Annotated in this window: 102 protein-coding genes, 1 tRNA gene and 1 pseudogene (1 of these 104 running past the window's edge); 81 read left to right on the forward strand and 23 right to left on the reverse strand. The window is 48.8% G+C overall.

Annotated elements, in window-relative coordinates:
• Positions 1-175: 175 nt before the first annotated feature.
• From B9D94_RS08125 to B9D94_RS08185, 13 genes are all read left to right on the forward strand, one after another.
• Positions 176-1393 carry an AraC family transcriptional regulator gene (locus B9D94_RS08125; RefSeq protein ID WP_148246780.1) on the forward strand — a complete coding sequence of 406 codons (1218 nt, stop codon included), beginning with the start codon at positions 176-178 and terminating at the stop codon, positions 1391-1393.
• 48 nt (positions 1394-1441) lie between these two features.
• Positions 1442-2512 carry an ABC transporter substrate-binding protein gene (locus B9D94_RS08130; protein ID WP_148246781.1) on the forward strand — a complete coding sequence of 357 codons (1071 nt, stop codon included), beginning with the start codon at positions 1442-1444 and terminating at the stop codon, positions 2510-2512.
• 10 nt (positions 2513-2522) lie between these two features.
• Complete coding sequence (locus B9D94_RS08135; RefSeq protein WP_148246782.1) at positions 2523-3365, forward strand: alpha/beta hydrolase; 843 nt, start codon at positions 2523-2525, stop codon at positions 3363-3365.
• A gap of 13 nt (positions 3366-3378) precedes the next feature.
• Complete coding sequence (locus B9D94_RS08140; RefSeq protein WP_148246783.1) at positions 3379-4164, forward strand: 2,3-dihydro-2,3-dihydroxybenzoate dehydrogenase; 786 nt, start codon at positions 3379-3381, stop codon at positions 4162-4164.
• A gap of 70 nt (positions 4165-4234) precedes the next feature.
• A complete protein-coding gene (gene dhbC / locus B9D94_RS08145; protein ID WP_148246784.1) occupies positions 4235-5479 on the forward strand; it encodes an isochorismate synthase DhbC in 1245 nt (414 codons plus the stop codon).
• Between the two features lie 3 nt (positions 5480-5482).
• Positions 5483-7135 (forward strand): (2,3-dihydroxybenzoyl)adenylate synthase, encoded by a 1653-nt coding sequence (locus B9D94_RS08150; protein WP_148246785.1) that lies wholly within the window; start codon positions 5483-5485, stop codon positions 7133-7135.
• Between the two features lie 20 nt (positions 7136-7155).
• Positions 7156-8133 carry an isochorismatase family protein gene (locus tag B9D94_RS08155; protein WP_076150950.1) on the forward strand — a complete coding sequence of 326 codons (978 nt, stop codon included), beginning with the start codon at positions 7156-7158 and terminating at the stop codon, positions 8131-8133.
• A gap of 15 nt (positions 8134-8148) precedes the next feature.
• Positions 8149-15381 carry an amino acid adenylation domain-containing protein gene (locus tag B9D94_RS08160; RefSeq protein WP_148246786.1) on the forward strand — a complete coding sequence of 2411 codons (7233 nt, stop codon included), beginning with the start codon at positions 8149-8151 and terminating at the stop codon, positions 15379-15381.
• Positions 15365-15592 (forward strand): MbtH family protein, encoded by a 228-nt coding sequence (locus B9D94_RS08165; RefSeq protein ID WP_006211666.1) that lies wholly within the window; start codon positions 15365-15367, stop codon positions 15590-15592. Before B9D94_RS08160 ends, B9D94_RS08165 begins: the two co-directional genes overlap by 17 nt.
• A complete protein-coding gene (locus B9D94_RS08170; protein ID WP_148246787.1) occupies positions 15589-17040 on the forward strand; it encodes an MDR family MFS transporter in 1452 nt (483 codons plus the stop codon). The genes B9D94_RS08165 and B9D94_RS08170 overlap by 4 nt, the downstream gene beginning before the upstream one ends.
• 674 nt (positions 17041-17714) lie before the next feature.
• Positions 17715-18659, forward strand: coding sequence for a ring-cleaving dioxygenase (locus B9D94_RS08175; protein ID WP_148246788.1), 945 nt, complete (start codon positions 17715-17717; stop codon positions 18657-18659).
• A 15-nt stretch (positions 18660-18674) separates the two neighbouring features.
• Positions 18675-19748 (forward strand): LLM class flavin-dependent oxidoreductase, encoded by a 1074-nt coding sequence (locus B9D94_RS08180; protein WP_148246789.1) that lies wholly within the window; start codon positions 18675-18677, stop codon positions 19746-19748.
• Complete coding sequence (locus B9D94_RS08185) at positions 19745-20311, forward strand: NADPH-dependent FMN reductase (protein ID WP_148246790.1); 567 nt, start codon at positions 19745-19747, stop codon at positions 20309-20311. Before B9D94_RS08180 ends, B9D94_RS08185 begins: the two co-directional genes overlap by 4 nt.
• 169 nt (positions 20312-20480) lie before the next feature.
• Here B9D94_RS08185 and B9D94_RS08190 read toward each other — a convergent pair whose 3' ends face one another.
• Positions 20481-21866 (reverse strand): RsmF rRNA methyltransferase first C-terminal domain-containing protein, encoded by a 1386-nt coding sequence (locus tag B9D94_RS08190; protein ID WP_006211661.1) that lies wholly within the window; start codon positions 21864-21866, stop codon positions 20481-20483.
• Positions 21867-22061: 195 nt separating this feature from the next.
• The gene (locus B9D94_RS08195; protein WP_148246791.1) at positions 22062-23225 is read right to left on the reverse strand and encodes a GGDEF domain-containing protein; all 1164 of its coding nucleotides are present in this window, start codon (positions 23223-23225) and stop codon (positions 22062-22064) included.
• A gap of 108 nt (positions 23226-23333) precedes the next feature.
• On the opposite strand from B9D94_RS08195, the gene B9D94_RS08200 reads away from it, so the two are divergent.
• Genes B9D94_RS08200 through B9D94_RS08210 form a run of 3 tightly spaced genes read left to right on the forward strand, consistent with a single transcriptional unit; the run spans position 23334 to position 28990 of the window.
• Positions 23334-24470, forward strand: coding sequence for a glycosyltransferase family 4 protein (locus B9D94_RS08200; protein ID WP_040680853.1), 1137 nt, complete (start codon positions 23334-23336; stop codon positions 24468-24470).
• 9 nt (positions 24471-24479) lie between these two features.
• Positions 24480-25787: a metallophosphoesterase family protein gene (locus B9D94_RS08205; protein WP_148246792.1), complete on the forward strand. Its 1308-nt coding sequence runs from the start codon at positions 24480-24482 to the stop codon at positions 25785-25787.
• Positions 25784-28990, forward strand: coding sequence for an AAA family ATPase (locus tag B9D94_RS08210; protein ID WP_148246793.1), 3207 nt, complete (start codon positions 25784-25786; stop codon positions 28988-28990). The genes B9D94_RS08205 and B9D94_RS08210 overlap by 4 nt, the downstream gene beginning before the upstream one ends.
• 73 nt (positions 28991-29063) lie before the next feature.
• Here the strand turns inward: B9D94_RS08210 and B9D94_RS08215 are convergent, their stop codons facing one another.
• Entirely contained in the window at positions 29064-30110 is a 1047-nt protein-coding gene (locus B9D94_RS08215; protein ID WP_036641641.1) for a YkvI family membrane protein, read from the reverse strand.
• A 254-nt stretch (positions 30111-30364) separates the two neighbouring features.
• Between B9D94_RS08215 and B9D94_RS08220 the strand changes: the two genes are divergently transcribed.
• The 4 genes from B9D94_RS08220 (at position 30365) to B9D94_RS08235 (ending at position 32216) form a co-directional block, all read left to right on the forward strand.
• Positions 30365-30934 carry a xanthine phosphoribosyltransferase gene (locus tag B9D94_RS08220; RefSeq protein WP_006211655.1) on the forward strand — a complete coding sequence of 190 codons (570 nt, stop codon included), beginning with the start codon at positions 30365-30367 and terminating at the stop codon, positions 30932-30934.
• 210 nt (positions 30935-31144) lie between these two features.
• Positions 31145-31474 carry a hypothetical protein gene (locus B9D94_RS08225; RefSeq protein ID WP_006211654.1) on the forward strand — a complete coding sequence of 110 codons (330 nt, stop codon included), beginning with the start codon at positions 31145-31147 and terminating at the stop codon, positions 31472-31474.
• A gap of 125 nt (positions 31475-31599) precedes the next feature.
• Positions 31600-31818: a hypothetical protein gene (locus B9D94_RS08230; protein ID WP_006211653.1), complete on the forward strand. Its 219-nt coding sequence runs from the start codon at positions 31600-31602 to the stop codon at positions 31816-31818.
• A gap of 68 nt (positions 31819-31886) precedes the next feature.
• Entirely contained in the window at positions 31887-32216 is a 330-nt protein-coding gene (locus B9D94_RS08235) for a carboxymuconolactone decarboxylase family protein (RefSeq protein ID WP_006211652.1), read from the forward strand.
• 78 nt (positions 32217-32294) lie between these two features.
• Here B9D94_RS08235 and B9D94_RS08240 read toward each other — a convergent pair whose 3' ends face one another.
• Positions 32295-32714, reverse strand: a complete 420-nt coding sequence (locus B9D94_RS08240; RefSeq protein ID WP_006211651.1) for a YhjD family protein — start codon at positions 32712-32714, stop codon at positions 32295-32297.
• A gap of 177 nt (positions 32715-32891) precedes the next feature.
• On the opposite strand from B9D94_RS08240, the gene B9D94_RS08245 reads away from it, so the two are divergent.
• The 3 genes from B9D94_RS08245 to B9D94_RS08255 all read left to right on the forward strand — a co-directional run bounded on the left by B9D94_RS08245 (position 32892) and on the right by B9D94_RS08255 (position 34573).
• A tRNA-Leu gene (locus B9D94_RS08245) sits at positions 32892-32975 on the forward strand.
• A 158-nt stretch (positions 32976-33133) separates the two neighbouring features.
• The gene (locus B9D94_RS08250) at positions 33134-33448 is read left to right on the forward strand and encodes a DUF6944 family repetitive protein (protein WP_100086528.1); all 315 of its coding nucleotides are present in this window, start codon (positions 33134-33136) and stop codon (positions 33446-33448) included.
• A gap of 237 nt (positions 33449-33685) precedes the next feature.
• On the forward strand, positions 33686-34573 hold the full coding sequence (locus tag B9D94_RS08255; RefSeq protein WP_063480197.1) for a divergent polysaccharide deacetylase family protein: 888 nt from the start codon (positions 33686-33688) through the stop codon (positions 34571-34573).
• Between the two features lie 174 nt (positions 34574-34747).
• On the opposite strand, the gene B9D94_RS08260 is transcribed toward B9D94_RS08255, so the two are convergent.
• Positions 34748-36976, reverse strand: coding sequence for a methyl-accepting chemotaxis protein (locus tag B9D94_RS08260; RefSeq protein ID WP_148246794.1), 2229 nt, complete (start codon positions 36974-36976; stop codon positions 34748-34750).
• Between the two features lie 200 nt (positions 36977-37176).
• On the reverse strand, positions 37177-37980 hold the full coding sequence (locus tag B9D94_RS08265; RefSeq protein WP_036641648.1) for an N-acetylmuramoyl-L-alanine amidase: 804 nt from the start codon (positions 37978-37980) through the stop codon (positions 37177-37179).
• 152 nt (positions 37981-38132) lie between these two features.
• On the opposite strand from B9D94_RS08265, the gene B9D94_RS08270 reads away from it, so the two are divergent.
• Positions 38133-38324 (forward strand): YqzE family protein, encoded by a 192-nt coding sequence (locus B9D94_RS08270; RefSeq protein ID WP_006211646.1) that lies wholly within the window; start codon positions 38133-38135, stop codon positions 38322-38324.
• A gap of 161 nt (positions 38325-38485) precedes the next feature.
• Here the strand turns inward: B9D94_RS08270 and B9D94_RS08275 are convergent, their stop codons facing one another.
• From B9D94_RS08275 to B9D94_RS08285, 3 genes are all read right to left on the reverse strand, one after another.
• Positions 38486-39526 carry a hypothetical protein gene (locus tag B9D94_RS08275; protein WP_051449256.1) on the reverse strand — a complete coding sequence of 347 codons (1041 nt, stop codon included), beginning with the start codon at positions 39524-39526 and terminating at the stop codon, positions 38486-38488.
• A gap of 145 nt (positions 39527-39671) precedes the next feature.
• Positions 39672-40634 carry a YqhG family protein gene (locus B9D94_RS08280; RefSeq protein ID WP_148246795.1) on the reverse strand — a complete coding sequence of 321 codons (963 nt, stop codon included), beginning with the start codon at positions 40632-40634 and terminating at the stop codon, positions 39672-39674.
• Between the two features lies 1 nt (position 40635).
• Positions 40636-42393 carry a DEAD/DEAH box helicase gene (locus tag B9D94_RS08285; RefSeq protein WP_006211643.1) on the reverse strand — a complete coding sequence of 586 codons (1758 nt, stop codon included), beginning with the start codon at positions 42391-42393 and terminating at the stop codon, positions 40636-40638.
• 421 nt (positions 42394-42814) lie between these two features.
• On the opposite strand from B9D94_RS08285, the gene B9D94_RS08290 reads away from it, so the two are divergent.
• From B9D94_RS08290 to B9D94_RS08325, 8 genes are all read left to right on the forward strand, one after another.
• Positions 42815-45460 carry an adenosylcobalamin-dependent ribonucleoside-diphosphate reductase gene (locus B9D94_RS08290; protein ID WP_253806177.1) on the forward strand — a complete coding sequence of 882 codons (2646 nt, stop codon included), beginning with the start codon at positions 42815-42817 and terminating at the stop codon, positions 45458-45460.
• Positions 45461-46528: 1068 nt separating this feature from the next.
• Positions 46529-46651 carry a hypothetical protein gene (locus B9D94_RS31750; protein ID WP_268741808.1) on the forward strand — a complete coding sequence of 41 codons (123 nt, stop codon included), beginning with the start codon at positions 46529-46531 and terminating at the stop codon, positions 46649-46651.
• 61 nt (positions 46652-46712) lie between these two features.
• Positions 46713-47459 (forward strand): class I SAM-dependent methyltransferase, encoded by a 747-nt coding sequence (locus B9D94_RS08300; protein WP_006211639.1) that lies wholly within the window; start codon positions 46713-46715, stop codon positions 47457-47459.
• 40 nt (positions 47460-47499) lie between these two features.
• Positions 47500-47925, forward strand: coding sequence for an NUDIX hydrolase (locus B9D94_RS08305; RefSeq protein ID WP_148246797.1), 426 nt, complete (start codon positions 47500-47502; stop codon positions 47923-47925).
• A gap of 516 nt (positions 47926-48441) precedes the next feature.
• Positions 48442-49059 (forward strand): alpha/beta hydrolase, encoded by a 618-nt coding sequence (locus B9D94_RS08310; protein WP_148246798.1) that lies wholly within the window; start codon positions 48442-48444, stop codon positions 49057-49059.
• Between the two features lie 40 nt (positions 49060-49099).
• Entirely contained in the window at positions 49100-50191 is a 1092-nt protein-coding gene (locus tag B9D94_RS08315; protein ID WP_148246799.1) for a glycoside hydrolase family 32 protein, read from the forward strand.
• Between the two features lie 496 nt (positions 50192-50687).
• Positions 50688-51530 carry an alpha/beta fold macrolide esterase gene (locus tag B9D94_RS08320; protein ID WP_148246800.1) on the forward strand — a complete coding sequence of 281 codons (843 nt, stop codon included), beginning with the start codon at positions 50688-50690 and terminating at the stop codon, positions 51528-51530.
• A gap of 50 nt (positions 51531-51580) precedes the next feature.
• Positions 51581-52021 carry a hypothetical protein gene (locus tag B9D94_RS08325; protein WP_148246801.1) on the forward strand — a complete coding sequence of 147 codons (441 nt, stop codon included), beginning with the start codon at positions 51581-51583 and terminating at the stop codon, positions 52019-52021.
• Between the two features lie 172 nt (positions 52022-52193).
• Here B9D94_RS08325 and B9D94_RS08330 read toward each other — a convergent pair whose 3' ends face one another.
• Positions 52194-53012, reverse strand: coding sequence for a hypothetical protein (locus B9D94_RS08330; protein WP_006211632.1), 819 nt, complete (start codon positions 53010-53012; stop codon positions 52194-52196).
• A gap of 404 nt (positions 53013-53416) precedes the next feature.
• Here B9D94_RS08330 and B9D94_RS08335 point away from each other — a divergent pair, with 404 nt between their 5' ends.
• The 5 genes from B9D94_RS08335 to B9D94_RS08355 all read left to right on the forward strand — a co-directional run bounded on the left by B9D94_RS08335 (position 53417) and on the right by B9D94_RS08355 (position 57907).
• Entirely contained in the window at positions 53417-53779 is a 363-nt protein-coding gene (locus B9D94_RS08335) for a hypothetical protein (RefSeq protein ID WP_063480184.1), read from the forward strand.
• Positions 53780-54501: 722 nt separating this feature from the next.
• Entirely contained in the window at positions 54502-55683 is a 1182-nt protein-coding gene (locus B9D94_RS08340) for an alanyl-tRNA editing protein (RefSeq protein WP_006211628.1), read from the forward strand.
• Positions 55684-55964: 281 nt separating this feature from the next.
• Complete coding sequence (locus tag B9D94_RS08345) at positions 55965-56483, forward strand: DinB family protein (RefSeq protein ID WP_148246802.1); 519 nt, start codon at positions 55965-55967, stop codon at positions 56481-56483.
• Between the two features lie 80 nt (positions 56484-56563).
• Positions 56564-57316 carry a GNAT family N-acetyltransferase gene (locus B9D94_RS08350; RefSeq protein WP_148246803.1) on the forward strand — a complete coding sequence of 251 codons (753 nt, stop codon included), beginning with the start codon at positions 56564-56566 and terminating at the stop codon, positions 57314-57316.
• Positions 57317-57445: 129 nt separating this feature from the next.
• On the forward strand, positions 57446-57907 hold the full coding sequence (locus tag B9D94_RS08355) for a hypothetical protein (RefSeq protein ID WP_006211625.1): 462 nt from the start codon (positions 57446-57448) through the stop codon (positions 57905-57907).
• A 67-nt stretch (positions 57908-57974) separates the two neighbouring features.
• Here the strand turns inward: B9D94_RS08355 and B9D94_RS08360 are convergent, their stop codons facing one another.
• The gene (locus B9D94_RS08360; RefSeq protein ID WP_063480181.1) at positions 57975-58577 is read right to left on the reverse strand and encodes a TetR/AcrR family transcriptional regulator; all 603 of its coding nucleotides are present in this window, start codon (positions 58575-58577) and stop codon (positions 57975-57977) included.
• Between the two features lie 202 nt (positions 58578-58779).
• On the opposite strand from B9D94_RS08360, the gene B9D94_RS08365 reads away from it, so the two are divergent.
• The 8 genes from B9D94_RS08365 to B9D94_RS08400 all read left to right on the forward strand — a co-directional run bounded on the left by B9D94_RS08365 (position 58780) and on the right by B9D94_RS08400 (position 67298).
• Positions 58780-59517 carry an SDR family NAD(P)-dependent oxidoreductase gene (locus tag B9D94_RS08365; RefSeq protein WP_006211624.1) on the forward strand — a complete coding sequence of 246 codons (738 nt, stop codon included), beginning with the start codon at positions 58780-58782 and terminating at the stop codon, positions 59515-59517.
• Positions 59518-59572: 55 nt separating this feature from the next.
• Positions 59573-60346 (forward strand): SDR family NAD(P)-dependent oxidoreductase, encoded by a 774-nt coding sequence (locus B9D94_RS08370; RefSeq protein ID WP_036641677.1) that lies wholly within the window; start codon positions 59573-59575, stop codon positions 60344-60346.
• Positions 60347-60759: 413 nt separating this feature from the next.
• Positions 60760-61407: a FusB/FusC family EF-G-binding protein gene (locus B9D94_RS08375; RefSeq protein WP_036641680.1), complete on the forward strand. Its 648-nt coding sequence runs from the start codon at positions 60760-60762 to the stop codon at positions 61405-61407.
• 262 nt (positions 61408-61669) lie between these two features.
• Entirely contained in the window at positions 61670-62317 is a 648-nt protein-coding gene (locus B9D94_RS08380) for a TetR/AcrR family transcriptional regulator (RefSeq protein ID WP_148246804.1), read from the forward strand.
• A complete protein-coding gene (locus B9D94_RS08385) occupies positions 62310-63608 on the forward strand; it encodes an MFS transporter (protein ID WP_148246805.1) in 1299 nt (432 codons plus the stop codon). The genes B9D94_RS08380 and B9D94_RS08385 overlap by 8 nt, the downstream gene beginning before the upstream one ends.
• On the forward strand, positions 63593-65911 hold the full coding sequence (locus B9D94_RS08390) for an ABC transporter permease (RefSeq protein ID WP_148246806.1): 2319 nt from the start codon (positions 63593-63595) through the stop codon (positions 65909-65911). Before B9D94_RS08385 ends, B9D94_RS08390 begins: the two co-directional genes overlap by 16 nt.
• Positions 65912-65915: 4 nt before the next feature.
• Positions 65916-66674, forward strand: coding sequence for an ABC transporter ATP-binding protein (locus B9D94_RS08395; protein WP_063480176.1), 759 nt, complete (start codon positions 65916-65918; stop codon positions 66672-66674).
• Positions 66675-66791: 117 nt separating this feature from the next.
• Entirely contained in the window at positions 66792-67298 is a 507-nt protein-coding gene (locus B9D94_RS08400) for a DinB family protein (RefSeq protein WP_006211617.1), read from the forward strand.
• A gap of 76 nt (positions 67299-67374) precedes the next feature.
• Here B9D94_RS08400 and B9D94_RS08405 read toward each other — a convergent pair whose 3' ends face one another.
• From B9D94_RS08405 to B9D94_RS08420, 4 genes are all read right to left on the reverse strand, one after another.
• Positions 67375-68100: a hypothetical protein gene (locus B9D94_RS08405; protein WP_148246807.1), complete on the reverse strand. Its 726-nt coding sequence runs from the start codon at positions 68098-68100 to the stop codon at positions 67375-67377.
• A complete protein-coding gene (locus B9D94_RS08410; protein WP_040680846.1) occupies positions 68087-68632 on the reverse strand; it encodes an RNA polymerase sigma factor in 546 nt (181 codons plus the stop codon). Before B9D94_RS08410 ends, B9D94_RS08405 begins: the two co-directional genes overlap by 14 nt.
• Positions 68633-68922: 290 nt before the next feature.
• Positions 68923-69801 carry a carbohydrate ABC transporter permease gene (locus B9D94_RS08415; RefSeq protein WP_006211614.1) on the reverse strand — a complete coding sequence of 293 codons (879 nt, stop codon included), beginning with the start codon at positions 69799-69801 and terminating at the stop codon, positions 68923-68925.
• A 36-nt stretch (positions 69802-69837) separates the two neighbouring features.
• Positions 69838-70764, reverse strand: a complete 927-nt coding sequence (locus tag B9D94_RS08420; RefSeq protein WP_006211613.1) for an ABC transporter permease — start codon at positions 70762-70764, stop codon at positions 69838-69840.
• 478 nt (positions 70765-71242) lie between these two features.
• Here B9D94_RS08420 and B9D94_RS08425 point away from each other — a divergent pair, with 478 nt between their 5' ends.
• The 7 genes from B9D94_RS08425 (at position 71243) to B9D94_RS08455 (ending at position 82435) form a co-directional block, all read left to right on the forward strand.
• On the forward strand, positions 71243-73519 hold the full coding sequence (locus B9D94_RS08425) for a helix-turn-helix domain-containing protein (protein ID WP_148246808.1): 2277 nt from the start codon (positions 71243-71245) through the stop codon (positions 73517-73519).
• A 233-nt stretch (positions 73520-73752) separates the two neighbouring features.
• The gene (locus B9D94_RS08430) at positions 73753-75270 is read left to right on the forward strand and encodes a DUF3502 domain-containing protein (RefSeq protein WP_063480171.1); all 1518 of its coding nucleotides are present in this window, start codon (positions 73753-73755) and stop codon (positions 75268-75270) included.
• Between the two features lie 360 nt (positions 75271-75630).
• Positions 75631-77004 (forward strand): alpha-L-fucosidase, encoded by a 1374-nt coding sequence (locus B9D94_RS08435; protein WP_148246809.1) that lies wholly within the window; start codon positions 75631-75633, stop codon positions 77002-77004.
• A gap of 3 nt (positions 77005-77007) precedes the next feature.
• A complete protein-coding gene (locus B9D94_RS08440; protein ID WP_148246810.1) occupies positions 77008-80130 on the forward strand; it encodes a glycoside hydrolase 5 family protein in 3123 nt (1040 codons plus the stop codon).
• A gap of 391 nt (positions 80131-80521) precedes the next feature.
• Positions 80522-80989, forward strand: a complete 468-nt coding sequence (locus B9D94_RS08445) for a DinB family protein (protein WP_148246811.1) — start codon at positions 80522-80524, stop codon at positions 80987-80989.
• A gap of 130 nt (positions 80990-81119) precedes the next feature.
• Positions 81120-81542, forward strand: a complete 423-nt coding sequence (locus tag B9D94_RS08450; protein WP_148246812.1) for a VOC family protein — start codon at positions 81120-81122, stop codon at positions 81540-81542.
• A 53-nt stretch (positions 81543-81595) separates the two neighbouring features.
• Positions 81596-82435: a PIG-L deacetylase family protein gene (locus tag B9D94_RS08455; RefSeq protein WP_148246813.1), complete on the forward strand. Its 840-nt coding sequence runs from the start codon at positions 81596-81598 to the stop codon at positions 82433-82435.
• A gap of 103 nt (positions 82436-82538) precedes the next feature.
• On the opposite strand, the gene B9D94_RS08460 is transcribed toward B9D94_RS08455, so the two are convergent.
• Positions 82539-83345, reverse strand: a complete 807-nt coding sequence (locus B9D94_RS08460) for a lipase family protein (RefSeq protein WP_063480167.1) — start codon at positions 83343-83345, stop codon at positions 82539-82541.
• Positions 83346-83592: 247 nt separating this feature from the next.
• Between B9D94_RS08460 and B9D94_RS08465 the strand changes: the two genes are divergently transcribed.
• From B9D94_RS08465 to B9D94_RS08555, 19 genes are all read left to right on the forward strand, one after another.
• Positions 83593-85143, forward strand: a complete 1551-nt coding sequence (locus B9D94_RS08465; protein WP_063480166.1) for an SAM-dependent methyltransferase — start codon at positions 83593-83595, stop codon at positions 85141-85143.
• Between the two features lie 215 nt (positions 85144-85358).
• Positions 85359-86162 (forward strand): glutamate racemase, encoded by an 804-nt coding sequence (murI, locus tag B9D94_RS08470; RefSeq protein ID WP_148246814.1) that lies wholly within the window; start codon positions 85359-85361, stop codon positions 86160-86162.
• A 325-nt stretch (positions 86163-86487) separates the two neighbouring features.
• Positions 86488-87042, forward strand: a complete 555-nt coding sequence (locus B9D94_RS08475) for an NUDIX hydrolase (RefSeq protein ID WP_148246815.1) — start codon at positions 86488-86490, stop codon at positions 87040-87042.
• 114 nt (positions 87043-87156) lie between these two features.
• Positions 87157-87438 carry a hypothetical protein gene (locus B9D94_RS08480; protein WP_148246816.1) on the forward strand — a complete coding sequence of 94 codons (282 nt, stop codon included), beginning with the start codon at positions 87157-87159 and terminating at the stop codon, positions 87436-87438.
• A gap of 18 nt (positions 87439-87456) precedes the next feature.
• Positions 87457-88230, forward strand: coding sequence for a Nif3-like dinuclear metal center hexameric protein (locus B9D94_RS08485; protein WP_253806120.1), 774 nt, complete (start codon positions 87457-87459; stop codon positions 88228-88230).
• A gap of 61 nt (positions 88231-88291) precedes the next feature.
• Positions 88292-89122 carry a class I SAM-dependent methyltransferase gene (locus B9D94_RS08490; RefSeq protein WP_006211597.1) on the forward strand — a complete coding sequence of 277 codons (831 nt, stop codon included), beginning with the start codon at positions 88292-88294 and terminating at the stop codon, positions 89120-89122.
• A 185-nt stretch (positions 89123-89307) separates the two neighbouring features.
• On the forward strand, positions 89308-89751 hold the full coding sequence (locus B9D94_RS08495) for a GNAT family N-acetyltransferase (RefSeq protein WP_063480161.1): 444 nt from the start codon (positions 89308-89310) through the stop codon (positions 89749-89751).
• Between the two features lie 235 nt (positions 89752-89986).
• Positions 89987-90727: an SDR family NAD(P)-dependent oxidoreductase gene (locus B9D94_RS08500; protein ID WP_148246818.1), complete on the forward strand. Its 741-nt coding sequence runs from the start codon at positions 89987-89989 to the stop codon at positions 90725-90727.
• Between the two features lie 199 nt (positions 90728-90926).
• Positions 90927-91379 (forward strand): GNAT family N-acetyltransferase, encoded by a 453-nt coding sequence (locus tag B9D94_RS08505; RefSeq protein WP_253806121.1) that lies wholly within the window; start codon positions 90927-90929, stop codon positions 91377-91379.
• 36 nt (positions 91380-91415) lie between these two features.
• The gene (locus tag B9D94_RS08510) at positions 91416-91937 is read left to right on the forward strand and encodes a GrpB family protein (protein ID WP_063480157.1); all 522 of its coding nucleotides are present in this window, start codon (positions 91416-91418) and stop codon (positions 91935-91937) included.
• Between the two features lie 47 nt (positions 91938-91984).
• A complete protein-coding gene (locus tag B9D94_RS08515; protein ID WP_148248742.1) occupies positions 91985-92875 on the forward strand; it encodes a class I SAM-dependent methyltransferase in 891 nt (296 codons plus the stop codon).
• 226 nt (positions 92876-93101) lie between these two features.
• Positions 93102-93797, forward strand: coding sequence for a response regulator transcription factor (locus B9D94_RS08520; protein WP_006211593.1), 696 nt, complete (start codon positions 93102-93104; stop codon positions 93795-93797).
• Complete coding sequence (locus B9D94_RS08525; RefSeq protein ID WP_148246819.1) at positions 93794-95332, forward strand: sensor histidine kinase; 1539 nt, start codon at positions 93794-93796, stop codon at positions 95330-95332. Before B9D94_RS08520 ends, B9D94_RS08525 begins: the two co-directional genes overlap by 4 nt.
• Positions 95333-95508: 176 nt before the next feature.
• Positions 95509-96717, forward strand: coding sequence for a WD40 repeat domain-containing protein (locus B9D94_RS08530; protein ID WP_148246820.1), 1209 nt, complete (start codon positions 95509-95511; stop codon positions 96715-96717).
• A gap of 91 nt (positions 96718-96808) precedes the next feature.
• Entirely contained in the window at positions 96809-97498 is a 690-nt protein-coding gene (locus B9D94_RS08535; protein ID WP_148246821.1) for a stalk domain-containing protein, read from the forward strand.
• A 231-nt stretch (positions 97499-97729) separates the two neighbouring features.
• On the forward strand, positions 97730-97963 hold the full coding sequence (locus B9D94_RS30925) for a hypothetical protein (RefSeq protein ID WP_006211589.1): 234 nt from the start codon (positions 97730-97732) through the stop codon (positions 97961-97963).
• Positions 97964-98171: 208 nt separating this feature from the next.
• Positions 98172-98630, forward strand: coding sequence for a hypothetical protein (locus B9D94_RS08545; RefSeq protein ID WP_148246822.1), 459 nt, complete (start codon positions 98172-98174; stop codon positions 98628-98630).
• Between the two features lie 94 nt (positions 98631-98724).
• A complete protein-coding gene (locus B9D94_RS08550) occupies positions 98725-99630 on the forward strand; it encodes a GNAT family N-acetyltransferase (RefSeq protein ID WP_172963923.1) in 906 nt (301 codons plus the stop codon).
• A 1-nt stretch (position 99631) separates the two neighbouring features.
• On the forward strand, positions 99632-100075 hold the full coding sequence (locus tag B9D94_RS08555; protein WP_148246824.1) for a GNAT family N-acetyltransferase: 444 nt from the start codon (positions 99632-99634) through the stop codon (positions 100073-100075).
• Between the two features lie 138 nt (positions 100076-100213).
• Here B9D94_RS08555 and B9D94_RS08560 read toward each other — a convergent pair whose 3' ends face one another.
• The gene (locus B9D94_RS08560) at positions 100214-101242 is read right to left on the reverse strand and encodes an S-layer homology domain-containing protein (protein ID WP_253806122.1); all 1029 of its coding nucleotides are present in this window, start codon (positions 101240-101242) and stop codon (positions 100214-100216) included.
• Positions 101243-101654: 412 nt separating this feature from the next.
• On the opposite strand from B9D94_RS08560, the gene B9D94_RS08565 reads away from it, so the two are divergent.
• A complete protein-coding gene (locus B9D94_RS08565; RefSeq protein ID WP_063480149.1) occupies positions 101655-102332 on the forward strand; it encodes a class I SAM-dependent methyltransferase in 678 nt (225 codons plus the stop codon).
• A 41-nt stretch (positions 102333-102373) separates the two neighbouring features.
• Positions 102374-102847, forward strand: a complete 474-nt coding sequence (locus B9D94_RS08570; protein WP_148246826.1) for a DinB family protein — start codon at positions 102374-102376, stop codon at positions 102845-102847.
• An 88-nt stretch (positions 102848-102935) separates the two neighbouring features.
• Here the strand turns inward: B9D94_RS08570 and B9D94_RS08575 are convergent, their stop codons facing one another.
• The gene (locus tag B9D94_RS08575) at positions 102936-104504 is read right to left on the reverse strand and encodes an acetamidase/formamidase family protein (RefSeq protein ID WP_172963924.1); all 1569 of its coding nucleotides are present in this window, start codon (positions 104502-104504) and stop codon (positions 102936-102938) included.
• Positions 104505-104720: 216 nt separating this feature from the next.
• Entirely contained in the window at positions 104721-106205 is a 1485-nt protein-coding gene (locus B9D94_RS08580; RefSeq protein ID WP_148246827.1) for an endonuclease/exonuclease/phosphatase family protein, read from the reverse strand.
• Positions 106206-106417: 212 nt separating this feature from the next.
• Between B9D94_RS08580 and B9D94_RS08585 the strand changes: the two genes are divergently transcribed.
• From B9D94_RS08585 to B9D94_RS08615, 8 genes and pseudogenes are all read left to right on the forward strand, one after another.
• Positions 106418-106780: a hypothetical protein gene (locus B9D94_RS08585; RefSeq protein ID WP_148246828.1), complete on the forward strand. Its 363-nt coding sequence runs from the start codon at positions 106418-106420 to the stop codon at positions 106778-106780.
• 170 nt (positions 106781-106950) lie between these two features.
• On the forward strand, positions 106951-108213 hold the full coding sequence (locus tag B9D94_RS08590) for a LamG-like jellyroll fold domain-containing protein (protein WP_148246829.1): 1263 nt from the start codon (positions 106951-106953) through the stop codon (positions 108211-108213).
• Positions 108214-108260: 47 nt separating this feature from the next.
• Positions 108261-108533: pseudogene (locus tag B9D94_RS08595) on the forward strand (NUDIX hydrolase); the annotation flags it as partial.
• Positions 108534-108661: 128 nt separating this feature from the next.
• Complete coding sequence (locus tag B9D94_RS08600; RefSeq protein WP_006211576.1) at positions 108662-109210, forward strand: YfiT family bacillithiol transferase; 549 nt, start codon at positions 108662-108664, stop codon at positions 109208-109210.
• 170 nt (positions 109211-109380) lie between these two features.
• The gene (locus tag B9D94_RS08605) at positions 109381-109887 is read left to right on the forward strand and encodes a hypothetical protein (RefSeq protein WP_172963925.1); all 507 of its coding nucleotides are present in this window, start codon (positions 109381-109383) and stop codon (positions 109885-109887) included.
• A gap of 52 nt (positions 109888-109939) precedes the next feature.
• Complete coding sequence (locus B9D94_RS31755; RefSeq protein ID WP_280754015.1) at positions 109940-110071, forward strand: hypothetical protein; 132 nt, start codon at positions 109940-109942, stop codon at positions 110069-110071.
• 45 nt (positions 110072-110116) lie between these two features.
• Positions 110117-111022, forward strand: coding sequence for an alpha/beta fold hydrolase (locus tag B9D94_RS08610; RefSeq protein WP_063480142.1), 906 nt, complete (start codon positions 110117-110119; stop codon positions 111020-111022).
• Positions 111023-111125: 103 nt separating this feature from the next.
• The gene (locus tag B9D94_RS08615; RefSeq protein WP_253806123.1) at positions 111126-111551 is read left to right on the forward strand and encodes a methyltransferase domain-containing protein; all 426 of its coding nucleotides are present in this window, start codon (positions 111126-111128) and stop codon (positions 111549-111551) included.
• Positions 111552-111633: 82 nt separating this feature from the next.
• Here the strand turns inward: B9D94_RS08615 and B9D94_RS08620 are convergent, their stop codons facing one another.
• The 4 genes in view from B9D94_RS08620 to B9D94_RS08635 are tightly spaced (each overlapping or abutting the next) and all read right to left on the reverse strand, a layout consistent with a single transcriptional unit that may run on beyond the window.
• Positions 111634-112449 carry an ABC transporter ATP-binding protein gene (locus tag B9D94_RS08620; RefSeq protein ID WP_006211570.1) on the reverse strand — a complete coding sequence of 272 codons (816 nt, stop codon included), beginning with the start codon at positions 112447-112449 and terminating at the stop codon, positions 111634-111636.
• The gene (locus tag B9D94_RS08625) at positions 112449-113480 is read right to left on the reverse strand and encodes a FecCD family ABC transporter permease (protein WP_036641745.1); all 1032 of its coding nucleotides are present in this window, start codon (positions 113478-113480) and stop codon (positions 112449-112451) included. The genes B9D94_RS08620 and B9D94_RS08625 overlap by 1 nt, the downstream gene beginning before the upstream one ends.
• Positions 113477-114517 carry a FecCD family ABC transporter permease gene (locus tag B9D94_RS08630; protein WP_148246832.1) on the reverse strand — a complete coding sequence of 347 codons (1041 nt, stop codon included), beginning with the start codon at positions 114515-114517 and terminating at the stop codon, positions 113477-113479. The genes B9D94_RS08625 and B9D94_RS08630 overlap by 4 nt, the downstream gene beginning before the upstream one ends.
• On the reverse strand, positions 114510-115343 hold the 3' portion of the coding sequence (locus B9D94_RS08635) for an iron-siderophore ABC transporter substrate-binding protein (protein WP_148246833.1). Its footprint extends 264 nt past the window's final position; the window shows 834 of its 1098 coding nt (coding positions 265-1098); its start codon lies beyond the right edge, outside the window; the stop codon is at positions 114510-114512. The genes B9D94_RS08630 and B9D94_RS08635 overlap by 8 nt, the downstream gene beginning before the upstream one ends.

The raw sequence follows: 115343 nt of genomic DNA on the forward strand, positions 1-115343 counted from the left end.
AATGGGTCTCTTCACAGAGTCCATTCGGAACCGAATGTCATGCATATCCTTCCAAATTTGGATTGACACCCTAATGTTGGCATGCTATTTTTATAAATGAAAATGATAATCATTATCAATTATTTCGAGATGGAGAATACATCTGTTCATCGATTTGATCCAAGGGAGGCTGCTCATGCGTACAGAAGAAGAGCTGAAAATAGAAGATTACATGTTGGATTCGGACCGGAATGGAAAAACCAGCCTGGTTGAGATTAAGGAATATATAGATCGTCATTATAACGAAGCGTTATCCATTTCCCAATTGGCGCAGATGGCTAATATTTGTCCTAAATATTTTGTGGATCTGTTCAAGAAGACCTTTGGTCAGACGACCATTGATTACTTGACCGATGTGCGTATTAATCACGCGAAGCGCCATTTGGTTGAATCCGACGATCGGCTAAGAGATATTGCGCTGAAGGTTGGTTATAAGGATGAATTCTACTTCAGTCGTAAATTCAAGAAGAAGGTGGGCATGTCCCCGACGGAATATGTCAGAAATTCAAGGCAGCTGATTGCGGCCTGCTCTTCATCCATCATTGGGCAGCTGGTGGCACTGAATGTCATACCCGCGGCCGCGCCTCTTGATGCCAAGTGGACCCCATACTACTACAATGCCTACAACTCGGAGATCAAGTCCCGGCTGAAACTTACGTCCCCCTACCCGGATAGCCGATTCGAAGAGAATATCGAGCAGTTATTTCGAGCAAAGCCTGATGCCATTATCGGTATGGATCATCTTGGTCCAGACGATATCAGCAAGCTGAAGCATATTGCTCCTACCTTGATCGTTTCATCCCGTGCAGGATGGAGGGATCAGCTTAGGACGATCGCCGCTTTTTTGAGCAAAGAAGAACAGGCGGCATTATGGATCGAGCAGTATGAACAGAGAGTCCGGTATGCACGCTCGCAAATGCGGCAAGTGGTTGGAAAAGAGAAGGTCATCGCGCTGCGGATATATGGCTCGAACCTCTATATATATGGTAACCGGGGGCTTGGGGAAGTGCTGTATCAGGATTTGCAGCTGATTGCTCCCTGCGCTTTGGATGCCAACCATAATCAGCCGATTTCGCTGGATGATCTGCTGGAGTGCAATCCTGACCGGATCCTGATTGCGGTATGCCCTGAAGCCGCCTCTCGCCGCAGTTGGCTTGCGCTTCAGTATTCTGCCAAATGGCACAAACTCAGAGCCGTCGCTCAAGGTGGTGTATATATGATCTCGTCCGATCCCTGGTTTGAATATTCTGCGCTTGCGGTTACGAGAATGCTGGACGAGGCGCTGCTGCTGTTTACAGGAGATAGTCCAAATGGAGTTCTGGATAAAAGCCATGGTGAATCTTTTGCTACATAATATATACTCGACTTAATTGAGAATCATTATCACAGGAGGAGATTGATTGTGGCAAAACGTGTGAACCGTGTAAAGGGTAGTTGGAGAATCAAAATATCAGCAATTGTGTGCTGTGTACTCGTCATAGGCTTGCTGTCAGGCTGTGGGGACAAGGGCGATTCCGGGACAGCGGATGGTGATCAGCAGGCAACAAAGAATGCAGCGACTGAAGTCTCTAATGCAGGAGAAGGCGGCGACAAATCGACAGAGGAAACGCAGACGCCTGATGAGGTGGCAGCTGCAGGGGAGGAACGGACGGTTACGGATGAACTTGGGCATGAAGTTAAAATTCCGGCCGACGTGAGTAAAGTATTCGCACCTAATATGGAGGATTCATTGTTGAAGCTGGGTGTGAAGCCTGTTGCACAGTGGGCTAACGGCAAGATCGGACATGCCTATTTGCAGGAGGAGCTGAATGGCATCCCTCTGATTGATTTTTCAGGAGGCTTGCCTTCACCGGAAGCGTTAATGTCCTATGAGCCGGATCTTATCGTACTGCATACAGAAACTTACGCAGCGGATGGAACTTATGAGAAATATGCCAAAATCGCGCCGACGTATGTGTTTAAGAATGCCTCCGGCAATGTTGAGAAGTCTCTGGCAACGCTGGGGGTTCTGCTGGGGAAAGCTCCAGAGGCTGACGAAGCCCTGGCCAACTATAGGCAAAAAGCAAGCGAAGCGAAAGATAAGCTCAGTCAGGTGGTTGGGGACAAGAAGGTTGCCATTATTCGTTTTGCACCTAGAGGTGTCAGTCTGATGGGCGGAAATTATCTGTGCGGGTTCGTTATTCATCAGGATCTAGGGCTTGGCAAGTCCAAGCTTGTCGAGAACGAAAATGCGGCTAACATCTCATTAGAGATCCTTCCTCAGCTGGATGCGGACTATGTTTTTGTAATTAACGCTTATGATCAAGGAACCGAGCGCATGAAGGAAATGACGGAAAGCCAGATCTGGAAGAGCATGCCTGCTGTCAAGAATGGGCAGGTGTATGAAGCAAATAACGCTTACTGGCTTGGAAGTGGCCTCATTGCATACGAGAAAATCGTAGACGATGTCGTTCGCTCCATTACGGGTCAATAGGGAGGGCATCATGAGCAATCCTATACTCCATCTGGATATGATGCGTCGCAGTGTCGAGCTGTCAAATGCAGAGCATTGGGTAAAACAGTCGAGTGCAGGGCATCGCCGCTATCGGATCATGGCCGCACAGCCGATGGGGCAGGCTCCTCCGGCAGGGTATCCAGTTATTTATTTGTTAGACGGCAACAGCGTGTTCCATACGATGGTCGAAACCCTGCGTCTGCAGTGTCATCGACCGGACAAAACGGGGATTCTGCCTGCTGTCATTATCGGTATCGGTTATGAGACGGAGGGGCAGTACGCCCCGGACCGGTTCTATGATTACACGCCTTTTCCCAATACGAAATTCAGGAACAAGTTTGATGGCAACTCGGTACCGGAACAGGGGGGAGCGGCTGAATTCCTGCAATTTATGGAGGAGGACGTGAAGCCGCAGATCGAAAGCGAGTTTAACATTGACCGTAATCGCCAGGCGATATTCGGCCATTCACTTGGCGGATTGTTCACGCTGTATGCCATGTTCAGCAAACCGCAGGCATTCAGATATTACATTGCAGGGAGTCCTTCCATTCATTGGAATCAGGAGTATCTGCGTGAGATGGAACAGCGCTTTACCGAGCGTGTGAAGGAAGATCCGCTCCAGGTGCGGCTGATGCTTGGCGCGGGAGAACTGGAGAGGTCTCATGTGACTGGCAATTGCATAAGCGCTTGTCAGCTCGCTGAACGCTTGGCTCTTCTGTCAGGATACGGCATCCATGCTGAATTTAAGGAGTTTGAGAGCGAAGGGCATCTCTCCGTGCTGCCGGTCCTCATAAGCAAAGCCTTGAGGTTTGCGCTCAATCCGGATGACTAAGGAGTTGAATGATATGGAGTATGCAGGTATCCGAGGAAAAGTGGCACTCGTGACCGGGGCTGCCCAAGGTATTGGGGAAGCGGTGGCAAGAGCTCTCGCTCAGCAAGGAGCCATTGTGGCGGCTTGCGATCAGAAGGAGGCTGAGCTGATCAGCCTCGCCGCTGATTTAAGCCAATCGGATGCGCTAGCAGCCGCTTATCAAGTCGATGTCGGTCACAGCGCCGATGTCGAAGCCGCTGTTGAGCGAATCGAGAGCGAGCTTGGTCCGATTGATATTCTCGTTAATGTCGCGGGTGTGCTGCGAATCGGCGGGATTGATTCACTGGATGACGAGGATTGGCAGACGCATTTTAACGTCAATACAAACGGCGTGTTCTACACGTCGCGTTCCGTTGTGCGGCGTATGGCTAGACGCAATAGAGGGGCTATTATAACGGTCGGATCGAATGCGTCCAAAGTTCCGCGTGCACAGATGTCTGCCTATGCTTCCTCCAAGGCAGCATCGACCATGTTCACGAAATGTCTGGCACTCGAATATGCCCGTCATCACATCCGATGCAATGTCGTTTCTCCCGGCTCTACCGATACAGAGATGCAGCGTTTGTTATGGAGGGGCGGTCAAGGGGCAGAGTCTGTCATTGAGGGTTCGCTTGAATCCTTTCGTGTCGGCATACCGCTGGGCAAAATCGCACTTCCTTCCGATATTGCGGATGCTGTTCTGTTTCTGGTATCCGATCAGGCAGGACATATTACGATGCAGGATTTGTGCGTAGATGGCGGTGCGATTTTGGGCTGCTGAGGATTCTCGGAATGTACGAGATTCCAAATAAAAAAATATGGGTAGGCTCATAAGCAGAGAGGAGACTGTAATGTTACGCTATGATGCTCCAACCGCAGCCGAGGCTGCGAAACTTATGGAACTATATCGGTCGGGTTCGTCTTTCTTCTTCTCATCGCCGCGCAAGACGTTATTAACGCATGGAGAGTATTCGAGGCTGTCTATCCCCTCGGGAAACGACAATAGGTCGCTGCCGGAACGTGTAGCGGAGCTGCTGGGAGCAGCGAAGCAAGCGGGACGAACGGAAGCCGTGGTTGTAGGTGCCATCCCTTTTAACACATTGCAACCGGCAAACCTGTTTATCCCCCTTACAGCACAGTGGTATGACTCACTTCAATTCACAACGGGAGAAGCGCCCGAAAGACCGCAAATTTCCGGTTATGAAGTACAGCCTGTTCCGGGACCCACGCAATTCAAGCAAGGCGTAGACCGTGTGCTGGAGCTGATCCGGCAAGATGTACTCCAGAAAGCCGTGCTTTCCCGAACATTATACATCCATCTTCCCCAGGCCTTGCAAATTCCTCAAATCTTGTATCACTTAGCATATTATCACGCTCATGGTTATACCTTTGCGGTTCCATTGCTGCCGGAATTATCGCTCTCCACCAGTCCTGATGCCATTGCATCGACACGTACGCTATTCGGTGCAAGTCCCGAGCTGCTCGTTACGAAGAAGGGGCTCCGGATTCAAGCTAATCCATTGGCCGGCTCTGCAGCGCGCAGTGAGGATCCGGTTGAAGATGAGCGGCGGGCGGCGGCGCTGCTGTCCTCCGCGAAGGACAGATACGAGCATTCGGTTGTCATTGATGCGGTGGCAGCTGCTTTACAGCCTTATTGCAGCAAGCTGGACGTTCCCCCAGGCCCTTCGCTTATACAGACGAAGGCCATGTGGCATCTGTCTACTGAAATCAACGGCGTGCTGAAGGATGATGCGGTGACGTCACTGGATCTTGCCCTGGCAATGCATCCGACACCAGCGATATGCGGTACGCCCAGCGATGCGGCCCGGAATGTCATTCAAGAGATCGAGTCGTTTGATCGCGGCTTCTATTCGGGAGCCGTGGGCTGGTTGGATGAAAACGGGGACGGAGAGTGGGCTGTCACGATTCGCTGTGCGGAAACGGAAGGGCAATTCATGCGGGTATTTGCGGGGGCCGGCATTGTGACAGGCTCAGATGCAGATGCAGAGCTGGCCGAGACGTCAGCTAAATTCCGCACGATCCTGGCTGTTATGGGCTTGAACGAACAACAACCGATGACTCTGAAGGAGGAATAAGCCATGTTGGCAGGATGGAGGGCTTGGCCTGAGGAATTTGCGAACCGTTATCGCGCGGAAGGATGCTGGCAGGGAGAAACCTTCGGACAGCTGCTGCGGAAGCGGGCCGCAGCAGACGGGGAACGGATCGCAGTCGTGAGCGGTGATCAGCGGATCAGTTATGCGGAGCTGGACCATCGAGTGGACCGTTTGGCTGCCGGTTTTCTTAAACTCGGAATTAAGGCCGAGGATCGAATTATCGTTCAGCTCCCGAATATAGCGCAATTTATCGATACGATATTCGCGCTGTTCCGGATCGGGGCGCTGCCTGTCTTTGCTTTGCCTGTTCATCGCAGGAGCGAAATCGTCTATTTATGCGGGTTCAGCGAGGCGGCTGCCTATATCATTACAGACAAGGACTCGGGATTTGATTACCGGGAATTAGCGTCTCAAGTCCAAGCATCGGTCCCATCGCTTCGTCATGTCATCGTGGCAGGCGACCCGGGTTCGGGGGCATTTACCTCCCTGGACGATTTGTATATAGATGCCGCGAACGAAGTGTACGACCGGTTAGACGCGGAGGGTCCTGATTCTGGCGACGTTGCATTCTTGCAGCTGTCGGGAGGAACGACCGGGCTTCCAAAGCTCATTCCGCGCACGCATGACGATTATATATACAGCCTGCGCGTTAGTGCGGAAGTATGTGCTCTCCATAAGGAGAGCGTCTACTTGGCCGTACTTCCGGTCGCCCATAATTTTCCGCTCAGCTCGCCGGGCGTGCTGGGGACATTGTATGCGGGAGGTTGCGTGGTGCTTGCCCGTTCAGCCAGTCCCGATGTCGCATTTCCTCTAATAAGATCAGAGGCAGTGACGATTACGGCTGTCGTTCCGCCACTGGCCTTGATCTGGCTTGAGGCGGCTCAATCCCGTCATTATGATCTGTCTCAACTGCAGGTGCTGCAGGTTGGCGGGGCCAAATTCAGTGCCGAGGCAGCCAAGCGGGTGAAAAGGGTCCTGGGCTGCACGTTACAGCAAGTATACGGAATGGCGGAAGGCTTGGTGAATTATACCAGGCTGGATGATCCTGAAGAAATCACGGTGAATACACAGGGGCGACCGATGTCGCCGTTCGATGAAGTGCGGTTGGTCGATGAGGATGATGTTGAGGTACCTCCCGGTGAGGTAGGGGAGCTGCTGACACGAGGACCCTATACCATTCGCGGTTATTATAAAGCGGATAAACATAATGAGAGGGCATTTACGTCAGACGGCTTTTATCGTACGGGCGATCTTGCAAGCATGACGCCTTCCGGTTACTTGGTAATTGAAGGCCGTTCGAAGGATCAGATTAACCGCGGAGGCGATAAAGTAGCGGCAGAGGAGGTTGAGAATCATCTGCTTGCCCATCCGAACGTGCACGACGCAGCTGTGGTAGCCATGCCGGACGAGTTTCTTGGCGAGCGGACCTGTGCTTTTGTGATCGTGCATGATCCTGCCATCAGCGGCAATGAGCTGAAGGCTTTTCTTAGAAAAAGAGGGCTGGCCGCATATAAAATTCCCGATCGGGTGGAGTTCATGGAATCCTTCCCCCACACCGGGGTAGGCAAAGTGAGCAAAAAGAGTCTGCGTGAACTTGCGGCACAACAGCAGGATGAACGGGTGAACGTATCAAAATAAACGAGAAAAGAGGAGATAGGATGGCACTTCCTAAGATATTACCTTATCCAATGCCTGTGGAGACAGATTTACCCAAGAACAAGGTGACGTGGACGGCAGACCCGAGTCGTGCCGTGCTGCTCATCCACGATATGCAGCAATATTTCGTTGATGCATTTACACCTGATCAATCTCCTGTCGTGGAGTTGATCGCCAATATTCAGAAGCTGCGTCTTTACTGTACAGAGCTGGAGATTCCGGTTATCTATTCCGCACAGCCTGGCGGCCAGGCACCCGAGCAGCGCGGCCTGCTGCAGGATTTCTGGGGGTCCGGCATCGATGACGGACCCTATCAGAAAAAGTTCGTTGATGCGGTTGCGCCTGCTGAACAAGATATGCTCCTAACCAAATGGAGATACAGCGCATTCCAAAAAACGAATTTGCTGGAGATTTTGCGCGAGCAAGGGAGAGACCAGTTGATGATATGCGGCATCTATGCGCATATTGGCTGCTTGTTGACTGCCAGCGAGGCCTTCATGAAGGATATTCAGCCCTTCTTCATTGCGGATGCGCTTGCGGATTTCTCGGAAGAGAAGCATCATCTGGCGCTTACCTACGCTGCAGAACGATGCGCTGTAACACTGACGACGGAACGCCTTGTCACCTCGCTGACCCAAGCTTACCGGCCTGAGTCTGAGGGGGTTGGATCGTTCAGCGGAGGAATGGATGAAAGGGTAGCTGTGGAAGAACAACCCCCGCTGACACTGCAAAGACTTCGAGATGAAGTGGCAGCCCTATTACAGGAGCAGCCGGCTAATCTGGGCGAAACCGACAATCTGATCGAATACTGGGGACTGGATTCCATTCGAATTATGAGTTTGACCGAGCGTTTGCGTCGCGACGGCATCGATATCAGCTTTGTGGAATTAGCTGAACATCCCACACTGGCCGATTGGTGGAAGCTGCTCTCAATCAAGATGAGTGTGTCGCCGCCTAATTATGATTACTATACGGTATAGAGGGAGGGGATTTATATGCTTGAGGAGAAGAGGGGGCGCTGGTCTCTGTCCGGAGCTCAGCTGGGTATTTGGTTTGCGCAGCAGCTTGATCCAGACAACCCGATATTCAACACAGCGGAATGCATTGAGATACGCGGTCCTGTAGATCAGACTCTATTCGAAACGGCTGTACGACAAGCGGTGGGGGAGGCGGAAGCCTTACACGTTCGCTTCGGTGAAGATGCGGACGGTCCTTGGCAGTATATCGTTCCTTCCCCGGAGTGGCAGCTTCAGGTTATCGATGTCAGCGGGCAGGATGACCCGGTTCATGCTGCCCAATGTTGGATGGAGCACGATCTTGCCCAGGTTGTAGATCTGAGCCGAGGGCCGTTGTTCACGGAGGCACTGCTCAAGCTGGCATCCGATCGCTACTATTGGTATCAGCGCATTCATCATATCGTGATCGACGGTTTCGGCGTATCGCTGCTGTTAAAAAAAGTTGCCCAGGTTTATACGGCATTAGCAGGCGGTGGATATTCTGAACCAGCTGCTTTTGGCCCATTTCGTACGATCCTGGAAGAAGATACGGCTTATCGCATGTCCCAACAGGTCGAGGCGGATCGTCAGTTCTGGCTGAAGCGCTTTGCCGATGAACCGGAGGTTGTCAGTTTAGGCGGCCACGCCCAGCGGTCTGCACGGAGCTTCCTGCGCCGATCTGGGCAGCTTCCCGAATCTGCGCTGCATCGCTGGCAGTCAACCGCTCAAGCAACAGGGACAAGCTGGCCGGACGTCGTTGCAGCTGCAGCGGCTCTGTACGTACATCGTATAACAGGGGCAAATGAGGTTGTGCTTGGCTTGCCGGTCATGTGTCGACTAGGCTCAGCCTCGATCCGTGTTCCAGGCATGATGATGAATTTGCTGCCGCTTCGCGTGTTTGTACGGCCCGATATGAGTCTGATGGTGCTGCTGCAGCAGGTCGCAGCAGAGATTCGCGACATCAAGCGTCATCAACGCTACAGGCATCAGGACATTCGACGTGATCTCAAGCTGCTGGCGGATAACCGCAGGCTGTTCGGGCCGATGGTGAATGTGATGCCCTTTGTAGAGGAATTAAATTTTGGAGGATACGGCGGCAGCGTCCGCAATCTTGGCTCCGGTCCCGTGGATGATCTGTCATTGAACGTGTATGGTAGCATGGATGGGAACGGGCTGAGGATGGATATGGATGCCAATCCGTCCATTTACAGCGAAGAGGAGTTAGAGTCCCATTTACACCGCTATTTGTATCTGCTTGATAGTCTTGCAGACGCTGAACCGGCTGATCCTGTCGGAGGCTTGTCGATTATCCTGCCAGATGAACGGGACAGAGTGCTCCTGGAGTGGAATGATACAGCGCGTTCATTACCGAGGCTAAGTGTACCGGAATTGTTCGAAATGCAGGCCGCACGCACCCCGAAGGCGGAGGCGGTCGTATGTGAAGCGTTAACGCTTCGTTACGAGGAGCTGAACAGGGACGCTAATCGCCTGGCTCATATGCTTATTGCTCGCGGTGTAGGTCCTGACCGAATCGTTGCCCTATCGCTGCCGCGTTCTCTGGATATGGTTGTTGCGATTCTGGCTGTGCATAAGGCCGGAGCGGCCTATTTGCCGATAGATCCGGATTATCCGTCCGAACGGATCGCTTACATGCTTGAAGATGCGAAGCCGATGTGTCTGATTACGGCACAGGAGCTGGCTGAGGATTTTGGCAAAATGATAAGAACAGAAGCCATTGTAGCGTTGGATGCACCGGCCACCCTCCATGATCTGGAGCGGCAGGCCGTTCATAATCCCGGAGATGACGACCGCATTAGCTCGCTGTTGCCGCTTCACCCTTCCTACGTCATCTACACCTCCGGTTCGACAGGGCGCCCCAAAGGGGTGATGCTCACTTTTGAAGGACTTGCCAATCTACTTCTGGATATGCAGGAGCGCATTGAGATCGGTGAACAGGATCGCCTCCTGTCGGTTACTACCATTTCCTTCGATATCTCGGTGATGGAGGTGCTCCTGCCGCTGACATGCGGCTCGACACTCGACATTGTCATGAGGGATACCATTCTCGACGCACCGGCTCTTATTCGCAGAATCCATGAGACGGGCGCTACCATTATGCAGGCTACTCCGACGTTATGGCAGTCGATTGTTGCTTGCCGTCCCGGGAAGTTTAAGGGGCTGAAAGTCATTACAGGCGGCGAAGCCCTGCCGGTTGGACTTAAGCTTGCGCTTCAGGAACTGAACTGCGAAGTGAATAATCAGTATGGCCCGACCGAAACGACGATTTATTCAACGGCTGCCAAGCTTGACCATGAACGCGAGAAGCCATCCATAGGGGGGGCGATCTGGAACACGAGGTTATATGTGCTCGATATGTCACTCTCTCCGGCACCTCCTGGCGTAGCTGGCGAGCTGTATATTGCAGGTTCCGGACTGGGCCGGGGCTACCTGGGCCGACCCGACCTGACCGCAGAACGGTTTGTGGCCGATCCCTTCGGTCCACCCGGATCCCGAATGTATAGAACAGGCGACCTCGCCAGATGGCTGCCGAACGGCTGGATTGATTATTTGGGGCGTGCCGATCATCAGATCAAGCTGCGCGGATTCCGTATCGAGACCGGAGAGATTGAGTCTGTGCTTGTCACTCATCCGGATGTGGAGCAGGCTGCCGTCATCGTTCGCGAGGATCGTGCAGGTGATCGCCGGCTAGTTGCTTACATCGTACCGGCATTATCAGCTTCATCTGGTTTGATAGATACGGCAGAACTGCGGCGCTACGCCTCCCTGAAACTGGCCGAATATATGGTGCCGTCTGTCATCGTAAGACTTGAGACCATGCCGTTAACTCCGAATAAGAAGGTGGATCGTAAAGCGCTGCCTGTGCCCGATCATCATGCGGCGATTGGCCGTATGCCGCGAACTCCGCAAGAGGAAATGCTCTGCAGAATTTTTGCTGAGGTGCTTGGCTTGCCCCGGGTAACGATAGATGATGATTTCTTCGCGCTTGGCGGTCACTCCTTGCTTGCCGGTAGGGTGATGGTTCGTGTCCGCGAGGCTTTCGGCGTAGAGCTGAGCATCGGAAGTTTGTTTGAAGCTTCAACAGCAGCGAGTCTGGTGAAGCGGCTTGACCATGCACAAGAGGCAAGACATGCGGTTCGCCCGGCTGAGCGGTCAGAGCGTCTCCCGCTGTCGTTTGCCCAGCAGCGATTATGGTTCCTGTATCGACTGGAGGGGCCAAGCCCAACCTATAATATTCCGCTTGTGGCTCGCCTGTCGGGTACGCTGGATCTGGATGCATTGAAGTCGGCACTGGGGGATGTAGCCGCTCGGCATGAATCGCTGCGTACGATATACCCGGATGATCTGGGTGCTTCATATCAGTTTATCTTAGCCTTTGAGGAGGCAAGGCCTGAGCTGATTGTATCCGAAATAAGCGAAGCAGACCTGCCTGAGCGGTTAGCTGAGGCTGTCCGATACCGTTTCGAGTTAGCAAGCGAGATTTCCTTGCACGTAGAGTTATTCAAGCTGGATGATGATGAATATGTGCTTCTGCTGCTGCTGCATCATATTGCAGGAGATGGCTGGTCGTTAACCCCGTTAACACGGGATCTGTCCCACGCCTATGCGGCACGGTGCCAGAGGAGTACCCCTGGGTTGCCTCCGCTTCCAGTTCAATATGCAGACTATGCGATCTGGCAGGAAGAGCTGCTTGGCAGCTCGGGAGACGAGAGCAGTCTGATCAATCGCCAGCTGGATTATTGGAGAGGCGCACTTCGCGGCTTGCCGGAGCAATTGGATCTGCCAACCGATTATCCAAGACCGGCAGTGGCCAGTTATCAGGGAGGAAGCGTGTCGTTTCCGATTACGCGCGAGCTGCATCAACAGTTAAATGCGCTGGGGCAGAACAACAGGGCTACTTTATTTATGATATTTCAGTCTGCCATGGCGGCACTGTTCACCAACCTCGGCGTGGGAACGGACATCCCGATTGGCAGTCCTGTCTCGGGCCGGAACGACGACAATTTGGACAACCTGATCGGCTTCTTCATTAATACGCTTGTGTTTCGTGTCGATACCTCAGATGATCCGTCATTCACTGAACTGCTGCAACGCGTACGGGAGATGAGCCTGGCTGCGTTCGAGCATCAGGACGTGCCGTTCGAACGCCTAGTAGAGGCACTGAACCCACCGCGTTCCCGGGCGCGGCACCCGCTCTTCCAGGTGATGCTGGTTCTGCAGAATACACCAGAAGCCTCGCTTGATCTGCCTGGAATTACGTCCAGCTTGCAGCTGCAAAGCGTGGGTACGGCGAAGTTTGACTTAACGTTCGAGTTGACCGAGCGCCGGGATGCAAACGGCGAGCCTGACGGATTGGACGGATGGATCGAATTCAGCACAGACTTGTTCAAACATAGTTCTGTGGAAGCGATGGCGGAACGGTTTGTGCGTGTGTTGGAGAGTGCTGTCATTGAACCAAGTAAATCAATCAGCAAACTTGATATTTTGACTGGACAAGAACGTGAGGAAATGAGACAGCAGTGGAGCACTCCGCTGCCTGTCTCGAAGCAGGCTACCATACCCCAGCAGTTTGAAGCACAGGTAGGCCGCTCGCCTCTTTCGACAGCCATCGTCTGTGATGGCGAATCGCTGAGTTATGAGGAGCTGAACGAGCGTGCGAACCAGCTTGCTCATATGTTAATCGCGTCAGGTGTCGGTACGGAACAGATTGTGGCTCTGGCACTCCCGCGTTCTATCGAAATGGTGATTGGTATTCTGGCTGCACTCAAGGCGGGAGCCGCATATCTGCCGCTGGATCCGGAATATCCGGCGGATCGACTGGCTTATATGATGGAGCATGCTTCTCCAATATGTCTCCTGGCAAGTGTTCAGGTGATGGATCAGCTCCCGAATTCAGCAAGTGTGCAGCGTATCGTAATCGATGAGCCTGAGCAGGCTCTGCGACTGCAGCGCTATTCCAAGCAGAATCCAAGCGATCTTGAGCGACACCGGCCGCTTATGCCGCAAAGTGCGGCCTACATCATCTATACATCCGGATCTACGGGCAAGCCCAAGGGTGTGCTTGTACCGCATCAGAATGTCATCCGGTTATTTACGTCTACTGAGCATTGGTTTCATTTTGATGAGACGGATGTGTGGACTTTGTTCCACTCCTATGCCTTTGATTTCTCGGTATGGGAAATATGGGGACCGTTGTTGTACGGCGGGCGACTTGTAGTTGTTCCCCATACGATCAGCAGGTCGCCGGATGAAATGCTAAGCTTGCTGTCCCAAGAAGGCGTAACGGTGCTGAACCAGACTCCATCGGCGTTCTATCAATTGATACAGGCGGATCGGGAGCAACCGGAGACGGGAAGGAATTTGGCGCTAAGGTACGTTGTATTCGGCGGCGAGGCTTTGGAGCTTGGGCGGCTGGACGACTGGTACCAGCTTCATGCTGATGATGCCCCGCGCCTTGTTAATATGTACGGCATAACGGAGACGACCGTTCATGTCAGCTATTTGGAGCTGAACCGATATAGCGCGATGCCGGGAGCTAGTAGCCTCATCGGAGAATCCATCCCGGATCTTCGGGTATATGTGCTGGATTCCAAACTCCAGCCCGTTCCGTATGGCGTAACCGGCGAGATGTACGTCGCGGGGGCGGGGCTGGCACGTGGTTATTGGGGGCGTCCCGACTTGACAGCCGATCGGTTTGTTGCAGATCCTTATGGTCCCCCAGGTACGAGAATGTATCGGACCGGAGATTTGGCGAAGCGATTTGCCGATGGCACACTGGATTACTTGGGACGTTCTGATCATCAGGTCAAAATACGCGGCTTCCGCATTGAGTTAGGGGAAATTGAATCGGTTCTGATACGCCATGCTGACGTCGCCCAGGTTGCCGTTATCGTGCGTGAAGATCAGCCCGGAGATAAACGGCTTGTCGCCTATGTCGTCAGCCATTCCAATGAGACGTCCTCGGGTGCAGAGCTGCGCCGTTATGCCGCTTCCCTGCTGCCTGACTACATGGTTCCGTGGGCGATCCTATTCATGGACAAGCTGCCGCTTACGCCCAACGGCAAGCTGGATCGCAAGGGGCTGCCAGCCCCGGATATAACGTCTGATGCAGACGGTCGTAATCCGAGAACTCCGCAGGAAGAAGTGTTATGCGAGTTGTTTGCCGAAATATTGGGTGCCAAGAGGGTTGGCATTGACGACAGCTTCTTTGAGCTCGGCGGCCATTCCTTGCTGGCCGTTCGATTGATCAGCCGTGTTCGTGAAGCGCTGGGGAAAGAATTAAGCATTGCGGCTTTGTTCGAAGCGCCCACGGTTGCGGGGCTTGTTGACAAGCTCGAGATGGGTGGTGGGAACAGCGCGCTGCAGGTCGTTCTTCCGCTTCGGACACACGGTAATCAAATCCCGCTGTTCTGTGTGCATCCGGCCGGGGGATTGAGCTGGTGTTACGCCGGCTTGATGAAGCATCTTGGCATGAACTATCCGATTTACGGCTTGCAGGCAAGGGGGATCGCCCAAGCGGAGGAGCTGCCGCAATCTTTGGAAGAGATGACGGCAGATTATATCCGCCACATACGTTCCATTCAACCAACGGGACCTTACCGGCTGCTTGGCTGGTCCTTAGGCGGTAACGTCGCTCAGTCCATTGCGGTACAGCTGCAGGAAGCGGGCGAAGACATCGAGTTACTCGCCATACTGGACGCTTATCCCAGTCATTATTTGCCGATCAAGGATGATCCCGATGAAGACGAGGCTTTGACCGCGCTGCTCGCTCTTGGCGGTTTTGACAGGGAAAGTATTGAGGAGGGGCTCGGCGACACGCCATTAACCATTGCGACGGCGCTTGAATTATTGCGTAACGAGAGCAGTGCACTGGCATCCCTTGAAGAAGAAACGATGATGAATCTGAAAACGACCTATGAGAATTCGGTTCAATTGTTGAAGGCCTACGTTCCGAAGCGATTCGAGGGGGATATGTTATTCTTCCATTCCACCATCATTCCCGATTGGTTCGATCCCATTGATCCGGAGATGTGGAACCCTTATGTGGGCGGAGTGATCGAGCGGCATGATATCGAATGCCGGCATAAGGATTTATGCCAGCCGGGTCCGCTTGATTATATCGGCAAGTGTATTCTAGGCAAGCTGGAGGCAGCTGCACATCAAAAGCAGACAACTGATGACGGGAGGGAGCTAATTTATGACAAATCCTTTTGAACAAGCCGATGGCAAATATGTCGTATTGATGAATCATGAGGGACAATATTCGCTTTGGCCGGCTTTCGCGGCTATTCCGGATGGCTGGACTCAAGCGCTGGGGCTTAGCACACGAGAAGAGTGCATGACCTACATCAACGAAAACTGGGTCGATTTACGGCCGCGGAGTTTATATGCGAATGCCGGATCGGCACCGGAAAACAGGCCATGAGCCGTTGGATGAATCCGAAAAAGGTATTATGCATCGTCTATGTGGCAGCGATGTTTGTTGTTGCTATGGACGCTACCGTACTGAACGTTGCACTTCAGACGATCAGTCAGGAGCTTGATGTACCGCCAGCGGCTTCGGGTATTCTGAACGTCGGTTACTTGGTCAGCCTCGCCATCGTTCTGCCGATGGCGGGCTGGCTTGGCGACAAGTGGGGGACGAAGCGGACGTTTCTGCTGGCGCTGGCCATATTTACCGGAGCGTCCGCATTATGCAGTTTTGCCGACAGCTTAACGTCCCTGACGTTATTCAGGGTAATTCAAGGCATCGGCGGAGGTTTACTGACACCGGTCGGCATGGCGATGCTGTTCCGTACATTTCCTCCGCAGGAGCGTGCAAAAGTCTCCCGTTCACTCATTCTACCGATTGCAATAGCACCAGCAATCGGACCGATTGTGAGCGGTTTGATGGTTGAGCATTTTACTTGGCGGTGGATCTTCTATGTGAATTTGCCAATTGGAATTCCAGCGCTATTGTTCGGGCTGTTCTGGTTGAAGGAACATAAAGAACCGAATGCGGGCAGATTGGACTTACCCGGTTTTCTTCTGTCCGCGCCGGGTCTTGCGCTGCTTATGTACGCGCTCAGCCAGGGACCGCTTCATGGATGGAATGCCCCGCGGGTATGGATCGCAGGACTGGCAGGCATGATATTGCTTGCTGCATTGGTCAAGGTAGAACTGAGCGTCAAGCAGCCGCTGCTGGATCTGCGACTGCTTGGCAACCGCTTGTTCCGAACGACGGGCTTCATTGCGATGTGCGCTTCCGCAGGGCTACTGGGCATGCTGTATGTATTCCCTTTAATGTATCAGAACGCATTGCATGTCTCAGCGCTGGAAACGGGGCTGACCACGTTCCCTGAAGCCATCGGTCTCATGATTGCCTCACAGCTCGTGCCCTGGACGTATCCCAGGCTTGGTCCGAGACGCGTTATTATCATGGGACTCTTGGCAACGTCGCTTATCCTCATCCTGCTCAGCATGGTGGACGCAAACACAAATCCGTGGTTTATCCGCTGCTTGCTGTTTGGCGTGGGCATTTTCCTGGGCCAAACCGTCGGATCTGTACAGATTGCTGCCTTCGCTACCATTCCGCCAACCTCAATGGGGCGGGCTTCGACTTGGTTCACCGTGCAGAACAGGCTGGGCCCTGCAATCGGCTTGGCTGTGCTGTCTGGCATCCTGGCGGCTGTCGGTACGGGAAGTGTGAACGCAGCAGGGGACATGGAGCCGAATCTGATGGCTTACCGGGCGGCATTGCTTGGAGCAGCAGGATTCCTGCTCATCGGTGTCGGTTTTGCGTGCTGGATTCGGGATTCGGATGCCGCGGCTACGATTCGCAAGCCCGTTGCTTCGAAGCCGGTGAAAGAACAGGCATCTCCGGTTGAAAGTTAAAACAAGATAAAAGTATTTTAGGGTTAGTGATGTTAAGCTCGAGCAGATCGTGTGCAAATGTTAATGATGAGAGCGGCCTTGGTAAGTTGGACAAGGTGGCTTTTTATCATTGATTGTACATCGTATGGACTTCTCCTCATCCGCACGATGCGTGGTTTTGGGGCATGCTTGGATGGCTGTCGACCATTGTTACTCTTTCGATTCAAGAGATAAGATCAGCAAGCTATCTGCATAAAATCTTTAATTAAAGATTCTTTGACTTGACTTATAATCAGTTAACTGATAAATTGATAATAAGATAAAGCAACAGCAGCATGGAGGAGGGATGGGATGATATGGCGATGAACTTGATGACTCGGGGAACTCGGTTACGATTATTTCTATCCGCCCAGAACGCAGCTAAAGCTTGCAGAAGCGGTAATCCATGCCCAAGGTAGGCATGAGCTGGATTAGAAATTGCATATCCCTTAACCTCATGAAAGCTCGGATGCTGACTAAAGAATAAACGGTATACAAACAGTGGAATACGAAAATCATATGTTATCAATGTGAAAATTAAATCGTCCTAATATGTGCCATGACGCCGTGGCGGGCGTTATAGATCGGTGTCGTAATGGATATATATTTTTTTACAACATCACTTAATTAGTTAATTGAAAGAGGTGGGAATTGTTATGCATCACATTCCAGGGCATCATCATATATCCATGCTCACGAAGAACGCTCCGTTAAATCATGAGTTTTATCATAAGAAATTGGGTTTGCGCAGAGTAAAGAAGACAGTCAATCAGGACAATCCTTCCATGTACCATTTGTTTTATGGGGATTTAACTGGAAGTGCCGGGACCGAGCTATCTTTCTTCGAAATGCCTGCTGCAGGCAGAACGGTCCGCGGCACCAATGCGATTACGCAAATCGGGCTGCTTGTTCCCTCCTCAGATAGTCTGAAGTATTGGAAACAGCGGTTTGAACAATATGAAGTTACCCATGGTGACATGACCGAGTACGCAGGCAGAGAAGCGCTTCCATTCGATGATCCGGAAGGACTTCGCCTCATTCTGATTAACCATGACGGTGCCGAGGTACCGGCTGGTTGGGCAGCTTGGGAAGATTCCACGGTTGAACAGGAGCACCGCATTCTGGGAATGGGGCCGGTTGAGATGACCGTACGCAATCTCGGAAAAATGGCGGCAACACTCACGGAAGTTCTTGGATATACCGAAGTTTCACGTTCGGAACATGAAGCGATATACCAGTCCATTGAAGGGCAGGCGCTTGGTGAGATTGTAGTTAAGCAGCAGGATGGGCCAAGCGAAAGACCAGGACGGGGCAGCGTACACCATCTGGCGATCCGTGTAAACAACGAGGAGGAGCTCGCTTATTGGAATGAGGCTGTCATAGAACGGGGGTTCCAGTCGACGGGAATCATCGACCGCTTTTATTTCAAGAGTCTGTATTTTCGCGAAGCGAACGGCATCTTATTTGAAATCGCGACGGACGGACCGGGCTTCACAGCAGATTCCAGCGTAGAAGAGCTGGGCAAGCGGCTGGACCTGCCGCCATTCTTAGAGGGCAAACGTGCTGAAATTGAAGCAAAACTGACACCATTAGATTCATAAAGGAGGCACCACATCATGAAAGAATATCGTATTGATCCGGATAAAGGACTCGAAATCGGCATTTATTCCATCGGTGAGCATATGATCAATCCGCTGACCGGAACCCGCATTAGCGCTGAACAACGTATACATGAACTCATCGAGGCAGCGAAGCTGGCGGATGAATCCGGATTGGACGTAGTTGCGGTAGGGGAAAGCCATCAGACTTATTTCACCACGCAAGCACATACGGTCATACTGGGCGCGATTGCCCAGGCAACAAAGAATATAAAAATCGCAAGCTCGGCCACGGTGCTGAGCACATCGGATCCGGTGCGTGTGTACGAGGATTTTGCTACGCTTGACCTGATCTCGAAGGGTCGTGCCGAAATTGTAGCCGGCCGCGGTTCACGTGTTGGGGCGTACAGCCTGCTTGGTTATGACGTGCGTGATTACGAGGAATTGTTTGAGGAAAAGATGGAGCTTCTGCTCAAAATCAATGCGGAAGAAACCGTAACCTGGGAGGGGCAGTTCCGTGCGCCGCTGAACCATGCGGCTATACTTCCGCAGCCTCAATCCGGAAGATTGCCGATCTGGCGCGCCGTCGGAGGACCGCCCGCGAGTGCAATCAAAGCAGGTTATGCCGGGGTTCCGATGATGCTGACCACGCTGGGCGGCCCGGCCAGGAACTTTAAGCTTGCGGTTGATGCGTACCGTGAAGCGCTGCAGCGCAGCGGATATGACCCTGCTCTGCTTCCGATAGCAACCACCGGCTTATTATATACGGCAGAGAACTCGCAGGATGCGCTTCGTGAATACTATCCGCATATTAATTCCGGCATGATGGCGCTCAAAGGCGGCGGTTATCCGAAGCAGCAATTCGCTCAGTCAACGGATCACCGCGATGCGCTGATGATCGGGAGTCCGCAGCAGATCATTGAGAAAATGCTCTATCAACATGAGCTGTACGGACAACAGCGCTTCTTGGCCCAGATCGACTTTGGCGGACTGCCATTTGATAAAATCGCCAAAAACATTGAGCTTATTGCTACGGTCATAGCACCGGCGATCCGAAAGCATACGGCTAAAACAAAGGAGAATATCGGATGAAAATCGTAGGAATCGCCGGCTCGAACGTCGGCACCAAAACCAAAACGGCGATGGACTATACTTTGAATGCAGCCCGCGCTCAATATCCGAATGCCGAGATTACTTTGCTGGATTTGGCGGAATACACCATCGTGTTTGGGGATGGAAGGGATTATCGCGAGTATGATGGAGATACGAAATATGTGGCCGAAACGATTATGGAGGCAGACGCAATCATCATCGGAACGCCTACTTTCCAAGCTTCGATTCCGGCAACGCTTAAAAATATCTTTGACTTATTGCCAGTGAACGCATTTCGCGGCAAGGTGGTCAGCATGCTGGCGACAGCAGGATCAGCCCGGCATTTTCTGATGATAGAACAGCAGTTAAAGCCAATTCTGTCTTATATGAAGGCACATATCGTACCAACCTACGTGTTTATCGAGGAAAAGGATTTTCACCGCAATGAAATCGTAAATGACGATATTCTCTTTCGGATTGATCGGCTGGTGGAAGATACGGTAATGCATCTGAACGTGCTGACAGCCATTCAGGAAGCCAAAGATGCAGCCTATGATTTTTGATAAGATGAAGACACACAATAGATAAGGTAAGATGAACAAGGGGTTATCCTCTGCGTAATTGCAGAAAGGATAACCCCTTTGTTGGTGTTCCGTTGGACTTAAGATATCGGGAGATAATCATTCAGGCTCAGCGAACCGTGTCATTCTTGCAGTTCGTTGAATCAGAATATCACTTCGGATTCCGCAGGCCTTTAGGCAGATGATTCTTAAGCTGACCGCCGCTGGATTTGCCCCAGCCGATGGGGAGTCCATCTGTAGTCACTAAAGTCCACCCCCGGTATTCGGAAGGAATCGAAAGCACCTCTCCCCGCAGATAGGCGGCTACTTCCGCCGAATCTGAGGCCAGATCCCAGCTTCTCGCAGCTTGGTCGCGTTTCAAGGACATAGCAAGGGCATGTGCGGGCTCGATCCGGTTCTTCTTCAGATGCGCCAGGTGAAGTCCTGCACGGGGCATCTTCAGTCCCTTAAGCTGCTGGTCATTCCAATCCCAGCCTTCGCTGACCGGGAGCCAGTACAGCTCCTCGCCAAACAAGATCGGTCTGCCGCCGCTAAGCTCAAAGCCGGGGATGTCCTGCTTCGCCCAGTCCAGAAACGCGTCCAACGCGGACTGCGCAGGGGGTTGATTGCCGCTCTGTCTTGATTTAGCCGGAAGTTTGCTGTTTGTTGACAACGACTCCATGTTCTGACTTACAACTCCGGCAGCCGATTTGGTCAAGACGGCAACAAAATGCCCCTCGCCGCGTTCCAGATGCGGCCATAAACGCTTCATTTCTCTCAGTTCCATGTCGGGATACTGCTTGAGAATACGCCCGACCATTTCCTCGTTCTCGGCCTTATTGAATGTACAGGTGGAATAAGCCAACGTTCCTCCGGGTTTGAGCATGTGGTAGGCCTCCTGGACAATGTCCCACTGCCGGGAAGCACACAGTTCCACATGATCGTGGGACCATTCGGCAATGGCTGCGGCGTCCTTTCGAAACATGCCTTCACCGGAGCATGGAGCATCAAGCATGATCCGGTCAAAGCAGGCAACGAAACGGCGGGATAGCTGGTCCGGGGCCGCACTCGTAACAACAGTATTCTTAATGCCCATACGCTCCACGTTCTCGGCCAGGATCCGTGCCCGTTCGGGGTGGATTTCGTTAGAAACGAGCAGCCCTTGCCCCATCATCTTGGACGCAATATGGCTTGTCTTACCGCCGGGAGCCGCTGCAAGATCCAGGATGGTCTCCCCGGGCTGAGGATCCAGCAGTTCTACTGCGGACATTGCAGAGGGCTCCTGAATATAATATAGTCCGGCGGCATGGTAGGGGTGCTTGCCTGGACGCTCGTTATCATCATAATAATATCCGCTGTCACACCAAGGCACCGCTGTCAGGTGGAATTGGCGAATCAGGTTCTTTAGGTTGTCTGCGTCATGAACCGCTTTCAGCCGGTTTAGGCGCAGTCCATGGGTGCGGGGCGAATCGTAGCTGTCCCAGAAGTCATATGAAGCATCTCCGAGTATTTCATTCATACTGGTAACATAGCCTACAGGCAATAGTTCCTTTCTCATTCGTTAAATAGCTCCTTCTATAGAATAAATAGCATCTTGAAGTGTAAAGGCAAAAAAACTCCTGTTCAGAGTTGATCGTTCTCTGGCTTTAAGGAATCGGTCATTAGTTTATCACGTTGTTGCGGTACTAGTAAAGAAATGTCAAGCTAAAAAAGGGCTGCCCTCTATACGAAGAGGGCAGCCCTGCCGCCTGTGTTATCCGGCAGATTCCTTCGGTTCTGCTGACGCGGTTTTCATGGACCGGTAATCGGACACCTTGTTCTTGCCGTTTGTCTTCGAATGATACATCGCTTTGTCTGCCTGTTTCATAAGCTCGTCACCACGAACGCCTTTGCGCAGCACGCTGTACCCGATACTGAGGGTTACGATGGTTTCGCTTGCCACCCTGGCCCGAATACTCTCGGCAACCTGAGCGGGCTTGACCTTGCGGTCAACCACCAAGGCGACCAGTTCCTCGCCGCCATACCGGCCTGTAATCCCGATTCCTTCAAGCTCTTCCTCCATAATGGCGGCGACTTGCTTCAGCACTTCATCGGCTCTGGCATGGCCCTGCGTATCGTTGAGTTTCTTGAAATTATCGATGTCACAGAAAATGGCGGATATTTTCAGTTCCTGCGACGTGTAATGATCAAGATACTTCATAAAATGCCTTCGATTGTATAGCCCTGTCAATCCGTCTGTGATGGCAGAGCGGTATATGGATTGCATCAGCTCGACGATGCGTCTGAATAAAATGAAAAATACAATGCTGTAGAACAGCACCGGCAGCGCGAGCGCAAACCCTTGAAGTACAGAAGCCAGGGTGTCTGAATAGGTATGTATGGATTGCAAAATACCCCAAACGGTGTACACGGCAAGCCCCATCGCATATTTAACCGGTTGTCCGATACGAGGGGTTACCTTGACAAAAGCCAGGTAGAGGGCAACGAATTGAAAACAATCAAAATATATGCTCTGCCATATCGGATCTAGGGTGAAAGGAAGGAAAGAAGGAAGAATGAGCGGAAGCACAAGCAGTGCGGCTGACAGCAATGGAAGCCAGTAATGCATGGTCTTGATTTTACGGTACAGCATGACAACCGAGACGTTCAGCAGGACAAACGAAAAAAGCTGGATAAAACGTAAAATGTCCGATTCCGGTGAAAAAACAGGCATTCCCGTCAATGCTGAATGGATGTTCAGACCCTCGTATGTCATAATAAAGAGGAAAGCTGCCGCCATATAAAGGTAAGCATTCTTGCGCTGCTTGCTGTACATAAACAGACACATGATCAGCATCATGAGGGCGATATACGCTCCGCATACAGCAAATATGGTGGGTAGTGGAGAAGTGGACCAGTAGCTCAATTCATAGGACAAATCGATTCACTCCTGAAAAGGGATAGGTTTCCTTTGCATGAAACATATGTTCTAATATATCATATCGAAAAAGAATCTGAAAAGAGATTTAGAGAAAGGGGGATCCCCATGAAACTTCTTCAGGCATTATTTTTCCCTCCAGAACAACCAGGTGGCGTCTCGTCCATGATTCCTTATTTGCAGGAGCGTTTTCATTCTTCCCGTTGGGAGATGGAGATGTTCTGGCTGCCCAAGCGGATCCGCAACAAAGGCCATGAGGATCCAATATTCCATACCTTTGATTGGAGAGAATACGAAGAAAGTCCGATAGTTGCCAAATACCTTCAAACGTACCGGGACTATCTGTGGTGGACGCGTCTGCGCATTCAAAAGCCTTATGATCTCATTCATAGTCATCATCCCATTGCAGGCATGGCCATGAAAGCCGTATTCCCCGAGGTTCCGCTGATTCAAACCGTGCATTCCAGTTACGAGCGTGAGCTCATTCTGAACGGAAGGATCAAGGAGGGGGGGCTTGAGCACCGATTCCTGGTTTCTTTGTACAGGGAGCTCGAATATATCAGTGATCGCCTGCTGACGGTATCAAATTCCTTCAAGGCTTACATGTCGCCGTATGTGAACACGCCTGAATCGATCGGGGTTATCCATAACGGATTTGACGATAAGCGATTTAAGCCGGTTCCTCATGAAAATGCGGTGCCACAGCTTATTACGGTATGCCGTCTGGTGCCTGCCAAAGGATTGGATACTCTGCTTCAAGCCTGCGCGGAGCTGAAACGGAAGGGATACGATTACGTCCTTCATATTATCGGCGACGGACCTTCCCGTCAGGAGCTTGAGGAGATGGCGAAGGAGCTCGACATTTATCAGGAGACGATTTTTTATGGATATACGCTGCATCCTGAGGAATTTATGCCGTTCTTTGACATCTTTGTCCTGCCTTCAAGAGCGGAAGCGTTCGGCTCGGTGTTTGCAGAGGCTGCGTTAAGCTCGCTGGCCCTGGTCGGCACTGACGTTGGCGGTATTGCCGAGCAGATTGAGGACGGGGTGAACGGCTTGCTTGTACCGGCGGAAGACCCGATGGCATTGAGTGTTGCACTCGAGAAGGTCATCAGTGATCCGTTGTATCGTTATGAGCTTGCCCGAACCGCTTCGGATAAGGCGAAGAACCAGTACTCCCTGGCCAGGTCGGTGAATGAACTGAAGAAAATGTATTTGAAATTTCAACCCCAGATAGAGAGTTAGGGATCGGCTATGGCATCTTTTCGATTTATTCATACCGCAGATTTACACCTGGACAGTCCGTTTATCGGCATAAGCGGACTTGATGACAGCTTGCGGTCTTTCGTTCAAGATTCGACTTTTCGCGCGCTGGATCAGCTCGTTCGGCTCGCCATGGATCAGCAGGTTGATTTTATCGTGATCAGCGGGGATATCTATGACAGCTCCAACATCTCGCTTCGGGCACAGCTCCGATTCATGGAGGCCCTTGAGCGTTTGGGTAAGGAAGGGATTGCGGTATATGCGATTCATGGCAACCATGATCCGCTGGACAGTACCAAGCTCTCGATGACGCTGCCCTCCCATGTCCATGTGTTTGGGGGCGAGCCTGCCAGCGTAACGGCGGTTCGTCGTTCAGACCGTGAAGAGGTGGCGGTCATTACCGGGATGTCGTATCCAACCTCGAAGGTAACGGATAATATTGCGATACGATATCCGTCCCCAACCAGCGGGTTGTATCAGATTGGACTGCTGCATGCCAATGTGGACGGAGACCCGCAGCACGAAACCTATGCGCCCTGCTCGAAAAAGGATTTGATCCACGCCGGATTTCATTACTGGGCGCTCGGACATATTCATTCCCGTCGTACCTTGCAGGAATCTCCTTACATTGTCTATCCGGGCAATATCCAGGGACGCCACGTTCGGGAGACCGGCCCCAAGGGTTGTTATGTCGTCGATGTTGATGAAGATTTCAACACGAAGCTCTGTTTCCATGAGCTGGATTCCATGCGCTGGAACGTTGTAGAAGCTCCTATCGATTCTACCCAGGACGTCGATGCGTGGAGGCTGTCGCTGGAGCGGATTCTTACGCACACGGCCCGGGAGAACCCGGAGCAGCTGAGCGTGATCCGGGTTCGGATCACGGGTCGAAGCCCGGTTCATCGCCAGCTTGAAGGCGGATATGTGCTGGATGAGCTGCTGGCCGATCTGCGTAGAAGAGAGGCTGCGAAGGGACGGATGTCCGGTTATCGCGGCTGCGTCTGGATTGAGAGCTTCACGCTTCAATCGGGGGACGTAATCGATACAGAGCGGCTGCTGCAGGAGGACAGCTTTGCGGGGGATTTGCTTCGGCTTGCCAGGCAGGAACAGGGAAGGCTTCATGAGCCGGATGGAGTTGCTGCCAGGAGTGTGGAGCCTTTGCTCGAGCACGCCGAAATCCGGTCTCTGCTCGATGACACAAGCCCGGAAGAGATGCTGGATTGGCTTCGCAGGGCAGAGGAACTGACGCTGGGGTTACTGCTGCGTGACCGTTCGCAGGGGGAAGGTGCCGGAGCATGAGACTTGAGCGGATGAACATCCAGGGCTTTGGAGCAGTGCGTGACAAAAGCCTGACGATTGAAGCACCGGTAACCGTGCTTTACGGACCGAATGAAGCGGGAAAAAGTACCGTGCTGTATTTTATCAGAGCCATGCTCTACGGTTTTCCTGGCAAAGGCTCACCGGCGGAGCGCGGCGCGCCTGCTGATGAAGGAATTCATGGGGGTGAGCTGCGCTTTTTGGATGAAGAGGGTGTGCCATGGGTCATCAAGCGCTACAGCCGGTCCAGGGAGACCGGCTCGGCGGCTGGCAAGGGTGACCGTTTACATATTCATAAACAAATAGCAAACGGTATGGTCATGGAGCTTGGACAGCAGGAGCTGGAGCAGTATGCTCTAGGCGGCGTATCCAGGGATATGTTTCGTCAGCTGTTTGCCATATCGTTAAGCGAGCTGCAGGAAATCCGCAGCCTTCAATCCGCGGAGATGAGCAGCTATCTGTTTCATGCCGGAATTGGCGGCGGCGCCAATATACTGGATGCTGAGCGCAAGCTGTCTACGGAGATGGACAAGCTGTATAAACCTCGCGGGAAAGTGCAGCAGACGGCCAAGCTCCTGCAGTCCATAGAGCAATTGAGGGCACAGGTTAGGGAGAGCCAGGCCTATGTTCCCCGCTATAACGAGGTTGCTGCTTCCATCCAGGAGGCTGAGGAACGGCTGGATTTGCTGGAGCAGGAGCGCGCCAGGAATGCTGGAGATTTGGCATTGCTTCGAAAAGCGGTGGAGATCCGTTCTGTTTGGCTGGAATGGCGTGAGGCCAGGCTGGAATTAAAGGATCTGATGGACAGTGATGCCTTTCCTGCTGATGGAATAACCCGATACGAAAAAATGCAGGAGGAAGAGCGTCTTCTTCTTGCTCAGTCCCTTCGTGCCGAACGGGCGATAGAGGAAATAGAGGATAAGCTGAAGGCATTTGCCTCGAACGCTTTTATGGAACAGTATGGCGAAGCGATTGAGGATCTGTGGTCGAGGCGTAATATTTATGAAGCAGCGAATCGGGAACTCGCAGAGCTCACAGCCGAATATAAGTCGCAAGAGATCAGGCTGGAGCAGCTGCTTCGGGATATAGATCCGGCATGGACTCAGCAGGAGCTGCTGGCCTTATCGATATCCGCCGCTGAGCGTGACGAGGTGCGGAGAATCAGCGCCGCTTTCAGTGGATATGACCGCCGGATGGAGGCGTTGTTCATTGAACAGCGAGGCGCCGAGCGTTCGGCGGCAGCAGCTGAATCGGCGCTCCGGGAAACCCGGCGGCAGCTGCGTGAGGAGGCGGAGCGGGGGGAAGAGACGTTTGCCATAATAAAGCCGGCAGCGCCGAAGGAAACCGCTGCGCTATGGAATCAGCTTCAGCTGGAGATCGAGCGTTGGCGTGAAGCAAGATTGAGCCGGACTCAGCCTGAAGCGGCTTCCTCTAGCAGGCCGGTGAACAGCCGATTACCGCGAATGCATTCGGTGCTGCTTGCGGGTATGGCGGTCATGACACTGCTGCTGGCAGCGGTTTTGTTCTGGACGGCGACCCCGGAAGCCGCAGTAATCTCCAGCATTATGATGCTGCTCGGTATGGGGTATGTATACTGGAGCGGTCGCCGCGGGCTGGTCGTTGATGGAGTACCGCCTCAGGAAATATCCGCTCATGACAGGTACGGAACAGAAGAGATCAACCATCTATATTCCATGCTGATCGCTGCCCCCTATGCCGCTGCGAGCTCGAATCTGGGCAGCCGAAGGGACAAAACCGCAGCGATGGCACATGATCCCTTAACGGTAGAGGCACAGATGCGCGAGCTTCGGTCTGTGATGGAGGGATGGCAGGCCTGGCGGCAGCGGCTGGATCGATTAAGCTCGGACTGTGCGGCGGCCGAGGAGAAAGCCGCACTTCAAGCTGCTGAACTCAAAACGGTTCTTCAAACGATTCAGCAGGAGGAGCAGCGATACTTCGAGTTGGAGCGGAAGTGGGAGTCTTGGCTGATGTCCAGGGCTCTTCCACAGAAGCTTTCTCCGGATGTGATGCTGGATGTGTTCGTTCAAGTGGAGCAAGGGCAGGAGCTGATCCGCCAGAAGAGATCGCTTGGACTGAAAATGGATGTCCTGTTAAGAGAGACGGAGGATTACGTGTTCCGATGCCATGAGATATTTGCGGTTGATTCGGAAGGTGACCTTAACGATAGCAAGAGCCTGACAGTGGCTGAGCTTGGGAATCTCCATTCCAGATGGAAGCAATACCAAGAGGATACGCGGCAGCGTAAGGTGCTGGCAGAACGGATTGCCGAGCTGCGCAAGGAAGCAGCAGCGATCAATGAAGAGACAGATGAACTGCAGCAGCGCAAAGCGGGCCTGCTTGCGCAATCCCAGTCGCCTGATGAAGAATCGTTTCTCCGAATGGGGGCGGCTTCCAAGCGGCGGGAAGAGCTGATTCGCATCATCCGTCATCATGAAATTACGATGTTCAGCGGCTGGAACGATGCAGGCCGCGGGCAGCTGGAACACCTGCTGGAGCTGACGGATGCTGCGGAGCTGGAAGCTCTGTGCAACCAGAAGGAAGAGTCTGCTTCAACTGAGGCCCGTCTTCGGGATGAGCTTCAGGAGCGGCGCGGGCGGCTGCTTCAGGAGCGGGAGTCACTGGAATCCTTGGGCAATCAGGATTCGGCCCTGCAGCAGCTCGAGGAATTGCGATCCGCACTAAGGGAGTTAGTCTCCCAGTATGCGGTTCGTTCGATGGCCTCCGAATTCATAAAGCGCACACGTCGTTTATATGAAGAGGAGAAACAGCCTCAGGTGTTACAGCTGGCTTCCCGCTATTTCTCGATCCTTACCGGCGGCCTGTACAGCCGGATTGTGATGCGGATGGGAGACCAGAGTCTGCTGGCAGAACGTCCGGAAGGCGAGCTGATTGAAAGCAGCAGATTAAGCCGAGGCACGGCGGAGCAGTTGTATCTGGCCATGCGTCTTGGGCTGATCCAGTCGATGCCTCATGCAAAAGGCCTGCCGCTGCTGCTGGACGATTTGTTTGTCAATTTCGACGGTGAACGGCTGGGGCATGCACTGCGGCTGATTTCGGAGTTATCGCGTACCCGGCAGGTTGTGATGATGACCTGTCACCGGCATGTGGCTGAACAAACGCAGGCACAGATACCCGGTGCGCAGCTGATTTCATTGCAGTCATAAAGAATGGGGTTGTCCCAAGGCACTTGATGACGTGCTTTTGGGACAGCCCCATTTATTTTTATTTATTTGCTCCTTATTTGTCCCTCACCTGAGGTGTTCCGAACAGAGTCAGACGGAGCACCCACAGCAGGCACAGTCCTCCGAACGTGGGGTAGAGCAAGGAGAGCAGGGAGCTGAAACCGAACTGGCTGAAGAAATAACAGAACACCATGATACCCAGGGTAATCACTCTTGGCGAGAGGGAGGTGCGCTGCTGCACCTGCAGCGTGATCCCGTAGATGTTGGCAACAAACGTGCTGAATATTTCAAGGAAGATCAGAATGAGATAGATGATCTGAACAAGCCAGCCCAGCTGATTGGCGATGCTGCCCATCGGAATTTCGTATTGGGAAATGCCGGGCATATGGGCGGACATCGCAAAATGGGCTGCCATCAGCATAAATCCTACGCCTGTACCTCCGATGATGCCGCCCCATTTTACGGTGCGAGCGCTCTCCGTTTGACTGCCCAGCGGGACCAGCACCGGCATCGCCATCACCAGGTTAAAGGCCGTGTAGAGCAGCGGCGCAAGCCAAACCGAAGGGAGACTGTGGTCGGTCGTCAATGTTAAGAACCGGGTGGCTCCCGGTGTGTGAATCGTTTGAGAGACAATAGCAACCGATAGGGTCAGCATCATGGGAACGACGAGACTGTTCATCGTCATGATGGACTGAATGCCTTTTCTAAGAATAAAATAAGTTCCGATCATCGTTACAAACAATCCGGTCTGATAATTTAAATTCAGATGCTCCACAAAAACGGATCCGGCACCGGCAAGCATAATGCTGTTCACACCAAGCAGGATGATAAACATAAAGAGGCTGATCCAGCTCCCGGCTTTCTCCCCAAACAGAAACTTGTTCAGGTCTTCGAAGGATTGGGCGCCGATCCGTTTGGATATCGTCATGATTTTGGTGCCGAGCCAGATAAATAATCCGGTAGTCAGTAGAATGGTAAGTGTTGCCCAGTGCCCATACTGGGTAAAAAATTGAAGGATTTCCCGACCGGTAGCAAAGCCAGCGCCCACAATCGTTCCAATATATGTAAAGGCGATCTGTAAAACACGCATATAATTACGCAAGCGCCGCGGCCCCCTTGAAAGTTATTAATTCTGCATAGTACAAGGTATGCCTCACACAGCTGGGACATGACTCCAACCTGTCCGAGCGTACGCTTAATAAGGGGGTTATGTCATTGGTTGGTCTGTTTATGGAGCTTGATGTTAGGATTTATGACGGAAACCGTACACTTAAATGACGGAGTGATCGTTTGTACTTGCCGTACAGGGAGGAATATGTTACTTTTACGACAAAGGAATCGTGGGAGGTCTTTTTGATGGAATGGTTGAAAGAGCGGATCATTAAAGAAGGTGTCGTGTTGTCGGAGCAGGTGCTGAAACTGGATGCGCTGCTGACACATCAGGTTGACCCGGCTTTAATTATGGAGATGGGCCGAGAGTTTGCGGCAAGATTTAAAGAAAGCGGTGTGACCAAGGTGGTTACGCTGGAATCCTCCGGCATTTCAGTGGCATTTGCTGCGGCTTTTGAACTGGGAGTTCCTATGGTATTCGCCCGACGCAAGAAAACACTGCTGGCTGACCCCGATGCCTTGTGTGAGCGCGTCCCGTCTTTCACCAAAGGAATTGTTACGGATATTATGGTGTCACGCCAGTTTATAGGGGAACATGATAAGGTGCTCTTCATTGATGACATTATTGCCAACGGGGATGCAGCAAGAGGTCTGATCAAAATCATTGACCGGGCAGGCGCTGAATTAATCGGGCTTGGTGTTGTGATCGAAAAGAGTTTCCAGGCTGGGGCAAGAACCCTGCGTGAGCAAAATGTTCATGTGGAGTCGCTAGTTACGATTTCCTCACTTGAAGATGGTAAAATTTCGTTCAGCTAAATCGGTAGAATCGGCATAGGCGACTCAACGTGCAAGCGAAGAGGGCTAGGCCTTAGGTCATGAACGTTTGTACCTGTGCCATGAGATATGAAATATGGAAATTCGCAGTTGATTTTAGATGGATTTCCGCCTAAAATCGCAACAAATTCTTTTCGCCTCCGTGATTTTCGCTTATAATAAAGAGGTAGGCAAGAGAGAGGAGGCAGCACCATGGGGAAACAACCTGTAACCGAGCCGTTTTTGATTGATAAGCTGAATGAAGCAAAGGTACATTTTGAACGTGCTTTGGATTGTAAACATACGGAGTTTGATGATCTATATCCCTATATGATTGAACATCCTCAGTTTTTCTGGTACAAACGCTATGTTGCCTGGTCAGAACTGCTGACGATTGCCGGATTGTGTGAGGAGGTTTCCTTCGAGTGGAAGGAACAGTTCACACCTCAGCAAGTGGAATATATCGAGAAGCGTGTGATGTCTTCAACCGTTCTGGACTTCTGGTACGAGAAGAATGACAGCATCGAGCCGGCACAGCGTTAATGGGTATATAGAACATCCCTTAATCAGGATGTTTATCGATAGCGTATGGCATCGCATTCAAAAGACCTAAATGATATTCATTTAGGTCTTTTTTTGCAGAGTAAGATGATGAAGGAGGCATGGCGATGATTAGTGATGAAAGACTTGATGAATTAAGGGTTTCCGGTGAGCTGGTTCGGGTTGTGCGGGACGGCTTGGAGAGCAATGATATTATCGGCTTTGTTGTCGCCTGGGACCCGGAGCAGGTTATCATCCGCCGCCGAAACCGGCGTGTAGTCAAGCTGGATCGCAGGTACAGCTATCAGTTGAAAAAAGAGCCGAGAGTAAGCCCAATTGAAGAGTAGGCATAGATTTGGAACTCGTCGGACAACTTAACCTCTAGAATATTTTATTTAGAAGAGGTGTTCAGATGATGGAAATGTCCAACGATAAGATCTCGGCATATAAAAATGAAATCCTGAATTTAAAGCAGAGCATGCCCGAGATGGCAGAGGCGTATCATCAGTTTACCGGCGTCTGTTTTTCGGATGGCGAGCTGGATGAGAGAACGAAACAGCTGATTGCGCTCGGGATTGGGCTGTTCGCCAATAATGAGCTGTGTACCTTCTATCATATGGAAGAGGCCCGTGCCAAGGGAGCCTCGGATGCTCAAATTATGGAGGCTGTAGCAGTAGCGTCTGCCGCTAGTGCTGGACATGCTCTCTCGCAGGGATTGACCCGTGTGCAGCATAATCTTCACTAAGGCACGATCAAATTAAACCGTCTTATCCGGCGTATTGTGCAGCCGGGAAGACGGTTATTCTCTGTTGAACGGCCGCAATTAGCGGGCGAATGCAGCGGCAGGAGCAACCGGATGCTCGGTCGTCTCGGTCTCAGGCGGAACCAGCCCGAGATAGGCGCGCATGCGGTCCATCATCTCCTCGCGGAAGGATGGCCATAGAATATTCATCGATCCGATGTAACCCCGGCATGCATACCGTGCCTGAATTCCGTCCTGGCTCTGTACGATGTCATAAACCTTGATCGTTCGCTTGGCGAACTCCTGCTTCACTTCACGAAGAAGGACAGCTGCCCGTTTGGCACCGTTACCTACCATTTCCACATACAATTGAGGGGTCTTGAAGACACCGCTCTCCTGGATGATCCGGCAATCCCGCTCAAACACTTTATGGATGAACCTCAGAAGCAGATAACTCTTGATCAACGCTCGCTCTTCCGTCGTAACAGCCGGTATGGCCATCAACTTCACCGCCTTTATATAGTAAATGGTTATTTAATGAGAACTTATGTTCTTATTTTAACCGAAAATCAGGTTTTTAATCAAGCTGAAAAAAAGTGTTGACTCCATTTATTCAGCGTGATATTATATATCTTGTCGCCGCTGATTAGAGATTGACTCGAGGCAGACAGGCAATATGCGGTCGTGGCGGAATTGGCAGACGCGCACGGTTCAGGTCCGTGTGGGCTAACCCCCGTGGAGGTTCGAGTCCTCTCGACCGCATCCTAAAGAAAAAAACTCGTAAACTGCTTTGCAGTTTACGAGTTTTTTTGCGTGGAGATTCTATGGGACAGGGTTAATGACTTATACCAAAGAGATGGAATGCACGTATTATATTAGATAGTGATATAGATATAGGTAGTTGAGAGTAGGTGATTGCCTTGTCAGCCAAGGATTTGAGTCTCCAAGAGCAGCTTGCGGCTTATGCTTGGCTGCAAGCGTTGGGAACGAATATTGCTGCTCTGGGTCAAACCAAAAAGTTGTCCAAACGAAAGAAATTGCAGGCTGAAGGCCGAAGACTCTCTGTTCTTGGAAATGCGATGCAGTCGATAGCCAATGCGGCTCAGGCAGAGATTAGCACAAAAATGAGGGGCACAGCCATGAATAAGAAAGCTAACGATCTTACGGCTGCCGGCAATCTTCTGCAATCCGTCGGAAATGCGCTGCAGGTTATTGCGGGAGAGGAGCACCCTTGAATGACAACACTTTTAACACTTCTGAAGGAAAACTGAACATACTCAAAAAAAGAAACAAGGCGTTTACCTGTGACGGGAGGTGTCTTGTTTTTATTTTCTTGAACGGAGAGGTTTCTTGTGCCTGGTGTCCTAATGAATGTTAACATTCAGCTGCAGTGTTACATATTTGAATAACTTTTCTCAAATAATACGGTTAGGTCTGGTAAGTATGATGGTGAAAGGAAAGGGGCGTGAACAATGCGGAAGGTATTTAGAAATTCGGTTGTCTTCTTGCTGTGTATGATATGTGGGATCGCAAACGGAACACAGGGGGGCGGATATTTTGCAGGGACGGCCAACGCCGCTGAGCCTCCTGTTCAAGTAACCAGGCAGTTACGTGAGGAGCCTCTGAACAACCAGTCTGGAAAAGGGCAGAAAATAAGTAAATTATCGGTCATCATTGATGACTTTGGTAATGGTCAGAAGGGCACTCAGGAGATGCTGAGTCTGCCTGTCAAGATTACGGTTGCCGTGATGCCTTTTTTGCCAACAAGCAAAAAGGATGCAGAGTCCGCGCATAAGATGGGACATGATGTTATTATCCATATGCCCATGGAGCCTAAACAGGGGCGAGCTTCCTGGCTTGGACCTGGCGCCATTCTGAGCTCGCTTACCGATGAGGAGATTCGTAAACGAATGGAAGAGGCGATCGATTCCGTACCGTATGCGATTGGGATTAACAATCATATGGGCTCCAAGGTTACAGGTGATGAACGGATCATGTCGATTGTGCTTGATGTGTGCAAGGAGAGAGGATTGTTCTTTATCGATAGTAAAACCAATTACCGCAGCGTGGTCGGCAAGCTGGCGGCAGAGAAGGGGATGCCAGCGATAGCCAATGATATTTTCCTGGACGATGTTCATACGGTACAGCATGTAAGCAAGCAGCTCGTGACGGCGGCACAGCATGCGGAAGAAAGAACATCCTGCATTGCCATTGGGCATGTTGGCGTATTCGGCACCCGAACGGCAGAAGCACTGAAAGTTTCCATTCCGGAGCTGCAAAAAAAGGTTGAGTTTGTTGGTATTAGCGATTTGGTTAGAGAGCGTTCAAGCTGGAGGCCTAATCCGCTGCCGACGTATTAATGCGTCCCGTTTAATTGCTGGATTAGTCAAAATCGGTACGAAGATGAGGGAGGCTCGGGCTTAGATGCCCGAGCCTCCCTCATTGTTATAAACAAACAGCCTTCCTGTTCAAGACACAGGCTATTACCGACTTGATTGAAGCATGAAGGCCTGTTTAATTTGGTAAAACTGCAATTAACGGATGCGGGAATCGTTGAGCTTGAATTGTCCCACCAGCTGCTGCATGGAATTTGCAATGACTTCTACATTGCCGGAGGTGTGTCTTACGCTTTCGATTTCCCGGGAAAGCTCCTGAACCCTGCTCTCCACGTCCTTGGAGATCTTGCGGTTCTCCTTGCTGACCGAAGCAATCTTCTCCATCAGCTGAACCACTTCATCCACAGCCTGATGCTTCCGAAGATCATCCTCGGCCGCCGCCGTTAACAGCTCGGAGGCTGCGGAAACCAGGAGATTGCCTTCCTGCACCACCTTGGTCCCTTCCTCCATGGATTGAAACGCAAACTCGGCATCTTTGTAGATATGACTGATAATGCCATGGACTTCCTCTGTGGACTGTCTCGTCAGGTCGGACAGCTTACGGATCTCGGATGCAACAACGGCAAAGCCTTGGCCATGCTCTCCGACTCTTGCGGCTTCAATCGAGGCATTCAGGGCGAGAAGATGTGTTTGTGATGAGATTTGCTCGATGACATGCAGCACACCTTTTATCTCCCGAACGGTTTGCATGAAGATGCGGATGGTATGGTTTGTTTCCTCGACTTTGGAAGAGATGTGTGACATCTTGTCCCCGATGCGGACCACCTCGTTCTTGGCCACATCGATCTGTTCATTGGCCTGCTGTTCAAGCTGGCGCAGCGTCTCCCGCATGTGCTCCGCGCGCTCCTTGACGGCATCAATATCCAGAAGCTGGCTGCGCATGCTGCGGATCATCTCGCTGATGTTGCTGCTGACCCGCTGTGCGGACGTCACAGTAACTGCGGTTGTGTCATTCATGATCTGTTGACTGGAGGAAACATCGCCTGCGGTCAATTTCACCTGCATCATGATACTCTCCAGCGAATCGATCATATTGTTGATCCATTTGGCTAACTCGCGGGTTTCGTCATGGTCGAAGTGACGGGTATCCAGCCGCTGGGTAAGGTCGCCTGTGCCTTCGGCATTAATGCGGATGAATCGGCTTAGACGGCGAAGGCGATCCGCCACCCGTTCAATTTCCTTGCGCCCCACCAAAGCAGAAGTGAGGAGACCGGTAATCAGACATGCGGCCAAGCCAATAATGGCGGCAGCTAGCGGAGATAAATGGGAGGCGGCAGCATATACAATCGCAGCAGTCAGTACGCTGGAGAGAAGCGTGGACGCGCTTTGCAGCCTGGAATGTCTCCATCTTATGCTGCGAATCCGGTAGACCTCCTCCAAATCGCCTTCACACATCATCCCCCAGTCATCCGGACAATGGGGCAAGCGAAAAGTCACGCCCTTGCCAATCACCGGTATATGGCGGTAATCGGAGTAACCGGGAAAGGCAACAAACAGATTGTCGCCGTTGCGGATGGTGCTGGCCACCCCTGGATGGAGTTGACCTGTTGCCGGATCGGTGAACATAAGCTCAAGTTCAGTATGCTCTTTGACTGATACCGTACCCCAGTCGGTGGTAACGCCATCCTTCAAATTCTCGCCGTGGGTAAAGGTGCGATCTTCAAATCGGCTTCTTGAAAGGGCCGTCCCCGGAGCGATGTGAAGATTCAACTCAGGCTTCGCCATAAAAATATAGTTGTCACCGGAGTCAGGGTATATGTGTCCGGATTCCCGCTGAATTAAATCCCCAATGACGTCATTAGGCACTCGCCCGCACAGAATACCTGCAAAAGCTCCGTCTGTATGGAGCGCATTCATGAATAAAAGTGTCATTTTGTCGTGAAAAGTGGAGGTTCGAGGACCGATGGTTAATGTGATGGGGTCGCCGTAAGGTCCGAAGAGTAATTTGCCGGTTCCAAGACCGGTGAGATGATGGATAGCACGGCCCAACTGACTTCCGTCATCATAGGTTGTACCAATATGTGAAGCGTATGTAGAATACGTGACCTCACCGGAGGGGTTCAACACAAACAATTCAGTGAAGTCGGAAGCGCGCGAGTAAAGGGCAGAGAACAGCTGCTCTTGATTCATTCGAGAGTCTGAAGACAAGGAATGCGCGCTGCAATCTCCTGAAGCATGAAGCTTGTCCAGCTGCTCCTTGAGGCGGTCCAGATGCCCCCAATATTCATGACTCCACGAGAACAGCAGCTCTTTGCGTGTCTCGGCAATGCCTTCAAATATCTCTTCAACATCTTCCTTCAACTTACGATTCAGACGCCATGAAATCCAAAGCGGAAGTCCCTGGCGATAGCCAAGCCAGTCAAACATAGCGATCTCCCCCAATCCCTATTTGAGTAATGTATCTTTATACATGTTAGTTATACTACCACAGTTTCTTGAAATTTCGATAAGGAATTTTGAAAAAAATGATACTTTTTTCATATTGATGTTAGATTTATTAACGTATGATCGGGTTTTAGGTCCTAGATCGTTAGAAGTTCCCCTGTCTAAACAAAAACAGCTCTGAACTACAGAGCTGTTAAATAACTTATGATCCCGTCGGCAATGGCCTCGGCAATCTTCATTTGGCCGTTGCGGCTGGTCAACAACGTCCGATCCTCCACATTGCTCAGAAAACCGGTCTCTACAATAACCGCAGGCACCTTGGTTTGATTCAGCAGATAATAGGGCTTGCCCAGCATGATGTGATTGCTGTTGTTATAAACCAGATTCAACTGTTCCTGGATAGTATCGGCAAGCAAAGTGCTCCGGCCTTCGGATTGATGGAGCACGATCCCGCCCCGTTTGGAGGAATTCTTCCCCCAATTCACATGAACGCTGACCACGAGCTTGGTCGGAATTTCGCTGCTGAGCTGCTTGCGCTGCGACAGATCGCGGCGGTGTCTGGAGGAGGTTCGATGCCAGCGGTTGTCATCGCTAAGTGCATAATCGGCATCGCGATTCAGCACGGCATGATAGCCTTCCTGGCGAAGCAGCATGAACAGTCGGCGTGAGATGGCCAGATTGATATCTTTTTCTAGAATGTCGCCATAGGACGTACCGCCATCGATTCCGCCGTGACCTACATCAATCAGAACGACATCATAAGGAAAAGGGTGCAGATGCCGAAGCTGGGTGTGGTCGGTTTCTTTACCGGAGGATTGGGTGGATTCCGGCGTTTCTGACAGAAGCTGGGTTGACTGTATTGAACTTTGATAAACGGATTGAGCGGGGGGCGCCATGGCTTGTTCTTTTGCTTGGCAAGCCTCCGCGACAGATCTCGGAATTGCCAGTGCAAGGAGGAGCATGCATACCCCTGCTGCCTTAACCATGATGGATTCCTTCTTTCACGTAAAAAATTTCGGCTTGATTAGAATGTGCATTTTGCGGAAAATTCATGCCGATCATATTCCAGCGTCTAGAATCCATTGAAACGGAGCAAACTGATAATGGGATGTGGATAAACCATAAGGAGTGAATTCATATGGCTAGCGGCGATGAATTAATTAAGTACATTACGGAGCGCGTAGTTCATTATATAGATACACCTAAGGATATCCGGAGAAAGGCAAGGGTCAAGGAATCCTGGACCACCCGTTGGTTCGGTATGATTCCGTTCTCTATGTCGTTATGGAAAGAAGACGTAACCTCCAAACGTAAAAAAAGGCAAAAGTAGCTGGAGCTTCATGCTCACAAAATTCCGAATTTACATCTTATACAGTGTAAACAAAGGACGCTGCCCTTCAGAGGGCAGCGTCCTGTTTAGTCTGTATGTTTAAAACGATGAGGGCAGATGGTTGAAGTACAATTCAGAAGGAATGCTTAGATTGAAACCCTCTATTCCGGCTGTGCATAGAATTGGCCTTGCCCGATCAGATGAGATGCTGGCAAAAAGCGAAGGGTGTCGCTATCCCGCAGCGGAACCGACACATAAATCGCAGCCGGATTCTGCTGATTCCCAGAAGACCAGCGATGCCAGCCAGTTAAGCTGAAAGGGGATCCGAAGGCGGCATTGCTTTTTTTGGATTTGAATATCAGAGCAGAGTGCTCCTGTAGTAGATTCCGGAGATCGGCACTACTGCCAGCGTTTAGATGGGCTGACGTCAGCCAGAGCAGATTATCGTAAGGATCCTCGGAGGCTGCGGCTGATAGATTGGGTGTCTCGGCAAGCCAAGCATTCGAAGATGTCGAAGTGACGATCCCTTTTGTCGCTGCTGACAGAGGTGTTGGTAATGCCTTGATTCTGCTCGACTGAGGTTCATCCGGTAATGCCTCACTGTTCAGCGCGCTAAAATAAACAGGCTTCTTGCCCGGAAGCTGAACCTGCCACACAGGTGATACATCATACAGTTTGCGGACGACACTTCCTTGGGGTAATACCCCGCCTGTCTTCAGAAGACCTTCTGCTGCGAGGCGCTCATTCAGCGGCGCCTGGCTGAAGGGAAGGGTGGAGCCGATCCCGTACTCGCTTAGGATGTAACTACCATCGTCTGCTGCACTAATAATCATATATCCTTGCGGAATACCCTCGCTCGAAATCGTGATCAGCCAGCCGTGTGTGCCCGGACCGAGGGGGGTGAATTCCATCTCTGCTTCGTCCCAAGCGGTAAACGGTGCATGTACCGATAAATGATCCACGGTCTCCTCGGCAAAATCAACCAAACTGCCCGGTATCTGAGCCAGAATGGGGCTGCTTGACGTTGGCGTACCATGGATACCTCCATTACTGGCTGCAGCCGTGCTGGTCAGTGGATTTACCGCACCCAACCACAGAATGGCCGTTATCATGACAGAGGCTGACAACAATTTATAACGGAGAGACCGGTAGTTGCAGGGTGAATCCGATTTGCTGAAGATTCTTACGTTCCAAAGCTTCAAATCATCAACCGCCTTTCCTTGGCTCTACGCGCCGTGGATGTGATAACAATGATCATATCGGACAAGCTCTGCAAAGGCTGTTGCAAGCTGTCGCGGCAGGGGAAGGGGGACAGGTTCTTTTTTTGCCTGCTTTTGTAGAGGGGCGTCATGAAGAGGCATCCACGGGCGAACAAAGGTGAAACAAGCCGCAGGTTATGACGGACAAGCTCACTTTTGGCTCGTACTGCCACTGCATTTCGGACCTTCTGTTCCGGTATTGCTCCTCAATGAGTACCTTTTTCTCTTCGTCCTGCTCCTTGAGCAAGTCCTCGTAATAGCCATCGATCACCAGAAACTCATCCTTCAGACGTTCTCTTGCCTTCTCAGCCCAGTCGTAATCCAGCTTGCTCAATTTGTCGATCAGATGGTTCTCCAGCGTGGATACGGCCTGCTGAAGGGTAAGCACGGCAGGGCGTACATGAACGCTTTCCGGTAATCGGGGCGTAAGGTCGCGGCCCTTCAGGATAGCCGGGAAATCTTGAGCAATCGTTCGGCTGGATAGTGAGATTCCTAGAAAGAACAGCTCCTCACGCTTCAGATCGCAGCTGAACTCTACCTTAAAGCAGACGCTAAGCCACTGCTCATAAGGGGTCGAGCGCCCTCGGGGGCGAGGCTCGGTATCGCGCTGCTGGAACAGATAAACGCATTTGCCTTCCTCGCGGGCTGCATTCCAGATTTGGGCGAGCCGGCTGCTGCCATAACCGATATTTTCCCGTTGAATCCGGCCAGGTCCAAGGACAGGGAGTACCGGCGCATTTCCGTAATAGCGGGCCAGCAGCGGATCCTGCGCTGGTGCCGCGAGCTGAGCTTTGACTTCCGCCTCTTTTGTCTTCGCGAGCCGTTCATCGTATTTATCCGGATCAAAGACGAAGTTGAACGACAACGTTTCGGCTGGAGCGCCGGTACGTTCCACAAAGCCCCAGTAGTACGGGCGGTTGGTGAGCATTTTATCGGCCTGCGGGGACAGTTTCACCGTGACATGCTCAGGTGATTTTTCAATGACGGTGCATTCGGTGGCTTCCAAATAGGCCATGAAGTGCTGCTGCACCTGCTGCGGCGTCATGGTCATATTAGGCCTCTTCCTCTCTAAGGGTTTCTTCTTCGCTGCTTTCGAGCTCGATATCCTGTTTGATATGGTGTATCGTTTCGCCCAGTGTGCTGATGCGCTGCCGGATTTCATCGTCGTTGCCGGATTCCAGCATGATTTTGTACAGGCTCTTCTCAATGGATTCCTTCTTCTCAAACCGCTCCAGAATGACATCCAGTCCGCCGATGACCATCTCGAACATGTTGATCTTCTCATGCAGCAGGTTCAGGATATGTTCTTCAATCGTTCCGGAGGTGGATAAATTGAAGATTTGCACATCGTTGGTTTGACCGAGACGGTGCACGCGTCCGATCCGCTGCTCCACCCGCATGGGATTCCACGGCAGGTCAAAGTTGACCATATGGTGGCAGAATTGCAGATTAATGCCTTCTCCGCCCGCTTCCGTAGCAATCATAACCTGTGCTTTACCGCGAAAGAGATCCATCATCCAGTCCTTCTTGCCTCGGTTCATCCCACCGCGGTAAGGAACGGAAACGAGACCGTGATCACGAAAATAATTAAGCAGATATTCCTGCGTTGCCCGGTATTCCGTGAATACAATAACCTTCTCATTCATTTGTTGAATGAGCTCAATGGTTTTCTCGGCCTTGGTGTTCGCTTTTATGGCCTTGATCAGATAAACCAGCTCCCAGATTTTATCGCGGAGGGGGGAGTCCTCCGGGAGCTTCTTGGACAAATTAACAAGCGTAACGAACACCGCATCCCGGCTGCTGCACACCTCCCGCTGCAGCGTAACGAGGGACAGCATACTGCTTAAATTTCCCCCGGCTGCCTGATACTGATCTTTGACGAAGGATGTGACCCCGTCGTATAATGACTGTTCTTCTGGCGAAAGGCTGAGCCCTACATTGCGGACGGACCGCTTCGTGAATTTCACTTCGCCTTCGCCGCGGCGGTTGCGGATCATGACCTTGGACAGCTCGTCCTTGAGCTGGTCCTGATTCTTGGGTCTCCGTTTATCGACAACGAAATTCGCGGCAAACTGTCCTTGGCCGCCAAGCTGGCCCGGTTTCAGCAGCGTGATGAGATTGAAGAGCTCACTCAAGTCATTCTGCACGGGCGTGGCCGTCAGCAGCAGGCAGTATTTTTTGCGCAGCTTTTGAATGAATTGATAATTGGACGTTTTCTTGTTCTTGAGTTTATGCGCTTCATCGATGATGAGCATATCGTATTCTTCGTTTAGCAGAATTTCCTGATGAGGATCGCGTTTGGCCGTATCCATGGAGGCGACAACGATATCGTTGCCCCAGGAGTAGGCTTTTTTCTGTGCGACCGCAGGTATGCCGAACTTGGAGTTCAGCTCACGGACCCATTGCAGCACAAGGGAAGCGGGAACCAGTATCAGAACTTTGGATACGAGTCCGCGCACGAGGTATTCTTTTAAAATAAGACCGGCTTCAATTGTCTTCCCAAGTCCCACCTCATCGGCCAGAATCGCTCTGCCCGACATCTCGAACAAAACGCGTCTTGCCGTATCCGTCTGGTGGGGAAGCGGGGATAAGGTGCCAAGATGCTTGAGGCATTGCAGCTCTTCGAAGCTTGTAACGAGGCGGGATTTCTCGCCTTCTACGGCAAGCTGGGCCAGTCGATAGTCACCCCAAGGTCCGCCTTTGTCCAGGCGTCCGGCGAGATCGTCAAACCAGGAACGGTCGATCTGCAAGGGAACGGGAATGCGCGGGTCGATGATCATGCCTGAATCGGCAGATGGCTGATGGTTCATGTCGATCTCCTCCTGTTGTGAAATATTCCGGGCCAGCGGTGTATATGTAGTATGGACGAAAAAAGAAGTCTTCATAACCTTGCTTGGATTTGGGAGAAGCGAAATCCCCTGAGGGTGCGCGGCTGCTGGAATTGGATATTTTCATCCTTTTTTTCATAGGGAAGAGTGAAAAAGAGAGCGAGAGGAAGAAAGCAGAAGCTTGCGAGCGGGAGCTTGGAACAGTCGGCTTAATTTTCACATTATCGGCATAGTTAACCTATATATAGTGTAGTATAATGAATAAATAGCACTATATATAGTGTATATAGTGGTTTCGGATGTTTGACCGGCTACATAACAGGTTATGTTGTTGGTGAGCGCATACACTTGGGAATCTTTTTGATTTTATAACTTATATAGGAGGTAGTTGCTCTTGACTACGATGCAGAATCAGCGGCTGGAAGGTTTAAGCGAGAAGATCTTTTTGGACCGGTATGCCTGGAAGGATGCGGACACCAACAACGCGAAGGTCGGCGATGTGGTGCTTGTTCTGACGAAGGATGATCCTAAATTTCCGACTAAGGAAGTTGGCGAAATCGTGAAGCGCGAAGGCCGCAAGGTCACGGTGAAGACACGGAAGGGCGAGCTTGTGGAATCGGATGTGGAGAAGCTGACGTTAACCATCGAGAAAACGCCGGAAGAAATGTGGGATCGACTCGCAGCTGCTATGTCATCGGTGGAAGCAACGCCGGAACTGCAGGAGGAGTGGCGCGGGAAATTCCGCGAGATTCTGGATGATTGGAAGCTGGTGCCGGGCGGTCGGATTGCGGCTGGTGCGGGTGCAAGCGATGAATTGACGCTGTTCAACTGTTACGTGATTCCTTCGCCGAAGGACAGTCGGGGCGGGATTATGGAAACTCTGTCCGAAATGACCGAGATTATGGCGCGCGGCGGCGGTGTCGGCATCAATTTGTCCTCCCTGCGTCCTCGGCGGGCGATTGTGAGAGGTGTGAACGGTTCCTCCAGCGGTGCGGTATCGTGGGGCGGATTGTTCAGTTATACGACAGGCCTGATCGAGCAGGGCGGAAGCCGCCGGGGCGCGCTCATGCTAATGATTAACGATTGGCACCCGGACGTGGAGGATTTCATTACGGTGAAGCAGACGATGGGACAAGTTACAAATGCAAACCTGTCAGTATGCGTCAGCAATGATTTCATGAAAGCCGTGAAGGAGGATCTGGACTGGGAGCTCGTGTTCCCGGATACCACCGATCCCGATTATGATGAGTTGTGGGACGGTGACCTGGAGAAATGGAAGAATGCCGGACATAGCGTTATTCCATATAAAACGGTAAGGGCACGCGAGGTATGGCATACGATTATCGAATCTGCATGGAAATCCGCGGAGCCGGGTGTTGTCTTCATGGAATACTACAACCAGATGTCCAACAGCTGGTATTTCAACCCGATTATCTGCACGAATCCTTGCGGTGAGCAGGGACTTCCTGGCTGGGGCGTATGCAACCTGTCGGCGATGAACCTGTCGAAGTTCTATGATGAAGCGAATCATGACGTCGCTTGGGAAGAGCTGGCTACCACGACGCGTTACTCCGTGCGCTTCCTGGATAATGTCATTGACCGGACGCCGTACCATTTTGAAGAGAATGAATTGAACCAGAAAAAAGAGCGCCGCGTGGGCCTTGGAACGATGGGTCTGGCCGAGCTGATGATCAAGCTGAATATCCGTTACGGCAGCCCGGAATCACTGGAATTCCTGGATAAGCTGTACGGCTTCATCGCACGCGAGGCGTATCTGGCTTCCGCCGATATTGCCGAAGAGAAGGGTTCGTTCCAGGCATTCGATGCCGAGCTGTACCTGCAAAGCGGCTTCATGAAAAATATGGCTGAAGTGTATCCAGAAGTGGCGGATGCGGTGCGTGAAAAGGGCGCGCGCAACGTGACCGTGATTACCCAAGCGCCGACGGGCAGCACGGGTACGATGGTTGGAACGTCGACGGGCATCGAGCCGTACTTTGCCTTCAAATACTTCCGTCAAAGCCGTCTTGGCTTCGACGAGCAGTTCGTGCCGATTGCCCAGGACTGGCTGGACAGTCATCCGGGCGAGGAGCTGCCGGATTATTACGTCACGGCGATGACACTCTCCGCCGAGGACCATATCCGCGTGCAGGCGGCGATTCAGCGCTGGGTGGACAGCTCCATCTCGAAGACGGCCAACTGTCCGGCTGACTTCACGGTTGAAGATACGAAGCGCCTGTATGAGCTGGCATTCGATCTGGGATGCAAAGGCGTAACGATCTACCGTGACGGCAGCCGCGATGTGCAGGTGCTGCAGACGGAGAAAAAAGAAGATAAAGCAGCCGAAGCAGTGACCGCCCCTTCGGCGGAAACGGCCTTGGAGCAAAGCGCGGCAGGGCAAGCGGCAGAGGATGCGGCGAGCGTGGAGCAAGCGGGTGCAAGCGTAGCAGTGACAGCATCCACAAGCAAGAGCGGGCTGGATAAACAATACAAGAAGCGCCCGCAAGTCCTGCGCGGAGCTACCTATAAGATGAATACGCCGTTTGGCATGGCGTACATTACGATCAATGATCTGGACGGCATTCCCAGCGAAATCTTCCTGAATGTCGGCAAGGCCGGCTCGGATGTATTCGCGATGGCGGAAGCCTTGGGCCGGGTCTGCTCCCTGTTCCTCCGGTACGGGGACCACGGCAATAAGGTGGAGCTGCTGATCAAGCACCTCAAGGGCATTGGCGGCACCGGCGCGATCGGCTTCGGTGCGAACCGCGTGGAATCCATTGCCGACGCCGTAGCGAAGGCGCTGGAAACGCACGTGGCGAACAACGCGGAGGCGGATCATGACCATGATCCGGCACCGGTTGCAGCCACGATGGCGCCTGTCGATGCAGGCGAGGCTGGTGCAACGGCAGCCGCAGGGTATGGCGGCCACGGCTCGCAGGCAGGCGGCGGCTCCATGTCGCTCGATCTGTGCCCATCCTGCGGCGGTGCATCCTTGATTAACATTGAGGGATGCAAGACGTGCGGTAACTGCGGGTACAGTAAGTGTTCTTGAGGGATTGCCAAGACTTAAAATCATTTTGAAGACTACGGTAGAATAGAATCTGCACCCGAATCGAATATTTAAAAGCTGGAAGCACCAGTTCCTCTGCCATGCAGATGGAATTGGTGTTTTTTGCAATAGATTAACCGTACCATTAACACCCAACATTTATTATTCGGAAAATTTAATATATATGCATAAAATCTTTATTTTGATATAATAGTTAAAATATTACTTATGATATGACCATTACATAATTTCTCTACTGACGTTCTAAATCAAGAAGGAAAGAAGGGAGGTGAATGAATGAAGAAAGTAGTATTGATCTTGTTAATAGCATGTTTCTCTTTCTCTACTAGCGCATTTGCTGCGTATACTGCAACATCGCATGATTTGACAGTTTACCAACCAGCTCAACATAAATTAAGTGTTGGCCTATGGAGCTCTACGAATGAAACCGTTGAGCTAACGCTATATTCCAAAGGACCAGCCGGTCAACTTAGTACAGTCTTCACGACAACCGTGAATATCGGGCCAACCTCACCAAGTCCTGTCGAGTATTCAGTAGGGTATCTTAGTCCCGGAACTTATGTACTCAAAGGACAGTTCCAAGGGTCTTATGGTAGTCTGGGACCTGTTAGTTTAAACCAAGTCTATTAATAATAAATTCATAGAGATCCAAACGGCCAAGCCCCATCGATTGGCCGTTTTATTTTTTAAATTGAAAAAGGATCGGTTCCTAAACGGAGTTTGAGCGAGCCCAACAAAAGGTCACGCTTCGGGTGGCATTCGTCTCCCCCGGCCCACCAGAGTTTTTTTAAGGAAGTGGAATCAGCCGGACATACCTGCGTGGCTAAGTCCTGTCTGACCTGGTCGCAACGCGACCTTAAGACTCTCGGCGCCGTGAATCGGGAAAATGAAAACTATGGTTATTGCAGTAAGCGGTTACTTGGGAGCAGGCAAAAGCACCGTAGTGTCAGCTTTGAGTAGAAGGATACACGGTTAAGGAATGATTCAGAAGTTCTAGTGAACATGCTGGATCATTTTTTATATGATTACTTATATCAAGGAGTAAAAGACATGTATATGAAAGTCGGAAAGAAAGTGAAAGCAAACGCTGATCTGATCATTAATGCAAATAAAAATATGGAGGACATCATTTTTGAGGTATCGGAACTGATGGGAAAGAAGATAGGGCTTTGATGGTATAATCAGGAAAAAGGTAGTTCAGGTAACCAAATTTGTATAAGAGGGGGTCATCAGCATGAACATCCATAGTGTTTATGAAACAAACAGCTCTTATTGGAATACCAAAGGAAATGACCACTTAAGAGCAATTGTGCTTCCTTTTTATGGAGCATTCATCACGGAAGAAAAATGCCAACTTTTTGGCGATGTCTCAGGGAAAAAGATGTTAGAAATAGGCTGTGGAAATGGACAATCTTTGCAATATCAAGGGGAGCGTCATGCATCTGAACTATGGGGGATCGACATATCAGAAAAACAAATTGAAAAGGCAAAACAACACTTGACGGCGTGCGGGCTTTCAGCAAAATGGATCTGTTCTCCGATGGAAGAAGAATGTAGCATCCCTGTGGATTATTTTGACTATGTTTATTCGATTTATGCCATAGGATGGACAACCGACCTTGAAGGTACTTTTCGACGGATCGCTTCTTATTTAAAAAAAGACGGCATATTTATTTTCAGTTGGTCTCATCCGATACACAAATGTGTTGTTGAAGAAAACAATACATTTTCGTTTAACAAAAGTTATTTCGATGAATCTTGGTATTCGGTATCTCCTGATTTTTGTCAAGGCGTGCTAACTTTATCAGATCGCAAACTATCAACCTATATAAATGCGTTGGCAAAATCAGGGTTTGTTATTGAACAAATGGTTGAAGAAACCGAGAATGAAATCACACAACTACACGATGAAAATAACGATTTTGTCAAAAGAGCCAAGATGTTTCCTGTAACCTTCGTTATTAAAGCGAGAAAACTTTAAAACTTCGCCCGTCGTGTGAATAGGGGAAAGGAGAATACAGATGAGCCCTCCGAAACATATTGTTTCTGCAGCAGCAATTGTAATAAATGATAACAATGAGATATTACTTATTAAGGGACCAAGAAGAGGTTGGGAGATGCCTGGGGGTCAAGTTGAAGAGGGAGAATCATTGAGTAAAGCCGCAATCCGAGAAACCAAAGAAGAGTCAGGAATTGATATTGAGATCATCAGATTTTGTGGGATATTTCAGAACGTTGGAAATTCAATTTGCAATACCCTATTTCTCGCAAAACCAATAGGCGGAGAATTGACACCATCATCTGAAAGCTTGGAAACGGGATTTTTTCCGATTGATGAAGCGTTAGCGATGATTACATGGAAAGATTTCAAGAAGAGAATTGAGTATTGTCTAAGAGCAGAGGTACAGCCTTTTTGCATCGAGTTTAACGACAAGATGAATATTTGAAAGGATCACAGGAAGTGTCACTAAATATAGAGTCCCGACTGACTTGTTACAAGTTCAGCAGCCCCTTGCGCAGTCTAAATCAGGGGGCTTTTCTAAACCTATGGAAATCAACGAACAGCTGTGTAACATAAAGGAGTTAGTTATGAAAATTAAAATCAGTGCCTTAAGCACATATATGATCACTCTAAATTTTATAATATTTCTTAATCTTTTGAATATGACTTACAACTTTGTTCGTAATATTACGAGCGATTTTAAACTTATGCAATACGAGGGTTTTGTTATTAATGATGTTGAATTTAATAATTTATCTTTTAGGATACATACAGATTCCGAGGTGTTCAGTCATTTTTGTCACCCAATGCTATTAATCCTTTTTGGAATAACATTAAATATTGCTTATTACATAATCAAAGTAATAGTCGAAGGCAAAAAAGCAAATTCTGATAAACCATTCAGCGTAATCAAATAGTGTATCGAAATCCAAATCACCTGAAGCGGAAAGGATGAAAGGCAATGAAATTTGAGATTTTAACGATACCCTCGTTCTGGAAAACGGACATGAAACAAAAGTATTATCAGCTATATGAGGAAAACAATAAACTCGTTGTTCTGTTTCCCGGAAAAAACTATCCTTGTGATAAGCCATGTCTGCATTTTGCTGGAACTTCCTCAATCCAAAGTGGTTTCGATTTATTGGTACTTGAATATGGATATCAAGCAGCGAGAACGGATTTGGATATGAATGAGCTGCAAAGAGTCATAGAAGATAGCTATGAATCGGTTCAACAAATCATTAGCAAGTATAATCAAGTTGTTTTTATCAGTAAGAGCATTGGAACAATAGTTGCTGGGGAAGTGCATGAACAACTTGAAATCCCAGTAAAACATCTGTTCTTGACACCAATTAAAGACACCATTCACTATGTTAACAAGTTTAATGGCCTTGTGGTTTATGGAACAAAGGATGAAGTGTTCAATCATGAGCTTGCCAACCAAATTAACATAGACAAAGTCAGAGAGGTAATTGAAATTCCGAATGCAAGTCATTCTTTAGAGGCCCCTAGTGTTGAGGAAAGTATTGAGATTCTAAGTAAACTTGTAAAGATATATGTGAATTTTCCAAATAAGTAATCCCATTAGTAAGACAATATCAATAAGGAGCTGATATAAATTGCCAGAACGTCTTAAATATCATTTCGAGCCGAAAACCGGTTGGATCAACGACCCCAATGGTCTAGTCTTCTTTAAAGGGCGATACCACGCTTTCTTTCAGCATTATCCATTTGCTCCCCGTTGGGGTCAGATGCACTGGGGGCACGCTGTTAGCGATGACCTTGTTCATTGGGAAGAATTATCGATAGCTCTTTACCCTGACCAGGAATACGAAGACAGTGAGCAGGGTGGGTGCTTTTCCGGCTGTGCTGTCGTCAAGGACGACATCCTTTATCTCATCTATACCTCGGTATCAGATGTGCACGGTCAGACACAATCGGTTGCAATTAGCCATGACGGAATACACTTTGAGAAGTACAGTGGTAATCCTGTTATCAGGGAGTTTCCTCCAGAAGCGAGTGCTGATTTCCGTGATCCCAAGGTCACCTTCATGGACGGAGTTTACTATATGGTAATCGCGTCAGGCAAGGAGGGCATTGGTAAAATACTTCTTTATCAATCACAAAATCTGCTGGATTGGGACTATGTAGGAGTCTTGTTTGAAGGCTCTGAATATGGAGGCGTCTTGGAATGCCCTGACTTCTTCCCTTTTGAAGGAAAGAATCTGCTGATGTTCTCACAAATAAACCGTGACACCCGTGCGACGATGTTTGCTTATGGTAATTTTGACGGAAAGCAGTTGACTGATTTTTCATTGCATACGCCTCATATTGGGCCGCACTATTATGCACCACAGACTTTTCTGGATCCTAAAGGCCGCAGGATCATTATCGGCTGGTTATTCAACAAGGATGAGAAACTAAACGGGGGAGCCGATTATGCTGGGGCATTGACGATTCCATGCGAGCTAAGCATGAAGGACGGTAAATTGCTCGCCTACCCTGTAGCCGAAGCACAAGAGTTGCTAAACAATTCTGATGAACTGGTTGTTGTCGAGAACGATAAAGTTTGGATCAAAGCAAACAATATTACCTTCCCTGTAGAATACGGCGGTGCAATAAACTCTATCAAGGTGCTGCGTGACACAAAAACCATTGAGGTGTTTGTTAACAAAGGAGAGGCCGTGTTTACCTACTGGTATGCAAAATAAATAAGCCGAGGAAAATGTGTGATAAGCACTTTATCTAACAATCTATTTAAACTGAGGGCTTACCTTTTATGTTAGCTTGAACAAAATCCCCAAGTATTGACATGGAAATTCATCGTATGTTAGCATTGCTGTATCTGATATGAACGGAGGGGTTACGTGTGGCAAACTAATTCTCGATATTCTTCGCACAATGAATTGGATAGTGGTTTAAGGCTATTTTGTGTGCAAAGTAATCGAAGAATGGTTTGCCTTCACGGTAACCTAATTTAGTTATATGCGATTAGAGACGGGGGATTTTACTCTCCTATCGCGTTGACTGGACTTGAAGAAAATGTAATGAACCCTTTAAGGATCTATCTGGTGACTGGACTGCGAGTCTATCATAGGGTGATTATCTTATTTGTTCATTTTCAAATTCTTTTTCGATTACAGTATGCACAGGCCGATATAGCCTGTGTTTTTCTATTTTGTATAAACATTGGAGGTAGGAATTCACATGAACGAACGATTCATAAATGCAGATGGAATTAATATATGTACAGACAGTTTTGGAGACCCCGTTAACCCGGCCATTTTGCTGATTATGGGTGCCCAATCCTCCATGATTTGGTGGGAAGAAGAATTCTGCCAGCGTCTATCTGATACAGGGCGTTTTATCATTCGTTATGATAATCGCGATGTTGGACGCACAACAACTTACGAACCTGGTCAACCCGATTATACTTTCGAAGACATGGCAGATGATGCTATTCGTGTGTTGGATGCTTATAAAATGGAGAAAGCGCATATCTTAGGCATGTCGATGGGCGGCATGTTGACTCAAATGATAGCTCTGCGTCATCCGGAGAGAGTTCTAACGATTACCCTCCTATCCACGTCCAATTTTGCTCCACATCTTCCCCCGATGGAGAAAAAGATAATGGACTTTTTCTCGAAAATGGGGGTTATCGATTGGTCCAACGAACATTCGGTAACGGAATTTGCTGTGGAGAGATCGAGAATTCTAGCAGGTTCAAAGCATCTTTTCGATGAGAATAAAGTTGGCATTTTGGCTAAACGAGAATTTGCAAGAAGTAATAATATCGCGAGCATGAGTAATCATGGCTTAATAGCAGGTGGCGAATCGTACTTGGCTAGGACGAGTGCAATAAATGTACCCACTCTGGTTATACACGGTACGGAAGATCCCATAATTCCTTATGAACATGGTGAAAATCTTGCTAACGAGATTCCTGGTGCGGTTTTACTAACATTGGAGGGGACTGGACATGAGCTTCATTATGATGACTGGGGTTTAGTCATCGATTCGATCTCAAAGCACACTTCAATTTCTGAATAGTTCAACTGACGGGTACGATAGCAACCATTGAGCGGAAGGGAGCCTATATTATGAAAGAATTACTTGAAGAGCCAAAAGGGACAACATACAAAGACTTGTTAGAGGTAGCGTTTAGCACATGTGACGAGTTTCTGTTAGTTAAAAGGGACCAACTTGATTTAAACAAAAACGCTAAACAATGGATTGAAGAGATAAAGCCGCACATAAAAGAAATAAGAAGGCAGGATGCATGGCCAGGGACAACTTTACTTGGACACTATGCGGATGTTTATTATTTTAATTGCAATCAAGAATTGAAAGAAGTGCTGATAAGGAAAACTGAACACTTATATCAATGGCTTCAGCCAGAATTGCTTGAAGACATATGCTTTTTTAAGAACGGGAAAGAATGGTTGGCTACTGTAGCACATGAACAAATAGGTGTTATTATGACTGAAGATGAAAATGAAATTGAGAAAATTAGAGGAATAAAAGGAATTAAAATGTCATGAAAAATTAAAATGATTCAGTATTTTATAACAAGTCTTATACGCATATAAAACAAAGGTGATATATAACAATAGTCAACAAGAGGAAGTAAGAAACCCACCCAAAGGTCGAGGCCAGAGGTGGGTTTTTTCACAGAAGAAAGTACTTATGTAAATTGTGAAGCATAGTTTTTTTCTAAACGCGAATGTCAATACCCATATTACGTTGTTCTTGCAGGTTATTATTCTTGTTCTTGTCAGTATCCTGATTCTGCCCTAGCCTATCGGCAGTGTGTACAGGTTGATTAGATACCGGTAGATCCTCCTGGTTATCAACCTCTCCGGTGACGATTTTCTTATCATCGTTCTGAATATCCTCTCTAGTGTCTTCGATCTTTTCACTGATTTTACGATCCAATTCAGTAATTTTCCTCTCGATGTTTAATGCGTCTTCGGTTTTGGATTTATTAACTGTCAATTCCAAGTTCATTCTCATTTCCGATTTGCCTGGGTCGCCGGGTTCATTCTCACCTCCAAGAAGCTCTCTTCCCTTTCTTACTTCCTGCCTAAGGGTGTCAGATTCCACTTTCAGTGATCTACGCACACTTGCCATTTTGGTCAATTGGTCATGTAAATTGCTGGCTTGTAAAAACTTTTCCATCGGTATGCCGGATAGATCTTGTTTACCTGTATCCGTTTCGGTTTTTTTAATTGAATCTTCCTTTTGAGAAGAAGCACTGTTTTTATTTTTAGTATCCTCAGTCTTCTCCATTCTTTTCTGCATAATTTGAGATTCAAGTAATTGCATGTCCACGGTTAACAGTTTAATTCTTTCATCTTTTTGTTTAGAGTCCAGTTTTTCGTCGGATCTAACACTAGCGATTTTTTCATTAATCATTCCTTTTTGATTGATTAGCTGCTCAATCTCCCGGTCAATGGGTGACATGATATTTGCTCTGGATTTTACAGGCGGTGTAGATTGTGATCTGCTTGAAATACTTGAGATTTGAGCCATGTAAACACTTCCTCTATAATGTAATGGTAAATATTTCTTTACAACTATTATCGGCTGTTCATCATATAAATATTATGAAAAATATGGATAACCGTACACGTTTTCATTCTTGCTTTTATTCTGGCGGATGGGTTTGGTACTTTAATGGGATTTCGGTAATCTAAGAGGGGAGCAATTGAAGATGACAATTTTTCTAAAGAAGTTTTCATTTTTTCAGAAAATGATGATAAAAACATGAAGACTAAAATTTTAATAGCAATTGTAATAGCTCTAGGAATATTCTTAATTTGGTACCTCACACCTAGACAATATACAGCTACTTTAGATGGCGTTTATTATCAATTAGACAAAGAAGAGGTGATCGAGAATGTGAAATTGCATTTCGAGGGGAAGCTGCAAAACGTATGAATGGTAAAAAAAACTTTAACGGTGTAATTAACTTTGAGGGAATGAAAATTCCTCATCTCCCGCAATATCGAACTGAACTGATATTACAGTATCAGGGTGATAATTTTAGCACCATATTTTCCGGATTTCGTGTCATAGATGAGAAAGGTAGAGTAGTGCCTGATATTTATACTTATGGCGGGATATATATAAATGATGACTTCACTCAATTTACGATAACTGTTTTTATAGATGGAGATTCTCAAACCTGGTCTTCATCTGACGGACTTATGATAACGGCACCTGCAAAAGACAGAGTAGAAGCATCGAATTTATCTAGAAAATTAATGAGCAGGTTGGGAATTACTTTAAACAATTGAGCTGACGAAGAACGCTAACTCATTTCAAAGATGGTATAAACATCAGATAACAATGTGTAAATACTATGTTGCAAGGCTATAGAAATGAAATGTTTTTTCGAAAATACATTAGACTTGTAGCAGCGCTTTCGCTCCCTTCCTTAGGAAGGGAGGTTCTCAGACATAAAAACGTAAACTGCAATGGGTCATTAAGGGTGAATTGAAATGATACGACTATACATAAGATTAATACGTCCTCCATTTTTTAGTGTTATAGGGATAATAATATTTATACTAGCCGTAATAATGAAATTATGTTTTATTTATGCGACCGATATAGGTGTGAAAATATTAACCTCCACATTATTTGCGGTTTTATTATGGTGCAGTACTTTTTGGGGGATTTTTGGATTCTATGAATTTTTTATTTTGATGAAGGCATGTATACATTTGAGATTGAGATATACCAATGGGGAAATCGATGGAACAATTTATCATGACAAATTAAGGGCCTCAACATCAAATTACATAATCAATACGATTTATATGATAATTGTAGTTCTTTCATCTGTTTACGTTGTATTTAATTGGGAAGAGATCAATATCTAAAGAAAGCACAAATGGAATTAAAATTACATTTATGCTGGATTAGATAAGTATCAGGAGGCTTGGCGCTTGGGGACCGTTTTATAGTAAGCTTATACTTAGTGATTTTTAAACTTGGGAACTGTGAGGAAATGAAGATGACGAAGAAGCTGTATTACGAGTCCGCTTATGTTAGGGAGTGGGAAACAAGAATCACGCAGAAGTTGGAACGGGAGGACGGCATCTATCTGGTATTGGAGGAGACCGCCTTTTATCCCCATGGCGGGGGGCAGCCCTGCGACCTGGGGTGGATCGATAAAATTCCGGTTCTTGATGTCGTTCTAGAAGAGGGAGCGATTCTGCATAAAGTCGAGTTTTTTCCGGAAAAGGAAGAGGTTGGCTGCCATTTGGACTGGGACCGAAGGTTCGACCATATGCAGCATCACAGCGGCCAGCATCTGCTGTCAGCCATGTGCCTGGAGGCATTCCAAGCCGAGACGCTCAGCTTCCATCTGGGTCAGGATTACGCGACTATTGATGTCGCGCGATCGGGTCTGTCTCAGGCTGAGCTGATGATGCTGGAGCTGGAGATCAATGATCAGATTTACCTGAATCGAAAGGTATCGAATTATTTTGTGAGCCGGGAGCAGGCTGCTGTTCTGCCACTGGTGAAGCAGCCGAAGGTAACCGATGATATCCGGATCGTTGAAATCGAAGGTATCGAATATAACGCTTGCGGCGGCACACATGTCTCCGCAACGGGTGAGATCGGAATGATCAAGCTGCTTAGAGCGGAGAAGCAGAAGGGGCACGTGCGTATTTATTTTAAGTGTGGATATCGAGCGTTAAAGGAATTTAATATTGGAATGGAGATTCTCGGCAGCTTGTCGGCCAGGTTCAATACCGCCAAGGAAGAGATTCCGGACCGGATAGCGAAGTGGGATCTGGAACAGAAGCAGCTCCAGGCTGAATTGAGTGCAGTGAAGGCTGAGAATGATGTTTATTTGGCTGAAAAGCTATTGGCTGATCGTCAGGGCAGGCTGATCCAGCACGTTTTTGCGGACAAGCCGCTGAAGGATATGCAGAACCTGACGGCCAAGCTCACCGAACAAGCTGACGTTATCGCACTCTTCGTGTCCAAAACAGACCATAAGGTAGTTCTCGCCCAAGGAGAGAGGGGACCTGCTTGCGGAGCTTTTTTCAAGTTGCATCTGGCCGATTATGGCGGTAAAGGCGGAGGCAGCGATAAGATGGCACAGGCCGGTTTTGCCACTGCGGAGGATGCCATGTCGTTCTATCATTTTACGTCGGAGTCATTAATGGCGCTTGAAGAGGAGTAAGCGGCTTTGGTTGAAAGCTTCATCTGAGGGCATGCTCGAAACCAGGGTTGGCTGTGTTCACGGTTTATTAATTAATATAGTGCAGAGTTATCGCGGATGACCTGCAGCGATGTCATGGAGATGACCTGCTGCGGGTCTTTTTTTCGATATATGATACGGAGATATTCCGGTTAATCGTAATATACACGGGTATTTACGAACTGCAAGAACAGGGATATTATGGAAGTGTCTAAAGAAGAGGATAGGGATGCCAAGTATTTTTAAAGGAAGGATGTGTTAGGATGCTTCACGATTTACAGGGCGAAGAGAATATGTCAACGATTGTGGGGATGTTATATGGCGCGGTAAAAGAGAATAGTCAACGACTAAAGTCCATATCGGAAGGCATGCTGCAAGAAGAAGTAGATTACAAGGGGCCAAGCAACCATTATAATAGCACCGCTCAGTTAATCCAACATCTCCTGTACGTTGATCTGAATTGGGTTTATAGAATAAAGGGACAGCCGCTTCCAAAGTCATTAAAGGACAAATATGGGCCCATGATCGATGATATTAACAGGCTTCCGATGGTCAAAGGAATACCTCTGGAGACACTTATGTCTAATTACGAAGATGTACTAAATAGGTTGAAGGAAACATGCACGCAATTAACGGATGCTGATCTGGATAACATCGTCACATTTGGTCATGAAAATGAAAAGCAAGCAACCATCCGCTGGGGATTATGGCATATCGCAGATCATAACCGCTATCATCAAGCCCATATCAACCAGCTTAGAAAGTGGTACAGTGAAAAGTGAAATCGATTTTTCATACACTAATGGACAGGTATTGAACAACCCTGTTAGGGATAATTAACCCCGAGGAAGGACATATCCCCATGATGACACAAACAGAAATGCTACATATCGTGCAAACACAGCTCGCTATCGATTTGAACTGTACCGTTGACGAACTGAACGGAGAAAAAGACAGCGTTATTTTTGTTGACGCCAAAGAAAATCCCGGACGCAGGCCGTATCCGAGGAAAGAGCGTTATTTTGAAATTTTGTCCATGGGTAAGTCCATTGTGGTATCGGCTACGCCGGAACGACTGGAGATTGCCAAAGCGCATATGCATGGCAAAGATAGAGACGCTATTTTTTCCTCACCGTTCATTAGAGGTCTCTACCTACACTTTCTCCCTGATTTGGAGAGAATCAAGCCGGTGTCGCCACCAGCCGGTTTTTCATATGAAGTGGCCGAGAAGAATGAGATTGCGAATTTCATGGGGATTAAGGGACTGGAAAATGCTATTATATCTGATGCGAATCTGCCCATACAGACGGTGTTGGTTGTAGTTGCCAAGCAAAATGGGAAGGTCGTTGGTTTGGCAGGGGCGTGTAATGCATGTGCCAAGATGTGGCAGATTGGAATCGAGGTGCTTCCAGAGTACCGCCATTTGGGATTGGCCTCTTATCTTGTAAGCAGCTTAACTTTTGAAATATTAAATCGGGGCTGCGTACCAACATATGATGTCATCTCAAGCCATATTGCCTCACAACGAGTGGCTTACCGGGTAGGATATTATCCGGCATTCGTGACGGATTGGCGAGTTGACTTCAAGGATTATGAAACTGGGGCAAACAGATAACGAAGAATTCGATACATAGTAAATGAAGTTAGCTGTCAATCTGAAGATAAAAAGAATACTTGGTTCGGGTATGCATTAGTTAGCCCCATTGAATCAATGAGGCTTCGGTCTATGCGGAGGTTGCGTTTAATGAAAAAGGTACGCCTTCTTGTGTTTAGTGTAGCTGTATTATTAATTGGAATTGGACTAGTTTGGTATTATGTTTATCCCATTAAGATTCAAGAGGTTATGAGACATACAAACAAGATTGAGAAGATGGATTTTGTATCGATTTCAGAGGGTGAATCCAATCATTATTCTATAGCATTTCATGAGCAAGACAATACGAATGAGTTGATCGACATCCTAGATGCTGTAACGTATAGCCGAGAATTGAACCATTATAAAGGAAGTACGGACAGGGTAATTATGATGATTATCTTTTATCGGAACAGGGATGGAGAAATAAGTAACTATTCCTTCGATATCAATGAATCCGGAATCATTATTAGTCATCATAAACAATATCAGATGAATGGGGATACACGAAGGGTTTTTGACCGTCTTTCTGGATGGATCGAGAATAAAGGTACATACATTCGAGTGCAATAGAGGCTCGTTCCATCAACCAACAACCCGGAGGGATATTCCCTGCCGGGATGTTGTCCGCCCCCGGGACCTACTCCCTTACATACTCCACCGAGTAAATATGCGTCCTGGTTAAATCAATGACCTCTTTAATAAAATCCTCCCGGGATTCCCTGAAACCGTTTCGGATCCAGCTCAGAACCAGTCCGTGGAAGCCGTAGGCCGTATACTGTTTAAAATAATCCATGTTAACCGGGATGTTGTTAATCGTTTCGAATATGAATCGTTCCTTGTAGATTTTTAGAATCGTTTGAGGGAATTCGGTGTGCAGACCCGGTAAGGTATCCTCGTAGGTAATCAGTTCAAAAAAATCACGATTCTCGTAAATGTAGGCAACGATATTGAAGGAGGGTGTACCCAGATTTGCCGTATATACTTTGTGTCCAGGTATATAAAGTTTGCCCACCGATTCTTCCAGACCCCGGAGCATGGAAGCCCGTAAATCCTCGGCCAATTCGATTTTATCCTGGTAATGCACATAAAAGGTGCTGCGATTATATGCGGCCTTATCCACGATGTCCTTCACCGTTACGGCATGATATCCCTTTTCTTTTACAAGTTTGATAAAGGCCGATTTTAGATGTTCCTTTGTACGATTTTTTCGCTCCGATGTTCCGGTTTGTTCATGATTCACGAGATGCGTGCCCCCTAAAAAAAGACAGTTTTGTTGTAAGTGTTGACTAGATAGACACTTCATAACATCTTACTGATTGTTAAATGTGAACAGAATAGTACAATTAAATTGTAGACAAAATAGTACTAAATTTAAAATCTTAAATTGATTCCATTTGAAGTGAGTTAGTACTATTTTAATAAATTTTACGGGGGTATCCAAGATGGGCAAATTACAAAACAAGGTTGCTGTAATTACTGGTGGTGCATCCGGCATCGGTGCAGCGACTGCACGCCTCTTCGCTGAAGAAGGTGCCAAAGTGGTGCTGGTTGATCTGAATGAGGAAAAAGGCAAGGCGTTTGAAGCTGAATTGAAAGCGCTGCATTATGAGGCGCTGTTCGTGAAAGCGAATATTACGAGTGAAGAAGAAGTAGCGAACATCTTCAAACAAGGTATTGAAGCCTTCGGCAAAGTGGATGTTGTATTTAACAATGCAGGCATCGGGCGCGTTCATTCTTCGCATGATCTGGCGTACTCCGAGTGGCGCAACACCGTAAACGTGGACTTGGACGGCGTATTCTTGGTTGCACGCGAAGCAATCCGCGAAATGTTAAAAGCAGGAGGAGGCACAATCGTTAATACGGCATCGATGTACGGTTGGGTCGGCTCTCCAGGTTCCGCGGCTTATAATGCCGCTAAAGGCGGTGTCATCAATTTGACACGGTCCCTGGCGCTGGAGTATGCCGAGCATAATATCCGAATCAACGCGCTATGCCCCGGGTTCATCGATACACCGATCATTCCGGAGGAGAGCAAACAAGCCTTGGCTGCGGTCACGCCGATGAAGCGTCTGGGACAAGCCGTGGAAATGGCGAAGGCCGTTCTCTTTATGGCTTCGGATGACTCTTCTTTCATGACGGGAAATACCCTGACGGTTGACGGTGGATATACAGCCAAATAAGGATAGGGACCCAGACACCTAGAGAAGGATAAATCAAACCGGGAGGTCTATACAAATGAGCAAATTTGATGGAAAAGTGATTGTCATTACAGGTGCAGCAGGTGGGATCGGTGCGGCAGCAGCGAAGAAGCTGGCGGAGCAGGGTGCCAGCCTTGCGCTTGTTGACTTGAACCTGGAAGCCGTTCAACGAGTCATCTCCGATCTGGGTATTGACGATTCCAGAGCGATTGCGCTGCAAGCCAATGTGGCCAAAGAGGAAGAAGTCAAAGCTTATGTGGATGCCACGATTGAAAAGTTCGGCAAAATCGACGGTTTTTTCAATAATGCGGGGATCGAAGGCATCACTGCCAATGTAGAGGATTATCCGACCGAAACGTTTGAAATGGTCTTTAATGTCAATGTTAAGGGTGCCTTCCTTGGGCTGAAATACATCGTTCCCGTCATGAAAAAACAAGGGTACGGCAGTATCGTGAACACCTCATCCGGTGCAGGTCTGATCGGTTCGCCCGGATTTGTCGGTTATAATAGCTCCAAGCATGCCGTAATGGGCATGACGAAAGTGGTTGCCTTAGAAGCTGCTCCGTTCGGTGTGAGAGTAAATGCGGTTGCGCCTGGGGTGATCAATACCCGCATGATGCGCCAAATCGAGAAAAATACAGTTCCTGAGGATGCGGAAGGAGCAAAAGAAGCATTCGGTGCCGCTGTACCGCTGGGAAGATACGGAGAAGCGGAAGAGGTAGCGAGCGTAGCTGTCTTCTTGTTATCCGACGATGCCTCCTATGTAACGCAATCCATCTATACGGTGGATGGCGGTCAAATCAATCAGTAAAACAGATTGGATTCAGAAGGTCTTGGTCAGGTGTTGTATACCTGACTGAGGCTTTTTTGTTTAGCCTGCGTGTGGCTCAGGGGGGGCTGTGAGGTTGGCATTCACCTGAATAGTCAGGTACAGCTCTAAGCTGATTATAAGTGTGAAATTATGAAATTCCATCCAGACAGATGAATTGCAGCTTGTGGGATTTTTTGCTATACTTTTTTGAATAAAATATGATTGGGGGTTATATAGATGGCAAAATTGAATTGCTCATTAGCTAGGGAGTCCTCACGCAAAGCCTAATCTGGGGCGATACTTTGTGTGAGGTGCGATAGGATGAATTCGGTCGCCCAAACGAACTTTATCGTTTCTAATAACGGGCTTTGCACCTTATGGATTTTTCATAAAAAATAAGGGGCTGAAGACCTATGAGTACAGCATTTATTAGAAACTATCAATTCAACATCATTAAAAAACAAGCGGAATTCCTTCTGAAAACATTGCGAACCGTGGCGGATCGGAAGGTTATAGAGACCGTAAGGTATCGTTCTGCCGTAAACGTGATAGAGGCGTTCCCTTACCTTGAAGGGGATCAGCAGCAGATGCTGGAACAAATTTCGGCTCTCGAGACGGCATATGATTTCCAGAGATATCTTGAGACATTAGAACCGTATCTGGATCCATTTCCGCCGATTACGGTGAAGCAGATTGAGAAGCTATTCCCTAAAAATAAAAAATTGAAAGTGCCTGATCTTCAATCCATTGATTTTCGATATGTGACGTATCTAAGCTGGGTTGATATTGCCACGAATAGACTATTCATTGTGTATCCGTTCGAAGGACGGTTTATCGGTATTGAGGGAAGAATCACGCCGACAAACAAGAAAGGGTACTGCCTGTTCTGCAATCGTCATCAGGAGCTTGCTTTCTTCTCGGTCAAGACCAAGCCTGCGAACGCATCACCGGATAATTACGCTGCGATTGGTCATTACGTATGTATGGATAACCATGGATGTAATCAGGTGATTACGGATACAGGATCACTGGAGAAGTTCATTCTCTCCGTACGTAAATAACGCTATAACCCCAAATACGGCTGCCCTGAAGGCAGCCTGTTTTATTTTATAAACAAAGGATGATTTCGGTAGCTGAGCGTGGCAGACTATAACTACGCATAACAACATGCTTTGGCATGCTGCGAGGGATGAAGTCATAAAAATTCTTCATATAAACGAGTTCACCATCAGTTCACTTCATGTAACAATATCTTGACAACTCAAAGCAGCATGTTATCATATTACCGACAGGCAGTCGGTCTATGCAAAAGGAGGTGTAGCCATGAGGGTCGTAAAAAAAGCGGAGGATCGCAAGAACGAAATCCTTGACGCGGTGGATGAGCTTTTTGGACAGAAGGGCTTTGACGGAACAAGTACCAACGATATTCTTGAAAAGGTCGGCATTGCCCGCGGAACCTTGTATCATCACTTCAAGTCGAAGGAGGATATTATGGATGCATTGATCGATCGGTATGCGATCCGATTGATAGATGGGGCACAGGAAGTTGCCGCAGACAAGAGCATACCAATCGTCGAGCGCATCATCCGCGTTGTAATGGCACTGAACCTAAGCGGGGGAAGCAGCGAGCAAATTATGGAGCATATTCATAAACCCCAGAACGCACTGATGCATCAAAAAATACAAAAGGTTATCGTCAACGGCGTTCCCCCGATCCTGACAGAGATCATCCGCGAAGGCATCCAGCAGGGCCTGTTCAGCACACCCTTTCCGTACGAATGCATGGAGATGGTTGTGATTTATGCGAGTACCGTTTTTGATGATGATCTGGTCGTTATGACAGAGAAGGAGCGCAGCTCGCGAATTGTGGCCTTTGTTTGCAACGTGGAGAGGCTGCTCGGAGCAGAAAGCGGAAGCCTTATGGACGTTATGGGGATGTTTGGAGAGGGAGATGAAAGCAGCCGTGATTAAACCAGGGAAGTCTTTCAAGAAATTTCTCCTCTTATGGTCGGGACAGCTGGTTTCAACAATAGGAAACGGTCTGACGTCGTTCGGGCTTGGGATCTATGTTTTTCAGCAGACGGGGAAGGCATCGGCTATGGCGCTGGTAACCTTGCTTGCGTTTATGCCGTCGCTCTTCTTGAGCGCTTTTGCCGGAGTGCTCGCGGACCGGTATGACCGCAGGCTTTTAATGATATTAGGGGATAGCCTTTCCGCGATAGGGCTTGTATTCATCCTCGTCTGTTTGCTTCGCGGAGAAGCGCAGCTATGGCAGATATGCGTCGGGGTTGCCATTAGCTCCGTGTTTTCATCACTGCTTGATCCTGCATATAAAGCTACGGTTACGGATTTGCTTACCGAGGAGCAGTACACACAGGCAAGCGGTCTTGTCCAGCTGGCGGGCTCAGCCAAATTTCTGATTTCTCCGATCCTTGCGGGTTTTTTGCTCACGATTGCAGACATAAAGCTGCTGCTTGTTATCGACATTTGCACTTTTTTTGTTACCGTGGGTACTACGCTCGCTGTCCGCAGCGGCATTGCTTCCAAGACCGGTCACCAGGTTACATCGTTTATTCGCGAATTTATAGACGGGTGGAATGCGGTTTCCAGAAACAAGGGTGTGTTTGTTCTGGTGATCATGACATCGGTGCTGACATTTTACCTTGGGGTGATGGAGACGCTCACGATACCGATGCTGCTTACCTTTACGAACAGCTCGATGATCGGAACGATTGAAACTATTGTGGCTTCAGGAATGCTCGTGTCCAGTATGATGTTAGGATTTCTTCCGATAAAAAAAGATTATGTGAAAATCCTTTCGATTTCGCTGTTTTGCGTAGGCGCGTGTATGGCAGCTTTCGGAGCTCGTGAAAATATCGTCTGGATATGTATTTCGGGATTCCTGTTTTTTGCCATGCTTCCGTTTGCCAACATGAGTCTGGATTTTTTGGTTCGCACCAACATGGATAATGCGGTTCAAGGCAGAGCGTGGGCGTTTATCGGAATCCTGTCCCAGCTTGGATTTGTTGCCGCTTATGCGCTATCGGGTGTTATGGCAGATTATGTGTTCACTCCATTATTGGTTGAAGGCGGAGCGCTTGCTGGGAGTGTGGGGAAAGTCATCGGCATCGGCCTTGGCAGAGGAATGGGATTTCTCATCATCATCGCCGGGGTGCTGTTATGCGTAACTTCGGCCGTTCTGTATAAGCTGCGATCGGTCAGAATGCTAGAAGACAGAGGTGGCTTATGTATTCCAGAATAATTCGCAATGATATATCCAAAAGCAAATTAATCACGTTGACAACCATGATATTTGTTGCAGCAGCAGCGATGCTCGTTTCGCTGGCCGTGATACTCGTTGTCAATCTTTCCGGTGCGATAGATACACTTATGAAACGGGCGGAAACGCCGCATTTTATGCAGATGCATTCGGGTGAGATCAATACGGATCGACTTACAGCTTTTGCGGAGCAGCATGGGAATGTTGATGAATTTCAGGTGCTTGAATTTGTCAACATGGACGGCGCACGCATCATATTAGGCGACAATTCGCTTACCCATAATGTTCAGGATAACGGGTTCAGCATGCAGAGCGACAAGTTCGATTATCTTCTTGATCTTGACGGAAACGTCATCCATGTATCCGACGGCGAGTTATATGTTCCCATCCATTATATGAGGGACAACACCACGAAGGTCGGTGAGAAGGCACGAATAAGTGGAAAGGAATTTACTGTTGCGGGATTTCTCCGCGATTCGCAGATGAATTCCACACTCTCCTCCTCCAAGAGATTTCTTGTAAGCAGCCATGATTACGCGGTAATTCAAAACCTCGGGACCACAGAGTATCTGATTGAGTTCAGATTAAAGGATTTATCGGCGCTTGGCGCATTCGAAACCGATTATGCCTCCGCAGGTCTTGAAGCGAACGGACCCGTGATTACATATCCCCTATTCAAAACAATCAACGCCATTTCCGACGGGATGATGATTGGGGTGATCCTTCTGGTGAGCGTGCTGGTCGTTGCTATCGCTTTGATGTGCATACGCTTTACGCTGCTTGCCAAAATCGAAGACGATTACCGCCAAATTGGCGTTATGAAGGCAATGGGGATGCGTATCTCCGACATGAAGAGGATGTATCTTGCCAAATACGCTGTGATTGCGGCTGCGGGCAGTATTCTCGGGTTCGCACTTTCATTGGTGTTCAAAGGCATGCTTCTTGAGAATATCCGGCTTTACATGGGGGAAAGCGAACATTCTTCTTCAGCATTGTTGTACGGAATCATCGGCATACTGCTGGTATTCCTTGCAATGATGGCTTATGTAAATGGAGTGCTGAGGCGCTTTCGAAAAATATCAGCCGCGGAAGCCATACGTTTTGGCAATTCACAGGGGCATACGGCAGGTGCTAAGCATCTGAGATTAAGCAGGAACAGGCTGCTTAACACGAATGTTGTTCTCGGTATCCAGGACGTTCTCGCAAGGAAAAGACTTTACGCCACCATGCTAACGGTGCTGGTCATTTCGGCATTTATCATGATTGTTCCCCATAACCTGTACAGCACGATTTCATCGAAAGGCTTCATTCAATATATGGGTATCGGAAACTACGATATGCGTATGGACATTCAGCAGACTGACAATATATCCGAAAAAGCCGCAGAAGTACTAGAAAAGATGACAAGCGACAGTGCCATTTCACAATATGCCGTGCTTGCAACAAAATCGTTCAAAGTGAAGACATTGGAAGGCACGGAAGAAAATATAAAAATTGAGCTCGGCGACCATTCGATATTCCCCATTGCGTATTCCCAAGGCAAAGCACCCGCCGCAGAAGATGAAATTGCGCTTTCTTCTCTGAACGCCGATGAACTGGGCATAGGGGTCGGAGAAACCATGACTGTAGTTGTTAAAGGGAAGGAGAAAATTCTCACGGTTAGCGGCATCTATTCCGACATCACCAATGGAGGCAAAACCGCAAAGGCTGTTTTCCCTGACCAATCGGCGGATACGATGTGGTACGTGATCTGTGCGGAGCTTTCCGATCCATCTCTCATCAATAGCATGGTTTCGGAATATGCGAGCAAATTTAATTATGCAAAGGTTTCGGACATTGACAAATATATTGCACAGACATTCGGCTCGACGATAAGCGCCGTCCATAAGGCCTCCTATGCCGCCATTCTTGTCGCGATAATGATAACGGTACTGGTTACTCTGTTGTTTATGAAAATGCTTGTTGCAAAGGACAGATACTCCATCGGCGTTATGAAGGTGTTAGGCTTTACAAGCTCAGATATTAGGGCGCAGTATGTCACGCGTTCGGTATTCGTTCTGCTACTCGGAATGGTGCTTGGTATACTTCTGGCGAACACCCTCGGAGAGATGCTGGCGGGTGTGGTTATCTCCATGTTTGGAGCGTCGACGTTTCATTTTGCGGTCAATCCGCTTTCGGCGTATCTGCTTAGCCCGCTGATGATGATCGGCTCGGTACTTATTGCAACCATAATCGGCACATCGGGCATGGGTCACATTAAAATTTCTGAAAACATAAAGGGGTAGGCATATGAAAAAGGTGATGATCGGTGAACATATCGTAAAATCTTTTGGCGAGGGTGATGAGAAGCACCATGTTCTGGACGGAGTGTCCGCCTATATCAATGAGGGCGAATTCGTTGCGGTTATGGGCCCTTCCGGCTCGGGAAAATCAACGCTGTTGTTTGCGCTGAGCGGAACGGATGTCGTTGATGACGGTAAGGTAGTATTTGACGGCAGGGATTTAACGACGGCTTCGGAGAATGAGCTGGCTGATATACGCAGAACCCAGATGGGGTTTGTGTTTCAACAGCCGACGATGCTGAACAACCTGAATATCCTCGACAACATCATTCTCCCGTCTCTGCGGGACAACCGAAAAAACGTTGCAAACATAACGGCAAAAGCAAGAACGCTAATGAAAAGGGTAGGTATCGCGGAGCTTGAAAAGCGCGACATTACCCAGGTATCGGGAGGCCAGCTCCAGCGTGCCGGAATATGCCGCGCGCTGATGAACAATCCGAGAATCATCTTCGGCGATGAGCCTACGGGCGCGCTCAACTCAACGTCCGCGCAGGAAATGATGGACTTGTTTTCCGAGATCAACGCGGAAGGTACGGCGGTTATGCTTGTCACTCATGACGCCAACGTGGCTGCCCGAACGGAGCGAATTATGTTTATGCGCGACGGCAGCATTGTCAGTGAGCTCCAACTTCCCAAGTATGACGGAACGGATATGGAGGGCAGGATTGAACACGTTACAGTGAAAATGCGTGAAATCGGGATATGACACGATCTCATCGATAGGGTCAATATGAACTTTTGAATGCATTCAAGGCGCAGCCCTAGCGTCCTTTATTCAACGGATGTATAATCATGGAAAATGCTCGAAAAGGGAGTGTTTTCCATGGAGCTTCAAGAAATTAATCGAGAATTAAAAGAGACAAGGAACGAGTTACTTGGCATCCTCAAGGGCTTGGATGGAGATCAACTAAACAGACGGCACGACTCCAACAGCTGGAGCATCAGTCAGATATGTCAACACTTATGTAAAACAGAAGAATTATATGTTGCAGCAATAAAAAGAGGACTAAAGAGCACGGATGATTCAATCTTAGAGAATAAACCTTTGGAATTTCTGCTGGACAGAAGTAAAAAGCTAGTGGCTCCCGACATTGCCAGACCAACGGATGAGATTATGGAGCATAAGGAAATGGTGGAGAAGCTCCATCAGTCAAGAGCAAAGTTAACGGAACTTCTAAATTTATTAGAAGATCCGTCCATCCTAAGCAGAAGACATTTTGTCCATCCCGTCTTTAAAGAGATGTTATTGATTGAATGGGTTAGGTCGCTGTACCTGCATGAACAAAGGCATCTTCAACAAATAAATGAAATTATCGAAGGATTTAAGTGATGCTTTGAAAATTCCCACAAGGGTTGGAACATCTATTGAATTCATACATGACAGCCCTTGTTCAAGTTTGGTTTTTTTATTTAATTGATCCTGCTAATTCTATGATTTCTTGTTCGCTCATAACATCATCTTCTGTATAATCAGTCACCGTGACTACTATTTTCCAATCTCCTTTTTCAAAATAAAGGTGTGGAACATGGATGAACTCTGGACTAGTAATCAATGTAGCCGTGACGTCTTGAATTGAAATTTCCTTCACTAGCGCTGTACCAGTAGTTTGTGCGTAAAACTCAGGCTGTCTATTGTTTTTATAATTAGCTATGACTTCATAGTAGCGGTCATTCGTACGTATGGTATAGTCATACCCAAGAGGTGAATCATCCTCTTTTCTAGTTCTAATTTCTCTTTGCCCAGACATCCCATCTAATGGATCAGGCCATGGAATAGAGATTCCAAGCGACTTCTCTGCCTCCTCCTTGTTTAAAACTAGAGATCGGGCATCACCTGCAGTATTCGCCCATGAATAACCGATTTCAGCATTTTTCACGTTTTTAATAAATTTAACCTCTATAAACTGCTCAATGAACGCCCGAACTGGGGATTGAGATAGGGTAAGAAAGCATAGTGAGCCAAGAATAGATAAAACAATGATTCGTTTTCGATAAATACGACGATTTGGATGACCGCCTGATTTTCTGTTTGAATATTTTTCCCATATATTCTCGAATACAACAGATGCGTGTTTAGAGTCAATATGGGTATGTAATGCATCCTTAATATCCGACCGGTTAATTTGTTTCATGGTAAGCTCTCCTTTTGCGAAATTCAAAAGCTTCATTTTCCAGCATCTGTTTACGAAGCGTAGTTAAAGCTGCATTGAGTCTTGATTTGCAAGTACCTAATGGTATACCTAAGGCTTCAGAAACTTCACTCAGCTTCAACTCAGCATAATAATGAAGTACGATGATTTCTTTGCTTTTCAATGATAGCTGGTTAATTTCTTTCCAAAGTTGCAGAGATTCTTCATTTTGTATGATCTTGTTTTCAATTAAATCCTCATCAGCCGTTTCTGGTGTGAACCCGATGAATTTCAACCATTTTTGCTTGCGAAGCATGTTACGCATCGTATTTATCGTTATTTTATAAATCCAAGGCTGTATCGACTTAGTGGAATCGTATGTATTAAATTTTCTGAACACTCGGATAAAAGTCTCTTGCGTAATGTCATCAGCAAGTGCCTCCGATCTTGTTATCAGCAATGCGGTTTGATAAACATACATAGAATATTCGGTAAATAACTGTTTGGCTTCATCCTGTGTTATTTCAGGTAACATCAAATCACCCCCTTTTTGTTTGTTTTTCACCTTATATACACACTCAGACAAGATTTGGTTCGGTAGATTTTGATTTTTATTGAATCCTATCAACATGTACTCTTGGGTTCATAGGGATCGGTCGCATATTTCGATGGTCAATTTCGTTAACGTTGAGGAGATGTATCAACCATTGTTCATCAAAAAAAGGCTAACCGCACGCGGTTAAGCCTTTTTGGTTTGCATACAGCTCGATTCCCGGCTATGTGCCATGAAACCTTGAATACGAAGTAGTTGTTAAATCGCAGCTCTTACTCCTTCACAGAGCCAATCAGCAGGCCTTTAATAAAATACCGCTGCAGGAACGGATAGAACAGCACCACCGGGCCAATCGTCAGAATGGCGGTGGCCATCTTCACCGATTCCTGAGGGAGCGTCTGGCTGCCGAGGATGGCTCCGCTGCTCTGCATCTGCTGGATCATGCTGATCTCGGAGTTCAGCTTAAACAGCAGGTATTGCAGGGGATACAGCTTCTCGTTGTCCACGAGCATGATGGCGTTAAACCAGTTGTTCCAGTAGGCGATGCCGTAGAACAGCGTGATGGTGGCAAGGACGGGCATGCACAGCGGGAAGAAGATCCGAAACGCGATATAGAAATCGCTGGCTCCATCGATTTTGGCTGCCTCCGTGAGGGACGGCGGAATCTGGGACATGTAGTTGCGCACGAGGAACAGATTGAACGGGTTGAATACCAAGGACGGAATGATCAGGGCCCAGATCGTGTTGTTCATACCGAGATTGAGGTTGATCAGATACCAGGGCACCAAACCCGTATTAAACACCATTGTAATGAAAAAGAACAGTCCAAGTCCGTTGCGGTAACGGATATGCTTGGCGGCCAGCGTATATCCGGCCATGGACGTAATCGTGACGGCAAGGATTGTGCCAATCACCGTCACGAAGATCGAGATCATGTAACTCTGGTACAGCGGCGTGCTGCCGAACAGGAGCAGCTTGTACGCATCCAGTGACAGCTCACTCGGAAACAGCTGGTACCCGAATTGTTTAATGCTGGCTTCATCCGTGAAGGAGACCATAAGCACGAGCAGCATGGGCAGGATGCAGAGGATGGAGATGATACCGATCAGTGCGGCGTTTACGGCGTCGAAAAATTTAGGTCTGGACGTCATCTAAGTTTTGCTCCTTTCCGAATGGTTCCGGCACATCTAGAACAAAGCATGATCCGGATTTACCTTCTTCACGATTTTGTTGCTGCCCCATACGAGAATAAAGCCGACCACGGATTGATACAGTCCGACGGCCATCGCTTGAGCCGGATTTCCGATGGTGCGGAGAGAACGGAACACATACGTGTCAATGACGTCGACGGTGGGATACAGCAGCCCGTTGTCCTTCACGATGGCATAGATCATGTCGAAGCTGCCGTACATGATTTTGCCCAATGCCAACAGGGTCAGGATGGTTATGGTCGGTAGCATGAGCGGTATGGTGATATGACGGATAAGCTGCCAGCGGCTCGCCCCGTCGATCCGGCCAGCCTCGTAATAACTGTCGTCAATTCCCGTAATGGCTGCCAGATAGATGACGAGGTTCATTCCGATGTCCTTCCACACCGCCGCGGTCGTAAGAATCCACGTCCAGTATTGCGGAGAGGCGTACCAGTTGACGGGATCGACATGGAAGAACGCCAAGATGCGGTTCAGGATGCCGTAGTCGGTAGACAGCAAGCTGTAGACAATGTAGCTGACGATGACCCAGGACAAAAAATGCGGAAACAATATCGTGGATTGGGTCACCCTTGAGAACCAGCGGCTGCGGAGCTCATTGAACAGAATGGCCAGTGCCATGGCTGCTAGCGTGCCAACCATGATGAATAAAAAATTGAGCTTCAGGGTGTTGAACGTAACCTCAAGCGCCCTGGGAGACGAGAAGAAAAACTTGAAATTGTCAAAGCCGACCCAGGCGGAATTAAAGAGACCTGTCTTGAAGTTGAATTTTTGGAACGCAATGAGCATGTACGGAAGCGTGAAATAACCGAAGACCAGTGTATAGATGGCAGCCGGTACGACGAGCAGGTAGGCGGATCCATTCGAGCGGATTTCGCGCAGGAAGCCGGAGCGGTTTTTTTTCACAGGTAGCACGTCCTTTCGTTTGTGATGGGGGCTGCAAGCTTCAGCGGTTCTGATTCGAGTGTAAAGAGAGTTGCCGTGTGCAGTAAACTATGAAAATGGAGTTTGGGCGGATTGAAGGGAGATAAGGCTGCTTTAAAAAACGGCAAAAACTTCAAATTTGAGTGTTCAGCACAGCGTTGTCCGGATTGAATAATCCCGAAAACCCCTTATACTGTAAGGGTTCTGGGTAATGATGCTCCTAAAGAATAGCCTGGGGATCAAAATAAAGAATGCGTTTTCATATTGATGAATGTCCTAAGCAAATGTAAGATGAGAGTAAACCAATAATCCGGTCCAAGTATTCGAATTGCTAGAAAACATGATTAAATTAACATATAGACTACATATAATGTTAGTAATGTTCATGGATGATGGGAAATTTTGTAACTCCGAGAATTTCATTTTAACTTATAACAACCAGATGGCAAGGAGGGAGAAAATGATCCGGCAGCGATTATTCCGTTATGCAGTCTACCGAAATATGTTTCTCAGCTTTATTTTGCTTACGGCAGCCATGATTGCCCTCGTAACCGTTGTCCTGTTCATGATGTTCTCCTGGAGCACCGCGAAGGAGGTAGGAAAAATATCCGAGTCGATGCTGAAGCAGAACAGCGCCGTATCGAGCGTAATCCGTGATCAGGTTTATAACGTAGGCAATCTTCTGCTCAGCGACAAGGAGATCGTGGGCGTCCTGTTGGACAAAGAGACCGATCCGGTGAAGCAGTATGGGGTGTTTGGCACCCTTAACCGAATTCAGTCCACGTATCCGTTCATCCATTCAATCGGAATTTATAATGGCTCGAATAACACATATCTGAATACAAAAGGGATTACCAAGGATCAGGAGAAGGCATTGCTGGAGGAGATCAACCGCAAGAACACATCCTATTTCCACCTGTTCCCGCGCAGAATCTCTTCCGCTACTTCGGCGAACCGGAGCGAAGATGTCCTTACCTTCGTCCTCCTGCCGAGCTATTATTCGCCGCTAAGCTCCAAAGGCGCAATCGTGATCAACATGAGTACCGACACCATTCAGGATCTTATCGGGGGTTATCGCAACGAAGCGGTGGATTCACTGCACGTCATCGATGACAAGGGGACCATCATTACCCATTCGGATCGATCCCGGTTCATGGAGGATATTTCGCAGGAATCCTACGTCCAGTCGATTCTGGCATCGGACAAGGAGAGCGGTTATTTCACCCGCTCCATTGACGGACGCAAGAGTCTCGTCACCTACGTCAAGTCCAAGGATATGAACTGGACGTTTATCAGCGTAAGCCAGTATCAAAATCTGCTGTTCAACATGCAGGCCCTGCGGACGTCAGCGCTGGTTCTTGCTCTGGCATGCTTCGCCGTCAGCATGTTCCTCTCGATTTGGCTTACGCATCATGCTTACAACCCGATCCGCCACCTGCTGGAGAAGATGAGCGCCATTCCAAAAGTGAAGGATCGGCGGCAGATCAACGAATTCGCCATATTGGACATGACTTACGCCGAGATGACCGAGAAAATGCGATCGATGGAGTCCGAGGCTTCGGTCGCGCGTCAGGCCCATGTGCTGCAGCTGCTCAAGGGCGGCGACGAGACGGCATTCCGCCGTCTGGCCGGAGAAGGCAAGGGGCCTTACTTTCTGGCAGTAGCTCTTCTACTCGATAGCGAGGACGGATCGCCCGGCGGTGAGGACGAGGAGCTGCAATCGTATGCATGCGCAGCTGTAGCCCGGGCAGCCCAGCACATGCTGGAGCCGGAGGGAGCCAGCGTGGCGGCCGTGGGGGATGGGACGGTAGCGATCCTTCTCCCTATGAAGCAGAGCCGTCCCCCGCTTCATGTATTAGGCATGTTGGAGGAGCTCCAGGGTGAGATTCTCCGCACGCTCCGCGTGTCCGTTACCGTCGGTATCGGAACCGCTGCGCAGACGTACGAGGAGCTGCGTGAATCGTTCGATTGTGCGCAGTCCTGCTTCCGGCAGCGCTTCTTCGAAGGCAAGGGCAGGCTGTTCCAGGCCGATCCGGTCATTATCGCCGTGACCGAGCCTTCCGAAGCGCAGTATCCGGACAAGCGTGAGAAGCGTATCATCGATGCCATCAAACTGCAGCAGAGCGATAAACTGGAGAAGGAAATCGATCAGTGGATCAAGGAGATTCGCGATTACAACTACCATGAAGTTATGTTTTTCATCAATCAATTCATTGGGGGCCTGTACAAGCAGCTCAATGTACACACGGTGAAAAATAGGGAAAGCGCAGACCTCTTCCTCGGTTTCACGCGTCGGATTACGCGTTTCCAGACGCTTCAGGAAACCGCGGATGCCTTGAAGGAACTCGCTCTGCAGCTCTGCAGCCTCTCCGAGGAATCGGGTGCGGTTCGGCATGCGGAGGTGGTGGATTTTATCCAGATGTACGTACGCAAGCATTACGCGAGGCCGGATATGTCGCTCGAGCAGGTTGCGGGCGAGGTGAAGCTGTCCCGGAGCTATGTCGGCAAGCTGTTTAAGGCGCATTGCGAGCTGTCGTTTAATGATTACCTGAATGCCGTCCGACTGGAGAAGGCGAGGGAGCTGCTCGCCAGCACCGAGGATTCGGTTCAATCGATCAGCGAACAGGTAGGCATTCTGAATACAACCTATTTCTATACGCTGTTTAAGAAGCACTATCAGATCTCGCCGGCACAGTTCCGAAGCCAGCATGCAATCGAGACGAAAAAGGCGCAGTGAGGGGCAGCTAAGATGCGGGTTCAACAATTCGGATTTTGTTCGACGCCGAGATTACTTCCTGACTGATTCGTAATCAAAGAAGGCTTCCTGACAGCCGTTTAAAGCGTTTTAAAATGGCGAAAACCATGATTTTGAAGTATACGCCATCCCTGATGTCTCCTTAAGATAGGAATCGTACAGCATGATAGGAATTACAGCATGACAAAACCAAATGAAGTCAGGGGGAGACACGCATGAAAAAAAAGAAAGCGCTAGCACTATGGTTGGCCGCAATATTTATGGTTTCTGTGATCGCGGGCTGTTCCGGTGGAGGCGATTCCGGCGGCGAGAGCGGATCGGCGAGCGGAGAGAACGGCGGCGGGGATAAGCTCCCGGTCCGGTATTTGCTTCCGGGCTCCGCGCCGCAGGGCTTGGAAGCAGCGGTCCAAGCGATTAACGAGAAGCTTGAGGCCGATGGCCTGAACCTCACGTATGAACCGACATACATCGCGTGGGACGTATGGGATCAGAAGACCAATCTTATGATGTCGACGGGCGAGGAATTTGAGCTGATCGCGATCATGCATGATACAAAAGGACCGACGGTTCTTGCCGGCAGCGGCGGGATCATTCCGATCGACGATCTGCTGGATCAATACGGCAGCGAGCTGAAAGCTTCCATGCCGGACTGGATCTGGGAATCGTCCAAAATAAACGGCAAGATTACTTACGTGCCGAACTTCTGGGCGGATACCGCTTATAATGACGGCATGTTCACGATTCGGACCGATCTGCTCGAAGCGAATGGTTTGCAGGCTCCAACATCCCCGGAGGAGCTGCTGGATGCGGCGGAGACGCTGCAGAAGAACTGGCCGCAGGACAACAAGAACGTGTATATCAAAATGCTGGAGGAGCCTGCCTACTTCCTGCATACAACGTACGACACGTATCCTTTTACGGTGGCGGACAACATGATCTACATCGATCAGCAGGGGAATGTGAAGTCCTGGTTTGAGACCGAGGAATTCAAAAAAGACGTGCAGTTCATGAATGAGGCGTACCAGCGTGGACTGATCATGAGCGATCTGCTCACGACACCATCGGAGGTTATTAACCAGGAGGAGCTGGTCGGACGTTATCTGTATCGTCCGGGAGACGTTGGCGTGAGCGACACGATCCGTCAGTCGTTTCCGGAAGCCAAGCTGGATATTTATTATTTGGCTGAACAGCCGAAATTCAGATCCTACGCGATCCGCAATTCCAACGGAATCTCGGCTACGTCTCCGCACCCGGAGGCCGGTGTTCAATTCTTGAATTGGGTGTACAGCAGCCAGGAGAACATGGACCTTGTCCAAAGCGGTGTGAAGGATGTGCATTGGAAGGATACCGGAAAGAATACGAAGGATTATCTTGCGAAGAACGAGAACGGTTCCCCAGCTTATGAGCTTCCGTACTGGCTGCTCGGTCATGTGGAGATGAATCGTTATCCAACAAATACGGATCCTGCACGACTGGAGCGGCGGACATCGATTTCCGACGATGCCGTAAATAGCATCACGATCGGTTTCACCTTCGACCCGACAAACGTCGCTTCCCAGTACGCGAATTGTATTGCCGAGTTGAAGACCAGCGTCTATCCTGTGATGCACGGGGTCGTGAAATACGAGGATGCCTACGATAAAATGCTGGCTGCGATGAAGTCAGCCGGTCTCAATGAGGTCGTGGCGGAATATAAACGGCAATTCGATGAGTGGAGAGCCGGTCAATCGTAAATACAGTCGCAATAGGCGCAGTGCAACATCATATAACCGGGCAATCCCTGCCCCGGCCTTAGTGCCGGAGAGGGATTGCTTTTTTTGTGCATAAACCAATTATAAAGCAGGCTGCGAGGGGAGGCTTGGCGGAAGCAGGTGTTCAGACGTTACCCGCAGCCCCGCCCCATAGCTTCAATTTCCCGATATTGGCCAATTTCAAAGTTTTCTCTCAAAAGTAAAGTGTTCAAGACAGGAATTCCCGAGCTAGAGTAAAGGTCAGACGAAGCCTGGAGGCTTCTCGCAGGACAAATAGACGACAATTACGATCGGGGCTGTCCGCATAACAAGAGCTGGGGCAGCATAAGGAGGACGTTGTTCATGACCAAGCAAGCACAAGCCATCCGGAAGGGCTGGCAATGGTTTACGGAAAGCCGGTACGGCATGTTTATTCATTTCGGACCTTATGCCCAATATGGGCGAGGCGAGCAGGTTCTGTTCCGGGAGCATTTGGACCAGGCGGAATACGTAAGGAAAGCCTGCGAGTGGAATCCGGAATTTTTTGACGCCGAGCTGTGGGCGTACACGGCACGCAAGGCGGGTATGAAATATGCCTGCTTGACGACTCGTCACCATGACGGATACTGCTTGTGGGACACGGAGACGACGGATTATTCGAGCGCGAAGCAGGCGCCGGGCAGGGATCTGGTCCGCGAATTCACCGATGCATTCCGTGCCCAGGGACTTCGGGTCGGCTTGTATTATTCCTGGATCGATTGGCGCATCCCGGCTTACTTCGACGGACCGGAGAAGAATCCGGAGGGCTGGGAAACGATGAAGCGGTATTTGCATGCCCAGGTAGAGGAGCTGGTCACGAAATACGGGCGCATCGATCATTTCTTTTTTGACGGGGTCTGGCCGCGAACGGCGGAGGACCTTGAGAGCATCAAGCTGGTCGAGCGGATGAAGTCGATTCAGCCGGATATTCTGGTCAACAACCGCCTGGGTCTGTCCGAGGAGGAGAAGCTGCATGCGGACGGTGGCGGCGGATCGGGTGATTCGGAGGTGCTAGGCGACTTCGGCTCCCCGGAGCATGTCATCGTCCCGGATCAGAAGCGTCTGTGGGAATCCAACCAGGTGACAACGTGGCGGCTGTGGGGTTACACGAACGGCGAACGATGGCGTCCTGCCGATGTCCTGCTCGACATGCTGTGCGAATGCGCGGAGAAAGGCGGAGCTGCTGGAGGGAATTTGCTGCTTAATGTTGGGCCGCAGCCTGACGGGCAGCTTCCTCCGGCATTCGTGGAGCGGGCGCTGAAGATCGGCGAATGGCTGGATGTTCACGGGGAGGCCATCTACGGCTCCGACGGCGGGAACCTTACAGAGTTCATTTCCTACGGGCGGCAGACGCTGAAAGGCAACCAGCTGTTTCTCATTATTCGTTTCTGGGACGGCCGTCCGATGCTGAGGCTGGCGGATTTGGTGACACCGGTATCCCGGGTTACGCTGCTGACGACGGGACAGGAGTTGTCGTTCCGGCAGGAGGGCGATGTGCTGTATATCGAAGGGCTGCCGCGGGAACGTCCGACCGAGTTGTTCCCGGTTATCCGTATCGAATGCGAGAGCCGGCCGCAGACCAATCAATGGGGCTTGGAGCGCCTCTGGACCGGCGATCCTTCCCGAATCGCCGACTGGGCCAGGACGCGAGGGACATCCGTTTATGTCGATGGTCAGCCTAGAGCGAGAAAGGAGTAGTCCATGAGAACGCTGGTATTTTACGATGAACATTTTCCTTATGAAGGCGAGCGCCCGTCCGAGAAGGCGCTGGAACAATTGCGAGGATGGGGGGAGGTTGCTGATGCTGCGGCTGTAGGAGAGCGGCTGGCGGAAGGCGGCTGGGACGTGCTCCTGCATCTGCATGGACCGTACTTTCCGAAAGCGGCATGGACGACCATCGAGGCATATCTGAAGACCGGTGGAGGTTTAGTGCATGCGGGTGGTGTGCCTTTCCGCAGACCTGTTCGAGAGCTGGACGGAGCCTGGCATATCGAACGCGAACAGTTGGCTTATCATCAGCGAATGGATATCCACGATGTGCTGAAGGTCGATGTGTCGCGCGTCCAGGGGCTGAAGACCTCCGCCGAGTATCCAATCCTGCAGGGGCGCGGGGATCTGTTCGGCATCGAGCCGACCTGGGGCTTGACGCTGCATCCGACCAAAGCAAGTGATATTCCGTCCGAGATGGGGGCAGGCGGTCCGATGGACGCCGTTATCTCACCGCTGCTGACAGGTGTGGATTGGGATCAGCGCGAGCGGTCTGCTCCGATTGTCATGTTAGAGCAGCATAAAGGTGATTTCGCAGGCGGGCGCTGGATTCTGATCAACCAGCAGCTGCGGGCTTCGTTCTGGGAGACGGAAGGGCTTGACGTTCTGAAAGATTTGGCCGAATACGCTGGAATGGGCGTTACGGAGCTGTGGCTGAAGCCGAATTATGCTTCCTACGAGCCGGGCGAGGAGATGCGATTGACGGTTCAGCTTCAGGCTCTGTCCAGAACGTCCGTCCCGGCATCAAGCTGGCATTTTGCGGTTTGCGTCATGAAGAAAGACAACGGAGAGATTGTCTGGACCGGGCACGCGAGCTCGGAAGCCGGTATGGAGCAGCGAGATCTGCAGCAGCTTCACTTGTCTGTGCCGGTAAGGCTGGAAGCGGGCCTATACCGGATCGTGTGCGAAGCTGAGTCCGAGTCCGGGGAGCGTCGCTGCCTGACCCAAGCGGTCTGGGGTGTTGACCGTCCTCTGCTGCAAGCTGGGGAAAGGCTGGAATGCGGGCGCGATTACTTCCGCCGCGGAGGCCGATCTGTTCCGATCGTTGGGATGACATATATGACCTCCGACGTCGCGCGGAAATTTCTCCATCTGCCAAACGTTCAGCGGTGGGATGCGGATATGGCGGAGATGAAGAGGGCAGGGATCAATCTGATCCGGACAGGCATTTGGACAGGATACCGAATGATCATGTTTGCCGACGGCCATGCGACTGAGGACGTGATGCGGGCGATCGATGCCTTTATTCTGACCGCCAAGCGACATGAGCTGGAAGTGACATTTACCTTCTTCTCCTTCGCTCCAGAGGCTTGGGAAGGCGTGAATCCGTATCTGGATCCGCGATCGGTGGAAGCACAGAAACGCTTCATTGCTTCTATCGTAGGGCGTCACAGGGGAACGACCAACGTGCATTGGGACTTGATCAATGAGCCTTCGCTGTTCGATCCGAAGCGGATCTTCGAGGGGCCGGTATCGATAGGGGACCGGTTCGAACGACAAGCCTGGTCCGAGTGGCTGAGGCAGCGCCATGGGAATGATCTCTCGCTGCTTCAGGAGCGCTGGAACATGACGCCGGGTGAACTACCGTCATTCGACTCCGCACCGACGCCGAGTCCTGACGATAAGCTGTTCAACAGCGTGCTGCAGCCGAAGAAGTGGGGGCCGTGGCTTGACTTCACGCTGTTTACCATGGATATGCACAACCGGTGGGCATCTGAGCTCATCGGCACTATTCGCCGCTCCGATCCCCGTCAGCTGGTGACGGTCGGGCAGGATGAAGGCATCTGCTCCCAGCGCCCGTCGCCGTCGTTCTACGGCCCTGTCGTTGATTACACTACGGTCCACTCCTGGTGGCAGAACGATCACCTGGCGTGGGACGGCATCTTTACCAAGACGCCGGACAAGCCAAATCTGGTCCAGGAGACCGGCATCATGCACGTGCAGCGTCCGGACGGCGTCGCCAAGCGGACGGAGGAGGAGCTGCGCAGCATCCTGGAACGCAAGTATGCCTATGCGTTTTCGACCGGAGGCGCGGGGGCCGTGCAGTGGATATGGAATATTAATTACTTCATGGATAACGCCAATGAATCCAATATCGGGGCGCTTCGGGCGGATGGAACGCAGAAGCCCGAGGCCGATGTGTCCTATGACTTCGGCAGCTTCATGAAGGAAGCATCCGTCCTGTTTGACGATGAGCGGCAGCTTGAAGATATCGTCGTCGTTTACCCGTACTCGAATGATTTTTCCAGCAGGAAGCTGGCATACGAAGCGACAACGAGGGCCATGCGCACGCTAACGTTCGGGATGAATGTCCATCCACGCGGTATCGGCGAATACCAGTTGGAAGACCTGAAGCGCTATCCGGCCAAGCTCATCATCGTGCCAAGCGCGCACAACTTCGACGATGAAGCGTTTGCCATGCTCCTTGAGCTGGCAAGGGAGGGCAGTACCGTCCTGTGGACCGGACCGCTGCGCACCGATGCTTATTGGGGGGAGGCACTGCATCGCCTGCAGGCAGAGATCGGCGAGACCGTCCAGGCTAACGTGCTTCGGGAAGAAATGCTGGAGCTGGCGGGCGAGCGGTTTGCCGTTTCATATGGTGAGCGGAAGATCAATGCGCTGGCAGTGGATCGTCCGCTGGGTCGGTTGGATGGAGCGCTGGAGCCCTTCACGGTAACCTTGGGCAAGGGACGATTTATCTGGTGTCCGCTCCCGGTTGAAATGAATGAGCGCTGGGAACCGATCCAGGCTCTGTATGCGGAAGCCCTTCGCTCCGCGGCCATTTTGCCCGAGCTGGAATGGCTGAAGGGGGGCGAGCTCCCGGGGATATATGGCCGCAAGCTGGCGTTCGGACAAGGAAGCCTCTATGTCTTTGTCTCCGAGCACGCGGCAAGCGCAGAAATCGAAGTAAGAGACCCGGTTTCCGGGACGGGTTACGCCTTCGTGTTGGAACGGGAGCGAACGGTCATGTTCATGACCGATGCGGAGGGACAGGTGCGAACGGTATACCGGCCGGAGGAGGTTCATATTTGGCAGAGCCCATCGTCCAGACCTTGAGTCGTACGCCCTTCCTCAACAGGCAGGAAGAGGGCTCGATGGAATTCGACTTAGGTACTGCGCGGTGATGCAGCTTTACTGAAGGACACGTTGAGGGAGGTTTTCTCGGCTGATGAATCAGATCGAGAAGCCTCTTTTTTCGTATCGGGGAACATATTATAGGGCAACCCCCACTGTGGTTTTGCGGGTGACGGTGGAAGGGAAATCGGTCAGCTGAAGTGCTGAACGATCACAAAAAGGATTACCGGAACCCATGGAGAATACGCTTATACGGGCGGTTCCATGCTCATATCGAAGGAAAATTCGGGTTTATTAGACGGAATCGAGTGTTGTTATCTGCATCGTAAATTGCTGAGCGGTCGATATCAAGAGTAAGCGAGGAGTGATATGAATGAACGAACAATTCCTTCAATTATACGACTATAACGTTTGGGCGAATGATAGAGTATTGGAACATCTTCAATCATTGCCGGACGACGTGTTCTTTGAAGAAGTGAATGTAGGCTTCAAATCCATTGCGGAAGTTGTCGGCCATCTTGCAGCCGCGGATGAAGTTTGGTTTGCCCGGATCAAGGAAGAAGTTTCTCCTGCCCTAGTCTCGAAATCATTTGCTAGCATTGAGGCAGCTCGTCATTATATGAGCCAGACCCAGACACAGAACCGCGAATACTTGGCATCGGTTCACGATATGGGAAAGCACGTGACGTATAACAAGCATCAGAATTCGATTTCGGAGATTGTTCAACAGGTCGTAAACCATGGAACCTACCATAGAGGCAATATCACCACGATTCTTCGGCATTTGGGACACAAGGGGATATTAACGGATTACATTGCCTTTTTATGGGCGAGGGCGTAATTCCATTATTGCAGTCTAAATAAAGGGACTCCCTGTTACATGACAGACTTTTATGTGGCTGGCGTTCAAGCAGGACCTGAATGTTATGTTAATATAGTTGAAGTATGATGGAATTGAAAGGATGGTTAACATGATTCAATCGATTGTCCATATCGCATTGGTCGTGAAGGATTATGATGAGGCCATAGCCTTTTACACCGGAAAGCTGAACTTTACCTTGGTTGAAGATACCTATCAGCCTGAACAAGACAAACGCTGGGTGGTCGTAGCTCCTCCTGGGTCAGTTGGCACTACGATATTGCTTGCCAAAGCGTCCAAGCCTGGACAAGAGTCTTTTATCGGAAATCAGTCTGGAGGCAGAGTATTCCTGTTCTTGAATACGGATGATTTTTGGAGAGATTATCATGAAATGGTATCGAGAGGTATCGAGTTTGTGAGAGAACCCAAAGAGCAGGATTACGGCATGGTGGCTGTGTTCAAGGATTTATACGGGAATATGTGGGATTTGTTGGAGCTGAAAGAGAATCATCCATTGATGAAACGGATGAAGTAAGCCAAAATACATAGATTGTATGTCTAAGAAACGTACAGGAGGGGACTCACAGCATGTCCAACATTCTGAATGTGATTGTCATTGCAGCTCACCCGGATGAGCCTGAAATTTACGCGGGGGCCATTTCGGCTTTATATGCAGAAATGGGCCACAGGGTGAAGTTTGTTACGTTAACGGATGGATGCTGCGGTCATCATGAGATGTGCGGAGAAGAACTAATCGCTCGCCGCAAACAAGAAGCGGATGAAGCGGCGAAGCATCTTGGCGTCTTGGAATATGTCGTACTGCCCATTCCGGATGGGGAGTTGATGCCGACACCGGAAGTACGCAAGGAAGTGATTCGTCAAATTCGGGGCTGGGAGGCGGATATCGTCATTACCTTCCATCCAGATGGGCCGGGTCATGTGGACAACCGAAACGCAGGGAAAATCGTACGGGATGCGGCAGATTTTGTGGCAAAGGTGCCCAATGCGGTACCGGAAGTGCCGTCCTTGAAGAAATCCCCGATATTCTTGCTGATGCCGGACTATGCGGCAAGGGCAGCCTATTCACCGGATATCGTCATTGATGCGGGAAGCGTGATCGAGAAGAAATTGCGGGCCTGTGACGCGCATGCTTCCCAATTCTATGAATTTGCTCCATGGCAAGGCGATTTCTTGCATGAAGTACCAGATAATTGGGAAGAGAAGCGGACGTTCATTCTGAAGTATTGGGATCGTTTCCTGCGTGTGTCCGATGAAGTGCTGCCAACGCTTTCGAAGCTGTATGGTCAAGATTACGCAGCAAGCGTTCGATATGCAGAGCCGTTCGAAATTGCGAATTATGGCAGAAGACCGAATGAAGATGAAATGAAGACCTTGTTTCCTATGTTAACAACGAGTGCACGCATGTGATCTAATTCAAGATAGGCAGGAATACAAAGAGCGGATTCCTCTCAAAGGAAATCCGCTTTCTTTTATGATCGAGCAATCCAACATATGCATTTGGCCATCTCTACTAGACTTTTTCTATAGGTGTTTCTACAGCAGGACAAAACCCGGGGTTCGTCGAACATAAGAGCTCGGCAAATTGCGGTTGGAGTTTGGTTAGTTCAGCAAAATAACTTCCAATTACATGATTGGCGCTAACCGAACCATTCTGGAAGTTGAGCGGGTTGTGGGTGTGGACATGACTGTAATAATATTTTTTTTCCCGTTTTGGCACCTTGTAGATATGCGGGGGTGCATGTGTCACAACGTCGAACAGGTTGGCGATGCGGAAGCTGCTCCGAACGTACTTCGTATAGGCCATAGCAAAATCGGGATCGCCTACACGGGGTGACCCATATGTAAACACATGGGGGGTAGTGTGGTCCGTGTTGGCGGCAATATCTACAGCACACAGCGTCGCAAGTGCTCCGCCAAGACTGTGGCCTGTGATATACAAGGTCTTGTCATGAGGCAGCCTGTTAAGCGCGGACATAATCTGGCCTCGGGTGGAGGCGTAGATGTTGGTGAAGCCGCGATGCGTGAGAGAGGGCTCTTTAATATATTTGAAGTTTTTTTGGGAAGCGATGGCATCTGAGATCCAATCTGTTGTGGAGAGAGTCCCCCGAAAGGCAATAATAATCTCATCCGGAGATTCAAGGATAAACCCGAAGCGTTCCGCCACGCCGATTAAGGAGTTCGCTTCAATGGTGTCGTGGAGCGAGTAACGCAGCGGCAGGACAAATGAGCCATCCGTATTGGTGAATTGTGTATAGGTCTGTCCACAGATGGCTGCCAGGAAAATGGCCCACTGTTCTTGTTCCATGCTTGTACCCATGCATATCCCGCCCTTCTGTTCTCCTACACTATATTAGGGAGCGGAGGGAATGGTGCCTAGATGCTCCAAAATGGCGAGTTACACCTCGATCCAAAGGGAATTTGCCGGATTTATTACTCAGAAGGTTTTGGAACAGGCAACTTATATGGTACGATTCAAGAGACATTCATAGGACGACCGATGTATAAGCATATGTGCGCCTTCAGATTGTACTTAATGATCACTAGAGAGAGCAGGGTTATATAGAATGACAGACAATACTCAACAACGCTTCCGTTTCAGCGAAGCGCCCATCTGGGATTTACAACGGACTTATTATGAAGAGCTGGGGATGAAAGCCTGGAATAATGACCAGGTCCCGCAGTATATTACGAGCAACCCCATGATTGCAACGGCTTACGCCGAAGTTATATTCGGATTCCTTCGGGACCGGGCCAATCAAGGGGATATGACCGAGCCCGTTACCATTTTGGAGCTAGGGGCCGGAGCGGGGCGGCTCGGATACCATATCCTGCATAAGCTGTGCGAGCTGAGAGATTATGCAGGAATTGCGCTGCCCCCTTTTCGTTATGTCATGACCGATCTGCCGCAGAAAAATGTCTCCGCTTGGAACCAACATCCTGCGATGCAGACTTATATCGAGCAGGGACTGCTGGATTTCGCAAGGTTTGATGCCGTGCATGACAAGGAATTGAATTTGGTGGTATCGAAGACAACGATCCGACCCGGGGACCTGAAGCAGCCGCTGCTGATTATTGCTAACTATTTCTTTGACGGCATTCCGCAAGAGCTGATTTACGTGGGGGAAGGGAAGATTTTTGAGAGCGATGTTGTCATCGACTTTCCGGAGCAGTATGAGAAGCTTAAGCCGTCTGAAGCGCTGGAGCGAATGAAGCTGGCTTTCGAGCACCGGCGGGCACCCAAATATGAAGAGGAAACCTATCCGTATCGCGATGTGATTGCCCATTACCAGCAAGAGCTGGAGGATTCCCATATCCTGTTTCCGGAGGTGGGGTTGAACTGCCTGGAGCGACTGAATCAGTTGTCAACGTCAGGGTTTCTGCTCCTTACGGCAGATAAGGGAGATCATCGCCTCGAGAACTGGAAATTTGCAGAACCGCCGCAATTGATTTACCATGGCAGCTTCTCGTTAACAACGAACTATCATGCCTTGCAGCATGTGTTCGAGCAAAGAGGCGCGGAGGCGATATTCCCCACCCAGCATTATAAAAATATTAACATCGGCTGCATACTCATGCTGGAAGAGCCAACGACATATGCTAATACTCGGCTGGCTTACCGCCAGTTTATCGAACGCTTCGGACCTGATGAGTTCTTCCTCTTGAAGGAATGGATCGATCGGAATATTGAAAGCATGGGGATTCAGCAGATTTTGTCCTTTTGGCGTTTGGGTGGTTATGACGCAGAGTTCTTCATCCAGAGCGCCAAGCGCATCTCGAATCTGCTGCCGGAAGCCAATGATGAAGAAATGCTGGATATCCGTAAGGGCATATACATCATGTGGTCATCGTACTACGTGATGGAGCAGCGTTATGACCTGGCTCTGGATGCGGGGCTGGTGCTCTTTGAGATGGATATGTACGAGGATGCGATGTTCTTCCTGAAAGAATCCGTTGAAACGGATGAAGATGAACCTGTGCCCACGGTTTTATATTGTCTCGCAATCTGCTGTTACGAGCTTGAACTCGACGAAGAGGCACTGGAATACACGCGCCAGGCGCTCGTTCTGGAGCCGGATCATGAAGAGGCATTAGCTTTGTTGAAATGCTTTGAGTAAATTCAGGAAAAGAATAGAAATAGCACACTCGACCCGGCCCAGAGAATTTCGCAGCCGGGTTGTGCTGCGTAAACCAGTCTGAGCTGGCAGATCAATTAGTACAGATAGCATCTGCGAAGATTGAAGTAGTGGAGTATAATGAATAAGGCATGGATAACAAAATGATGCTGACAGAAATAATACTCACAGAAATAATACAATGATAGGTGAAAACAATGAGAATAGCTTTTTTTGATTCAGGGTTAGGCGGATTAACCGTGTTGTCAGCGGCGATGAGGGAGCTGCCGCAGGAGGACTTTTTATTTTTTGCCGATACCCTGCACGTTCCTTACGGTACCAAAGCCAAGGAGGACGTCAAATCCTACATACATGATGCCATAAAAACCATTATGCAGGAAGAAGTCAAGGCCATTGTGATTGCGTGCAACACGGCTACAAGCATGGCGATATCCGAGCTTAGGAGGACTTATCCTATTCCGATTATTGGTATGGAGCCTGCCGTAAAACCAGCTGTAGAAATCAATCGGTCCAGCGGCAAGCGAATCCTGGTGTTTGCCACCCCATTAACACTAAGGGAATCGAAGTATCGGGATCTGGTCAGACGAGTTGATAGCATGCATATCGTGGACTCCTTGCCTCTGCCAGAGCTGGTGGAATACTGCGAAGCTTTGAATTTTGACCAAAAAATCATGAATGCTTACTTTACCGAGAAGCTTGACGGCTTCGATCTGAACGAGTATGGGACCGTGGTGCTGGGCTGCACCCACTACCCTTTTTACAAGAAGATCTTATCGGATCTGTTGCCTGAACACATCCAAATTATAGACGGCAGTACAGGAACCGTGAACAGGCTGATCCAAGTCTTGCGTGCGAATGATCTGCTCAGCTCCAGCGGTACGCAGGATGTCAGGCTATTAAATTCGAGCCAATCGATGGAGTACGCAGAGAAGATGGAGAAAGCACTGAGCATATACAGGGAAATAGAGAATAGGCAACAGGGATATCCAGAGAGGAATTGAACCCGCTCGCAGCGTCCTCAGTGGCTATTGACCAAAACAACGAATAAAATATGACTGACTACCCATGACCCGACCTAGGATAAGCTTTATTCTTAAGGCCGGGTTGTGTCGTATGGAGGGAGTTAGAATGGATCGTATGCAGCGTTCACTGGATGAGCTAAACGTCCGATTCCAAGAGATGAAGGATAATGAGCCCAGACGATGACCTCAGCAACCGGATATTCGTTTTCTTGAGGCGGCAGATGAAGACGAACAGAAGCCGAGCGAGAGAAGAACAGAAGTTTAAGATGCATTTGCAGCATATTAGAACGGGAGACAGCAATCTATGATAAAATATAATATTTGTTTTGTTCGACGTGGTCATGAGATTTTACTATTAAATCGGGATTACGCGCCATGGATGGGGTGCTGGAATGGAGTAGGGGGCAAGCTGGAGGGCAATGAAACGCCCAGGGAATCGATGATTCGTGAGCTGTATGAGGAGACTCAGATTCAGGAATGCAACTTAACATTCAAAGGTCTTATCACTTGGACAGCAGATGGCAAAAATCCGGGTGGGATGTACCTTTATGTCGCGGACATACCTGAGGATTACAGCTATGTTACTCCGATTAAAACGGACGAGGGGATATTGGATTGGAAGTTCACGGAATGGATTTTGTCCAAAGGGAATGTTGGAATCGCTGCCAATATTCCGGCATCACTCGAAACGATCTTGCATGATCCGAATTGTTACGAACATCATTGCATATATAAAGATAGTAAATTATGGAAACATGTATCGACTGTGATTAGTGAATTGGTTGAAACGAATGAGAAACAGCGAGCCTCGTTATTTGAGAAGTACCTACATACATCACACGGTCCGATTTATCGGTAAGAGGACCATCTAACTGAAGCTGAACAAATCATGAGCTGAATAATTAGTTGGTGATATGTTACAGGGCCGATTAAATTGAATCTGGATCGAAAATAAATTCATGGAGATATAAACATGAGGTATACATTACTGAAAAACAGTTTCGTTCCCGTATCATTTGGATTGCTGCTTGCAGCGATCTGGGTGCCGATTGGCATCATAACGTACATGAATACGTTGGCTGCAAGCATGACTCTAAAATACATCGTGCATTTTTTACTTGGACTTCCCTTGATTGTGGTCATATTTGGGCTTATTCTACTTAGAAAAAAATCCGCATATCACATATTTTCGATTTCATATTTGATCGTAACCTTCTTGATTACGGTGCTTATTCCCATAATTGCAGAGTCTTAAGTTTGAATGAGGGAGGGAATGCAGTTGGACACATTGCTTTTCAAGTCTTATATTCAGGAGATTTTTGGATCGTTGCTGGATGATTTTGAAGAAGATGACGAGTATGGCTTTCATCAATTTTCATCGGGTTCCTATAAAAGAATCGGCTATGCAACAAACATAACGCCAGAGATCGTCCAACAAGCCGCTGTACATAAGGTTGATCTGATCATCACGCATCATGATGCGTGGAGTTTTGTGTATGGAATGAAAGAACGCTGCCTGGAGTTACTGAGGGAACATGGCATCGCCCATTTTTATGTTCACCTCCCTCTGGACTATGCTGAGTTTGGAACCTGCAATTCGTTACTGCTTGAGCTTGGGGTAGAGCGTATTGTTCAACCATCCCGTCATGTGGAGGGTGACAGTTCGGTAGGCATTGGGCAGCTCAAGTCCCCGACCACGATGGAAAAGCTCGTAGAAACCATGTCCTCTGTGCTAGGTGAGAACGTGTTCTATCAGAAGAACAGCGAAAAAGCGATTCAGAGAATCGGCATGGTAACGGGGGCAGGCAACGGCACCAATCAATTGAGAGAGGCTTTGAGCCATAACTGTGACGTTTACATTACCGGTGAAAAAACGCTCTATACCGTTCAATACGCCAGGTTTATCGGATTGAATATCATCGTGGGCAGTCATACCTTCACCGAAATTTTCGGTGTGCGTTCATTGGCGCAGAAACTTCAGGAAAGGTTCCGGGACATTGAAGTTATACAGCTTACCGAGGAGCATATTGAGGTTGTACATACTTAAAATGATGTCTATTAAACACGTTCCATCCAGTGGCTGAATGGAAAATAGGAGATGATGATCGTTGAACAAAGTAATCGATTATTATAATACGTTTGATGAATGGGGACGGTTGGATAGGGAGCCTGTTGAATTTATCGTTAATCTGCACCATATTTTGGCTATGTTACCTAAGAAAGGCCATGTGCTGGATAATGGAGCTGGTCCTGGGAAATATTCGATGGAGCTGGCGAAGAATGGTTTCGATGTTACCTTAACGGATCTTACGCCAAGACTGGTAGACATTTCGGTTGCAAAGGCAAAAGAATTGAATTTAGAAAAACAGTTTAAAGGCTTTCACAGTGCAGATGCCAAGGATTTGAGTATATTTCATGACGAATTATTCGATGCCTCGTTAATGATGGGACCGTTGTATCATTTGCAGTCGAGGGAAGATAGGGATACGGCAGTACAGGAATTGTACAGGGTTACTCGATCCGGCGGTTACGTATTCGTGGCTTTCATGACGAGAATCCGGCATTTAATGACTTCGTTAATGTACCCTGAACATTGGAAGCCTCATGATCATGTAAGCAGCATTAAGGAGTTTATGAAGACGGGAGTCTTTAATCATAGCGATGAAGGAAGGTTTACCGGAGCGTATTATTACAATATCGAGGATATCAAGCCGTTCATGGAATCGCATGGATTCGAAAGCATCAAGTTGATTGCGTCATCAAGCATAGCGGGGGCGCTCAAGCCGGAGCAGTTTGATTATTGGCGTTCTCGTGGGGAAGACGAATTCCATGAGGTTATGAAGATGATATACCAAGAAGCTGAGAATCCAAGCATCCTGGGGGTTTCATCTCATTTGTTGTATATTGGGCGGAAAAGAACAGAGCATCCGAGCATATAGAGGTTCTTGAATGAGAGAACTTTAGGAGGAATATGAAGATACGGATCCGAAGACTTTTTTTAAGTTACTAGGAGATATTAGAGATCATGTCTGTTGATCGGGTGAGGAAATAAGTGGATTTCAATGTACCGGTTTCGTGGGATACCTACATGATCATACATTGAGAAGGGGAGAACCATGAAAACATGACAAACCTAATCGTACACGAAGTGGCTGACCTGAATGCAGCAGACCTTACCGAGATTTTGAGGGAAAGTACGGAGGAAGGACATAGACACATCAATCGTTTACTCCGAGAATACATAACAGGAACGAACAGGTTTGATCAAGAGTCTGAGGCGTTGTTCGCATGTCGAATGGATCATAGATTGATCGGGATATGCGGATTGAACAGAGATCCTTATGCTGAGGCGAACATTGGCAGGGTTCGAAGGCTCTATGTGTTGAAGGAATTCCGTGGACATGGCGTAGGGCGAAGACTGGTTGAAGCTGTCATTCATATGGCAAGCAGCCATTATAGTAAACTTGTATTAAAAACAGATAATCCCCAAGCGAGTGAATTCTATAAGCGTTTAGGTTTTCGAGAGATTAGCAATAATGGCTTGGTCACACATGAACTCCAGTTTTGATCTAGTCTGTGAGATAAGCCACCTAACATTAGAAAGCTGGAATTGTCGGTATCCCAACAGAAGCGTAACGGTTGGTGATTCTTTAGGAACAAAAAAGAAGGTACTGACATCTTAAGTCGCCATAATGGCGACTTTTTCATCATCTGGGATGAAGACAGGGGATTTGCCAATATTCGCGGCGAAGAAGTAGAAGAATATCTTCTGAAGCAATCATTTTAGGATCATGGAGGTTCACATGAGCGGAAGTCAGTTCATCATCACAGGGACATCGAAAGGAATAGGCGAGCAACTGGCTTGTATGCTTGTCGACAACGGGAATGTCGTGTATGGCATAGCGAGGGGAACATCGGATCGGCTAAGCAGCTCTGCCAATTATAGACACATTGCATACGATCTGAATGATACTTTGGGTCTTGAGAATGTAATGGACAGGCTATTTGAGTTGATTGACCCAGCCCATGCGGATATGATATGTCTCATTAATAATGCGTCGATGCTGGAACCGTTGAAGAGCATTGACTTGTGCGAACCGAAGGATATTCAGATGAACCTGCAGATCAGTCTGATCGCGCCAATGATCTTAACTTCCTCGTTTATCAAGAAAACGGAGGGGCTTTCCATTAGGAAGAAAATCATCAATATCTCGTCAGGATCAGGTGTTTATCCAGCACCCACCATGAGTGTGTATTGTACGGCGAAAGCCGGTATGAATATGTTTACGCAGAGTGTTGGAGCCGAGCAACGGAACCGACAGCACCCGGTAGAGATAATTGCGGTTAATCCCGGAATGGTGGAAACCGATATGCAGAGATTGGCCAGAAGCAAAAATGAGTCCGAATTTGACATGGCCCATGTTTTCGCGCAAGCGCACGAGTCTGGACAGCTGTTGTCTACGGAGGAAATCGGGTTGCATCTGCTGCATATCATCGACAAAGAGTTTGAACCTGGCCAGATTGTGAATTATAACGAGGTTTAAGGCGAAGGTGAAACAGTATATATAGGGTTTCTCGAATAGAGAAACTAGTCATTCATAGGAGGGATATATGGTGATGAGCATCGAGTGGATGATCTGATTTGGATAGCAGCAGTAACTTAACAATTAGAAGTGCTGACCAAGATGAATGATGTTTAAACAAATTGATAAGTTATCAAAAAAACGGGTAGAGGTGAAAAGAATGTCCGAAGTCTCCGTTCGCATAATCGAAAGACATGAACTGCCTAATTTGCTGCAATTGTACAGACATTTGCATGAACAAGATCCCGAATTGGAGCATAATGAACATTTGGCTGGATTATGGGATGAAATGATGCAGGATGATTATATTAACATTCTTGTGGTTGAGCTGGACGGGGAGCTGGTAGCAACGCGTGTACTGAATATATTGAAGAATTTAACTCGTAATGCAAGGCCGTATGCCTTGATTGAGAATGTGGTCACACATAAGGATTATAGAAGGCGAGGGCTTGGACGGAAGCTTCTGAATAAAGCCATTGAGATCTCACAGCAAAGAAATTGCTACAAAATGATGCTGCTGACAGGGCAGCCAGGGGAAGAAGTTCATCAGTTCTATCAAAGCCTAGGCTTTAGAAAAGATGTGAAGACAGGATATAATTTAAAACTCGATTGAAGTAGATGATATATCAATTATCGGAGGAATAGGAGCATGGAAGAGGTCGTTGTCGCAGCGTACGATCCGGTATGGAGTCAAGCGTATGAACGGGAAAAATTAAAAATCATGTCTGCTCTGGAAGGACTCGATGTTCACATCGAACATATTGGGAGCACGTCCATCGAGGGCTTGGGATCAAAGCCGACCATCGATATGATGGCCGGTGTTTTTGAATTATCGCAGGTAAACGATCACTATATAAAGCGTCTGGCCGAGAGCGGATATGAATATGTTTTCAAACCGGAGTTCCCGGAGCGCTTGTTCTTTCGAAGAGGTCCATGGAGAGCGGGTACACATCATTTACATATCTACAAGTATCAAGGCTCGCAGTGGCACGATCAGATTCTGTTCAGGGAGTACCTGAAGAAACATTCGAAGACAAGGGATCAATACTATATGCTGAAAAAAAATCTCGAAATGCAATTCCGGCACGATCGGGTGGCCTACACCAACGGTAAGGCAGATTTCATCCGTGGCGTGATCGAACAGGCTCGAAGGGATATGGAGCTGTTTTAGCTTGTAGAAGATGAGGGGCATGTGAGTTTAAAAAGGGAGTGAGAGAGTTGGCCGAATATGAGTGGGATTCGAGGATTGAATACCTCAGAAATACGAGAGGGTTATATTACAATGATGACTACCTCGAGTTTCTTGTTACGACGGTGTGGAAGATAAACCGCGCCGTGAATATCGTTGATTACGGATGTGGTTATGGATATCTTGGACTTAAACTGCTGCCACTGTTACCTGCAGGCTCAACTTACACGGGCATCGATAAAGGTAATGATTTGCTGAAGGAAGCCAGAGATGTTTTTGGGAAGCTTCCTTATTCGACTGCATTCATTCAAGGAGATATTGAGCACATCGTAGCAGAGCGTGAATATGACATCGCACTCTGTCATGCTTTTCTGCTGCATATGAATCGTCCACAGACCATCCTTCAAAAGATGATCGACAGCGTACAAGACGGTGGCCTTGTTGTTTGTTTTGAACCACATTGGATCGCCAATGCAGCTAATTATGGCTTCGATGAATTACAGCATTCGGAGGTTGTAAGTCTAGGGATATTGCAGAAGCTGTACGAAGCGGGTGCAAACGACAGTGGTAAAGACGGAAACATCGGCATCAAACTCCCGATACTTCTGAGCCAGCTCGGGCTGCGAAACGTCGAGTGCAGAGTGAGCGATAAAGTGAATTTTTTACATCGAAACATGGACGTTTCCGCCAAAGAACAGCTATTCCAATCGCTAAGAGAAGAGGGGATCGGACAAGAACCGGATGATCCCGCAACCATTGTGAAGCAGTTGATGCGGAGAGGTTTAACCGAGGAGGAAGCACAGGCGCAATACGCGGCAGAGCTCAGATTATTTCAGGAGTTTGATGAGAATTCGTATTTAACTTATGCACCGAATATGAAGATTTCTTTTGGCATGGTTAGAACAAATTCAACTTCTTAAGGAGTCCTATGCGTATTGGAGTAGCACGACATTTTAGAGTCAACCATAACCCGCAGCAAACTTGGATGACATCAAGCCAGTTCTAGGACAAAATGATTCCAAAAATAATTCATGGTTACAATTGTAATGAAACGGCTGCCCGCTTGTTGAAATATGATGCCGGATACGTTACCATCATTGAACTAACAATTGTCGTAATCGGCCAGGTAAAGGAGTCGTGAATGCGATGACCAAGGTACTTGTAGTAGATGATGAAGTCAGTATATCAAGCGCTGTGGCTTATGCGCTGCGAAGAGAAGGATACACGGTTGAGACGGCAGGGGATGGGCAAGAAGCGCTTGAACGAGTGGAATCGTTCCATCCCGACGTGATGGTGCTGGATGTGATGATGCCAAGGCTTAGCGGATATGATGTTTGCCGAAAGCTTGAGAACCGGCAGCGTCCGGCCATCCTGTTATTGACCGTAAAGGACGATATCGTTGATAAAGTGCTGGGATTGGAGCTCGGCGCGGACGATTATATGACCAAACCCTTTGATATGCGGGAGATCATTGCCCGAGTGAAGGCGTTGTCACGAAGAAGCCGAACAGTTGAGAATGTTCAGCAGCCAGCCTCGCCACAGAATGAAATCCGAATTTCGGGGCTTGTCATTAACCTGTTAAACCGTACCGTGCATGCCGAAGGCAAGCTGCTGGAGCTGACTCCGAAGGAGTTTGATCTTATAGCTCTCCTGGCACGAAACCCGGAGCGGGTATACTCCAGGGAGGCTTTGCTGGAGCAGGTATGGGATATGGACTTTGCAGGCGGGACACGTACGGTAGATATCCACGTTCAGAGACTGCGTAAGAAACTCGGAGATCTGCATGACGTGATTCAGACCGTGTATGGCATCGGATACAAAAGCACGGAGAGTCCAGCATGAGTCTAAGAAAGGTGCGTTTCGGCTTGAAGTGGAAGGTCGCACTGCTTCTTGCCTTGCTGCTGATCTCAGTGCTCGTTGTTCTGAGCACATTGGTTCTTGCGGGCATACGAGAGGACCAGCGCGTCCGCCTGGAGCAATCCTTCGCTCATGAAGCAGAAGCGGCCAATCTTCGGGTTCATCAGGAGTTTCTGACGAATACGAATAATGAAATGCAGCCGGATGCCTTTATGGAAAGCGTGGGTCAACGGCTTGCAGTGGATCTTGGATCGCAGAGCGGCATGGCTGTCACCTTGTATAAGCTGGATGGTACATTCACGGGGACCTCGCTTCCATTCCAGCCCAAAATGGATGTGAAGGATGCGCTTGCCCACATGGCAGAAGGACGTTCGGCTTATATTACCGAGGGTGATCAACTGCTCTACCTTGCTCCGCTTCGCAATATGGACGAGCAGATCGGAACCATTCAATTCCATGCTTCGCTTGCGGAGCAGCATGCTTTCTATGAGCGAATCCGCAAGCTGTTTCTCGTAACCGGCATGTCAGTACTGGCTGCCGGCTTCCTGATCGGTTATCTGTATGTCTGGCGCCAGGTTCATGTCATCAGCAGATTGAATTTGGCTGCACAGCAAATCGGCGAGGGAGCCTATCTTAGCGAGCCGACGGTCAAGCGAAAGGATGAGCTTGGTGAGCTGGCGCAAGGTATTTTTGAGATGAGCGGGAGAATATCCTCCTCTGTGAGCCAGCTCACAGAGGAGAAGTTGAAGCTGCTTGATGCGATTGAACGGCTGCAAGAGCTGGAACAACAGCAGAAGCAGTTTATCGGGAATATCAGCCATGAATTAAAGACGCCGCTCACTTCGATCCTTGCTTATGCAGATTTGCTTGATTTATATCGTGACGATCCTGAGCTTCTGGAAGAAGCGAGGACTCGGATTCGCAAGGAGGCCCAGCGTTTATACGGCCTGGTGGAGAAGGCGCTTCAGCTATCGTCCATGGATATTTATGAATTCGAAACCCATGCGGAATCCATAGAGCTGAAGCCGATCCTGGAGGAGGCGACAGCTCGTCTTCAGGCTAAGGCAGAGCAGAATAACATTACGATTGAATCCAATCTAACGGATGGCAAGGTATGGGCGGATGCGGATAATCTGATGCATATGATGTTGAACCTGCTGGATAACGGAATTAAATATAACAAGCCCGGTGGAACCGTTACGTTGACAAACGAGGTGCAGGATCAACAAGGCGTTGATCGTATGGTGATTCGTGTCAGCGATACAGGAATCGGAATTCCGGATCATGCCAGAGAACGGATCTTCGATCCGTTTTATACAGTGAGCAGTGACCGATCCAGAGTTTATGGGGGGACTGGCCTGGGGTTATCGCTGGTACGCAGCCTGGCCGAGAAACAGCACGGCTCTGTACATTTAACGGAGACGGGACCGGGCGGCTCTACCTTTATAATTACCTTGCCGATGGATCGGCCGCGTCCAGAGGAGATTAGATCAGCAGAAGAAAGTCCAGACTTGGAATAAGGGTCTGGGCCTTTTTTTGTATAGCAGCACATATGTTTACAAGTTCGTTACAAGCCCGATATGTTATCGATATATTCGCACTCTATACTGAGATCAACTGGGAAACATGAGGCATGCTAAGACATGGTGCTGCTGCCGAAGCTCCCTTTAGGGACCATTTGTAGGAGGAACCTGTTATGAAAAATGTAGTAGGAAAGCATTGTGCCCGATTATTGCCGGTTGTTGTTCTCGCCGCTGCGCTGTCTGCCTGCCAGTCCCAGGATCGGTTAACGATTGTGGAACCGGGCGGCAGCCCTAATATTCAACCACCTGTCTCAAACGCTGGCAGCAATGCTTCGGAGGAGCGCAAGCTCACGGTAGTGGAAGGATCAACAGGGGGGACGAGTCGGGAATTGGTTGTGAATCAGACCCATCGAATCCCATCATCGAACATTGAGGCGTGGTTGTCCGAGAATGAAGTACGGGTTACCACCACCAAAATGGTGAAGGAAGCAACCGAAACGGAAGAACCGAAGTATGCTTATACCACGGAAGCCGTGAATGTAAGCACAGGCGAGCGCCGCGAGATCAAGAATCATGAAGAACAGCATCCAGGTGAACATTACGTCAAGGAAGATGCATCACCGGACGGTAAATACAGTTTCATTCAGAAGTGGAGGGATAAGTACACGGCGGACAATTATATGAAGGATTTGAGCACAGGCAAAAGTGTACTGGTGAAGGGTGACAATTATATGGAGGTGGGGGGGTGGCTCAATTCCGATACCTATGTCCTTGCAGCAGGCTCCATGAGCGGCAAAGGGGAGATTCGTCTTATTTCCACGGACGGTTCATATGAGACCATTTCAATCGAAGATGAGGATGTTGAATCGTATAACCAATTTGGGGCTAGTAAAGGCCGGATATATTATACGGATGTGAACCAAGTGCTTAAGGTTGTTGAACCGGGACAGTCGAAGCCTGTGAGACTCATTGAAAACGTATGGAGCTTTGAAATATCGCCGGACAGCGAATACATCGCCGTCTCTACCGCCACGAAAACGGACGGAGAACAAGGCAGCGAGCTGTTAATTTATGACGCGGCTGGTCGTCTGCAAGGCACGCTTATCGGAAAAGGCGATATGATCTCTTATTTATCCTGGTCGCCGGACTCCTCCAAATTAGCCTTCGACGTTTATTCTGAGAATGAGAGCGGAATGAACGGTGTGTATGTTTTTAATACGGCTTCCGGGAAGGTAAGCTGGATGGCGCCCTATTATTCCTCGGTTCATCCTGCAGCCCATCCACTATATCCTCTGAATTGGAGTCCTACTGGAAAGAGACTAGGGATTACGATTGAGGATAAGGAAGCTTTAATTGCGACTCACGTCATCGATTTTAAATAAAAATATCGCATATAACCATTTTATGGATGAACGATCAACCATTTACTCATCGGTTTGAAATGTCGGTGAGACTACGAGAGGAATGAAGCGAATGAAACAGCTAAGAAAATCAATGGTGGCAGTTGCCGTATTAGGTATGACATTAACGGGAGCAGTCGGCGTATATGCAGGAGCGAACCTGGAGAAAATCTCGGCTTACCTGAATCATGGCATTGGCATCAAAGTCGAAGGTGCAGCCTATAACACAGGTGGGAAGCTGACCCCTATCACCTATAAAAACACTACGTATCTCCCTGTTCGCGCGATTGCGGACGTGCTGAATGTTCCTGTTCAGTACGATGCGAAGAATAACCAGGTGCTGATCGGAAGCCATTCTGGAAACGGACAGACGTCCGAGCTCACCACAGTGAAATACAGCGACGCCCAGTTAAAAGAAATCAAAAGCGCATTCGCTAAATTCGATGGTTTCACAACACTCTATGCTCCTAATCAGATGATCCAAGGGGATGTGTACCAAAAGACAGGGGCATCGGAAGATGGAGTCAATATGGTATTTAAACATATGACGGTCTATATCTCCCCAAGAGACTACTCTCACGGGTATGACAGCACAGCCGTAACACTGTCCAACGGAACCAAAGCTAAATGGTATACGCCGGATGATACGGCTATGCTGGGATTCCAATTCCATGATCGCTTCGTAACGATCAGCTCACCGGATCATTCCTTAAGCAAAGCACAGCTGGAAAAGGTGGCTGTAAGTGTCGCTCAAGTGAAGTAATATATAGAGACTATAGAAGAGATATGAATGAGAGATTGAAAAAGGTTGAACAGCGGTTCATACAAAGAAGCAAGCAGGATCCTGTACGGGATCCTGCTTGCTTTTTCATTGTACTAGAATAAGTCCTCAGAGATATTTCCTGGGCAATCTATTCTGGTAAACGATGGGATTTCATGGAGCGAATAGTTCAAATAGAGTTTTCAAACACGTTGCAATAACAGGTATCCGCTAATGTTGGATGTTCTTTTGCGGAATACGATTTTGAATCCTACATCATTATCCAGCAAGCAGGCCAAGGCTGTGCTTAATAACGCATTCGGTGTCAAATCTGCTCTGCAAGGTGAAGAGCTGCCGATTACGCGCGCAGCAAGAATTCTGCGAGGAGAGCCAACAACGAGAGGGTTTCTTGACCAGTTGATTAATACAAGATCCGGCTGGGGAACAGCATTGACAGAAGCCATATGAATCACCTCTTCACTATAGTAGAATCACTATAGTAAATGATAAAGTGATCCGATATGTGCTAAATAAAAGGCGGAGCTGTTTATATAACCTGCCATTTGGGACGGGAAGACTTTATCTAAATCCGTTTAATCCCACATAAACTCGGGATCTGTATGGTATTATTTGGATGGGTGTGTTATAGAAGGAATTTGTGGGTGAGTGAGGGAGTATGAGAACAGTTAAATTTATCATGATCACGTTGAGCTTATGCATATTCGTCCTGGGAAGTACATGGTATGTATTATTTACAGGAGAGGATGCGAATACGGTCATCATTGAACGATCGGATATTCCTGCAACGCTGAATGTCCCGGATGAACCTGCTATACCTTCTTGGCAGATTGATAGAATAGAAGCCTATAACGATCATTTCACCTCGCCCTATTGTCGCATTTTCTTCTCAAACGGGATTGTATTAGTTATTTCCCAGGGCTCGATCCAGTACCCCGAAATGACGGAGCAGGCAGAGGATTTTGGTAATTTTTCAGTGACGGTTTATACAGATTTCAACAAAAAGGTATATCAATATCGTCTGAGCGGACTGCTCTATTCATACCTAACGAAGCAGGGAGAATCCGAAGAAATATTGAGGGAGTACCTCGAATTCAAAGAGAGATCACTTATTTAAAGGATGTGCCTTAGGGGGACATACGTATTATTTTCTTATAAAATGCCTGATGTAGAAACATGCCGTCAGGTTGATGAAGGAAGGATATGGATATATGGAAGAGTCAGTGCAGCAGACTCATCGGGTATTTTCTTTGCTTCAAGCTGATCCTATCATGTATTCCAAGTACTTTGCGACTTATCGGAAAAATGTTTGGTTCAGGCCGAGTTGGTTGCACCTGCAGCAGATGATGCGGGATACGGATGGCTGCTATTGGATCATGTCAGAAGGCACTATAACGGCTGGGATATCCATATCGGAGAATGCACTGGGCTCACTGTTTGTAATCCCTCCATTCCATTTCTCTCAATCCATAGCCGCTTATTTGAAGGAATATATCATAGAGAGAACAAGCGGGATTGACAGAATACATGCATACAATGTATTACCTGAACATATTGCTGCATTCGCAGCAGAAGGCTTCGAGCCTGTGCAATCAAGGAAATGCATGATTCGTCCTACTGAGGATATACCGATTCAGCTTCTTCCAAGGACGTATAAGTGTCTGCAACCATCGCCTGCTGTTCGGATGCACATAACAAGGCTTATACTGGATTCCTATCATGATCATATAGATAGCAGGGACCATCAGTGTTTTACTCAGGACATCCTTGATTATTTTGAGCATCATTCAACTGCCGATCTATTGGAAGCTTCATCAATGATCGTTGATGAGCAAACCGAAGAATTCGTAGGTGTTTGTTTAGTATCGCTATGGGAAGGTCTTCCGTTAATTTATGAAATTGCAATTAAACCTGGCCACAGGGGGAAGGGACTAGCGAAGCATATGCTGCGTAAAGCCATTCATGAATTAAATAACCATTATTATGTACTGCGATTATTTGTAACTACAGGGAATCCTGCGGAGGGATTGTATCAGAAGCTGGGTTTCTTGCCGGGAGACGAATTGACGAGCATGGTCTGCACAACCAATCCAATGAGCAAGTCAGAAGGAGTATGACATGATTAGACTGCAACCTGTTAACCAGGAGAATTGGACGGAATGCATTAAACTGAAAGCGAAACCGGAGCAGGAAAGCTTTATTGCTTCCAATCTGTATTCGATTGCCCAGTTCCAATTCCTTGAGAATTTTGAGGCGATGGCTATTTACAATGATCAGACGATGGTCGGTTTTGCAATGTACGGCTTGGATTCGGATGACGGAAACTACTGGATTTATCGATACATGATAGATGGGCATCATCAATGGAAGGGGTACGGCAAAGAGGCTTTGCGGTTCATAATTGAAGAAATCCGCAACAAACCTGATCGGACGAATGTCCTCATACTGAGTTTTGACCCGAAGAACGAACAGGCAAGACAGCTGTACGTGAAAGCAGGTTTTGAGGAGATCGGGGTTATGCCGTGGTCTGCAGGAGAATCTGTAGCCAAACTTAATTTATAATTCGATAGGTAACCTGAGGGAGACTGATGTACCAAGATGCAAACAATGAATCGCTGCAGCTGTTTTCTAATAGGAAAGGGAGTGTTAGCTGTATACAACAGCTGCACTCCCTTTGTATTGAGCTAATAGATGGGGCTCTTATTCCAATAATTTGGTGAAGTCCTGTAAGGTATCGGCATAATAATACTGAACTTCAATGCTATTATTATCGTTGGTGGCTTTTTGACCCTTGCTCCGAATGATTGGAAAGAATTCTGCATAGTGTGCGCCATTCAGGGATATTCGAACAGGCTGTTTAGGATTGCTCAATTGTTCGTAAGTGTAATAGGAAGGCTCCCCGTTTATGTTGATCTGCAAGTCGAGTTTCTCTGAAGCGTTCATGGCGAGATAGAACTCCGAGGCGCCATCGGGATTCATCAGAGCAAAATCAGAAACCGGACTTACTCCGTGTCCCGATCGCGATCCTGCATACATGTAGACTTTTGTTCCGTTCGGAATGAGATCGTCCTGCGACGGTGCCTTAATATAGCTGGCGCCTTCATAGTAGTTGTATATGCGATGCAGAATGACCGAGGTTTCGGCTAAGGTCACCTTTTGATTTGGACGAAAATATCCTTTTGCGTCGGGCTTCATGATGCTAGCCTCGGCAAAACCGAGCAGGGCATAGGCTTTGACGTAATCAAGGTCCGAAGCTAGCGAAGGCCCCCATTTTTTGTCTTGCAGCAACCCAATTTCAGGCGCTAACGGCTGATAAGCATACTTCCATTTTTCATATTGGTTGTAGGAATTGAAATATCTTTTGGGGATATCCTTAAACGAACGAAGTCTGGCAATATCTTCACCCTCCGGTAGTACCAGTGCGTAACCGATATCTTTAAAGAGCGCATTCAGCGTAATCAACAGGTCCCAGCGTGTTAACACTTTCTCCGGCTGGTAAGTGAATGTTTCATTGTGATAATTTATTTTGTCGGCTGCTTCAATTAGCCCGCTAGACATGCTGCCGTAAACATCCTTGAAAATGGGATAGGACGAGTGTCCATTGGGCACGCCCGGAATGTTGACTTTCTTGTCGCTGGGAACCCGGAATTCGGGAAACAGCCGATGAACCATAAGTGTAAGATCGGTCTTGGTCACCATCTTGCCTAATGTTTGGGTTCGATACTCCATATTCTCAAATACCCCTTGAGACCTAAGAAAATCAACGGATTTCTCGGCCCAGGCATATTTGGATGTGCTGGGTTCCGCTGCACTTGCCATAGACGTTATGCATAGTGATAGAATAAGAGTTAAAGCGAATAATCGGCGCCACCTTTTTAACAACATGATTGCCTCCTGTATGTCTCTATGTATTGGTTTTATATTCCACTATTGTAGACGACAAATTATGACAATATCAATTGTTTTTTATTACGAAAGACCTATTCAGGGATTTTTAATAGAAGAGTGGCCGTTGACTTTATCATTCAAAATGGTAATATTTTAAGTCATTAGATCAAGTGAGTATTTCTGTTTATTCATATAACAACAGGATTCTGCTATCTTTAAATAGGATTGCATCTGATGACGGAGGAGGGAACGCATGGGAATAGATTGGTACGACATGATCGCACGCCGGAACGGTGGATACCAAGGAAGAGCGAAATACACGGTGGTCGGAAGGTCGGCTGAGGACGTGTACGAGGAGCGATTGGTAGAGATGCTGCCAACATTTCGTTCGGTGCTGGATGCAGGCTGCGGACATGGTGAATTCACGCTCAAGATGTCCAGACATGCAGAGCAAATCACAGGTTTTGACAACTCCGCGGAGATGATTCGAATATCCCAATCCCTACTGGAATCCAGCGGAATCGGTAATGTTGAATTTGTGTATGCCACCACGAAGGCGGAGCTGCCTTTTCATGATGGCCAGTTTGATTTCATATATGATCGGCGGGGTCCAACCTCCATCCTGGAGCATCCGCGAATTCTGTGTTCTGGCGGAACCATCTTCGGCATACATACTGATGTGACTGACGTGAGAAGACGATTGTCCGAGAATGGCTACGTTGATGTAACGATCGAAGAATTTAATGAAGCGGTAACTTACTTCCCTAGTGGGGTTGAATTTGCATTAAATTTGTCGGATACGCCTGGTAATCCCGATTTCACCTTGCCGGAACGAAAGGGTGAGCTTGAAGCCAAGATACGGGAGAATCAAATCGATGGGCGGCTGGGGGTCCGTGAGCTCAAATATATATGGAAGGCAACGAAGGCATGAAACAAAGATCTTTTATCATACCTGATAAGGAGTGATTGGATATGGATCATGATTTCAACCGACAATGGCTGATTACGAAGTTCGACAACATCCGCAGCCGTACGCTCAAAGCGCTGGTGCAGTTGAACGATGAGCAAGTCAATTGGAGGCCAAGACCTTCAAGTTTAAGCATATCTACGCTGATCAGGCATATCGATGGTAATATGAAGGAGCGAGTAACGAAGGGGATTCTGCATCAAGACGTTATGCGGAACCGGGAGGAAGAATTGACCCAGACGTTTGTAAGCCGGGATGATTTGATCCAAATCGTGAAGAACCGGTTCCAGTTCCTTATAGACACAGTAAGCTCCATGTCGAATGACGATTTTGAACAGGTTCAATCGGTAAGGGGGACGGAGAGAACGAATCTGGATATTCTGCATCAATGCGCCACGCATTATTCGGAGCATATGGGTCAAATTTTTTATATCGCCAAACAGTGTTTAGAGGCCCAATATAAATCCACATCGATTTAGTATGAAAGTCCCCCTTAGCTGGTGTGTATGTCCAGCTGTTTAGGGGGACTTTTTGAATTGAGAAATATTCAACTAAGAAAAAATGAGATCAATCCAGCGCAGGGGTTACGCTGGCCTTCAGCTCATTCCCGCTGGTGGTCCAGTTCACATGGGCTCCAAATAGAACGGGAATACTCCGGATCGGAATCAGGGTGACGCCGTCCTTCATCATTGCGGCATCGCTGTTGTAGACCGCCTTGCCGTCCATTTCAAAGATAGCCTGCCCGATCGGGACCGTCACAGTCTTGCCGTCGGCTGAAGCAAGGGCGGCATATTTCTTAGGGTCCCACTTCACTTCATATCCCAAACCCTCAGCCACCGAGCGAAGGGGAACGTAGAACTCGTCATTAATGATGGAGGAAGGCAGGGTGGAACCATGGATGGCGATGGAGAGCTTGAGATTGTTGATGAAATGCCTCTTATGGATGAGGGCATGTATTCCCTTCGTTTTGTCCACAACCTGGGAGACTTCGTAGTCCGTGGCGGCACTCATGTAAGCATAGGCTGTTGCGCGATCCATTCCAAGCTTCTCATTCAGGAAACCAAGCGCTTCACGTACCGCTTCCTTCATGGCCTCATCCAGATCTGCGTCAAGACCGACGGGAATCCAGTAATCCTCGGTTTCGGCAAAAGGCTGCTTGAGCTCGGCTCGCGGAAGGGAGGGATCTCCCGGCTTTAGCACAGTTAATCGGAAGGTACCGCGAAGGGAGGCCTCCATCGCAGTCAATGCGACTTCGCCGTCTCCTTGTGCAAAGTGAGGGTCTCCGGTATAGAAGAGTCCGCCTTTAACCTGGATCGGCAGATACAGGGTCGAGCCGACACCGAGCTCGTTGATATCGATATTCCCTCCCGTTTCGATCGGCGGGACACTGCTTACTTTTTCGCTGGTATCTGGCGCCACGCCCATAAGGCCCATGAAAGGTTTAAGGGGAAAGCGCACCTGGCCGCCCTTTTCAATGGGAAGCACGCCATAGAGCTTGCCGTTGATTTCTTCTACCGGTGTAAATTTGGATATATTTTGATATAACTCGGGATTCGACGCGTTTGCTCCTTCCTTGCGCCCCTCATTCTCTGGATATTCACCGGGAAGTGCGCCCTTGTAATGCCGATTGGAAATGACGCCATAGGGAACTCGGGGAGTAAGAGACAGCACTTCAACCTTCAATACGTCACCAGGCTCAGCCCCCTGAATGTCGATGGGCCCCGTTACCACATGCGGACCATCTGCGTCAAAATCATGCGGAAGATCAGATGCGGCAATCGCTTTAGCATCATTAAGCACCTGATCCGGCTGGATACCGAATGAAGCAAAATACTTCTCCGGATCCCGTCCTTGGTCTTCGAGAATTCCCTCATGGGATAATGTATCAAAAGTGATGGTGCTGCCGGAGGAGACAGTCAGGATGGATTTGCTGTCCCGATTCGGCAGAAACCCCCAGCTGATGTTCTCCAGGGAACTGGGAACGTAATAATCCGCTTTGATCTGATCTTTGCTAACGGATTGCAGGATAGGAAACGACGTATTCCCTGCGGCATGTGCGGGTACAGCTGTCAACAAAGTGAGGCAGCATAAAGCAACAGTTAGTGATCTACGCGTTGTTGTTCTCATCAATGGCATATTATCTCCCCTAACTCGTATGTATAATATCAATCTAGCAGCATTATACATCGGAATTATGAGAATTAACAATATTTATGTAATATATTATAACATAAATAGGATGAATTAATTACATAGAACTAAATGGTATAAGTTGAATTACCTAAGAAAACCTTCCATACCCCTTGTGATACGGAAGGTTCATGGAAGGTTTGAGTGATCTTCATAATCATTTTAAGGCTGACCAGGCGAAGGGGCTTGGTGAGTCTCCTTTTTCTGCATGATGCTGGTAAGCGGCAGAGGCTTCAGGTAGGTGATCGATTCGTTGACGCCGGCATCCAGCTGCCCGTTATTGAATTGCACTCCGACGAGATGCGTACCCGAAGGGGATGAAATACCTAACGAGCGTCCACTGGTGGAGGTGCCGTTCAATCCCTGATTGTTGCCCGGCGTGAAGACGGCAAGCAGCTGAGAAGGCGAGAGGTCGTTCTCATTCGCGTTATACTTGGCAAGGAACTGCTTCCTGCTCAGGTCATAACAGCAAGGCTGCTTCTTGATCCAGATGACCTTGGTTTCGTTGGGACGAATGATGGTGTCCGTGCTGTATCGGTCCTTTGCAATCGTCCAGCGGTTGGACTTCGATTTGTCGAATGGAAGAGCAGGGTCGTAATAATAGTAGATTTGGTACCCTTCCAGATCGATCTCCCGGTCATGGGGATTGTAAATCTCCACATAATTGTAATTGCCTTGATCGCTGGAGTTAGCCACGACTTCCGTGATGTGCAGGGCGGTGGTCAAAGGGAGCTTGGGTACTGTTTCCTCCGTGGTTTTGTTGGTCTTCTGCAGCGTGCCCGTGATCATGATCGGATAATGGTCGCTTGGGTATTGCCCCTCCTCATTGTAGTTAATAATCTCGCTGTGCAGGACATTCCATCCCGTGCTATGCAGAATCCAGTCAATCCGGTTACCGCTGCCGCCACCCGTAGGGTCCTTGTAATTATGGAAGGTCCCCAGGTCATCGTTAGTATGCTTCTTGGCGGTGATGTGTCCATCCGACAGCCCATTGCTTGTAAAAATAGAATACGTATCGCTTCCCGGAACGGTATTGAAATCGCCCGTCATAACCACGGGGATATCTGGTGCAAAGCCCTTCATTTTATCGATAATGAGCGCTGCGCTCTTCTGCCGGGAAACCTCGGATTGATGATCCAGATGCGTGTTTACCATATAAAAGGTTTTGCCGTTCCTCAGGTCCTGGAAGCGGACCCAGGTTACCATGCGCGGGATCTGATTTCCCCAGCTTGCAGAGCTGATGATCTGCGGGGTGTCCGACAGCCAAAAGTGCGACTGCTCCAAAGGCTTAAGCCGATCCATTTTATAAAAAACAGCCATATATTCTCCGAACTCCCCGCCTTCGCGGCCAACTCCGATTCGGCCATATCCCGGGAGGTCGTTCTCCAAATCAACGATTTGGCGGTGAAGGCCTTCCTGAGTTCCGATGACATCCGGTTGATTCTCTAATATCAAGTTCCTCATCACCGGTCGCCGGTTCTCCCATGGCTGATCATCATTCGCAGCATAGCGCAGGTTAAAACTCATGATCCGCAGTGGACCTGATGAAGTTTCAGCTGTGCCTGCCGGCGCACTGGCAGCGGAGAGAGACGTTGTTGTCAGAAATGTAAGCATCATGAACAGGCTGGTGATTTTGGGGATTCTCATAAGGGTTCCTCCTTTGTCATGTGCGAGACTCGTAAATCTTCTAAAAATTAGATGTATCCTGCTGTCCTCCTTTCCTGATTTGCCCATATCATAACCTATTTCTGGCAGGCAGCGTATTTACAATATTTTAGGTTTTTGCTTTGGTTTTGGATGTTCGTGGAGGAAATGGGTGAGCGTATACGGAATATATGGATGAATCGAGGTGATAAATTTTGAAGCCATTGAATTACAGCGCATTGATCAGTTCTTTGATTATCGGAATATCCATCGTTGCCGCCAGTTTCATCCTTCAGGGTGCTGAGGATTCAAAGTATGTGCCTGCCGTTACAGAAGGAGCTGATTCTGTGCAAACCGATCCTCCGTTAATGACTCTTGAACAAACAGCGGAGTTCTTGAACCTTACCGAGTATCAGGTGAAGAGCATCATTTCATCCGACAATGCGCTAAGAGAGCAGGGAGCATCAGAAGGTAAGCCTTTTCCTTATATAGTAGTACAAAACGAAATGTACGTTAGCAAGCTGGGACTTATCTCATGGCTTGATGAGGCAACGCGGAACAGACGAAGATTTGAATAGAATCTTGCAAGTGCCTGAGGTCAATAAACTAAAGTTAAGCCGAGAGTAATAATCGACTCAACCGGAGGTTGAATATCAGGAACCGGCGTTCTACTGCTGCGTTATACTTTTTGGTTAAAGATTGGTTTATATTAGATGCATCTCATGGAGAACGAGGTGATCTTGGATTCATGAATCAGGCAAACAACGTGATGGGCAACAATATCGTCAGGCTGCGAAAACAGCTTGGTATGACACAGGAGCAATTGGCTAATGGGCTGGGTGTCAGTTATCAAGCGGTAAGTAAATGGGAGAATGGGCAAACTTGCCCGGACATCATCCATATACCACTGCTGGCAGATGTATTTGGAACCACGATTGACGAGATATTTGGCAGATCCGTACATCCTATCGATTTACGAAGCGGCCTTGTTCTGGAATATTTGTTCGACGGTGATGTGCGGGATACCAGCGGGGAGGGGCGTCATGGACGGCTGGAGGGCGGGGAGTATGCTACCGACCGCTTCGGCAGGAAGGGTGGAGCTTTAACGCTGAACGGCAGAAGTGACTATGTTCAAATGGATAAATCGCCAATGCTATCGAAGGATGCTTTCTCTATATCAGTATGGTGTTATTATGACGCACATCAGGTGCTGCGGGGGTGGCATAGCGCGATTGTCTCTCAGGACGGTCACCATCAGAACCGGGCGTTACAGCTCAGCACGAAGGATGAATACATTACGTTCCATGGTTTCCTGCGGGAGCCGGACCTGATGATGAATGCCAGAATTGTGAAGGAACACTGGTATCATGTGGTCCTGATCTATGAGGACTCCCGTTACCGAATGTATGTGAATGGCCAACACACAGCCGAACGATCAGGCAGCTTCACACCTTATCCTGACGAACCCATGTATGTGGGCAGAAAATCTACCGATGAACCTTACTTCTTTTTTCAGGGGCGCTTGGACGATCTGCGGATCTATAATCGTGCCATCGGGGAGCGTGAGGTTGAAGCACTCTATGTTGAGAATGGTTATAAACCTCTTCCTTTACATCATAATGAAACGTCGACCGACCCAATTCCTGTGCTGGATCGTCTGGATGACATCCGTATGATCTTCACGAAGGATACCATCGGGCTGGCGGCGGATTGGTACACTCGGTATTTAGGCTTCAAGATATTAATGCAGGATGAGGGCTTCTATATGTTGACGCTCTACAACAGTCCCAATCTGTTATTAGAGAGCGTGGACGAAACAAGAGAATTGGAATTAACGACGGCGGCTTCATTTATATTCAGAACCAATCGGGATATCGAAGAGCTGCATTCCTATTTGTCCACGGCCGGAGCAAGAATAGAACAGATTCGGGACGAGGGTTTTGCGTGGTTTTTGGATTTTAGGGACCCCTTTGGACGCGAATGGATGATTATGAGGGAGAAGAGTGGATAACGTCAGGGTGGGGCTTTATTTTAGAACATGTGTAAAGGTAGGGGACTATGACGAAGAAGGGTATCGTACTTGTGGTAAGCATTACTCTTTTTCAAGAAGATCAGGTGTTGATCATCCAGGAGAACAAACCCGTGGTACAGGATAAATGGGGCTTTCCGGGAGGGCGGATCGAGCCAGGGGAAGATATTGTTGAGGCAGCTTTAAGAGAAGCGAAGGAAGAGACAGGTTATGATGTCAAATTGACAAGTACGACAGGCGTGTATCATTTTCTCAGCAGTTTGAATCATTATGTGGTTATGTTTCATTTTACAGGAGAAGTGGCGTGCGTCACTCGCTTGCCCTGTTTAACACGCCTTTGATTCTAACTTCCGGGTAAGTGCATATTCATATGTCTTAACTTGTTGCGTTGGTCAATGTTGTTCAGAAAACGTTGGGAGGATGTATAAAAGTGGATGCCATCCGTTATCCGATTGGTTCGTTTACACCTCACGAAGAACCCACTAAGGAAGAAAGGCAGCAGTTCATTGGGCAGATTCCTGCTATCGTACCGACCCTTCGGCAAATCATTATGAACCTGACTCCGTCCGAACTGGATGCCTCTTATCGGGAGGGCGGGTGGAGCATTCGGCAGATTATTCACCATTTGGCGGATAATGATATGAACGCTTATTTGCGTTTTAAACGCGCACTGACCGAGGATGAACCCATGGCGAGTTCATACCGGGAGGATTTATGGGCGGAGCTGAGTGATTACAGCGAGGTTCCCATTGAGAACTCGCTTACGCTGCTGGAAACACTTCATTTCCGTTTTTTAATTTTGCTCAAGGAATTAAAGCCTGAGGATTTCCAAAGAACCATGAGAACCCAAGTGCTTGGTAGCATTACCCTTGATATCGCGCTGCAGCGATTCGTATGGCATAACCGCCATCACATCGCCCAGATTACATCTATATCGAAGCGTGAAATGCGTAGTTTGTTAGAGGAGCGACGGCCATGACTGGAGGTCGGAATATGCATATGGTGGAATTGTGTTTGATCTGGATAATAAAGTCCGTAAGAATTGGGGTTAATACATAGCTTAGAGGTGCACAACGTATCGCAGATCATAGAAAGTACGTCTGGAATTCGCATGCCGCCGTTCTAGGGTTGGTCGTAGGAATATATGTTGTGATTTACGCCGCAGTTGTTATCCGGTTAATCTATCATTATCATATTGCGTTATCTTTTGTATCGGTATCGTGGGTGTCCTTACCCGTACTGCTGCTGTTGTTCATTCTGTATCGGATATCCAGAACAACATGGAGCATGTTTCTGAAGCAGCATTATGCGTCTACCGTCATAATCGGTGTGCTGCTCCTATTTTTCTCAATCTACGCCTTAAGTTACAACCTGTCGTTGCAGCGTTTTGATTACAATCGATGGGTGGGTTATCCTGAGCAGCGTGCGCTGATGGTGAACGATTTTCTACAGGAGCATAACCTCGTGGGCTTAACCCCGGCGGAAGTGATGGATCTCCTCGGTGCCAGCGATAGTGCCAATCGGGCTGACGATGATGATGATACAGTGGTGTATGATCTTGGCGCATTGCGTAGGATGGATTACAAGAGTGAGAAGCTCTTCATCTATTTGAATGAACGTGGTTATGTAAAGAGTTACGAGATCGTAACGAGGTAGGGGGAAAGCGGGGTGTCTATGACAATAAAAGCGATAGGGAGCACGGAGCGGCTTGCAAGCCATATGGTGTTCAAGAGACAGGGAGCGATGGGATGACACTCTTGAAGCCAAGCCATATAAGACGATACATAAGCTGGAGGAATTGATCAGCATCTACACCCATCACCATGAACAACAAGAATAGCGATAAATCGTTAGTTAAGTTCAATTTCATGGAGGTGGACAGGGATTGCGACCGCGTTATAAAACCGAGAATGGACAACGGCTCATCTATGAATCCTATGATCGATTATTGGCAGGCTTGTCGGTTCCCCTAGAACAACAGAACATTCCTACGACATACGGCATCACTCACATTATAACGGCAGGCTCATCGGAGAATCCTCCCCTGCTGCTCTTGCATGGGACGGGAGATAACGCAGCCATGATGTGGGTCTATAACATGGAAGAGCTGTCCCAAGCCTTCTATGTCATTGCAATTGACAACATCGGCGGTTCAGGGAAAAGCGAACCGAATGACAATTACAGTCAGCCATTTGATCAGGCGAAATGGTTGGACGAAATCCTTGAGGCATTGCGGATCAACTCCGTATATATTGCAGGAGTATCCTATGGAGCTTATCTCGCTTATCATTATGCCCTTATGCGACCGGATCGTGTTGAAAAAATCGTATGCATGGCCGGCAGCATTGCCGGGAGCCAGCTAGAGGTTATGAGCAAAATGATGAAAGCTTTTCTACCGGAGGCCTTATTTCCTTCAGAACGAAATGCGCGGAAATTGCTGCGAAAGCTGTGCGGACCGCAGATCGCTCCATTCGAGGAACATCCCGAGCTTATGCAGCACTGGATCTATCTGCTCAAGTTCTTCAACAATGCATCCATGAGGCATCATAAGATTACGATTTTTCCTGCGGAAGACTTTCGTGTGATCCGACATAAGGCCCTATTTCTCATTGGCGACCAAGACATGCTGAGCAACTATCCCAAGGCCATCCACCGATTGATTGATTATGGCATGATTTATCGGATCGTGAAGGATGCGGGACATGCCATCAATCATGAGCAGCCGGAGATTATTCATCGAGCAATCCAACAATTCTGTCTGGGTAACAACGATACACAAAACACCATGTAGGAGAGAGAAGAGGGACAATAATTTAACAGGACTAGCACTATTCTGACAGGAGTTGAGCACGTTATGGCGATTGATGATATATACAACAAACAGGCTGAGGCCTATGAGATCATGGTTAGCAGACAGCTTGCCGCTTGCTTCATCGAGCGTGGACCTGGTGGTGTCGGGCTGGAGCATCAGTTATCTGGCTCATTCAAACCAAGAGAACTGCCGTCAGAATCTGGAGCAGGTGATGGCTGAGCTGCAGCGTGTCTTGAGGCCGGGCGGGACGATAATCATTCTGGAGACGATGGGAACCGGCACAGATACGCCGAACCCTCCTGACTTCCTAGTGGATTATTATGCACAATTAGAGCGTACATATGGATTTAACCATCGTTGGATCCGGATGGACTATGTGTTTGATACGGTGGAAGAGGCGCAGCAGTGCACAGGGTTCTTTTTCGGAGAGGAGTTATCAGATAAAATTCAGGCAAACCAATGGTCAACCGTGCCGGAGTGTGCGGGGGTATGGTGGAAGCATGTTTAAGGTTTGGAGGACATGAGCTTGCATTCTTTAACTTCATCGTGAGAATTGGAAGCAGCCCCCGAGGGGGGGGCTTGTTCCTTATTTAAGAAGGATGTGGATCACTCACATGATATCGTCCTTTGGGTACTACCAGAGGCGATCCCGAGACGGGGTCCGAGATCACCGTGCAATTAAGCCCGAAAATGTCTTTGACCAGCGTGCTAGTAATAACCTCGGTTGGCGTACCTTCAGCGACAAGCTTTCCTGTATCCAGCGCAAAAATATGGTCTGCATAACGCGCGGACAAGTTGATATCATGAAGCACCATGACAATTGTTGTTCCGTGTTTTCGGTTTAGATCGGTGAGCAGGTCCAGAATCTCGACTTGATACGTGATATCCAAAAAGGTTGTTGGTTCATCGAGAAACAAGATATCGGTTTGCTGCGCCAGAGCCATGGCAATCCAGACGCGCTGTCGTTGACCGCCTGAAAGCTCGTCAATATTATGGTTGGCAAACTCGGTTATATTCATAATGGTCATCGCTTCGGCAACAGCCTCGTGATCCTTCTTGGTCCATCCGCTCAGCAGCGATTGGTGCGGAAACCTTCCTCGTCCAACCAAATCCGCTACAGAGATCCCTTCCGGAACAATGGGGGACTGCGGCAGCAATCCTACCACTCGGGCCAATTGTTTGGCCGGGATTTTGCTGATGGGCTTGCCGTCCAGAGTAACGCTCCCCGATATGGGCTTGATAAGCCTGGCCAATGTTTTAAGCAGCGTAGACTTCCCGCAGCCATTGGATCCAATAATAACGCTTATTTTGTTGCTCGGGATAAGCAGGTCTACACCGTGAATAACCGCTTTATTATCATAGCCCGCTACGATTTGCTCGCCTTGAAAAACATGTGTCGGTTTCATTATAATTCCCCCTTTCGATTCATTCGGATTAACAGGAAGATCAGATAAGGCGCTCCGAGTAATCCGGTAATGATGCCTACGGGGAATCTGTACTCAAAAGCAAACTGTCCGATTAGATCTGCCGCCAGGACTAGATTAACGCCAACAAGGCCTGCCGGAAGCGCGTTCGAGGAGCCGGCGCCAACGAGTCTTTTGGCGATTGGTCCCGCCAGGAAGGAGACAAAGGCGATCGGACCCGTGGTAGCGGTAGCAATGGCAACCATGCAGACGGAACTCACAATAAGCACAATTCGGGTCTTGTCCGTGTCTACCCCGAGAGAGGAAGCCGTTTGTTCTCCAAGCTCCAATATGCTTAGATGTTTGCTCAGCATTATGACGATTGGCGAACAGATGATCACCGTAATAACCAGAGGCGGCAGCTCTTGCAATTGGGAGCCGTTGAGGCTGCCCGTGAGCCATCGGAGCGCTGAGGGAACATCTTTCTCGGAACTAACCAATAGAAGGTAAGAGATGACAGCGTCAAGCATAGCCTGGATGCCGATTCCGATCAGAATTAGCCGTCCGATGGAGAATACCTTGCCTCTGGAGAGTACATAAATGAATAATACCGTGGCCAGGCCTGCAATGACTGCAGCCAGGGAAACGACAGCTCCGTTTGCATGAAGGATCACGATGCAAAAAACAGCTGCAGCGCTTGAGCCTGACGTAATCCCGATGACATTGGGGTTCGCCAGGGGATTTCGCAGCATGGTCTGGAACGTGAACCCGGCAACGCCGAAGGCAAACCCGGCAAAAAGACCCGCCAGCATTCTCGGTAGACGTATGGTACTCACGGCAAAAGAAACGCCTTTGATTTGTTCTCCCGAAAGCGCTCGGATTACATCTTGAATCGGATAGATGGTGTTCCCGAGTAATAGCATGGCACTGCACAGCAAACATGCAAGCACAGCAAGGAGACTGGTAACAAGGATCCAGCGGCGGCGTCTTTGACGTCGGCCCGCCATAATAAATTCCATAGAATGATTTGTCATAATGAACGCACTTTCGATCGCATCGCTAGTATGATTAAGATGGGAGCTCCTATAAACGCTGTAACTACACCCACTTCAAGTTCTCCCGGGTTGCCGATGAGCCGGCCGCCGACGTCGGATACCGTTAGAATGATCGCTCCGGCGATGGCTGACATCGGTATAACAAAACGTAAATCAGGCCCAAGAATAAGGCGTACGACGTGAGTAGATAACAAGCCGATAAAACCGATAGGTCCAGCCAGAGCGGTAGCCGCACCGCATAACAGAACGCCAGCAAGCGCTGCAATAAAACGCAGGGTTCCTGTTCGTACGCCGAGTCCTGTCGCAGCATCGTCTCCCAGCGCCAGCGCGTTTAATGCCGGGGCGGTCATAAATGCGATAATTACACCCACAATCAGAAACGGGATGAACGTGCCAATCGCGCTCCAGGTTGCCGAGCCAACGCTTCCCACTTGCCAGAACCTGAACTGGTCCATGACGTAAGAGCGTGGAATCATGATGGCTGTAACAAGGGAAGATAGAGCAGCGCTTACGGCGGCACCGGCCAGCACAAGCTTAATGGGCGTGGCTCCGCCACGCCCCATCGAGCCGATTCCGAATACAAACACTGCAGTAATCGCAGCCCCGGCTAAAGCCAGCCATATATATTGACTCGCGCTGGTGATGTTCAAGAACGCGATGCCGCACACCACAAACAGGGATGCGCCTGTATTTACGCCCAATATACTGGGGTCGGCAAGTGGGTTGCGGGTGACGGCCTGCATAAGGGCTCCGGAAACGCCTAGAGCCGCCCCGCAAAACAAACTGAAAACGGTTCGGGAAACCCGTTTGCGGACAATGTTTGCCCCGAAGGAATCCACGTCCGGGCGAAATAAGCCGTCAATCAGCTCATCAAATCTCACGGGCCGAGAGCCAAACGCCAGTGAAGCTACCACGCTTGCACCCAGCAGGATAACACACATGACCAGAACCCATGTAAAATGCTTCGGGATATTTGAGCGCAGCGTATTGTTGTTCGGAATCGATGAACTATTCATTTATCTTGTCAATAGCTCCGCCGATTAATTTCAGGTAATCATCGATGGTATAAGAGATCGACAGCGGATTTGGCGTTCCGGCAGCTACCAATGGTGTGTCGCTCTCAATAAACGCAACAGAACCTCTCTTGATTGCAGGGATTTTACCAAGCAGCGGATCGGCCTGAATGGCTTTCAACAGCTCGTCATTGCCATATCCAACGATTAGATCTGCATCTTTAAGGGCCTCAGCATTCTCTCCGCTTAAATTCAAGGAGTAGCTGTTCGGGTCCGTAATCTGTTTCGTGATGCTCTCAGGATAAACCATCCCGAGCTCATGCAGGAAAGATACGCGAGAATCCACGGGTGTGTATATATGTAGTTTAGACATATCTTCAGCGGAGAAGTTAACCCATACGACTTTCTTGTTTTTAATCTGAGGATAGGCGCTTAGTTTTTCTTTAATCATGTCCTCGGTGTCTTTAATGAGCTGTTCGCCTTCGGCTTCCATTCCCATACCCAATGCATTATAAGTGACTTGTTCACGCCATGTGGTTGCCCAAGGAGCCGTTGGATAAGCTACAACCGGAGCGATTTTGCTAAGAAGATCGTATTCTTCCTGGGTTATGCCAGAGTAAGCGGCAAGAATAACATCGGGGTTGGAGTCCGAAATAGCTTCAAAATCAAGACCGTCCGTATCCTGGAATACATTCGGGTCCTTGACGCCGAGCTCTTCGAGCTTCTTCGCAGTCCAAGGCAGAAGTCCGCTGTCATCCTGAACGCCGAAGTTCGCTGCCGAGAAACCTACAGGAACAACGCCAAGAGCGAGAACGACGTCGTGATTGGC

Origin of the sequence: Paenibacillus sp. Cedars (assembly GCF_003184205.1) — a bacterium.
Classification (GTDB): Bacteria; Bacillota; Bacilli; order Paenibacillales; family Paenibacillaceae; genus Paenibacillus_AQ; species Paenibacillus_AQ glucanolyticus.

Bases quoted from the DNA above. Each gene is read 5' to 3' on its own strand.
- B9D94_RS08415 (WP_006211614.1), bottom strand. From the start codon at position 69,801: ATGACGTCCAGACCTAAATTTTTCGACGCCGTAAACGCCGCACTGATC.
- B9D94_RS08165 (WP_006211666.1), top strand. From the start codon at position 15,365: ATGACAAATCCTTTTGAACAAGCCGATGGCAAATATGTCGTATTGATG.
- B9D94_RS08355 (WP_006211625.1), top strand. From the start codon at position 57,446: ATGAAAAAGGTACGCCTTCTTGTGTTTAGTGTAGCTGTATTATTAATT.
- B9D94_RS08535 (WP_148246821.1), top strand. From the start codon at position 96,809: ATGAAACAGCTAAGAAAATCAATGGTGGCAGTTGCCGTATTAGGTATG.
- B9D94_RS08405 (WP_148246807.1), bottom strand. From the start codon at position 68,100: ATGAAACAAATTAACCGGTCGGATATTAAGGATGCATTACATACCCAT.
- B9D94_RS08495 (WP_063480161.1), top strand. From the start codon at position 89,308: ATGACAAACCTAATCGTACACGAAGTGGCTGACCTGAATGCAGCAGAC.
- B9D94_RS08155 (WP_076150950.1), top strand. From the start codon at position 7,156: ATGGCACTTCCTAAGATATTACCTTATCCAATGCCTGTGGAGACAGAT.
- B9D94_RS08430 (WP_063480171.1), top strand. From the start codon at position 73,753: ATGAAAAAAAAGAAAGCGCTAGCACTATGGTTGGCCGCAATATTTATG.
- B9D94_RS08465 (WP_063480166.1), top strand. From the start codon at position 83,593: ATGACAGACAATACTCAACAACGCTTCCGTTTCAGCGAAGCGCCCATC.
- B9D94_RS08475 (WP_148246815.1), top strand. From the start codon at position 86,488: ATGATAAAATATAATATTTGTTTTGTTCGACGTGGTCATGAGATTTTA.
- B9D94_RS08455 (WP_148246813.1), top strand. From the start codon at position 81,596: ATGTCCAACATTCTGAATGTGATTGTCATTGCAGCTCACCCGGATGAG.
- B9D94_RS08555 (WP_148246824.1), top strand. From the start codon at position 99,632: ATGATTAGACTGCAACCTGTTAACCAGGAGAATTGGACGGAATGCATT.
- B9D94_RS08410 (WP_040680846.1), bottom strand. From the start codon at position 68,632: ATGTTACCTGAAATAACACAGGATGAAGCCAAACAGTTATTTACCGAA.
- B9D94_RS08380 (WP_148246804.1), top strand. From the start codon at position 61,670: ATGAGGGTCGTAAAAAAAGCGGAGGATCGCAAGAACGAAATCCTTGAC.
- B9D94_RS08505 (WP_253806121.1), top strand. From the start codon at position 90,927: ATGTCCGAAGTCTCCGTTCGCATAATCGAAAGACATGAACTGCCTAAT.
- B9D94_RS08580 (WP_148246827.1), bottom strand. From the start codon at position 106,205: ATGAGAATCCCCAAAATCACCAGCCTGTTCATGATGCTTACATTTCTG.
- B9D94_RS08270 (WP_006211646.1), top strand. From the start codon at position 38,133: ATGGCTAGCGGCGATGAATTAATTAAGTACATTACGGAGCGCGTAGTT.
- B9D94_RS08300 (WP_006211639.1), top strand. From the start codon at position 46,713: ATGAACATCCATAGTGTTTATGAAACAAACAGCTCTTATTGGAATACC.
- B9D94_RS08525 (WP_148246819.1), top strand. From the start codon at position 93,794: ATGAGTCTAAGAAAGGTGCGTTTCGGCTTGAAGTGGAAGGTCGCACTG.
- B9D94_RS08565 (WP_063480149.1), top strand. From the start codon at position 101,655: ATGGGAATAGATTGGTACGACATGATCGCACGCCGGAACGGTGGATAC.
- B9D94_RS08220 (WP_006211655.1), top strand. From the start codon at position 30,365: ATGGAATGGTTGAAAGAGCGGATCATTAAAGAAGGTGTCGTGTTGTCG.
- B9D94_RS08350 (WP_148246803.1), top strand. From the start codon at position 56,564: ATGATGACACAAACAGAAATGCTACATATCGTGCAAACACAGCTCGCT.
- B9D94_RS08485 (WP_253806120.1), top strand. From the start codon at position 87,457: ATGCAGTTGGACACATTGCTTTTCAAGTCTTATATTCAGGAGATTTTT.
- B9D94_RS08285 (WP_006211643.1), bottom strand. From the start codon at position 42,393: ATGAACCATCAGCCATCTGCCGATTCAGGCATGATCATCGACCCGCGC.
- B9D94_RS08630 (WP_148246832.1), bottom strand. From the start codon at position 114,517: ATGAATAGTTCATCGATTCCGAACAACAATACGCTGCGCTCAAATATC.
- B9D94_RS31750 (WP_268741808.1), top strand. From the start codon at position 46,529: ATGTATATGAAAGTCGGAAAGAAAGTGAAAGCAAACGCTGATCTGATC.
- B9D94_RS08225 (WP_006211654.1), top strand. From the start codon at position 31,145: ATGGGGAAACAACCTGTAACCGAGCCGTTTTTGATTGATAAGCTGAAT.
- B9D94_RS08320 (WP_148246800.1), top strand. From the start codon at position 50,688: ATGAACGAACGATTCATAAATGCAGATGGAATTAATATATGTACAGAC.
- B9D94_RS08625 (WP_036641745.1), bottom strand. From the start codon at position 113,480: ATGACAAATCATTCTATGGAATTTATTATGGCGGGCCGACGTCAAAGA.
- B9D94_RS08390 (WP_148246806.1), top strand. From the start codon at position 63,593: ATGTATTCCAGAATAATTCGCAATGATATATCCAAAAGCAAATTAATC.
- B9D94_RS08230 (WP_006211653.1), top strand. From the start codon at position 31,600: ATGATTAGTGATGAAAGACTTGATGAATTAAGGGTTTCCGGTGAGCTG.
- B9D94_RS08620 (WP_006211570.1), bottom strand. From the start codon at position 112,449: ATGAAACCGACACATGTTTTTCAAGGCGAGCAAATCGTAGCGGGCTAT.
- B9D94_RS08340 (WP_006211628.1), top strand. From the start codon at position 54,502: ATGACGAAGAAGCTGTATTACGAGTCCGCTTATGTTAGGGAGTGGGAA.
- B9D94_RS08240 (WP_006211651.1), bottom strand. From the start codon at position 32,714: ATGGCCATACCGGCTGTTACGACGGAAGAGCGAGCGTTGATCAAGAGT.
- B9D94_RS08440 (WP_148246810.1), top strand. From the start codon at position 77,008: ATGAGAACGCTGGTATTTTACGATGAACATTTTCCTTATGAAGGCGAG.
- B9D94_RS08370 (WP_036641677.1), top strand. From the start codon at position 59,573: ATGAGCAAATTTGATGGAAAAGTGATTGTCATTACAGGTGCAGCAGGT.
- B9D94_RS08425 (WP_148246808.1), top strand. From the start codon at position 71,243: ATGATCCGGCAGCGATTATTCCGTTATGCAGTCTACCGAAATATGTTT.
- B9D94_RS08480 (WP_148246816.1), top strand. From the start codon at position 87,157: ATGAGGTATACATTACTGAAAAACAGTTTCGTTCCCGTATCATTTGGA.
- B9D94_RS08510 (WP_063480157.1), top strand. From the start codon at position 91,416: ATGGAAGAGGTCGTTGTCGCAGCGTACGATCCGGTATGGAGTCAAGCG.
- B9D94_RS08445 (WP_148246811.1), top strand. From the start codon at position 80,522: ATGAACGAACAATTCCTTCAATTATACGACTATAACGTTTGGGCGAAT.
- B9D94_RS08140 (WP_148246783.1), top strand. From the start codon at position 3,379: ATGGAGTATGCAGGTATCCGAGGAAAAGTGGCACTCGTGACCGGGGCT.
- B9D94_RS08280 (WP_148246795.1), bottom strand. From the start codon at position 40,634: ATGACCATGACGCCGCAGCAGGTGCAGCAGCACTTCATGGCCTATTTG.
- B9D94_RS08335 (WP_063480184.1), top strand. From the start codon at position 53,417: ATGAATGGTAAAAAAAACTTTAACGGTGTAATTAACTTTGAGGGAATG.
- B9D94_RS08450 (WP_148246812.1), top strand. From the start codon at position 81,120: ATGATTCAATCGATTGTCCATATCGCATTGGTCGTGAAGGATTATGAT.
- dhbC (WP_148246784.1), top strand. From the start codon at position 4,235: ATGTTACGCTATGATGCTCCAACCGCAGCCGAGGCTGCGAAACTTATG.
- B9D94_RS08395 (WP_063480176.1), top strand. From the start codon at position 65,916: ATGAAAAAGGTGATGATCGGTGAACATATCGTAAAATCTTTTGGCGAG.
- B9D94_RS08135 (WP_148246782.1), top strand. From the start codon at position 2,523: ATGAGCAATCCTATACTCCATCTGGATATGATGCGTCGCAGTGTCGAG.
- B9D94_RS08185 (WP_148246790.1), top strand. From the start codon at position 19,745: ATGAAAATCGTAGGAATCGCCGGCTCGAACGTCGGCACCAAAACCAAA.
- B9D94_RS08615 (WP_253806123.1), top strand. From the start codon at position 111,126: ATGAGATCATGGTTAGCAGACAGCTTGCCGCTTGCTTCATCGAGCGTG.
- B9D94_RS08530 (WP_148246820.1), top strand. From the start codon at position 95,509: ATGAAAAATGTAGTAGGAAAGCATTGTGCCCGATTATTGCCGGTTGTT.
- B9D94_RS08180 (WP_148246789.1), top strand. From the start codon at position 18,675: ATGAAAGAATATCGTATTGATCCGGATAAAGGACTCGAAATCGGCATT.
- B9D94_RS30925 (WP_006211589.1), top strand. From the start codon at position 97,730: ATGTTGGATGTTCTTTTGCGGAATACGATTTTGAATCCTACATCATTA.
- B9D94_RS08290 (WP_253806177.1), top strand. From the start codon at position 42,815: ATGCAGAATCAGCGGCTGGAAGGTTTAAGCGAGAAGATCTTTTTGGAC.
- B9D94_RS08160 (WP_148246786.1), top strand. From the start codon at position 8,149: ATGCTTGAGGAGAAGAGGGGGCGCTGGTCTCTGTCCGGAGCTCAGCTG.
- B9D94_RS08435 (WP_148246809.1), top strand. From the start codon at position 75,631: ATGACCAAGCAAGCACAAGCCATCCGGAAGGGCTGGCAATGGTTTACG.
- B9D94_RS08310 (WP_148246798.1), top strand. From the start codon at position 48,442: ATGAAATTTGAGATTTTAACGATACCCTCGTTCTGGAAAACGGACATG.
- B9D94_RS08150 (WP_148246785.1), top strand. From the start codon at position 5,483: ATGTTGGCAGGATGGAGGGCTTGGCCTGAGGAATTTGCGAACCGTTAT.
- B9D94_RS08205 (WP_148246792.1), top strand. From the start codon at position 24,480: ATGGCATCTTTTCGATTTATTCATACCGCAGATTTACACCTGGACAGT.
- B9D94_RS08305 (WP_148246797.1), top strand. From the start codon at position 47,500: ATGAGCCCTCCGAAACATATTGTTTCTGCAGCAGCAATTGTAATAAAT.
- B9D94_RS08400 (WP_006211617.1), top strand. From the start codon at position 66,792: ATGGAGCTTCAAGAAATTAATCGAGAATTAAAAGAGACAAGGAACGAG.
- B9D94_RS08170 (WP_148246787.1), top strand. From the start codon at position 15,589: ATGAGCCGTTGGATGAATCCGAAAAAGGTATTATGCATCGTCTATGTG.
- B9D94_RS08200 (WP_040680853.1), top strand. From the start codon at position 23,334: ATGAAACTTCTTCAGGCATTATTTTTCCCTCCAGAACAACCAGGTGGC.
- B9D94_RS08255 (WP_063480197.1), top strand. From the start codon at position 33,686: ATGCGGAAGGTATTTAGAAATTCGGTTGTCTTCTTGCTGTGTATGATA.
- B9D94_RS08175 (WP_148246788.1), top strand. From the start codon at position 17,715: ATGCATCACATTCCAGGGCATCATCATATATCCATGCTCACGAAGAAC.
- B9D94_RS08190 (WP_006211661.1), bottom strand. From the start codon at position 21,866: ATGAGAAAGGAACTATTGCCTGTAGGCTATGTTACCAGTATGAATGAA.
- B9D94_RS08460 (WP_063480167.1), bottom strand. From the start codon at position 83,345: ATGGGTACAAGCATGGAACAAGAACAGTGGGCCATTTTCCTGGCAGCC.
- B9D94_RS08590 (WP_148246829.1), top strand. From the start codon at position 106,951: ATGAATCAGGCAAACAACGTGATGGGCAACAATATCGTCAGGCTGCGA.
- B9D94_RS08545 (WP_148246822.1), top strand. From the start codon at position 98,172: ATGAGAACAGTTAAATTTATCATGATCACGTTGAGCTTATGCATATTC.
- B9D94_RS08570 (WP_148246826.1), top strand. From the start codon at position 102,374: ATGGATCATGATTTCAACCGACAATGGCTGATTACGAAGTTCGACAAC.
- B9D94_RS08210 (WP_148246793.1), top strand. From the start codon at position 25,784: ATGAGACTTGAGCGGATGAACATCCAGGGCTTTGGAGCAGTGCGTGAC.
- B9D94_RS08550 (WP_172963923.1), top strand. From the start codon at position 98,725: ATGGAAGAGTCAGTGCAGCAGACTCATCGGGTATTTTCTTTGCTTCAA.
- murI (WP_148246814.1), top strand. From the start codon at position 85,359: ATGAGAATAGCTTTTTTTGATTCAGGGTTAGGCGGATTAACCGTGTTG.
- B9D94_RS08345 (WP_148246802.1), top strand. From the start codon at position 55,965: ATGCTTCACGATTTACAGGGCGAAGAGAATATGTCAACGATTGTGGGG.
- B9D94_RS08125 (WP_148246780.1), top strand. From the start codon at position 176: ATGCGTACAGAAGAAGAGCTGAAAATAGAAGATTACATGTTGGATTCG.
- B9D94_RS08375 (WP_036641680.1), top strand. From the start codon at position 60,760: ATGAGTACAGCATTTATTAGAAACTATCAATTCAACATCATTAAAAAA.
- B9D94_RS08325 (WP_148246801.1), top strand. From the start codon at position 51,581: ATGAAAGAATTACTTGAAGAGCCAAAAGGGACAACATACAAAGACTTG.
- B9D94_RS08560 (WP_253806122.1), bottom strand. From the start codon at position 101,242: ATGGAGTATCGAACCCAAACATTAGGCAAGATGGTGACCAAGACCGAT.
- B9D94_RS08265 (WP_036641648.1), bottom strand. From the start codon at position 37,980: ATGGTTAAGGCAGCAGGGGTATGCATGCTCCTCCTTGCACTGGCAATT.
- B9D94_RS08520 (WP_006211593.1), top strand. From the start codon at position 93,102: ATGACCAAGGTACTTGTAGTAGATGATGAAGTCAGTATATCAAGCGCT.
- B9D94_RS08365 (WP_006211624.1), top strand. From the start codon at position 58,780: ATGGGCAAATTACAAAACAAGGTTGCTGTAATTACTGGTGGTGCATCC.
- B9D94_RS08575 (WP_172963924.1), bottom strand. From the start codon at position 104,504: ATGCCATTGATGAGAACAACAACGCGTAGATCACTAACTGTTGCTTTA.
- B9D94_RS08260 (WP_148246794.1), bottom strand. From the start codon at position 36,976: ATGTTTGACTGGCTTGGCTATCGCCAGGGACTTCCGCTTTGGATTTCA.
- B9D94_RS08500 (WP_148246818.1), top strand. From the start codon at position 89,987: ATGAGCGGAAGTCAGTTCATCATCACAGGGACATCGAAAGGAATAGGC.
- B9D94_RS08330 (WP_006211632.1), bottom strand. From the start codon at position 53,012: ATGGCTCAAATCTCAAGTATTTCAAGCAGATCACAATCTACACCGCCT.
- B9D94_RS08235 (WP_006211652.1), top strand. From the start codon at position 31,887: ATGGAAATGTCCAACGATAAGATCTCGGCATATAAAAATGAAATCCTG.